Below are 115,343 nucleotides of genomic sequence, written 5' to 3' on the forward strand. Positions count from 1 at the left end.
GGCGGTACCGCGTTGAACATCGTCCCGGCCGATTGCCGCTTCGATTTCGAAGTGCGCGCCTTGCCGGATTTCGCCCCACAAGTCGTCGTCGAGCAATTGCGCGAGTACGCCGAGCAGGCGTTGCTGCCGGCGATGCGGGCCGTGCAAGGCGACACCGCGATCCGGTTTGAACCACTGTCTGCCTACCCGGGCCTGGCAACCCGACCTGACAGCGCCGCCGCGCGTCTGGTGGCCGAGCTGTGCGGCAGTGATGCCTTCAGCACCGTGGCATTCGGCACCGAAGGCGGCCTGTTTGATCAGGCCGGAATCCCGGCGGTGGTCTGCGGCCCCGGCAGCATGGATCAGGGGCACAAAGCCGATGAATACGTGAGCGTTGAACAGATGGCGGCCTGCGACCGATTGATGGATCGCCTGGCGAGCCATCTCAGCGAACCCAACGACTTCTGAGACAAGGAATTTGCGGTGAACGATTTCAATGTTTGGAAAACCCGGGCCGCGCAACTGCGCCTGAAGGATAACGCCCTGATTGACGGCCTGCCTCGTGAGGCCGGCACTCTGGGCCGGATGATCATGGCCCCGGCGCTGGTAGCCAGCCATGCCGACATCAACGAACTGGTCGACAAGACCCGTATTGCTGTAGATCGCACCGCCCGCGCTTACGGTCGCCTCTGAGTCCCGTCGCCGGCTCGTGCGGGCGAGCCGGCCTTTCGAGGAACCGCTTCATGTCCAGATCCTTGCGTTGCAATATCGCGTGCGCCCTGGTGCTGCTGAGTAGCAGCGTCCTGGCCGCGCCACAGAGCCTCACCGTGATTTCCTTTGGTGGCGCCACCAAGCAGGCCCAGGACAAGGCCTACTTCCAACCCTTCAACGCCAGCGGTGCAGGAAGCATTGTCGCCGGCGAATACAATGGCGAGTTATCGAAGATCAAGGCCATGGTCGCGGCCGGCCACACCAGTTGGGATGTGGTCGAAGTCGAAAGCCCCGAGCTGTTGCGCGGTTGTGAGGAGGGCCTGTTCGAAAGGCTCGATCTGAGCGCCTTGGGTGATCCGGCGAATTTTGTGCCGGGAACACTCACCGAATGTGGCGTGGCCACGTATGTCTGGTCGATGGTCCTGGCCTATGACCAGAGCAAGTTGGCCAAGGCCCCCAAGTCCTGGGCGGATTTCTGGAACGTCACCGAATACCCGGGCAAGCGCGGGTTGCGCAAGGGAGCCAAGTACACCCTGGAAATTGCCTTGCTGGCCGATGGGGTCGAGGCGCAGGAGTTGTACAAGGTGCTCAACACCCCCGAAGGCGTGTCGCGGGCGTTCGCCAAGCTGGATCAGATCAAGCCGAACATCCAGTGGTGGGAGGCCGGTGCGCAACCGGCACAGTGGCTAGTGGCGGGGGACGTGGCGATGAGCGCTGCCTACAACGGTCGTATCGCTTCGGCGCAAAAGGAAGACATGAAGCTGAGTATCGTCTGGCCGCAAAGCCTGTATGACCCGGAGTACTGGGCGGTGGTCAAGGGTACGCCGAACAAGGTCCTGGCCGAGCAATTCATTGCCTTTGCCAGCCAGCCGCAGGCGCAGAAGGTGTTCTCGGAAAACATCCCTTATGGGCCGGTGCATCGCAAGGCGCTGGCGTTGTTGCCTGGAACAGTCCAGGAGCAGTTGCCTACCGCCGAGGCCAACCTGGCCGAAGCCCGGGCCGTGGATGCCGAGTTCTGGGTTGACCATGGTGAGGAACTGGAGCAGCGCTTCAACGCCTGGGCCGCTCGCTAGTCACAACGTTCTGCACGCCTTCAATGGCTGGCTCAGGCCAGCCATTGTTTGAACTGCTCTTTGCAGTAATCCACGAATAACTGCGCAGGTTTGGTCAAGTGCGCGCGCTTGAGCCATCCTGCCACCAGGGCCGAACCGGTGACGTCCTCGGCGATGTTGACGCACACCACTTGCTGCCCATCGTAGGTGCAGGTGGAATGTGGCCGGGTTACCAGCAGCGCAAAGCCGAACGATTGCCCGACCATGCCGCGCACCATTTCGATCGAGGGTGAGCTGAAAACAATGTTCGGTGTCAGGCCCAACTCTTCGAATATGCTCACAAAATAGGTCCGGCTGGGTTGCACGTCCAACAGAATCATCGGCTCCAGCGCCAGATCGCGCAGCGACACCTGAGCCTGGCTGGCAAAGCGGTGCTCCGCCGGCAGCAGCGCGTAAGGTCGTTGCGGCGCCATCAGCGCCTCGGTCTCGATGGTGCCGTCGAGGTCGTGCTCATAAAAAATCGCCAGATCAAAACGGCCCCCCGTCAAACCTTGCACCAGTTCCTGTTGCTCGCCGTCCTGTAGACGGATCTCCACGCCGGGGTAACGCTGGCGAAAACCGGCGATCAATCGTGGCAAGTACAGGGGCGCGACAGTCTCGAAACAGCCAATGTCGATCTGACCGCTGACCACGTCGTTGTCGGCCAGCGCGTTCTGCTCGAACTCTCGCGCCATGCGCAGCAGTTCCTGGGCTTTGCGATAGAAGCGAGCGCCGCTGGGGGTTAGCGACACACCCTGGGCGTGGTGACGGATGAGCAACTGCACGCCGAAACTGTCTTCCAGCCCTTTGACGGCGGTCGCAATCGAGGGCTGGGCGATGTACAGCTTGCGGGAGGCTTCGGCGACGCTGCCACATTCGACGGTGGTGACGAAGTACTTCAGCTGACGCAAGGAATAGGACGCCACGGCACACCTCGATCCGGATGATTTTTGCCTACCTTACCTTGTGCACAGAGGGCAGTGGGCGGGCATTGCGACGGATTTTACTGGGCAGTGACGATATTCAGACTGGCTTGGGGACGAGCGCCTGAAAAAAAACGCCTGCCCAAGCATCATCGGCAGGCGTCTGGGAAAGACCGGCGCAGAAAGGAGGGACTGGCCGGGGTCGGAAACGGACTCAGGCCACCGGGATCAACGGGTCGGCGGCGGCCAGTGCGGTCGCGCGATCAGCCGCGGGCGGATAGATCCACACGGTGTTGATCTGGGTCTTGAGCTCCTTGGCTTCCTGCCCGACCAACTTGAGCTGGCGATCCCAACCCTCGGTATACACCGCGCCCCAGGCACCCAGGTCCAGACAGGTCACGTACTTGGGTTGGCTGTAGGCCATCGGCGCGACGCCCAACAAGTCGGCCGCGACGTTGTTGCCGGCATAGCGGCCCAGGGCGATGGCGTGCTGGCAGGACATGGCCGCGTAGTTACCCAGGGTGTCGGTGGCGGCATAGGCCACGTCGCCGGTGGCAAATATGTCGTTCTGGCCCAGGACTTTCAGGTTGGCATCGACGTGCAGGCGACCCTGGCGATCGCGAGTGCCGGGTATCTGTTGGGTCAACGGACTGGCGCGGAACCCCACGGTCCAGATCACAGTATGGGACTCGATACGCTGGCCGCTCGACAGGGTGACGCCACCGGCATCCACCGATTCGACCGAGTCGTTGACGATCCAGTCGATACCCAGATGCTCGGACGCTTGGACAATGGACGGACGAATGCCGTCGCCCAACGCTGCGCCGATCTGCGACCCGCGATCCACCACGATGACCCGGATGTTAGCGTCTTCACCCAGGACCGCGCGCAGGCGTGCCGGCATTTCGGTGGCGGTTTCGATCCCGGTAAAGCCTCCGCCGGCCACCACCACGGTGTTGCGGGCCGGGCTGTCCGGAAGATTTTTCAGGGACTTGATATGGGCTTCGAGGCGGGTTGCCTGTTCGATTTCATCAACGTCGAAGGCATGCTCGATCATGCCTTCAAGGTCTGGGCGGACCAGTTGGCTGCCCGCCGCGAGCACCAGGCGGTCGTAGACCAGGCTGCCCTCGGTGCCGAACACATCCACGTAGCCAACCTGTTTGTTGTCGACATCGATACGGCTCGCCGAACCTTGTACGAATTTCACGCCCACCGCGTCGAACAGGCCACCCAGCGGGGCGGCCATGGTGTGGACGTCCGGCTCATAGAAACGAGGACGGATGCGCAGCTCAGCCTGGGGGGCCAGGACGCTGATCTGCACGTCATTACGATCGTGTTGGTCCAGCAGCCGGGCGGCGCTCAATGCACTCCAGACCCCGCCGAAACCTGCGCCAACAACCAGAATATGTTGTTTCATGATGAGCTCCCGAAGACAAAATCGATACGTTGAATTGTTTAACTGTTTCAGCGTGACCGTGTCGCGAACTACTCCAAAAGCGCCTGGCTGCAATGAGTTGCCATCGAGCACATTCAATTTCAGTTCGCTGTAGGGAAGCTTATTGGCAGGGCCTGTGTTTAACACTTCTACATAAGGTCATCCGGCCTATGCCTGGGTAGGGGGGATCTATACAAAGGTATGAGGTCGCGACGATGGCGCGGCATCAGGAAGGCCGGCCAACTATCGATTCGATGCAGGCGATCAATTGAGCGCAGTCGAAGGGCTTCGGGAAAAACGCCACCGGCTCGGGCGCCCCGGCGCTGACACGGGGTGGCACGCCAGGGTATCCGCTAATGAAAATGATCGGGATATGAATGCCCAGGGTCGACAGTCGATCGTACATCTGAATACCGGTCATGCCAGGCATTTGAATATCCGATATCAGGCACGCTGTGTTTTCAAGTTCACAAGAAGATAAAAAGTCCAAGGCGCCCGCGTATGTTGTAACCCGATATCCGTGGGAACGTAACAAGCCATCCAGTGCAATTCGAACTGACTCGTCATCATCAACAATTGAAATAGTTGCGGTATTGGACATGTCGATACCTGGGGTGATATCAGGTAGCCATAAAGGCGCCTGTATCACTGCAAGATACGCCGTCCAATAGTCCCGCCAAGTATACGTGTGTATGAACTTTCTACTGCTCGCCGCGCCATTCCAGCACCTGGGCCATGCGGACCAGATCGGCAAACGAGCCTGCGCACATTTTGCGCATGGCTTGGCCGCGGTGAATCTTGACCGTGATTTCGCTCAAGCCCAGTTCCCCGGCGATCTGCTTGTTCATCAGGCCTGACGCCGCCAGCGCCATGACCTGTTGCTCGCGCGGGGTCAATGTGGTGTAACGGTCAAGCACTTGCTGATGGCTGCGTTCGGCGTCGCGCCGCCGGCAGTCCTGTTGATGGGCGGCGGTCACGGCGTCGATCAGGTCTTGTTCGCGAAACGGCTTGGCGAGGAAATCCACGGCACCGGCCTTCATCGCCCGCACGGTCATGGCGATGTCACCGTGGCCGGTCATGAACACGATGGGCAGATGGACGTTGGCCGCGACCAGCGCCCGTTGGCACTCCAGGCCGCTGGTGCCTTGCAGCCGTACATCCAGAACCAGGCAACTGGGCAGGTCGGGCCTGGAATGGTTCATGAACTGTGCGACCGAATCGAACAGATGCACCTGCAGGCCGATGGAGCGCAGGAGGCTGCCGAGGGCTTGGCGCAGCGGTGCGTCGTCGTCAACGATATAAACGATGGGCTCGTTGCCGAGGACCGGTTTCGAGGGCTGCATGGCGTTCATTGCTCGCTCCCCGACACAGCGGTGCAAGTGAGCCGCGGCAGCGCGAACCTGAATGAGGTGCCTTGGCCGGCCTCGCTGGTCGCCCAGATCCTGCCGTCATGGAAGTCGATGATGGACCGGCAGATGGAAAGGCCCATGCCCAGACCGTTTTCCTTGGTGGTAAAAAACGCATTGAACAAGGACGGCAGGACCTCGGGGGCAATGCCGGTTCCGTGGTCAGTCACCTCCAGCAGCACTTCGTCATCCTCCATCCAGGTGCGTATGTGCAGGGTTCGTTCGTGTACCTTGACTGCGTCCATGGCGTGACAGGCATTGATGATCAGGTTGATGATCACTTGCTGCAGTTGCACCCGGTCTGCGCTGACCTGGCTGTCGGTCGCTGCCAGCTCCACCTTCGCCCGGACTTTATGATGAGCCAGTTGCTGCTGGACCAGGTTCAGGGTCTCGCGGACGATGTCGTCCAGCGGCTCGGGCTGGCGCACCGGGTCGCATTTGCGCGACAGCGCTCTGATACCGCTGATGACCTCGCTGGCGCGACAGCCGTTGGCGACGATTCGGTCGAGGCAATCCAGGGCTTCCCCGAGATCGGGCTCCGGACGTTTGAGCCAGCGGCGGCAGGCCTCGCCACTGCTGGTGATGGCCGTCAGTGGCTGATTGACCTCGTGGGCGATGGACGCGGCCATTTCCCCCAGGGAGGTCAAGCGCGTGACGTGGGCCAATTGGCTCTGGGCGCGGAACAATGCGTCTTCGGCCTGCTTGCTGGCAGTGACGTCCATGAGCGCGCCCAAGTACTGGAAACGGCCATGCTGGACGAGCAGGGGGCTGGCGATCATGTGGATGTGCTTGATGCGCCCATCAGGCATCAGCAGGCGCAGCTTGACCTCGATCTGCGGTTCACCAGCGGCGGCCTGTTGGAAAACCCCGCGTGCCAACTCCAGGTCTTCAGGGTGAGTGCGCGCCAGCATCATCGACACCGTCGGTGTCTTGTTGGGCGAGTACTCGAAAATCCGTGCCGACTCCTGCGACCAGGTCAACGCTTGGCGATCGCCGCGAAAGCCCACGCTGCCGGTCTGGCTCAGGCGCTGGGCGCCGATCAGGTAAGCCTCGTTGTGCCGCAGGCTGTCGGAAGCCTGCTTGCTGCGCAGCGCCAGGAACGCAATGGCGGACAATGCGGTCAGGCAGCGAAAGAAACCGGTGGTCGATTCCCAGCGGTGATAGCCGCCGTTGTACAAGAACATCGCGGTGAGCAAGCCCATGCACATCAGCGCGACGGTGATCACCAGATTGATGGAGAACAGGTTGGCCGCCATCAATAACAAGGTGATGTACAGCAGGGTCGGCGCCAGGTCGGAATGGGTCTCGGAGTTGATGATGACAATCCCGCAAGCCACCACCAGGCCTACCAACCAGCCGAGGGCGTTGACCAGCGGATGGGTACTGATTCCCATCGACAGTCGCGGCCCCTTCTGGCATGGGGCGTATCGCAGGCTGTCATAGACGTTCTTGAGCATCGCGGAGGGTAGGGGCACGCTGGCAGACCTTTTGTTTTTACGTGGTCTCGCTCTGGGATGTCGGGGGACAGAGCATCGGTTCGTATCTTAGAAGCGCCGCTTGGGCTGAGGTAGGACATAAAACCCTGAAATTCCGCCAGGTCGTGCCAACACTTTATTTGTGGCGAGGGGATTTATCCCCGCAGGGTGGCGCAGCGGCCCCCAAACCAGGCAACTCGGTGTGCCAGGAAGATTGAGTTCACTGCTTTAGGGCTGCTGCGCAGCCCCAACGGGGATAAATCCCCTCGCCACAAAGGCAGTGTTCGCCACAGGGCTTGGTATATACCGAAGTATCGATGAAGCCGCCCAAAGGGTGGGTGGAGTGTCCCCACGTACAACAGACACTGGCTTGCCTCGGGGATTACGCTTTCAACACCTCGTCGCCGTAGGCCTTGATGGAGGGCGCAGGCGATGATCTTGTCCACTCCTGACTCAATGGCCTGGCGCCTGGGGCGACGACGATGATGAACAGAAATGACCTGCGTCGTGCTGACATCAATTTGCTGGTGGTCTTCGAAACCATGATGCACGAGCGAAACGTGACCCGCGTCAGCGAAAAGCTGTTCCTCGGCCAGCCAACGATCAGCAGTGCCCTGGCACGCCTGCGGTTGATGTTCGATGATCCCTTGTTCATCCGTTCGGGGCGGTTGATGGAACCGACCTCCCGGGCGCGGGAAATCTTCTCCAATCTATCACCGGCGCTGGACGGCATCGCCGCAGCCTTGAGCCGCTGCCAGGCGTTCGAGCCAGCCACCAGCGAGGCGACCTTCCATATCGGCCTTTGCGATGACGTCGAGTACGCACTGCTGCCGGAGTTGTTGCGGCGCCTGCGGGTCGAGGCACCGGGCACCACCTTGGTGGTGCGCCGGGCCGATCAATGGCAGGTGTCCCAGCTGTTGGCCAGCGGCGAGATATCCCTGGGCATCAGCCCGACCCTGGAGCTGCCGGCCAATGCCCGGCGCAAGACGCTGCGGCCGATTCGACCGATGCTGCTGCGCGCCGATTCGCAGCCCGGCGAACTGACCCTGGATGAATTCTGCCGTCGGCCCCATGCCGTCGTGTCGTCCATGGGCAATGTCATCGATGATTCGGACCGTGCGTTATGCCTGATGGGCCGACAGCGCCGGGTGGTGTTGACCGTGCCGCAGTTCAGCGCCTTGCCCGTGCTGTTGGCCGGGAGCGACATGATTGCTATCGTGCCGGATTACGTTGCCCTGGCGATGGCCGTGCTGGCTGGCATGCGGGCTCAAGCGGCCCCGATCTGCTTGCCCCAGCACGAGCTTTCCATGGTCTGGCGCGGTGCTTCGCACAATGATCCGGGGGAGCGTTGGCTGCGCTCCCGCTGCAGCGCACTCCTGGCTGAGCAGGGCGACTCGCAGGCGCGATCCTGGAAAGTGGCCTGACAGGCCAGTAGCGCAAGTTTCGCGCTTAACGGGAAAACCGGCTGCGATACTCGCGGGGGGAAATCGACAGGTGACGCTGAAATGTGTGACGCATTCGTTCCTCGTCACCGAAACCGCAGGCGCGGGCGATCTGGTCGATGTTGCGCTGAGAGTCTTCCAGCATTCGCCGCGCCGCCTCAAGGCGGAACATCTCGATGGCTTTGGCCGGGGTGCGGCCGGTCTGGCGTTTGTAGACCCGGGCAAAATTGCGCGGGCTCATCCTGGCCTGGCGGGCCAGTCGCTCGACGGTGAGGTTGTTGTCGTCCAGGTGTGCGCAAATCCACACGTGCAGTTCATCGAAGCCGGCGCTCTCCTGCATCTGCGATTGCAACAGTTGGCTGAACTGCGCCTGCCCGCCGGGGCGCTTGAGAAACACCACCAGCTCACGGGCCACCTGCAGGGCCACGTCGCGACCGCAATCGGCTTCGACCAATGCCAGGGCCATGTCGATGCCCGCGCTGACACCGGCCGAGGTCCAGACGTTGTCCTGCTGGATGAAGATCGCATCAAGATCCACCTCAACCGACGGGAAACCACTCTTGAGCATCTCGCACATGGCCCAATGGGTGGCGGCCCGGCGTCCGTCCAGCAAGCCGGCCTGGGCCATGAGGAAAGTGCCGCTGCACACCGATGCGGTGCGCCTGGCCTGGACCGAGGCAATGCGCAGCCATTGCACCAGGTCGACACAGTCGATCATCGCCTGCCGAATGTCCGGTGCCCCGGGGACGATCAGCGTATCGATGAGCGTCCCGTCGAGCTCCCGCAGGGCACGGGTATCCACGACCAGGCCTTCGGCGCTTTGCATCAATCCGCCTGCCAGACTGGCGGTGTGCATGGCGTAGCCGGGCAGGCCGCGTTCGGTCATGGCCTTGGTGGCGGCCCAGAACACTGTTTGGGCGCCGGTCAGGTCCAGCAAGCCCATCTGCGGATAGGCCAGGAATACCAGGGTGCGCGGTTGGGAAATGGACTCGGCGGCGAGGCCGACATCCAGGGTCATCTCGTTCATGATCGTTTCGCGCTGGGTGTTTGTCAGGGCCGGTGAAAGAGTCTATCCGTTTTCGGCACAATTGAACGAATGGCCTACCCAGCGGAATGGAACTTGCCTGAGCTTTGATCCATAAGCCCTGGAATCATCAAAGGTCGGGTCAATGAACAATGACAACATGGCGCAGCCAGCGGTCTCGTCGGAGGGACTGCCGATGCTGCCGATCAATCGGTTCCGCACCACAGACATCGACGAGCACGCCCGGAACATGGGCGGTTGGCAGGTTTGCTACGACCAGTTGACCCCCGGGCGCTTCGACGGCGAGTTGATCGAGTTCCGCTCGGAGTGGATGCAACTGGTGCGCGACCGCTCTAATCAGGCCCTGACCAAGCAAGGCACGGCTTGGGAGGGCGCCATCACCTTCAGCGTGCCGCTGAGTGCGGACGGGCCGGTCTTTTGCTCCGGGCACCCGATTGTCGAGCCCAGCCTGTTGGTCGCCCGTGGGCATAACCTGCCCGAGCTGCGCACGCCCCAACATCTGGATCTGCTCGGTGTCGCCATCGACGAGCAGGCGTTGGAGCATGTGCTGGAACGTCAAGGCAGCCGCTTTCGAATTACCGATCTTCCCAAGTGTTACCGTCTCGGCAACTCGACGCTGCCCGCCGGGCTTGCGGCGTTATTCGATGAGCTTGAAGGGGGCGAGCAGGGGCGTGACTCGTTGCTGGGTTACGAGTCGATTCGTCGTGGCCTGCGTGACACGGTGATGCTGCACATACTGGAACTGGTGGCACCGGACGAGGCGCCGCCGCTCAGCCCCACGGCGCGCAAGCGCATGGTCGACCGCGCCCGGGAGTACGCCTTGGCCCATGTCGATGAGCCGCTGTCGATCCTCGACCTGTGCAACCACATCGGGGCCAGCCGACGCAAACTGCAGTATTGCTTCCAGGAAACCCTGGGTATCAATCCGGTGGCCTATTTACGCGCGTTGCGCCTCAATGCCGTGCGTCGTGAACTGCGCAACGGGGATCAGGCCCTGGGCGTCCAGGAGGTGGCGGCACGCTGGGGCTTCTGGCACTTGAGCCGCTTTTCCAGCGATTATCGGGTGCTGTTCGGCGAGACACCTTCCCAAACCCTGCGTCGCACGCATCTGTGCTGAAAACGGATAACGGCTGACCGGCCGGCTCCCTAGGATGACCCCAACACCACAGGGTTGGAGGGGCATTCGATGAATCAAAATAAAAAAGCAAACGCCTGGCGCTGTACTTGGTTGACCTTGGGGCTGATCGGTATGGGGGGCGCTGCCCATGGCACCGAAAACGGTGCGCCGACCACGGCGGTCGGAGTCTATGATTTCGGCGCGGGCATGATGCCGCCGGCCACGCCCTTTGGCACCGTCGGCCTGCGCACCGCGTTCTATTCGACCAACGTGCAGAAGGACCGCCACGGCAAGTCCGTGGACAACAATTTCTCCCTGGATGTGCTGTCCATCGGCGTCGCCTATATGCGCATGACCGATTACACCGTGTTGGGCGCCCAGTATGGCTTCGGCGCCGTCGTGCCGTTCTTCCAGATGGACGCTTCGGTGCAGGTGCAGACGCCAATCGGTCCGCTGGACCTTGAGGCCGATCCGTTTCGCATGGCCGACATCCAGTTGTTGCCGCTGATCCTGCAATGGACCCTCTCGCCCAACCTGTTCGTCAACACCCAGTTCCAGATCCAGGCACCGACCGGCGACTACGACAAGAACCGGCTGATTTCACCGGGGCTCAACCACTGGACCTTTTCGCCAATCCTCAACGCCACTTACATCTCCGACAGCGGCTTCGAAGTGTCTTCCAGTTTCGAAGTCGACATCAACACACGCAACCCGGCCACTGATTACAAGAGCGGCGTCGAGTACCGCCACGAATTCGCGGTGGGCCAACACGTCGGGCCCTGGACGGTGGGCGTGGGCGGGTATTACTACCGCCAGTTCAGCGATGACGATGCGCCAGGGCTGCAATCGGGCAATCGCGCCCGGGTGATGGCCGTCGGGCCGGCGGTGAGCTACTTCAAGCCCGGGATGCCGCCGGTATGGCTGCACGTCTACAAGGAGTTCGACGCGCGTAACCGTGCCGAGGGCTACACCACGGCACTGCGCATTTCTCACAGTTTCTAAAGGGGCTCCCATGAACCAATCAAGTTCCGTTTCAACGGCCGCAGCCCCGTCACGCCAGGCCACGGGTCGGCGTGAAGGGCTGGTGCTGATGCTCGGCAGCAGCCTGACCATCATGGGCTCGGTGATGGTCGCCCCCATCTTGCCCCGTTTGGGCGCCGAATTCGGTCCCATGGAGCCGCGGGCCAATCTGCTGGTGCCGCTGGCGATCACCGGGCCGGCCCTGACGATTGCCCTGTGCGCGCCGTTGGCCGGTTGGCTGGCGGACCGGGTCGGGCGCAAGGCGCTGCTGGTGATTGCCACGTTGCTCTACGCAGTGCTCGGCGCGCTGCCGGCGATGCTCGATAACCTGCCGGCGATTGTCGGCACCCGGCTGCTGTTCGGCTGCGCCGAGGCGGCGGTGATGACCTGTTGCGCGGCCCTCATCGCTGACTACTGGCACGGCGAAGAGCGCTTGCGCTACGTCAATCGGCAAGTGGTGACCATCGGCCTGGTGGGGGCGCTGTTTTTTGTGGTGGGCGGGGCGCTCGGGGAGCATTCGTGGCGCTCGCCGTTCCTTTTGTACCTGCTGCCATTGTTGCTGGTGCCCGCCATGATGAAGGTGCTGTGGGAGCCGTCGATGGCCAAGCGACCAAGGGCCGAGCAGCAAGCGGACGAATCGGGTCCGGCCAAGGTCGCGGTACGGTCGCTGGTGATCGGTTACCTGATGATTCTGGGCGGCATGGTGCTGACCTTCATCGTGCCGATCCAGGCGCCTACGCTGTTGGTCAGCCTGGGCATCACCTCCAGCACGCTGATCGGCATGGCGGCAGGCTTGAGCCTGCTGGCGACCCTGGGCGGTTCGTTGATGTGGCCCTTGCTGCGCCGTCGCTTCGGGATCGCCGGTTGCAACGCGCTGTTGCTGAGTCTGATAGGGCTTGGGCTCTGGCTGCTGATGCGCGCCCAGAGCTACAACGCCGTGCTGGTGGCGGTCTTCATTCAGGGCCTGGGTTCCGGATTGCTGGTGCCCAACGTGATGGCTCCCGTGATGAATGCCTTGACTGCCAGCACCCGCGGCCGTGGCCTGGGTGGGTTCACCTCGTTTCTGTATATCGGCCAGTTCGTCAGTCCGCTGGTGGTGGCCTCTGTGGGCGCCTTCGCCAGCGATCTGCGCCAGTCGATCCAATGGCTGGCAGTCGCCAGTTTTGCCGCCGCGCTGCTGTGGATCGCTGTCGGTCTGCGTACGCGAGGCCATGGTCAGGCGACCACTCTCGGCTCCCGTCAATCGTCATGAAACAAGGAATCTGAAGCATGGGCATGCAAGACATCCACCACTTGATGGACAACGAAGACGCCAGCGCACTGGCCGAGTGGGTCAGGCGCGGCGAGATCCGCCCCGGCGAACTGCTGGAGGCGGCCATCGAACGTCTTGAACGGGTCGAACCGCAGCTCAACGCGGTGGCCGAGCGGTTATACGATTCGGCGCGGGAAGCGGCCGACACGCCTGAGGTCGGGCAAGGTCTGTTGGCGGGCGTGCCGACGTTGATCAAGGACCTGTTTTCGCCCGTTGCGGGGGCGGCAATGACTAACGGTTCACGCTCATTGGGCGATTTTCGCGCGGATTTCGAATCCGAAGTCGTCACCCGCTTGCGCCGTGCGGGCTGTCAGGTAATGGGCACCAGCACTTCACCGGAGTTTGGCACGTCGTACTCCACCGAATCTTCACGGTTTGGCGCCACCCGAAACCCTTGGAGCACCCGGCATAGCGCCGGTGGTTCCAGCGGTGGCGCAGCAGCGCTGGTGGCGGCCCGGGTCGTGCCGTTCGCCCACGGCAACGATGGCGGCGGGTCGTTGCGGGTGCCGGCCTCTTGCTGTGGCGTCTTCGGGTTCAAGCCAAGCCGCGGCCTGCTGCCGTCCGGGCCGATGATCGGCGAGGGGTGGGCGGGGATGGGCACGCCCCATGCGATCACCTTGTCGGTGCGCGACAGCGCCGCGCTGTTGGACGCCACCGCCGGAATGGACCTGGGAGCGCCCTATGCCGCGCCGGTCCAGACGTTGCCCTATGTGACGGCGTTGCAGCGCGACCCGCAACCGTTGCGCATTGCCCTGGTGGAGCAACTCGGTCCCTGGCCGACATCGCCACAGAGCCTGCAGGCCGTAGGCGAGGCGGCGCGGTTGTGTGAGTCCCTCGGCCACCGTGTCGAACCGGTAAACCTGCCGGTGGTATTGCCGGAGTTTCTCGATCAGGTCTTCACCATCATCGGCGCAAGCACTCGCCATTACGTTGACCTGCTGGGCCAGATGCGCGGGTTCGCGGTACAGGCCGAGGAGCTGGAGGTGCGCACCCGGATCATCCTGCGGGACAAGGGCAACGTCAACGGCGCTCAGTACGCGGCTGCAGTGGAGTGGATTCATACCCTGGGTCGACAACTGGCGACGTTCATGCACGATTACGACCTGATCCTCACCCCGGTCCTGACCCGTGAACCGGTACAGATTGGCGAGCTGGACGTTGAGGACGTGTGCATGAGCCTCGATCAACTGCTGGAGCGCTACCACAGCTACTCGCCATTCACCGCGCTGTTCAATGCCAGCGGTCAGCCGGCGATGTCCGTGCCGTTGTCCTGGAGCAGCAACGGCCTGCCGATGGGCGCGCACTTCGCCGGTCGCTTTGGCGAAGAAAGCACCCTGCTGGCCCTCGCCGCGCAATTGGAACGCGCCCAGCCGTGGCGTGACCGGGTGCCTGAGGTGAACGCCTGTCGTCGTTGAAGGCGGCGATGTCTCAATAAAGTGAAGCGGGCCGGTTCCAAGCACGGCACATCCAGCGTCGATGGAATGCCGATCTCGATGCCTGATCAGGCCCGCTTCCCACCACTCAGCTGTGCCCCTCCCGAAAACGCTGATCAAAATCCTCCGCCAACTGCGCCAGGGTGATGCTGCCCAAACGCTTGAGCAGCAACGCCTGAGCCTCATCGAACGCATCCGTCAGCGCCGCATTCACCGCTTGTTCCACCAGGCACTGCGGGTGATCGGTGGACAGGCCGATGGCAAAAATCGACGTGCTACCCAAGGCCTGATGGATGTCGAGCAGGGTCATCTCTGCCAGGGATTTGCTCAACGTCCAGCCGCCGCGATGGCCTTTCTCTGACGTGACATAGCCCTGTTCCTTGAGCAGCGCCATGGTCCGGCGCACCACCACTGGGTTGGTGCCGAGCATCTGCGCGATGGTGTCGGAGGTGGCGGATTGCTGGTGACGGTCCATGTGGATGAGTACATGAAGCATGCGGGACAGGCGCGTGTCGTTTCTCATGGTAACGGCGTTGTTCTGTGGTTGAGACGGGGTGGAGTATCGCCTGTAATTGCAAAAGTTACGAGATCGTTGACAGGCGCTTTTCAAGGAACTTACGATGTGTCGAGACTTTGGCGATCCTTCGAAAACCACCCTTGGAGAGAGATCATGGGCTACGACGTCATCATTACAGGCGGCAGCTATGCGGGTATGTCGGCAGGACTTCAACTGGCACGGGCCCGGCGAAAGGTGCTGGTGATCGATGGGGGGCAACGCCGTAACCGGTTCGCCGCGACTTCCCACGGGTTTCTTGGCCAGGATGGCCGCGCACCCGCTGACATCGCCGAGGATGCCCGCGCCCAGCTCATGGCTTATCCGACGGTAGAGTGGGTGTCGGACACCGTGGTCCAGGCGCGCAAGGAGGAGGGCGGCTTCACCCTGGAAACCGCCCGAGGGCAACATTTCCAAGCCCAACGCCTGCTGCTGGCCACCGGAGTGGTCGATGATTTGCCGGCGGTGCAAGGCCTGGCTGAGCGCTGGGGCAAAAGCGTTTTCCACTGTCCTTACTGCCACGGCTATGAGTTGGACCAAGGGCCGATAGGCGTGCTGGCGACGTCGCCAATGTCGCTGCACCACGCCTTGATGCTTCCCGACTGGGGGCCGACGACGTTCTTCACCAATGGCGTATTCGAGCCCGACCCGGAGCAGCGGGCCAGCCTGGAACTACGTGGGGTGACGCTGGTAGCCGAACCGGTCGAACGCATTGAAGGCGAACGGGCGAATGTGGTCCTGGAAGGGGGGCGCGTGGTTGTCATTGATGGTCTGTTCGTCTTGCCCCGCACCCGCGTGGGCAGTTCGTTGGCTGCGTCTCTGGGGTGTGAGTTCGAGGACGGCCCGCTCGGTGCCTTCATCCACACTGACATGACCCGCGAAACCAGCGTGCCGGGATTGTTTGCCTGTGGTGATGCGGCCATGCCGTTCGGCTCGGTGGCACTGTCGGTGGGCGATGGTGTGCGGGCGGGGTCGGGCGTGCACCGATCGTTGATCTTCGGCACACACTGAAAACCCGCTTCCCGCGCTGCCCCCTAAACCTGTACCGCCCCGGTCGCCACGGCGAAGGCGAGCATCACCAGGCTGACGCCCCAGGCCCAGAAAAAGGTGTAGGCCATGTGTTTGCGCAACTCGACGCCGGACAACGCCAGGGCCAGGTACACGCTGGGCACCACCGGGCTGATGGAGAAACCGGTGTTTTCACCGATCAGCATGGCCCGGGCCACCGCTTCCAGGGGAACGCCCGCGGCGGCGGCCACATCCCTGATCACCGGCAACAGGGCAAAGTAGTAGGCGTCCGGCGAAAAGATCATCCCCAGGGGAACGCCAAAGAATCCGACGATCACATGCAGGTACTGAGCGGATCCGCCAGGCAGAAAGTCGATCAGCGCCAAGGCCATGCCGTCGGACATTTTTGCCCCGGACAGCACCCCCAGCAACACGGCGGCGGCCATCATCACCAGCACCATTTGCAGGGCATCGGATGCGTGGGCCTTGAGACGTTCGGCCTGGGCATCCAGGGAAGGGAAGTTCAGCGGCAGGGCAATGCCCAATCCCACCATGAAACAGGCATAGAGCGGAAAGATACCGGTGAACAGGCAAGCCAGGATCGCGCCGGTCAGGGCCACGTTCAGCCAGTACCGCAGGTTGCGGGGCGAGAGGCCGAACTCGCGACCTTCGGTGGACAGACTGTCCAGATCGACGCTGGCGGCCGCTCCCAGTGACATTGGCCGGCGACGCTGGGCTCGCGAGCCCAGCACGGTGGCCACCAGCAACATGCAGACCAGCCCCACCAACTGCACCGGCAGTAAACCTAGCCAAAGCTCCGTGGCGTCCAGCCCGGAAACTGCGGCAGCCCGAGCGGTGGTGCCACCCCAAGGCACCATGTTGATGACCCCGGCGGTGGTGCCCACCAGGCACAACAGCATGGCCGGGCTCATGTTCAGACGCTTGTACAACGGCAACAGCGCCGGAATGGTCAGCAAAAATGTCGCGGCGCCCACCCCGTCCAGATGCACCACTGACGTCACCAGCACCGTGACCAGCGCCACAGCCAGCGGCTTGCCACCGGTACTGCGGATCAGCAGGTTGACCAGCGGGTCGAACAGCCCGCGATCACGCATGATCCCGAAGAACAGAATGGCAAACAGAAACAGCGCGGCGGTGGGCGCCACGGTGATCAGCCCGGCCTTGATGAACTCGCCGATCTGTCCGGGGTTGAAACCGGCCAGCAGGCAAGCGGCGACGGGGAGGGTGGTGAAGGCGACGACGGGGCTGATCCTGCGCAGCAATATCAGCCCGATGATGACCAGCATCATCAAAAAACCCAACGTTGTAATCATGGTGCAGCCTCTCTTTTTATTGTTGTCGACGGTACGGGCGCGTGAGTCCTTCAGCCCTGTGGTTGGGGCAGGCGCAGGGACAGCAGCAGATAACTCAAACTCTTGCCGTGGCGGTCCAGGCCGCAACTGAGGTTTACGCCGCCTTCCAGGGCGTCTTCGAGGACGAAATTCAGCGCATGCAGGTTCGGCAGTTCATAGCGATGCACCTTGGCAGGCCGGCGCGTGGCGAATTGTTCGGCGACTCGTTCGCAGGTCAGTTCGCGCAGCAACCATGGGTAGTGCGCCGGATCGAGGGGGAATACCGCAATGCTGAGGATATTGCCTTTGTCTCCGGCACGAGCGTGGGCGAAGTCGGCGAGGGTGACCAGGTTCATCAGTACCACTCCAGGGTCGTGTGGATTTCGCTACGCGGCAGCAGGAAGCTGCGGGTGGTGACGGCTTCAGCGAGGTGCCGGCGCACGCCGCCACCGCCGGCCGGGCCGTTGGTGTAGAGCGATTCCACCTCGGCCAACAGCGTCTGAACCATTGCCTGGTCGGTATGGGTCAGGCCGACGCGCACACGCACATCATCAAGGGCCGGCGCCAGGGCCAGTCGTTGTTGCAGATAGCGGCCACCGTGGTCATTGAACAGACTGGCGACACCCGACAAATCGATCCAGGGCTGTACGCCTGGCGCTAATCGGTCAAAACGTTGCAGCAGAATTTCCCGGGCCAGGGCGGCACGGGCCACGGCACCGGGGCCGGCATAGGAAATTTCTGCTTCGCCGAACCAGAGCCCACGCACACCGGCCAGGCCCTTGAGCGTATCGGGGCGCGGATGGCCCAGCAGGCCGCTGATCTCAACGCGGTCTTCACCCAGGTCCCGGACGCGGGCCTTCCCCAGGTCCAGCACCACGTCCGGGGTCAGGTAGCGGCGCGGATCATGCACCTCGTAAAGCAATTGTTCCTTGACCGTTTGCTCGCTGACGCGGCCCCCGCAGCCCTGGGTTTTGCCGATGATCAAACGCCCATCCTCATGGATTTCGGCAATGGGGCAACCGAGGTTCGCCGGGGCCGGGATCTCTTTGATCCCAGGGTGGGCAAAGTACCCGCCGGTGACCTGGGTGCAGCACTCCAGCAAATGCCCAGTCGCGGTGGCGATGGCCATTTTCTGCCAATCGTCGGCGGCCCAGCCCAGCCCATGGCGAATCGCGCCCACCGCCAGCGAAGGGTCGGCCACTCGCCCGCACAGCACGATACCGGCACCTTCTTGCAGCGCCGTATGAATGCCGTCGGCACCGGTGTAGACGTTGACCGAAACCACGTCTGCCGGGGCCACGGGCAGCCATTGCTTGAAGCGCGGTGTGGATTCTTCCAGCAGGTCATCGCCCAGTACGCAGGCAATTTTCAAACTCGGATAGCGTCCTGCCAGTGTTGCTCGCAGGCGCTGCGCGGCGGCTCTGGGATTGGCTGCCCCCCCATTGGTAATGATGGGGATGCCGGCGTCGATACACACATCCAGCATCGGCTCGATGAAATCGAACAGGCGAGAGGCGTATCCGGCTTGAGGATCGAGGCCCCTGCGCAGTTGCGCTTCGGCCAGCGTCCGTTCGGCCAGCAACTCCAGCATGATGTAGCGCTGGCCGTTTCGTTGCGCCAGGTCCTGGGCCAGGCGCAAGGCGGCGTCCGGGCGATCATTGGCAAAACCGGCGCCGCATCCGACGAGAATTGTTTTTGTCATGTCCGTTTCCACTGATGGGATGGCCCATAGTGGCGGCCATGGATTGTTCTGTGAATTTTAAAGGTAGAATCAATTGATCCATTATCTTTATAAGTGCGGCCATGAACGTTTCTTTCCGACAGCTTCGTGCCTTTATCCTGATCGCTGAAACCTCAAGCTTCACGCGCACTGCTGAACAGCTTCACCTGTCCCAGCCAGCGCTGAGCTACAGCATCCGCAAACTGGAGGAGACCATGGGTCTGCAGTTGCTGGCGCGTAACACCCGCAGTGTCGAGCTGACGCTGGCCGGCGAACACTTTCTGCCCCAGGCCAGGCGCATGCTCAGGGACATGGACGATGCCGTACGGGACGCCCGCGACACCCTCAGCCTGAGTCGTGGCTCGCTCCGGCTTGCGGCACTGCCCACGGCCGCCGCTTCGTTCCTGCCTGTGGTCATCGCTTCGTTCCAGCGCAAACACCCGGGTGTAAGGGTGAGCGTACTGGATGGTCGGGCCGGGGAGATCATGGGGTGGGTGCAGCGCGGTGAGGTGGACGCGGGCATTACCTCGTTACCCGACGACCTGTCCGGGCTGAGCTTCGTGCGCCTGTTGGATGACAATCTGGTGTTGCTGACCCACAAGGATCATCAGCGCGACAGTCTGGACGACTGGAAACGCAGGCCCTACATTGCCCTGACTCCCGACACGAGCATCCGGCCCTTGGCCGACGCAGCGTTGCGCTACCTGAATGTCGAGCCTGAGCCTGCCTGGGAGGTGGCGCACATGAGTACCGCAACCGCGCTTGTACGCGAAGGGTTGGGGTTTTCCCTGCTGCCGGCCAGTTGCACGGCGGTGTTCAATATTGGCGAGCAATGCGCGGTGATTGCCATCGACCAGCCCGGAAAGCGTTCGATCGGCCTGTTGCAACGCAAGCCAGTGGCTCAGTCGCCGTCGTTGAGCCAGTTCATGCAGCATTTGCGGCAGACGCTGCGTCAGCAATGACAGTTCCGTGCTCATCGCGAGCAGGCTCGCTCCCACAGTGTGTAGAACCCTTGTGGGAGCGAGCCTGCTCGCGATAGCGGGATTGCCGCCAGTGCCAAGCGATCTGATCAAACGCTATTGGGTGCCAAACATCGCTGTCCAATAAATCCCCGCATCGCTCTTCGGGTCCACCGCATAGCCGGCGCCCAGTTCCTTGAACTGCGGGTTCATCAGATTGGCGCAATGACCGGGGCTTGCCAGCCAGCCGTCCACCACTTTGAGGGCCGTATCCTGTCCGGCGGCGATGTTCTCACCGATCAATTGGCCGAGGTAACCGGCCAACTCGGCGCGGTCGCCCGGCATGCGGCTGTCGCGATCCTTGTGGTCAAAGAAGTTGTTGTTGGCCATGGCCCGAGTGTGGTTCACGGCGGCCAGGGCCAACGTAGCGTTCCAGGCCAGCGGCGTCGTCGCCGTGAAGGCTTCGGTGCCGCAGCGGCGCGGTTGGGCACGCGCACTGTTGATCAGCTTCAGTAGCTTCTGACCTTCGGCTTGCCAGTCTCCCAGACGCGCCGACAATAGCGGGCGCGCCAACACGATGCGCCATTCGCGATCCAGGCGACTGACGCCGATGTCGACGAACTGTGGATCCAGCACCACCTGGCAGAAGCTTTCCTGCACGGCCTTCATCGCGGCTTGCGCGTCCCGTGGCCCGGACAGGCTGATGGCCTGTACGTTGACCATCGGGTAGGCCGTGCGGGCCAACGCCTGCTGCAGGTCACCAATGCCGTTGGCCGACAGGATCAGCCGCGAATCCATGGCCAGCGGCGGTAGCTCCAGAGAGGCCTGATCCGCACAACTTTGCGACTGACTGCGATAAAGGTTGATGGACTCGACCAGTTGCGTCTCTTCGGTGGCCAGGACACTGGTGGCGAAGGCCAGCCCCAGCGACAGCCCGATAAGACGCATGACGGATGAAATGGCACGCATGTAAATCTCCCTTGAGCGGACGGCGCCTATGATGCGCAATTTTTGCCCGGCTGGGGCAACGGTATTCACGCTCTCTTGAAATCCCTTGCAACGGCACCGTTGGGTACCGTTTGGGACAATCCTCAAGTAGTGGGATCAATTTTCAGGCAAATAAGTCCATCTCCGTCGATTCAAGGGCAAAACTTGCGAATTATCAGCTCATCCAGTTCCCGCCATCGACGTTATAAGTCTGTGCTACCACATATTCGCTCTCCGCCGAGGCCAGGAATATCGCCATCCCCACCAGATCCTGCGCGGTGCCCATCCGGCCATAGGGCACTTGCGCGCCGACCTGACGCTTTTTCTCTCCCAGGGGCAGGTTTTCATGATGGGCGAACAGCGCATCCACACCATCCCAGTGCTCACCCTCCACCACACCAGGGGCAATGGCGTTGACGTTGATTCGATGCTTGATCAAATCAAGGCCGGCCGACTGGGTCAGGCTGATCACCGCAGCCTTGGTGGCGCAATACACCGCCACCAGAGCTTCTCCACGTCGGCCGGCCTGGCTGGCCATGTTGATGATTTTGCCGCCATGCCCCTGGCGGATCATCTGCCGGGCGGCGGCCTGCAGCGTGAACAGTGTGCCGGCGACATTGATGCAAAACAGCCGTTCGTAGCTTTGGCGCGTAATCTCCACGATAGGCGCCAGGTCGAAAAGCGCTGCGTTATTGACGAGGATATCGAGCTTGCCCGTCCGGGCCACGACCGCCTCGATGGCCTGGTCAATCGAAGCTTGTTCAGTGACGTCCATTTTGACCGCGTAGGCGCTGTCGCCCAGTTCGGCGGCGGTGGCTTGGGCGCTTCCAAGATCGATATCGGCAATCGCCACAGTAGCCCCTTCGTTGATATAGGCCTGGGCGAACGTCCTGCCAATACCACGGGCAGCACCGGTGACCAGGGCGCTTTTTCCTTCCAGTCGTTTCATGGGTTGTCCTGTCTCGAATGACAAAATAAACAGCAGGGGAGCGCGGCTCACCATCAATGACGTGCCGATTACAGCAGCGCCATTGGCGCCGGACAAACGCAGGAGGGATCATCGGCTGGTACTTTTTTTAACGCCGTGACGTGTCCCTTGGCCGGGTTAAAAAAGTATCGGTGGACGATCAGGTCAGGGCTGGTGAACCGGTGCGCGCCGAGCGTAAGGTGCTGCCTACAGCGATAGAGACGCGCGACATGCCTGATCACCCAACGCCCCTGTTCGAGCAGCCACCCGCCGAACTTGAAGTCATCCTGCCTGAGCCCGAGCACAGTTTTCGCTGGTATGAGCACGACTATCCGTATCCGCTGGCGCGCTGGAACCACCATCCCGAATTCGAGATCCATCTCATTCGTCGGGGCAGCGGTAAATTGCTGGCGGGCGATTATATTGGTCCATTCGGCCCCGGCCACGTGGCGATGATCGGCCCGGGCTTGCCCCACGATTGGATGGGCGACCTGGCCCCGGGCGAGTACCTGGCTGGAAGGGACGTGGTGCTGCAATTCGATGGCGCAACGCTGTTGAGCCTGCGCCGGACGCTACCTGAACTCGGGGATTTACAGCCGCTGTTCAAAAGGGCACGACGAGGTCTGGTCTTCAGCGGCGACACCGCGGTGAACGCCGCAAGGCTGTTGGAGAGCATCGGCCCGGCCCAGGGACTCGGGCGGCTGGCATTGTTTCTCCAACTGCTCAACACACTCAATCTCGCCCCGCAGGAGCAGGCCCAGTGCCTGGCCAGCCCTTGTTATGCACCCAGTCTGGATGCCCGCAGTTCCGAACGCATCCACAAGGCCTTCGAGTACCTGCAGACTGAACTCACGGGTGACCTGCGCCTGTCGGTGATTGCTCGGCAACTGGGCATGAGCGAGCCCGGTTTTTCGCGTTTCTTCAAACGCATCACCGGACACGGTTTCATTGACCTGATGCGCAAGCTCCGAGTCCAGCGAGCCTGCCGGTTGCTGTTGCACAGTGAAATGCCGGTGACCGATATCTGTTTTGAGGTGGGTTACAACAACCTGTCCAACTTCAATCGGCACTTTCGCATTGAGATGCACCAGACGCCCAGCGAGTATCGATCAGCTAGACCCTGAACTGCTTCAGCAACCCGTTCAATTGCTCACTCAGCGACTTGAGACGGGTACTCGCCAGGCTCGATTGTTCAGCCGCCAGGGCGGTGCTGTGGGAGAGGCCGGCGGCCTGGGTCACGTTCTGATTGATGTCTTCCACCACATGGGCCTGTTGCAGCGTGGCGCTGGCGATGGAGGCGTTCAGGCTGTTGAGATTGCGCAGGGCCTGACCGATGGCGTTGAGGCTGGCGCCGGCCAGCCCGGCTTGTTCAATGGTCAATTGCGAAGCACGGCTGCTGTCGCTGATGACTTTCACCGCCGCTTCGGAGTGGTTCTGCAAGCGTTCGATCATCGCCTGGATCTCGGCGGTGGACTTCTGCGTGCGCTGGGCCAGCAGCCGCACTTCATCGGCCACCACGGCAAAGCCCCGACCTTGTTCACCGGCGCGGGCCGCTTCGATCGCGGCGTTGAGGGCCAGCAGGTTGGTCTGCTCGGCAATGGAGCGGATCACCTCCAGCACACTGCCGATCTGGGTGCTTTCGCTGGCCAGGGTACGAATCACCTCGACCGCCTGATCAATGGTCTGGGACAGTCGGTCAATCTGCTGCAAGCTGCCATCGATATTCACCTGGCCCTGCTGGGCCTGGGATTCGGCGTCGCGCATTTCGCTGGCGGCGTGTTCGGCATTCTTGGCGACGTCTTGCACGCCGTAGGTCACTTCGTTGATCGCAGTCGCCACCAGTTCCATCTGTTGCGATTGTTGCTGGCTGCGCTCCTGGGCTTGGGCGGCGTCGTTACCCAGGTCGTTGGACGATTGCCCCAGGGCCCTGGCCGAGTCCTGCAACTGGCTGACTACTTCGCGCAGTTTGGCGGTAAAGGCATTGAAATGCCGGGCCAGTTGCGTCACTTCATCCTGGCCGTGGGTGTCGAGGGTGCGGGTCAGGTCGCTTTCACCGCTGGCAATGTTGGCCATGGCATTGACCGTTTCCTGCAACGGCCGAACGATGCTGCGCACGATCAGGGTCAGGAGCAGGCCCATGAGCAGGGTGATCGCCAGGCCGATCAGCGAAGCCTTGATCACTTGAGAGCGGAATTCGGCCTCCACGTCATCGACATACACGCCTGAACCGATGATCCAGCCCCACGGCTCGAACAGTTTGACGTAAGAGGTTTTCGCCACCGGCGCCTCGGCGCCCGGTTTCGGCCAGAGGTAATCCACCATCCCGGCGCCCTTGGCCTTGGCAATGGCGACCATCTCGTTGAACAGCGCAAAACCATTCGGGTCGCGAATCGCCGAGAGGTTCTGGCCTTCGAGTTTCGGGTTGGTCGGGTGCATGACCATCACAGGCGTCAGGTCATTGATCCAGAAGTAGTCACTCTGGTCATAGCGCAAGCCGCGCACCGCGCTAAGGGCCTGCTTCTGCGCAACCTCGCGAGTCAGGGTGCCAGCCGTTTCCAGACCATGGTAGTAGCTCAGCACACCGCTGGCAGTCTGGACCACATGCTGGGTTTTCTGCACCTTGGCCTGATACAGGTCGGTGTGGATCTGCTTAAGCATGAACGCGCCTAACGTGAACAACATCACGATGGACACGACCAAGATGAGCCACAAGCGTCGGCTGATCGACACACTGCGCAAGCTATTCATACGCTGTCACTCCGGTTTCTTATTCTTGTCATCTGCGACCGCCTGAGTCTGGCGTCAGGCGGGTATGCCTTTGTGTCCTGAGTCATAACGCGGCAGCGTTATCAGGGCTTGTCTGATAGGATTTCGGCCCCGCGGCGCAAAACCTGAGCCTGTTCCGGTTTTTTCATTGGTTTTTTTGAGAAATCGCAGTCACCGTGCGCCTGCTGTTTACACCTGCATAACGCTTAAATTTTGATGAGACGTGCGCAAGCATAGTCTTTTGGGGGATGAATGGATTTGTGGACCGCCTTTCAGGCACTGATTCTTGGCGTGGTAGAAGGCTTGACGGAGTTCCTGCCGATCTCCAGTACGGGGCACCAGATCATTGTCGCGGACTTGCTCGAGTTCGGCGGCGAGCGCGCGATGGCGTTCAACATCATCATCCAGCTCGGGGCGATCCTCGCGGTGGTGTGGGAGTTTCGGCGCAAGATCTTCGACGTGGTACTGGGTTTGCGCACCCAGCCCAGCGCTCGTCGGTTTACGGCCAACCTGCTGATTGCCTTCATGCCCGCTGTGGTATTGGGCGTGTTGTTTGCAGACCTGATCCATGAATACCTGTTCAACCCGATCACGGTGGCCATGGCGTTGGTGCTGGGCGGTTTCGTGATGCTCTGGGCCGAGAAGCGCCAGCACACAGTGCACGCCGAAACGGTAGACGACATCACCTGGAAGGATGCACTGAAAGTCGGCTTCGCCCAGTGCCTTGCGATGATTCCCGGCACCTCCCGCTCAGGTTCGACCATCATCGGTGGCTTGCTGTTCGGGCTGTCGCGCAAGACCGCGACCGAGTTTTCATTCTTCCTGGCGATGCCAACCATGGTCGGCGCGGCGGTCTACTCCGGCTATAAATATCGCGAGCTGTTTGTGCCGGCGGATTTTCCGGTGTTCGCCATCGGCTTCGTCACGGCGTTCATTTTCGCCATGATCGCGGTCAGGGGCTTGTTGCTGTTCATCGCCAGCCACAGTTACGCCGTATTTGCCTGGTACCGGATCGCTTTCGGCCTGTTGATCCTGGCCACCTGGCAATTCGGTTGGGTGGACTGGACGGCGGCCCAGCCATGAGCCGTCCAGGCCGTGAGCCGGGCCCAGCCGTGCAGAGTTTGCGGCTCAAGCTCGTGGTATTTGCGCTGGTGTGCGCCTTGCCGCTGCTCGGGTCACTTTTGCTCGGGTTGCGCGCGGTGTCCTGGGTGCCGCTGACGGCCTACGGGCTCGTCAGCGTGGTGGCGTTTCTGTTGTACTGGAGCGACAAGCGCAAGGCCCGCGCTGACGCCTGGCGCACCCCGGAAAACGTATTGCACGCCGTGGAGCTGGCCGGGGGCTGGCCCGGGGCGTTGTTGGCTCAGCAAGTGTTTCGCCACAAGACTCGCAAGGTGTCGTTTCAGGTGGTGTTCTGGTTCATCGTGTTGCTGCACCAGGTGTTCTGGATCGACCAGTTATTCCTGGGCAGTCATCTGCTGATGCTTTTCTGAGCTTCACGACAGCAGCAAACCCACCTGGGTGCGCTTGGGCAGCTTGCTCACCACCAGTTGGTGGGAGCGCTGCAGCAGGCCACGCAGTTCATCGGCGCCCAGCGGGTAGGGCGTCTGCATGATGACCCACTGAGCCCGCGCCAGATAGGGCGCCGGGTGGATCCCCGGGCGGTCGCAATGCCCCAGGAACAGATCCTTGTCCACCTTGAACGCCAGTGATTCGCCCCGCAGGTTCTGCAGGGCGAACATCTTGTTGCCGGCAATGGAAAATACCCGCACGCCGCCCCATTTGTAGTCCTCCCTGGCGCCCGGCAAACCCAGGCAGAACTGCGCGACATCCTCTTCGCTCAAGCTCATATTTTTCTATCTCCACAGCCATCGAATGCTTCTACCAAGTGGTCGATCCACGCGCGTACCGCCGGCAGCATGCCGCGTCGATGCGGGTAGACTGCCTGCAGCCAGCCGTCCGGCAGCGACCACTCGGGCAACAATTCCACCAGTGTGCCGTCCTGCAGTTCCTCCTCGCAATACATGCTCGGCAACAAGGTGAAACCCAGGCCGGCGAGGGCGCAGGCGCGGCGCACAATGAAGTCGTCGATGCCTAGCCGGGCTTCCAGGGCCAGTTCGACGGGCTCTGCGTTGGCCTTGAGCAGACGCAGGTGGACCAGGCGATCGGCATCCAGCGCCCCGAGTATCGGCAGTTTCTTGAGATCCTCCGGGGTATTGATCTGCCGTCCTGCGACGAACGCCGGGCTGGCGACCATGATCAGCCGCGCCTGACGCAGCCGTCGCGTCATCAGCAGCGGGTCTTCGTCCCCCAGATCGCGCACGCGTAATGCCACGTCGATGCCTTCGCTCACCAGGTCTACCCGCCGATTGACCAGCATCATTTCCAGCTGCACTTGAGGGAATTTTTCCAGGAAGCTGGCGATCACCCCGCCCAGCATCTGATGAGCCAAACCCACCGGACTGGAAACCCGCAGGCGCCCGCGCGGCTCAGTGGACATGCTCGCCACGGCTTCATCGGCCATCTCGGCTTCCAGCAGCATGGCTTGGCAATGGCGCAGATAACGCTCGCCAACGGCCGTGAGCTTCAACTGGCGGGTGGTACGTTGCAGCAGTCGGGCGCCAAGGCGCTCTTCCAGTTCAGCGATACGTCGTGACAGCCGCGACTTGGGAATACCCAACAGGCGTCCGGCCGCGGCGAAACCACCGGCTTCAACCACTTTGGCGAAGTAGTACAGATCATTGAGGTCTTGCATATCGAGTTCTATTGTCCTGTCAGTGGAACGAACTATCGCATTAATACTGACTTATCGGCTATTGGCTTCATCGATAGGATTGTTCTCAATTGATCGCTTGGTCGCGATCCTCACTTGGAGAGCACTCATATGAAACTGTTGCACATTGACTCGAGCATCCTGGGCGACAATTCCGCGTCCCGCCAACTGAGCCGTGACGTGGTTGAGGCCTGGAAAGCTGCCGAAGCGGACGTCGTCGTGACCTACCGCGACCTGGCGGCCGATGCCATCAGCCACTTTTCCGCCCAGACCCTGATCGCCGCCGGCACCAGCGCTGAACTGCGCGACGCCGCCCAGAAGCACGAGACTGATCTCAGTGCCTCGACCATGGCCGAATTCCTGGCGGCGGACGCGGTGGTCATCGCAGCGCCGATGTATAACTTCACCATTCCGACTCAACTCAAGGCCTGGATCGACCGTATCGCCGTGGCCGGCCAAACCTTCCGCTACACCGAAGCCGGCCCCGAAGGCCTGTGTGGTGGCAAGAAACTGGTGATCGTCTCCACCTCTGGCGGCCTGCATGCCGGCCAGCCAAGCGGCGTAGCGCATGAGGAGTATCTGAAGGTCATGTTCGGTTTCCTCGGCATTACCGACATCGAGTTCGTTCGCGCCGAGGGCCTGGCTTACGGTGACGAAATGCGCAGCAAAGCCATGAACGAAGCCAAGCTGCAGATCAGCGAGCAATTCGCCGCAGCTTAAAGACCGCGCAAAAAACACCAGGCCTGGGCGAACCGGCCTGGTGGGTTTGCACAAGGTCGATCAATAAGCGGCTGTTTCGGTACGGCGCCGCAGCAGTAAAGTCAGCCCCAGTCCGATGATCGACAGCAGTGCCGCACTGAAAAAGATCGAGGAATACCCCAGATTCAACGCCACCGCGCCCATCAAGGGGCCGGCAATCGCCAGCGCCAGGTCGAAGAACACCGCATAGGCGCTCAGTCCTGCGCCACGGCTGGTATTCGGGACTTGCTTGATGGCCTCCACACCCAACGCCGGATACACCAGCGACAGCCCGAAACCGGCCAGCCCCGCGCCGATCAGCGCGAACGCGGTAGAAGGTGCCAGCCACAGCAACACCAGCCCCAGGGTTTCTATACACATGCAGGCAATGGCCGTCCTGAAGCCTCCGAAGCGGGCGATGCTGGAAATGAACAACAAGCGCGACAGGATGAAACAGACGCCAAACACCGTCAGGCACCAGGCTGCACCCGTCCAGCCGCGACTGACATAAAACAACGTGATGAAGGTGGTGAGCGTACCGTAGCCGATCGACGCCAGGCACAGGCTCGTCCCGTACGGTGCAATACGCCCGAACACCGCCCAAAAGGGCAGGCGCTCGCCACGAATGACCGGCACCGATGGCTTGTTGCGTATCAACAGCAGCGCCGCGCCGGCCAGCAGCGACAAGGCGATCCCCAGGCTGACAAAGCCCAGCTCACTGACCATTACCACTCCCAGCGGCGCGCCGATGGCAATGGCCCCATAAGACGCGATGCCGTTCCATGAGATCGAGCGGGCCGTGTGTTCGACCCCCACCTGGCCCATGCACCAACTGATGGTGCCCACGCCAATCAGGCCCTGAGCCACCCCGAGCAGCAAACGCCCGGCGATCAGGATCAACAGGCTCAGCAGTGGAAAGCTTTGCAGCAGCGTCGAAAGCAACGTCAGCAAACCACTGAGGACGATCCCGTACAGCCCATAAACGATCGCCCGCTTGGTGCCGATACTGTCCGACAGCCGCCCGGCCATGGGCCGACTGAGCAGCGTCGCCAGATACTGGGAGCCGATGGTCAGCCCGGCCACCACGGCACTGAAGCCCAACTGTTCGTGGACATAGCCCGGCAACACGGCAATCGGCAGGCCGATGCAGAGAAAGGCGATGAAGGTATAGAAGACGATGGAGATGATCTGCCAGGTGATCGACAGGGAACTGGGGGTGGATGGGTGTGTTGGCATGAGGCTCGTTCGCGGGCAGCGGTAAGAGGGGCTCATCATGGCGCGCGGCGGGAATAAAAGAAAGCAGGCTAACGGTTTGCCCGGGTGGTGATAGTGCCGACGCTATCGCGAGCAGGCTCGCTCCCACACTGGCCGCAGGGCTTGGAAGAACATCGGTTCCTTGTGGGAGCGAGCCTGCTCGCGATGACGGTAGGTCGGCCAATACCAAGTCGACTGAAACGGCCAAATCGCAAGCAAGCTGTGCTCCCACAAGCGGTTCTACCTTGAAAACAAAAAGCCCCGTCACAACGGACAGGGCTTTTCACTTGCAGCTTGAAGCTTACAACTCGACGCTGCTCTTAAATCAGCACACCCTGGCTGCGCAGGTAATCGTCATAGGTGCCGCTGAAGTCGATCACGCCATCGGCGCTCAACTCGATGATGCGGGTGGCCAGGGACGATACGAACTCACGGTCGTGGCTGACGAAGATCAGCGTGCCCGGGTAGTTTTCCAGCGCCAGGTTCAGCGCCTCGATGGATTCCATGTCCAAGTGGTTGGTCGGTTCGTCCATCACCAGCACGTTCGGCTTTTGCAGGATCAGCTTGCCGAACAGCATGCGACCCTGTTCACCACCGGAAATGACTTTGACCGACTTGAGGATCTCGTCGTTGGAAAACAGCATGCGGCCCAAGGTGCCACGAACCAGTTGTTCGCCGCCCTGGGTCCACTGGCCCATCCAGTCGAACAGGTTGACGTCGTCTTCGAAGTCGTGGGCGTGGTCCTGGGCGTAGTAACCCAGTTCCGCGGCGTCGGTCCATTTCACAGTACCGGCGTCCGGCTCCAGTTCATTGACCAGGGTGCGCAGCAACGTGGTCTTGCCGATGCCGTTCGGGCCAATGATCGCCACGCGCTCGCCGGCTTCGACGGTGAAGCTGAAGTCCTTGAACAACGGCTTGCCGTCAAACCCTTTGGCCATGCCTTCGACAATGACCGCCTGACGGTGCAGCTTCTTGGTCTGTTCGAAGCGAATGAACGGGCTGACACGGCTCGATGGCTTGACCTCGGCCAATTGGATCTTGTCGATCTGCTTGGCACGGGAGGTGGCTTGCTTGGCCTTCGAGGCGTTGGCCGAGAAGCGGCTGACGAACGATTGCAGTTCGGAAATTTGCGCTTTCTTCTTGGCGTTGTCCGACAGCAGTTGCTCGCGGGACTGGGTCGCCACGGTCATGTACTCGTCGTAGTTGCCCGGGAACAGGCGCAGCTCGCCGTAGTCCAGGTCCGCCATGTGGGTGCAGACACTGTTCAGGAAGTGACGGTCGTGGGAGATGATGATCATCAGGCTCGAACGCTGGGTCAGCACGTTTTCCAGCCAGCGGATGGTGTTGATATCCAGGTGGTTGGTCGGTTCGTCCAGCAGCAGCACTTCTGGGTCGGAGAACAACGCCTGGGCCAGCAGTACCCGCAGTTTCCAGCCGGGCGACACTTCGCTCATCGGGCCGAAATGCTGCTCGATGCCAATTCCCAGGCCCAGCAGCAGTTCACCGGCACGGGACTCGGCAGTGTAGCCGTCCATTTCGGCGAATTCGGTTTCCAGCTCGGCCACGGCCATGCCGTCTTCTTCGGTCATTTCCGGCAGCGAATAGATGCGGTCGCGCTCGGCCTTGACCTTCCACAACTCTTCGTGGCCCATGATCACGGTGTCGATCACGGTGAATTCTTCGTAGGCGAACTGGTCCTGGCGCAATTTACCCAGGCGCACGTTCGGCTCAAGCATGACCTGGCCGCCGGACGGTTCGAGGTCGCCGCCGAGGATCTTCATGAAGGTCGACTTGCCGCAACCGTTGGCGCCAATCAGACCGTAGCGGTTACCCGCGCCGAACTTGACAGAGACGTTTTCGAACAGTGGCTTGGCGCCGAACTGCATCGTGATGTTAGCTGTAGAGATCAAAGGTTTATCCTGCGGAACATTCAGAGTAGCTAAGGGTGCGGCAGTACCTGTTCAGTACCTGTTTGCGCAGGTCCCGACCGCGCGAAAGCTTCGCGGTCGCAAGCGCAAGGGTCCATCCGGCATAAGAGGACAGCAGCATACGGAGCGCTTGACCCAAATAGACGTACGCCGAAGCCGGAATCCGGTATCGGCCAAAAAGGGGGCGCGTAATGTTTGGCGGCAATTGTACTGATCTGGCCGCGTTAACGATAGGGTGTAACCCAGGCAAGACAGTTTTTCACAACGCAGGGATAACCTTTGGTTACGAGTTGTGGCTAAATTGCCGTCTCACTTACGCCATTCCCCACGCTGTTCGGCTGTGCGGGAAGTGGCAGCCTGTCCACTTTTGATGTGTGCGGATACTGTGAAACTCATCATTGCCGCGATCTATCTTCTCTCTATCGGTTATGTGCACCTGCGCGGGCGCGTTCGGCACAAGCTCGGACGCCAGTTGAGCGACCACTCGTCCTTCCTTGCGCCGATCAACTGCCTGCTTTACCTATGCTCGAAACTGCCCAACAAGCCTTTCCTGAACCCGGCGCAGTTTCCCGACCTGAGCCCGTTGCAGGCCCATTGGCAGGAGATCCGTGCCGAAGGCCTGAATTTGCTGCGAGCGGGGGAGATCAAGCGTTCCAACCAGTACGACGATGTGGGCTTCAATTCGTTCTTCAAGACCGGCTGGAAGCGTTTCTACCTGAAGTGGTACGCCGACAGTCATCCCTCGGCCATGAAGCTGTGTCCGCGCACCACTGAACTGGTGCAGAGCATCGGTTCAATCAAGGCGGCGATGTTCGCCGAACTGCCACCGGGCTCCAAGCTGGTTCGTCATCGCGACCCGTATGCCGGGTCCTACCGGTATCACCTGGGTCTGGAAACGCCCAACGATGCCGGCTGCTACATCAATGTCGATGGTGAGCATTACCATTGGCGTGATGGCGAGGCGGTGATATTCGACGAGACGTTCATTCATTACGCCCAGAACACCACGCCTCACAATCGCATCATTCTCTTTTGCGACGTGGAACGCCCCATGAGATTTCGCTGGGCCAGTGCCTTCAACCGCTGGTTCAGCCGCACCGTGATGGCGGCCGCCGGAGCGCCCAATGACGCCGGAGACAAAACCGGCGGCCTGAACCGGGCGTTTTCCAGGCTTTACAGGATTCGCCTGCAAGGCAAGGCGCTGAAGAAGCGCAACCGCAAGCTGTATTACTTGCAGAAGTGGGCGTTCTTCGGCGGTCTGCTGGCGGTCTTCATCTGGATATGAGCGGGTGACTCTCCGTACCTGCGTCATTCCCCAGGTTTTTGCGCATCCAGTTGCTCCCACATCCTGGCCGTGATTCGCTGGCGATGGTTGTACCCCTCCCAAGGATCGGCGCCCAGGTTTCTGGCCCGTTCCAGGGCCGTATAGATGTCCCACTGCTGGGCGTTACGCAGACCGTCAAGCTCGGCCCGGGCAATCGGCACGGATACCGGCAGACCTGGCCGAGCGCGCACGGAATAGGCGCTGACGGTGCTGGCGCCCCGGGCGTTACGCAGGTAGTCGACAAATATCTTCCCGACACGATTCTTCGGCCCCATGGTCGCGGTGATCCGCTGCGGCATCTGCCGGGTCATGAACAGGGAGATGGCCTTGGCGAAAGCCTTGGTAATGTCCCAGCCTTCACTGCGCGCCAGCGGCACGATGACATGCATGCCTTTGCCTCCGCTGGTTTTGAGGAAGGCCTGCAAACCCAGTTCGTCGAGCACCGAGAGGGTCAGGCGAGTCGCCTCGATCATCGCGCTCCAGGGCAGCGACGGGTCGGGGTCCAGATCAAGAACGAACAGGTCCGGCGTCTCGATCCGATCATGCGTGGCGGCCCATGTGTGCAACTCCACCGTGCCCATCTGGGCCGCGCTGACCAGCGACTGCCCACTGTCGATTTCCATCAGCGCGGCATGCCCGGGATCCAGTCGCGGATCCAGCTGTTTGATGTGGGGAATGTCCAGGCGATCGGCGTGTTTCTGAAAGAACTGCTCTTCGCCGATTCCCTCTGGCGCCCTGAGCAGGGCAACCGGGCGCTGCTTCAGGTGCGGCAGAATCCAGGGAGCGATGTCTTCGTAGTACTGCGCCAGTTCGACTTTCTGCACGCCGCTGACACTGTCGATGACGCGTTCAGGGTGGGAAATCTCCACCCCTGAGACCTGTACGCTACGGGCTTTGCCGCGAGGCGTGGTTTTGGCGGGCAGGGGTTTTATCGGAACTGGCTGCTGACGCACAACCTTGCTTGCCGGTATGTCGTTCTGTAGATCCAGGAACACCGCCTGGCGCACCAGGCCGTCGCGGGTCCAATCAGCGAACTCGACTTCACAGACCTCGGTTGGCTCTACCCAATGCACGCCGCGGCTTTGCGCGCTGCTGACCGGTGCGACCAGTGGCGAATCGTCCCGCTCCAGGCTACAGAGTTGCTCGTGCAGTTGTTTGAGCCGGGCTTGTGCGAACCCTGTGCCGACACGGCCGGCATACATCAATCCCTTGGGCCCGTTGACCGCCAGCAACAGTGCACCGAAACCATTGCGCCGACCTTTGGGGCGGGTGAAGCCGACGATCACGAACGGCTGGCGCAGACGGCACTTGAGTTTGATCCAGTCGGCGCTGCGGCGCGATACATAGGGGCTGCCCAGGCGTTTGCCGATCACGCCATCGAGTGCGAGGGCGTTGGCACTTTCAAAAATGTCGTGCTGGTTGGCGGAAAACGACTCAGAGAAGCGCAGGCGCTTGCTGGCATTGTTCTTCAGCGCCTTCTTGAGGGCTGCCCGGCGTTTTTCAACCGGCGCCTGGCGCAGATCGACGCCATTTAAAAAAGGCGCATCAAACAGGACGTATACCAGGTCTACCGTGCGGCCAATCTCGAACGACTGTCGCAGGGCCACAAAGTCAGAGTGGCCGTCGTTATCGAGCGAAACGAGGCCGCCGTCGAGCCAGCTGTCACCCAGATTCAGCTCAGACAACGCATCGGCGTGCAATTGCAGTCGGTCGGTCCAGTCCTGTTGATTGCGGCTGAGCAATCGCACTTGACCCGCTTCAATGCGGGCCATCAGTCGATAGCCATCGAACTGGACTTCATAACGCCATTCACCGGCCGGGGGCTGCTCAACGGGGGTGGCGCGTTGCGGCAACAAGCGCTCGGGAAGGGCACTGCTACCGGTCTGGCTCTGCCGGGTGCGCTTGCGGCTGTGCTTCTGCTCCGGCTCGGCACCGGACAAACGGGCGTATTCACTCTCGGCCTTGGCCATGACGGATTCCCTTGTATTGCTGGCGCCCGGGGATTAGCCCCGGGAGGCCTTGGTGGCTTTTTTCGCGGGAGCGGACTTGCTGGTCTTTGCGGGCTTTGCAGCGGTTTTTCCGGCAGGCTTTTCTGGCGCCTTGCCCTTGCCGCCCAGGCTGCGTTTGAGCAGTTCGGTAAGGTCGATGACATCGGCGCTCTTGCGTTGCTCTTCACCCGGATCGGTTTCCACCGCCTCCAGACGGCCTTCTTTGGCCTTTTTCTCCACCAGTTCCATGATCTTGTCTTCGAAGCTGTCCCGGTACTCTTGCGGTTCCCAATCGGCGCTCATGTCCTGCACCAGCCGCTTGGCCATTTCCAGCTCCCCCTTGACCAGGGTTGGCTTGATGACTTCATCGCCCAGTTCCAGGATGTCGAGTTCGCGCACTTCGGCGGGCCAGCGCAGCATCACCAGCACCAGCGCAGACTCCAGCGGCATCAGCGCTGCCAGATGCTGGCGGGTATGCAGCACGACATGGGCCAGCGCCACCTTGTTGGTCTTGATCAGGGTTTCACGCAGCAGGGCGTAGACCTTGCCGCCGCGTTTGTCTGGCGCCAGGAAGTAGGGCGTGTCGATGTTTTGCAGGGGAATTTTGTCGCTGTCGACGAAAGAAAAAATATCGATGGTCTGGGTGGACTTGGGGTGGGCGGAGCGAATCTCCTCTTCGCTCAGCAGGACGTATTGACCCTTCTGGTATTGCACACCCTTGACGATATTTTCCTTGGTCACTTCCTTGCCGGTGACCTTGTTCACTCGCTTATAGCCAACCGGGTCCATGCTGCGCTTGTCCAGCCAGTCGAAATCCACTCCCTGGGAGGACGTGGCCGACACCAGCGCCACAGGAATGTGGACCAGTCCGAAGCTGATTGCGCCTTTCCAGATTGCCCGTGCCATGGAGGGGTTTCCTTGCCGATGAATGAGTCATTCAGGTGACCTTGCGGCGTTCGCAAAAGTTTCCATGGAGCGCCGGTTGACCCGCCCCGCATTGCCTTCGAGACGCTTGGTTACATCTTCGGACGGACATTTCTCTTAACAACGGCGAACCGGCGGCGTAGCGTGCTTTCGATATGCCTGAATCCAAGAGGTGCTCCGATGAACAGGCTGCTACTCACTCTCATGACGCTGTTGCTGACCACCGCCGCCCACTCGGCAACGCCCGACCGCGGGGCCATGGTCCTGGCCCAGAACCTGCCAGGTAACAACAATCCCTATAACAGCCCGATCCGCCGGGCCAATCCCAACAGCATGCAGGGCACCCGGCCCAACGTGCCGATGATCCATAACAACCCGACCGTTCCCGTTCCCCGGCCACCCACGCTGGAAAATGGCGGTATCGGCAACGGGTATCCCCGTTCCGGTCAGCCTGCCGGCTCGCCACGGCCTACCATCAAGCCCAATCCACCGCCGAGGGACACCTCAAACGACATTCGCTGAGTACCGAGCCCTGGCAGTCTTTATTCACGCCACAGAAGGAAGTGTGCATGTTGCGTAAAACACTCCTGGCCGCATTCTGCGCCAGCGCTGTACTGACTCTCGCCACGCCGGCGTCTGCTGCGCAAACCCGGCAGCTCAAGAGCGAGGAGGGCACGGTGGAGGTGACCACCGTGGTCAAGGGGCTCGAACATCCCTGGTCCGTGGCTTTCCTGCCTGATCAACAGGGCATGTTGGTGACAGAGCGAGCGGGCAACCTGCGTCGGGTCAGCCCGGATGGCCAGCTCTCGGCACCATTGAACGGCGTACCTGAGGTCTGGGCCAGAGGCCAGGGCGGTTTGCTGGACGTCGTGCTGTCGCCGGACTTCAAGCAGGACCGCACGGTCTACCTGTCTTACGCCGAGGCCGGCGATGACGGCAAGGCAGGCACCGCCGTGGGCCGTGGGCAATTGTCCGAAGACCTGCAGAGCCTGAAGAATTTCAATGTGATTTTCCGCCAGCAGCCCAAGCTTTCCACCGGGAACCACTTTGGGTCGCGCCTGGTGTTCGACCGGGACGGCTATCTGTTCATCACCCTGGGGGAAAACAACGAGCGGCCCACGGCCCAGGACCTGGACAAGCTCCAGGGCAAGATCGTGCGCATCTACCCCGACGGCAAGGTGCCGGACGATAACCCGTTTGTCGGTCAGGCAAACGTACGCCCCGAGATCTGGTCCTACGGCGTTCGCAACCCCCAAGGGGCGGCGCTCAATCCCTGGAACGGTACGTTGTGGGAGAACGAGCACGGTCCCAGGGGCGGCGATGAGCTGAATATCATCGAACGCAGCAAAAATTACGGCTGGCCGCTGGCGACTCACGGCATCAACTACTCTGGGGCGCCGATCCCGGAAGCCGGCGGCAAGACCGCCGAAGGCACGCTTGGCCCTTTTCATGTATGGGAAGTGTCACCCGGGCTGAGCGGCATGGCGTTCTATGACAGTGACCGCTTCAAGGCCTGGCAACACAGCGTGTTCATCGGTGCGCTGGTGTCCCGGAATCTGATCCGCCTGGAACTGGAGGGTGACAAGGTCGTGCACGAAGAACGCCTGCTGGGTGAGCTTGGCGAGCGCATCCGCGACGTGCGCCAGGGGCCGGATGGTTTCCTGTACGTACTGACAGATGATGACGATGGGGCGCTCTATAAAGTCGGGCTCAAGTGATTCGCAACAGTGCCCATTGACTTGCCAGCCAGCGGCAGGCTAATTTCCAGGCATGACCAGCACCGTATTGCGTAGCCAGCCAAGCATTATTACCGCCATTCCTTATTTGGCGGGCTAGCTGACGACTGCACCCAACCCGCCTCCGAGGCGGGTTTTTTCTTTCTGTCTCCGGAGTTTTGTCCAAACCAGGAGACCGCCATGCCTACCACCCGCCCCGAGCAAGCCCTGCTAGAACATTACGTCAAGAAGATCCTGGCCGCGCCGGTGTACGAACTGGCCGTACGCACGCCGTTGCAAGCGGCCACCGGACTGTCCGAAGCCTTGGGCAACCGGATCCTTCTCAAGCGTGAAGACCTGCAGCCGACTTTTTCTTTCAAGATCCGTGGCGCCTACAACAAACTGGTGCAACTGACCGCCGAGCAACGGGCTCGCGGTGTCATCACCGCTTCAGCGGGCAATCATGCCCAGGGCGTGGCGCTGGCCGCGCGGGAGCTGGGCATATCGGCCAGCATCGTCATGCCACTCACCACACCGCAGCTCAAGGTGCTGGGCGTGCGCAACCGGGGCGCCGAAGCAGTGCTGCACGGGGAGAGCTTTCCCTTTGCCTTGGAATACGCACTGGAGCTGGCCCGACAGACCGGACGAGAGTTCGTTTCGCCCTTCGATGATCCGGACGTGATCGCCGGGCAGGGCACCGTCGCCATGGAAATCCTGCGTCAACACCCAGGCAGCCTGGACGCGATTTTTGTCCCGGTCGGTGGCGGGGGGCTGATTGCCGGGGTCGCGGCCTACGTCAAGTACCTGCGCCCGGAGGTTCGCATTGTCGGGGTGGAGTCACAACATTCCGCCTGTCTCCAGGCGGCGCTGGCAGTCGGTGAACGGGTCAGTCTGGCGAGCGTGGGAACCTTTGCCGATGGCGTGGCTGTCGCACAAATAGGGGCCTACGGCTTCGACATCTGCCGTTTCTGCGTTGATGACGTGATCACCGTCACTGACGACCAATTGTGCGCAGCCATCCGAGACATCTATGACGATACCCGGTCGATAACCGAGCCCTCGGGCGCCTTGGCGGTCGCCGGCATCAAGCAGTACGTCGCCCAGACCGGCGCGCGAGGCCAAACACTGGTGGCAATCGATTCCGGCGCGAATATCAACTTCGATAGCCTGCGCCATGTGGCAGAGCGGGCTGGCGCCGAAGTCATTTGACGTTTTTTACGCGACGTCACACTTTTTTCGAAGCAGCCGACGGGTGCCCACTCACCCCTGCGCAATAGGGTCTAATCTAGCTTGCGACAGGATCACTGGCGATTGCAGTTTGCATGAGGAAAATCCCGCTTCCTTGCAATTTGCACGCGCGCTCTCACAGTCCTGGACGCTAAGTAGTTGATTTGGATCAATCGGGATTTTCTTTAAAGCAGGCATATTTTTTGCGGGATGATTAGGGAGTCGCTGCACGGGCTCATTAATTAGAAAACGCCAAGAACGAACGAACGGCACGGCATTCGTAGTCCCAGTCCGCAGGGAAGAACGGACGAAAATACCGCCGTCGTGAACATAAATTGGCCGCCTCAACAGGAGAGAGTCGCCATGTTTTTATCTGCCCTCGAAATGCGAAACATCATTGAAAGCAGCTTGCTGCCCAAGCGCTCGCAATGCACGTTGTCACCTGATTTGTCGATGACAATCAAGATCTATGACGATCATGAAACCGATCGTGTGGCATTGATCAAAACCGATATCGATGCCAATAAACTCAATGGCTGCCGGGCAATCAACGACCTGATCGCCGAGTTGCGCTCCGAACTCGACCAAAATCACCACACCGGTAATCACTTCCATCAGCAACACCGCATGACCGGGCGCTGATCACGGCCTTGTCTTCCCAGGAATCACCTCCGGGTTCGGTCATTGTCCGAACCCGGTGCCGTGCTTTTTCCCAAACAGCTCAATCCAATTGTTGCCGGTAAGGCAGATCCGGTCCGGTCCGGCCGCATGTCAGCGCAGCTGCGCGCATGGCAAAAGCGAGCATCTCGCTCACCTGCTCACGGGTCAGGGTATGCAGGCCTTCCACCGAATCCAGTTGGTGCTCGGTCAGCCAGGTAATCAACGCAGCCTGGAAAGTGTCTCCTGCGCCCACGGTATCGGCGATCTGCACCGAACATGCCGGCATTGACCAGGAACCGTGCTGGCGGCTGAATACCGTCGCGCCTTGACTGCCACGGGTAAGGAACACCAATTGGCAACGGTGCTCCATCCAACGCTCGATGATGGTCTGTGGCGGTTGGTCGGGATAAAGAAGACTCAGGTCTTCGTCGCTGACTTTGATCAAATCGGCATATTCGACCAGAATTGCGATTCGCGAGCGCCACAGTTCGATGTCCGGTTGCGGGTTGAGTCGCACGTTCGGATCCAGGCTGACCAGGCGTTTACCGCTCTCGCGTCGCACCAAGGCCAGTAGGGTGTCGGCAATCGGCTGCACCACAAGAGAGAAGGAGCCGACATGCAGCCCCCGTACGTGCTCACCGAGCACCGGTAGGTGGTCCAGGCCTAGTTGCCGGTCCGCGCATCCTTCACCGCGAAAGCTATAGTGGGGCGAACCGTTGGCACCGACCGCCACCATTGCCAGGGTCGTAGGCGCGTCGAAGTCCAGTGCGTACTCGGTGCTGACACCTTCGGCAGCCAGGACCTGATGCAAGCGTCGGCCCAGGTAGTCCGTGGACAGCCCGCCAAACAGTGCCGATTCCACGCCCAGGCGTCGCAACCCGACTGCCACGTTGAACGGCGAGCCGCCGGCGATGGCTTTGAAGTTGACGTGTGACGCCGGACCGCCCATTTCGTTTTCGCTGAAAAAATCAAACAATGCTTCACCACATACCAGATACATAGTTCTTTTATCTCAAAGGGTTGCGATACATTCTTGATAGTTGGCATAAGCTTTTTGCGATGCTGCGACCTGCTCGGTAATGGGCCGGGTTTCACTGGCCGGGTCGAGCTTGACACAGCGCTCGCACAGATCGGCCAGGCTTTGCTGTGAGCCTGAATGGCACCACGCCGCCTGAATCGCCGCACCCAGGGCCGCCGCCTCGCTCTGTTCAGTGCAAATGACCGTGGTATCCATGATATCGGCGACGATCTGCCGCCAAACCGGGCTTTTCGAGCCCCCACCGATCAAGCGGATGCTCTGGGCCTCGAGCCCGTTGGCGCGCAGCAGGTCCAGGCCATAGCGCAAACCGAAGGTGGTGCCTTCGACCACCGCCCGGCACAGATTGGCCCGGGTCAGGTTGGTGGTGGTCAGACCGAAAAGGCTGCCGGTGGCATGGGGCAGGGCGGGAACCCGCTCGCCGTTGAGAAACGGCAGCATGCACACGCCTTTGGCGCCTATCGGGGCCCTTGCCACCAAGGCGTTGAAGGCGTCGATGTCCAGCTCCAGCAGCTCGCGCATGGCCCCGGTGGCGTTGGTCAGGTTCATGGTGCAGATCAGCGGCAGCCAGCCGCCGCTGGATGAGCAGAAGGTTGCCACCGACGGCTGCGGACTGACCACAGGTTCGGCGGCATAGGCATAGACCGTACCGGAGGAACCGAGGCTCATGGTGATCACGCCGGGCTGGATGTTGCCGGTGCCGATAGCGCCCATCATGTTGTCGCCACCCCCGCTGGCCACCAGCGCGTCAGGGTTGATGCCCAGGTGCGCGGCAACGGCCGGCAGGATCCGCCCGACCGGCTGATGGGCCTCGATCAGCTCCGGTAAAGCCGATTGCAGCCGGCCGCTGGGATCGATGTGCTCCAGCAACCGCGCGTCCCATTGACGGGTGCGTACGTTGAAATAGCCGGTGCCCGAGGCGTCACCGTATTCGCTGCAATGGCGGCCGGTGAGCCAGTGATTGAGAAAGTCGTGGGGCAGCAGGATGCTGGCGATGCGTTCGAAAACCTGGGGATGCTGCTCCCGCGTCCAGAGCAGTTTGGAAACCGTGTAGCCCGGCGCGATCACCACGCCGAGGCGTGTGAGACTGCCGTCTTCACCCCCCAGGTAGGCCAAAAGCCGATCGTTTTCCGGCGTCGTCTCGGTGTCGCACCACAGCTTGGCCGGGCGCAAGACCTGGCCCTGGTCGTCAAGCAGCACCAAGCCGTGTTGCTGGCCGGACACGCCGATGCCGAGGATCGCCTGGCCATCGACCCCGGCGGCGGCCAGGGCTTGGTGAGTCGCCTGGGTGAATGCATCGAGCCATTGCTGGGTGTCTTGTTCACGGCGACCGTTGGCCCCGCTGATCATGCTGTGGGCAGCGGCACCCTGGCCGAGCACCTGGCCGCTGAGCGTATCCAGGATCAGTGCCTTGGTGCCTTGGGTGCCGCAGTCGATGCCCAGGAACAGTTGTTGGTTTGCCATAAAAACCCTCGGATCAAAGAACAAAACACAGAACTTGTGGCCAGGGAATACCTGTGGCGAGGGGATTTATCCCCGCTGGGCTGCGAAGCGGGCCCAATGTATCTGCGGCTTCGGTGTAGGCAGCACGTCTGGGGGCCGCTTCGCGACCCAACGGGGCGGTGCGACGTTTCGCTAAATCCCCTCGCCACAGAAGCGGATTGCGTGCGCAGTTTAGTCCGCGTCAGCCAACACTCGCTCAAGCGTCCGCGTGACCCCGTGTTCGCGCAAGCTGTTGCAGCACCACTCGAAGGCTGCCACGAACTCGGGCGAGTGGGGAATGGCCGTACCGAAAATCTCTTCGACCTCCAGCAGGCGCTGGGTCACCAACGCATCGTCGGCCACCAGCGCCTGGCAGAACGCCGCCCGCGGGTCCGGGATCGAATACGTCACGCCGTTCTCATCCACGCCCTTCAGGTACACGGCCCAGGCCGCCACCACCAGCGCCGCGCGACGGGTTTGGCCGCCGTCGGCAATCAAGCGGTTGATCGTCGGCACGGTGAATTTGGGAAACTTCGACGAGCCGTCCGAACACACCCGCTCCAACTGGTCGGCAATTGCCTGGTTGGAAAAACGCTCCACCAGCGTGTTCTTGTAGTCGGTCAGGTCGATCCCTGGCACGGGTGCCAGTTGCGGGGTCACGTCCAGGTCCATGTAGGCACGCATGTAACGCACGAACAGCGGGTCGTTCATGGTTTCGTGGACGAAGCGATAACCCTTGAGAAAACCCAGGTAGGTCAGCGCCAGGTGACTGCCGTTGAGCAACTTGATTTTCATTTCTTCATAGGGCGAGACGTCATCGGTGAACTGCACGCCGACCTTTTCCCAGGCCGGGCGACCGTTGACGAATTTGTCTTCCAGGACCCACTGCACGAAAGGCTCGCAGACCACCGGCCAGGCATCGTCGACCCCATGCTCGTCATGCAGTTGCAGCCGGTGGGCGACGCTGGTCATGGGCGTGATGCGGTCAACCATGGCGTTGGGGAAGCTCACGTGGCGATCGATCCATTGGCCCAGCTCGGCGTCGCGCAACGCGGCGAATGCCAGCAGCGCCTTGCGGGTCACGGCACCGTTGTGCGGCAGGTTATCGCAGGACATCAGGGTGAACGCCGGGGTGCCGGCGTCCCGGCGCCTGGCCAAGGCTGCGCAAAGGAAACCGAAGACGGTTTTCGGCTCGTCAGGATGGGCCAGATCGTGCTGGATCTGCGGCAGGTGGGCCATGAACTCGCCGTTACTGTCGTCGATGCAATAGCCGCCCTCGGTAATGGTCAGCGAGACGATGCGGATTTGCGGGTCGGCCAGTTTGTCGATCAGGGCCTGGGCGCCGTCTTCGGCCAGCAGCATGTCATTGATGGCTCCGATCACCCGGATTTCGGTGTCGTCGGTGTCCCCCAGCTCGTACAGGGTAAACAGGTAGTCCTGGCTGGCCAGGTCATCCCGGGCGCGGCGATCTTCGGCCCGCAAGCCCACGCCGCAGATGGCCCAGTCCAGGTCGGTGCCGGTGTTCATCAGCGCATCAGTGTAGTAAGCCTGGTGCGCGCGGTGGAAGCCGCCGACGCCGATGTGGGCGATGCCCTGGCTGATATCGCTCAAGGAATAAGCGGGCAGGGCGACCTCAGGGCTGAGGTTGTGCAGGTTCTGTCGATTGAGTTTCATCACAAGTCTCGGTAATCAGGCGGCGATGCGCAGCGCACGGGTGACCGCCACGCCCTCGGCATCGAATAAGTGGCAGTGTTCAGCATCCAGGTGCAGGTTCAGTTGCTCACCGAAACGGCTCGCCAGGTCGCCGCGCACGCGCATGGTCAAGGCTTCACCGGAGGCGGTGACGACGTGACAGAAGGTGTCGCTGCCCAGACGTTCGCTGACATCGGCGGTGACTTGCAGCGTGCAATCGCCCGGTTGTGCCAGGTTCAAATGCTCCGGGCGAATCCCCAGGGTCACCGCGCCGCCGACGCTCAGGCTGGCCCCACTCAGGGGCAGGCTGATCCGGGTGCCGGCGTCCAGCAGGACCTCACAACCCTGGTTCTCCAGCCGTGTGACTTTGCCTTTGAGAAAGCCCATTTTTGGCGTACCGAGGAACCCGGCGACAAACAGGTTGGCCGGCTGGTGATACAGCTCCAGCGGCGAGCCGATCTGTTCGACGCGCCCGCTGTTGAGCACCACCACCTTGTCGGCCAGGGTCATGGCTTCGACCTGATCGTGGGTGACGTAGATCATCGTTGCCTGCAGCTCCTTGTGCAGGCGCGCCAGCTCCAGGCGCATCTGCACGCGCAGGGCGGCGTCGAGGTTGGACAGCGGCTCGTCGAACAGGAAAATCTTCGGGTTGCGCACGATGGCCCGGCCAATCGCCACACGCTGGCGCTGGCCGCCGGACAACTGCTTGGGCTTGCGTTCAAGCATCGGCCCCAATTCGAGGATGCGCGCCGCTTCGTTGACCTTTTTCTCGACCTCGGCCTTGGGCACGCCGGCCAGGTCCAGGGCGAAGGACATGTTCTTGCGCACACTCATGTGCGGGTACAGCGCGTAGGTCTGGAACACCATCGCCAGGTCGCGCTTGGCCGGACTGACTTCGGTGATGTCCCGGCCGTCCAGTTCGATGGTGCCGTCGCTGACTTCTTCCAGGCCGGCGATCAACCGCAGCAGCGTGGACTTGCCACAACCCGACGGGCCGACAAAGACCACGAACTCACGGTCGTTCACTTCAAGGTCGATGCCCTTGATGATGGAGAAACCTTCGAAGCCTTTTTGCAGATTCTTGATTTTCAGGTTGGCCATGATGATGGGCCTCCACTTCTGATAATGGTGTAAGGCGCGTTATTTCACGGCGCCGAAGGACAAACCGCGTACCAGCTGTTTTTGGCTGATCCAGCCAAAAATCAGGATCGGTGCGCAGGCCAGGGTCGATACGGCCGACAACTTGGCCCAGAACAAGCCTTCGGGGCTGGAGTAGGACGCGATCAGGGCCGTCAGCGGCGCGGCTTTGGACGAGGTGAGGTTCAGCGACCAGAACGCCTCGTTCCAGCACAGGATCAGCGACAGCAGTACGGTGGAGGCCAGGCCACCCTTGGCGATGGGCAACAGGACGCGAACCATTTCCTGCCACAGCGTGGCGCCATCCAGACGCGCGGCTTCAAGGATGTCGCGGGGAATGTCCTTGAAGTAGGTGTAAATCATCCAGACCACGATCGGCAGGTTGATCAGCGTGTAGATGATGATCAACGCAGTCCGCGTGTCCAGCAGGCCAAAGCTCTTGGCCAGCAGGTAGATCGGCATCAGCACGCCCACCGGTGGCAACATTTTGGTGGAGAGCATCCACAGCAACGTGCCCTTGGTGCGCTGGGTTTCATAGAACGCCATGGAGTAGGCCGCCGGCACCGCAATCAGCAGGCAAAGGGCGGTGGCGCTGAAGGAAATCACCACCGAGTTCCAGGCGAAGCTGAAGTAGTTGCTGCGCTCGTTGATGTGCAGGTAGTTCTCCAGCGTCGGCGTGAAGATGAACTGCGGCGGCGTGGCGAACGCGTCGATTTCGGTCTTGAAGCTGGTCAGCACCATCCAGAAGATCGGGAAGAAGATCAGGATCGCGATGGCCCAGGCCAGCGTACCCAGCAGCAGGCTTTGCAGGCGACGGGATTGTTGAAGTGTCATGGCTGCGGCCTCAGTTCTTGTCGGTGAGGTTTTTGCCGATCATCCGGACCAGGATGATGGCGGCGATATTGGCAATCACCACGGCAATCAAGCCGCCGGCCGAAGCCATGCCGACGTCGAACTGCACCAGCGCCTGGTTGTAGATCAGGTAGGCGAGGTTGGTCGAGGCATAGCCGGGGCCGCCGTTGGTGGTGGTGAAAATCTCGGCGAACACCGACAGCAGGAAAATGGTTTCAATCATCAGCACCACCGCAATCGGGCGCGCCAGATGGGGCAGGGTCAGATGCCAGAAAATCGCGATGGGCCCCGCGCCATCCAGGCGGGCGGCTTCTTTCTGTTCCTGATCGAGGGACTGCATGGCCGTCATCAGGATCAGGATCGCGAAGGGCAACCATTGCCAGGACACAATGATGATGATCGACAGCAGCGGGTAATGGGCCAGCCAGTCCACCGGCTGCGCGCCGAACAGTTTCCACACCGAGGCGAGAATTCCCGAGACCGGGTGGAAAATCAGGTTCTTCCAGATCAGCGCGCCCACCGTGGGCATGATGAAGAACGGTGAAATCAGCAATACCCGCACGATGCCCCGGCCGAAAAACTCGCTGGCCTCCAGCAGCGCACTGATCAACACCCCGAACACGATGCTGATCAGCAACACGCTGCCCACCAGCAGCAGAGTGTTGGTCGCCCCGGGGACGAAGCCCGAATCGGTCAGGAAGTAAGTGAAATTCTCCAGCCCGACAAATTCGTTCTCGCCGGGGTAAAGCAGGTTGTAGCGGATCAGCGAGAAGTAGACGGTCATGCCCAGTGGCACGATCATCCACAGCAGCAGCAACCCCACCGAGGGGCTGACCAGAAACCAGCCTGGATTGGCCAAGCGGCTTTTGCGAACCGGTGGGGCAATCTCGCTGTGTGCTTTGGCGGTTGTCGTTGAACTATTCATGGCATTGAACCGATTTGTGCGGGCCTACAAAAATCCATTGTGGGAGCGAGCCTGCTCGCGATAGCGCAGGGTCAGGCAACATAGATGTTGAATGTGCCGGCCTTATCGCGAGCAGGCTCGCTCCCACATTGACGTCGGGGTTACTTGGGATAACCTGCGCGTTTCATCTCGCGTTCCGTGGTGGACTGCGCTGCGGTCAACGCCTGGTCCACGGTCTGCTGGCCGGTCAACGCGCCCGAAAAGAACTTGCCGACCTGGGTGCCGATGGCCTGGAACTCAGGAATGGTCACCAACTGGATACCGATATAGGGCACAGGCTTGAGAGTGGGGGCTTTCGGGTCAGCGACTTTCAACGACTCCAGGGTCACCTTGGCAAACGGCGCGGCCTTCATGTAGTCGTCGCTATAGGTCGAGGTACGTGTGCCTGGCGGTACGTTGGCAACGCCATCGGTCTTGGCGACCAATTGGCTGTATTCCTTGGACGTCGCCCACATGGTAAAGACCTTGGCCGCTTCCTTGGCTTTGGAACTGGCGGGGATGGCCAGCGACCAGGAGTACATCCACGAGGTGCCTTTGTCAGTCGTTTCATGGGGGGCGAAGGTGAATCCGACGTGATCGGCCACCTTGCTTTGGGTCTTATCGGTGACGAACGAACCGGCGACGCTGGCATCGACCCAGATTGCACATTTGCCGCTGTTGAACAGCGCCAGGTTCTCGTTGAAACCGTTGCTGGAAGCGCCCGGCGGGCCGGATTTCTTCATGTTGTCGACGTAGAAGTTCAGGGCATTCTTCCACTCGGGGCCATTGAACTGCGGCTGCCACTTCTCATCGAACCAGCGCGCGCCAAAACCGTTGGCCAGGGTCGTGATCAGCGCCATGTTTTCGCCCCAACCAGCCTTGCCTCGCAGACACAGGCCATATTGCTCCTTGGTCTTGTCAGTGAGTTTTTCCGCGAACTCACCGATCTGGGTCCAGGTCGGGTGTTCGGGCATGGTCAGCCCGGCGTCCTTGAACAGGTCGGTGCGGTAGTAGGTGATCGAGCTTTCGGCATAGAACGGCAGGGCGTAGAGCGTGCCCTTGACCGATAGGCCTTCACGCACGGACGGAAAAATATCATCCAGGGCATAACTGGCCGGCAAATCCTTCATCGGCTCCAGCCAACCCTTGGCCCCCCAGAGTGCGGCTTCGTACATGCCGATGGTCAGCACGTCGAACTGCCCGCCCTGGGTGGCGATGTCGGTGGTCAAGCGCTGGCGCAGGACGTTTTCTTCGAGCACCACCCAATTGAGCTTGATGTCCGGGTGCTCAGCCTCGAAGGTCTTCGAGAGCTTTTGCATGCGGATCATGTCGCTGTTGTTGACGGTGGCAATGGTGAGGGTCTGTGCGCCGAAACTGACGCTGCTGAGGGTCATGCAGGTGGAGACAAGCAGAGCTTTTACCGAAGGTTTCATCGCGCACTCCTTTTCCGCGCCCAAGGGCTGCGGAAGGACAGTTATTGTTTTTGTGTCTTCCGGATGAAGGGAAGAATGTGCGCTGATTACAGCCCTCAATCGCCGGCGAGACAAATCATCCGTCGCACTTGCGCTGATACTTTTTTGCACTGGATGGGATTTGGTCTGAGAAGGGGTTAGCTGTGGCGAGGGGATTTATCCCCGCTGTGTGGGAGCAAGGCTTGCCCGCGATGAGGATGACGCGGTCTTCCGGAGAACCGAGGCGCCTGCATCGCGAGCAAGCTTTGCTCCCACATAAATTCCCGCCACAGGGATAACCTGGGATTGTCAGCCCTGGTTCTGTTCGGTCAACCGCTGCACCGCCAGCCGCCGGTAATGGGAAGGGGTCATGCCCTTGAGCTGCTGAAAGCGCCGGTTGAAGTTGGATATGTTGTTGAAGCCCGATTCAAAACACACGTCCGTCACCGGTTTGTCGCCGTCGGCCAACAACTCGCAGGACTTGCTGATACGCAGGCGATTGACGAACTCGATGAAACAGCGGCCGGTGGCTTGTTTGAAGACGCGGCTGAAGTACGTCGGTTTCATGCCCAGATGGTCGGCCACTTCTTCCAGGGACAGTTCCCGTGCGTAATGGGCAAAGATGTAATCCACCGCGCGGTTGGTACGGTCAACGCTGTGCTCATCCGCCGGTTGCGCCGCAGTGGCCCCGGAAAGCAACTGATAGTCATCGGTTGCGGCCAGCAGCTCCATCAGGATGAAAAAATGCCCCAGGCGGCTCATGCCTTGGGAATCGGCGATGCGCTGCATCAGGATCATGGCCTGGCGGATAGTGCGCTTGCAGCGAAATTCGATGCCGTACTGGGCGCGCTCCAGCAATGGCGCGACGGTCTTGAGCTCGGCAAACACCTGATGGCCGCTCTCGAACAGCTCGTCGGTAAAATTCACCAGCATGTCACGCTTGGGCACCACTTCGTCCTCGGCGACCTGGCTGATCCAGTTGTGGGGCAGGTTGGGGCCGGTGAGAAACAGCGATTGCGGGTAAAAGTTGCCGATATAGTCACCGATGAATACCTTGCCGGAGCTGGCGACGATCAGGTGCAACTCGTATTCCTTATGGAAATGCCAGCGCACCAGCGGGCACGGGAAACCGTGCTGGCGATAGATGATGGACAGCCCGTTATGGTCGTCCATCAGCTCATAGGAAGGGTCGGTGACTCTTGCAGTTCGGGTCATGGCCTGGCGCTTTTATTGTTATTGCCGCTGGATAATGCCCCCTTCGCCGCACGGGTGCTACCCCGTAACGCTTCCGGCCTGACTGTTGCGGTTCTTCTCCTCAATCCACTGGGACATGTATTGAGTGCTCTTGTGCTGGTGATGACGCAACATGCTGCCGGTGAAGTTATCCCGGCGCCGTTGCTCAAGGTCGGCGCGACAGGCTTCGAGGCAATCGATCAGCGCCTGGGCGTGGACCTGTCGGCGGTAACGGTCCGCCAGCAGCGCCAGGCCGTTATCCCGGGCGCGGGTCCAAAGGCTCTGCTCGCGGTACAACTGCACAGCGGCGTGGGCGATATCTTCGGCGCTTTGGGCAATCGCTCCGGGCCAGGGCATTTCACCGTGCATGGCTTCTGCGCCGATGGGTGTGGTGACATTGGGTGTGCCGCACAGCATGGCATCGATCAGCTTGCCCTTGATGCCGGCACCGAAACGCAACGGCGCCAGACAGACACGTGCCGCCGACATGACCTGCAGCGCATCCTCGGCCCAATTCATGATGTGAAACCCTTGGGCCGCGTTGTGCAGCGCCGCAGCCTTGGGCGGGGTGTAGGCGCCATACAGGTGCAGTTGCGCATCAGGCAGCTGTTGGCGGATCAATGGCCAAATGGCGTTTTTCATCCAGAGCACGGCGTCCCAGTTCGGCGCGTGGCGGAAATTGCCGATGCTGAGGAAATGCGCCCGGTCTGCGAACGGCACGCGTGCTTCGCTCGGCAGGTCCAGCATCAGTGGGCACCAATGCAAGAGGTTGCGGGGCAGTTTGAAGTGCTCTACCAGCAACTCGATCTCGACTTCGGACACCATCAGGCTCAGGTCGCACCGGTACAGGGCGGCGATTTCCCGCTTGGCCAGGTCGGTGCCGGCCATCAACTCGAACGCTTGAGGCAGGTCCTGCGCAAACAGATCGCTGAAATCCTGGGAAACGTCATCCTTCTTCAACCGATCCTTGAGCCGCTGATGCCGGGCGTGGCGCAGGCTTTGCAAATCGGACGTCTCCAGCACCCGAAGGGCGCCGGGGCAGTGTTTCTCGACCCGCCAGCCGAACTGTTCTTCCATCATGAACTGGTCGAACAACACGATATCCGGGGCCAGTTCAGCGATGAATGTATCGAAACTGCTGCTGTTGAGCTCGATCGGCACTTCGCCGATCCCCAGCGCGATCAGGTCGGCACGGTTCTCGCCAGGGCCCGCGGGACTGCTGAAGGTGATGTCCCACCCTTGCCCAAGGAAGGCTTCGAGGATCTGCATGACGTGCCCGCTGGCAGCCGATGAACGCGGCTCGGGCCAGACATAGCCGATAACCAGGACCTTGGTGGCGGTGGGTTGACGCATGAGCGGGTGCTTCCTTGGAACGAATCGACGTGGGCGCTATCAGCGCGGGGCGCCGATAGTGACCAACAATTGCGTCAGGCTCAAGAAAGAATGCCGTTGACCTTGTCGCGCAACTGATCGATGGAAAAAGGCTTGCCAATCACCGCCATGCCTTCCGGCACATCGATGCTTTCGGCGTAACCGCTGGCAAACAGAATGGGTAGCTGAGGCCGAGCCGATCGGGCCTGCTTGGCCAGCTCGCGACCGTCCATCACCGGCAGGCCGACATCGGTCATCATCAGGGCGATGGGCTGCGCATCGTTACGCAGATACGCCAAGGCCTGTTCGCAGCCGTCCGCTTCCAGTACCTGGTATTCCAGCTCTTCCAGCACGTCGACAATCAACATACGTACGATGTCGTCGTCTTCGACTACCAGAATGGTTGGCTGGGTATCAGGAGCGGGGTTGTGCATGGTAGACATTCTCAGGGGATTGGGTTGGGGAGGTGTGCCAAAAAACGGCCTTATGCATGAGTAAGTAGCGAGGGGGCACAAGTTCCCTGGGTTGTACAAGAAAGGATCTATAGTACAAGAGCTGACAAGGATCGTCGCTTCCTCAGGCTTTTCGTGGAGTTTGCGCCTTTGCCCCGTCAGAATGTGGATCCAACCGGTATTTTTCGGCAAACTCCACGGTTTTCAACTGTCCACCAAGGCTTATTCCATGACTCCTTCGTCTTCGGTTGACGAGCAAAGTTTTCGCAAGCTCCTGAGCCGCAATATCAGCCTGCCACTGGGCATGGGCGCCCTCAGCGCGGTGTTTTTCATTGTGCTGATCACCTATCTCCTGTCGGTGATCCAATGGGTCGGGCATACCGATCGGGTGATCAATAATGCCAATGAAGCGCTCAAGCTGAGCGTGGATCTGGAAACCGGCATGCGCGGCTACCTCCTGACGGGCGACGAGCATTTCCTCGACCCTTATGAAGTGGCCAAGCCGCGTATCGCCGTCGCCCTGGAGACATTGTTGGAATTGACAGCCGACAACCCGATCCAGACCGACCGCCTGCATAAAGTGCAAGCGCTCCAGGTGGAGTGGGCCAACTACGCGCAAAGCATGATCGACCTGCAACGCAGCAGTGGCGATTACCGGGGAGCGGTGAAGGCCGGGCGTGGCAAGCGCTTGACCGATGAAATACGCAAGACCTACGAGGATATCGTCGAATCCGAGCAGCAGCTGCGCGCAGAACGCAACGACCAGGTGCGCACCACCACCCTCTGGAGCATCGCTCTGTACCTGTTGTTCGTGGCCGCCGTCAGCGGCTTGCTGGCCTATGTCGGGCGCCGGGATCTGTTGGGGCTGTCCAACAATTACAGCGCCAGCCTGAAGGTCCAGCAGCAGAGTGCTTTGCATCTGGAAAAACAGGCCTGGCTGCGCAATGGCCAGACGCTACTGGCCGAGCAGGTTCTGGGGCAACTGACGTTGAACCTGCTGGGACGCAACATCCTGCAGTTCTGTGCCCAATACATGGGCGCTGTCGTGGCCGCACTGTATGCGCGGGAAGAAAGCGGCCTGCTCAGGCGTGTCGCCACCTACGGCATGTCCCGAGAGGACGAAGAGCAACAGCAACAGGTGATCGTTGTCGGCGAAGGCATCGCTGGCCAGGCGGTCCAACAGGCGCGACTCATCCGCCTGGATGACGTGCCCGACGACTACCTGAAAGTCAGTTCGGGGTTGGGCCAGGGGTTGCCCAACAGCGTACTGGTCATGCCCACCAGTGACGATGACCGGATCAACGGCGTTGTCGAACTGGGCTTCCTGCGACCTGTGACCGATCGCGATATCGAACTGCTGGAACTGGTGGCCGGCAATATTGGCACCTCCATCGAAGCGGCCCGTTACCGGCAGCGTTTGCAGGAAGTCCTCGCCGAAACCCAACAGTTGAACGAAGAACTGCAAGTTCAGCAGGAAGAACTCCGGACCGCCAACGAAGAGCTGGAAGAGCAGTCACGCATCCTCAAGGAGTCCCAGGCGCATCTGGAAGCCCAACAACAGGAACTGGAGCAGACCAACGAGCAACTGGCTGAACAACGCGATGCCATGGACCAGAAGAACAGCGAGCTGAACCTGGCGCAGATCCAGTTGCAGGAACGCGCCGAAGAGTTGCAGCGTTCGAGCAAATACAAGTCCGAGTTCCTGGCGAACATGTCCCATGAACTGCGTACACCGCTCAACAGCTCACTGATCCTGTCCAAACTGCTGGCGGAGAATCCGCAGCAGAACCTCAACGAGGAACAGGTGAAATTTGCCGAGTCGATCTATTCCGCCGGTAACGATCTGCTGAACCTGATCAATGACATTCTCGACATTTCCAAGGTCGAGGCCGGGAAACTGGAAGTGCGTCCGGAGAACACCGGCGTGACGCGCCTGGTGGAAGGCTTGCGTGACATGTTCATGCCCCTGGCGACGGAAAAAGGCCTGAGCTTCGAGGTGCAACTGCTGCCCGACGCCCCGGCCATGCTGTATACCGACCGCCAGCGTCTGGAGCAGGTACTTAAGAACCTGCTGTCCAACGCCATCAAGTTCACCGAGAAAGGCACGGTATGCCTGAAGGTGGACGGTCAGGCCGGGGCGGGCATCGCGTTCATGGTGCGGGACTCAGGAATCGGCATCGCCGCCGATCAGCAACAAAGCATCTTTGAAGCCTTCCGCCAGGCCGATGGCACTACGAATCGCCGGTACGGCGGGACCGGTTTGGGCCTGTCGATTTCCCGTGACCTGGCCACCTTGCTCGGCGGCTCGATTTCTGTCTCCAGCGAACCGGGGCAGGGCAGTGTGTTTACGCTGGTATTGCCAGAACGCTATGTCGAGTCGGGTGAGCCGCTGGTAGAACCGGGGATGTTCACTGCGACCACCACAATGGCGCCACCCGCGCCCCCTGAACCCGTCAGCGCACCGCTGATCGCCCAGGTCGATGTGCCCGTCGCCCCCTTCGCCGATGACCGCGACAAGGCACCGTTCAACACCCGCTGCATTCTGGTGATCGAAGACGAGCCCAGCTTTGCCCGGATCCTGTTCGACCTGGCCCACGAACTCGGTTACCAATGCCTGGTGGCCCAAGGTGCCGATGAAGGCTTCGACCTGGCTTCGCAATTGAGCCCCGATGCAATCCTGCTGGACATGCGCCTGCCGGATCACTCCGGGCTGACGGTATTGCAGCGGCTCAAGGAGCAACCTGGAACCCGGCACATCCCGGTACATGTGATTTCCGTCGAGGATCGCGTAGAAGCCGCGATGCACATGGGCGCCGTCGGCTATGCGGTCAAACCGACTTCTCGCGAAGAACTCAAGGAGGTATTCGCCCGCCTGGAAGCCAAGCTGACCCAGAAGGTCAAGCGGGTGCTGCTGGTGGAGGACGATGATTTGCAACGCGACAGCATCACCCGGCTGATCGGTGACGATGACATCGAGATCACCGCTGTCGGCCTGGCGCAGCAAGCCCTGGACCTGCTGCGAAGCAACGTCTACGACTGCATGATCATCGACCTGAAGCTGCCTGACATGCTGGGCAATGACCTGCTCAAGCGTATGTCCACCGAAGATATCTGCTCATTCCCGCCCGTGATCGTCTACACCGGACGCAACCTGACCCGCGATGAAGAAGCCGAACTGCGCAAGTATTCACGCTCGATCATCATCAAGGGCGCCCGTTCGCCGGAGCGGTTGCTGGACGAAGTGACACTTTTTCTGCACAAAGTCGAATCCCGGTTGTCCCATGAACGGCAGCGGATGCTCAGGACCGCCCGCAGCCGCGACAAGGTTTTCGAGGGCCGTAAAGTGCTGCTGGTGGACGATGATGTGCGCAACATTTTCGCCCTGACCAGTGCCCTGGAGGCCAAGGGGGCGATCGTCGTCATCGGCCGTAACGGCTATGAAGCGATCGAGCGTCTGAACGAAGTCGACGACATCGACCTGGTGCTGATGGATGTGATGATGCCGGAGATGGACGGTTTCGAGGCCACCGCGCTGATCCGCAAGGACCCGCGCTGGCGCAAGCTGCCCATCATTGCCGTGACGGCCAAGGCCATGAAGGATGATCAGGAGCGCTGCCTGGCGGCCGGTTCCAACGATTACCTGGCCAAGCCGATCGATCTGGATCGTCTGTTCTCGCTGATTCGCGTGTGGTTGCCGAATATGGAAAGAATTTAGTGGAACGTAACACTGACATTGAAATCCGTTTGTTGATCGACGCGATCTACCTCAAGTACAGCTACGATTTTCGGGACTATTCCGGCGCCTCCATCAAGCGCCGGGTCCAGCACGCGCTGAGCCAGTTCGAGTGCAAGACCATCTCGGCACTGCAGGAGCGCGTGTTGCACGACCCGGGCATGTTCATGCAACTGCTGCAACTGTTGACGATCCCTGTCAGTGAGATGTTTCGCGACCCGTCGCATTTCCTGGCGATCCGCGAAGAAGTGGTGCCGCTGCTCAAGACCTATCCTTCGATCAAGATCTGGATCGCCGGTTGCAGCACCGGGGAGGAGGTCTATTCCATGGCGATCCTGCTGCGCGAGGAAGGGCTGCTGGACCGCACGCTGATTTATGCCACCGACATCAATCCGCGGTCCCTGGAAAAAGCCAAGCAGGGCATTTTTTCGCTCGAGAACGTACGGGCCTACACCCAGAATTATCAGCGCGCGGGAGGGCGGCGATCATTTGCCGATTACTACACCGCCGCCTACGATTACGCGATGTTCGACAAAACCCTGCGCGAGAACGTGACCTTTGCCGATCACAGCCTGGCGACTGATAGCGTATTCTCAGAAACTCAGTTAATTTCATGTCGTAACGTCTTGATATATTTTAACAAAAAGCTGCAAGATCGCGCGTTCGGATTGTTCCATGAGTCCCTCTGTCACCGTGGTTTCCTGGTACTGGGCAGTAAAGAGACACTGGATTTTTCGTCTTTCGGCAAGCAATTCGAGCCGTTGGTCAAACAGGAACGGATCTATCGCAAGTTATGAATCAGACGATGCACAGATCCAGATCGCCCATTCAAGCCATTGTCGTCGGTGCATCCGCCGGCGGCGTCGAAGCGCTGCTCAAAGTCTTCGGGCAACTGCCAAAGGGCTTCGGCGTACCCATTCTGGTCGTGTTGCATCTGCCCGATGAGCGTGACAGCCAGATGGCCCAGGTCTTCGGCCATCGTCTGGCGATACCGGTGCAGGAAGCTCAGGACAAGCAGAACATTCAACCGGGCACTTTGTATGTAGCCACACCCGGCTATCACCTGTCGGTCGAGGCCGACCGCAGTCTTTCGTTGAGCCTGGAGGAACCGGTGCACCATTCGCGGCCGTCGATAGATGTGCTGTTCGAATCCGCCGCCGACGCCTTCGGTCCGAACCTGCTGGCGGTAGTGCTGACCGGCGCCAACAACGACGGTGCCCAGGGCCTGGCCAAGGTCCGGGAGCTGGGTGGAATCACGGTGGTCCAGGACCCCGGCGAAGCCCAGGTTTCGACCATGCCCGAAGCAGCACTTGCCCTGCAAGAGCCCGACCATATCCTCACTTTGCAAGGCATCGGCCAATTGTTGGCCGCTCTGGAATGAACCACATGCCAAGAGATATTCAAGCCAAACTGCTGATCGTCGACGATCTGCCAGAAAATCTGTTGGCCCTGGAAGCGCTGATCAAACTCGACGGCCGCCAGGTTTTCAAAGCGCTGTCGGCCGATGAGGCGCTGTCCTTGCTGCTGCAACACGACTTTGCCCTGGCCATCATCGATGTACAGATGCCGGGAATGAACGGCTTTGAACTGGCCGAGCTGATGCGCGGCACGGAGAAGACCCGTAGCATTCCTATCATCTTTGTCAGCGCCGCCGGCCGTGAGCGCAACTATGCCTTCACCGGCTATGAAAGTGGCGCGGTGGACTTCCTGCACAAGCCGCTGGACAACCACGCCGTCAAAAGCAAGGTCAATGTGTTCGTCGAGCTGTATCGCCAGAGAAAGGCGATGAAGGAGCAGGTCATTGCATTGCAGGAGAGCCGCCGCGAGCAGGAGGCCTTGTTGCAGCAGTTGCAGGCTACTCGCAGCGAGCTGGAACAGGCGGTTCGCATGCGTGATGACTTCATGTCGATCGTTGCCCACGAAGTCCGTACGCCTCTCAACGGCCTGATTCTCGAGACGCAACTGCGCAAGATGCACCTGGCCCGGGACAACGCCGCAGCCTTCAGCCTGGATAAGGTGCAGGCGATGGTCGAGCGCGACGAGCGCCAGATCAAGAGCCTGATCCGGCTGATCGAGGACATGCTCGACGTGTCGCGGATTCGTACTGGCAAATTGTCCATTCGGCCAAGCCGCTTCAACCTGACGACACTGGTTGAAAACCTGCTGCGCAACTTCCAGCCGCAGATCGCGGCGGCCGAATGCACATTGACGTGCTCGACCGAGCCGTCGGTGGAGGGACAATGGGATGAGTTTCGTATCGAACAAGTGGTGTCGAACCTGCTGACCAACGCCTTGCGCTACGGCGGGAAAAGCCCGATCGAGGTGCGCGTCTACAAAACGCCTGACCATGCTTGCGTCGAAGTCCAGGATCACGGTATCGGCATCAGCGAGGAAAACCAGCAGCGCATCTTCCAGCAGTTCGAGCGGGTGTCGTCCAAAGCAGTCGCATCCGGCCTGGGCCTGGGGTTATTCATCTCCGAGCAGATTGTGACCGCCCATGGCGGTACTATTACGGTCAATAGCCGCCTCAATGAAGGGGCGTTGTTTCGCGTCTGCCTGCCTTTGCAGAAAACGGTCCTGGCCAAAACCGTCGAACAGACGCAACCTCTGAGTGACCCTACGGTCGTATCAGCAGCTATTGATCGAACAAAGGCTTCTCATGAGTGAAGATGCGCAAGACGTTGTACTGATCGTCGAGGATGACCCGTCGATCCTGATGGTATTGTCGGCCTACCTGTCGGGCGAGGGGTATCGAGTGCTGCAGGCCGAAAACGGTGAGCAGGCGTTCGAGATCCTCGCCAGCAAGCCCCACCTGGACATGATGATCACCGACTTCCGCCTGCCCGGGGGTATCACCGGCGTGCAGATCGCTGAACCGGCGGTCCGGTTGCGACCCGACCTGAAAGTCATCTTTATCAGCGGTTATGCCCAGGAAGTGCGCGACACCGACAGCCCCATCACCCGCAAGGCGCCGATCCTGGGCAAACCGTTCGACCTGGATGTGCTGCAGGACATGATGCGGACGATGTTGTCCTAGGCCTGTAAAAGCAGGGTGCAGGGCGGGATTTTGTGGGAGCAGGGTTTGCTGCCACAAAATCCTTGATCACGGGCGCACGGTCGGCTGATATCCGGGCATTGCCTCAAACCTTGATCATCTCCCGCACCTTGGCCGTCAACAGGTCAAAGGTGAACGGTTTGGTGATCATCTGCATGCCTGGGTCCAGGAAGCCGCCGCGCACCGCCGCATGCTCAGCATACCCGGTGATGAACAGCACCCGCAGGTCCGGGCGAATCTGCCGGCCGATTTCCGCCAGTTGCCTGCCGTTCATGCCTGGCAAGCCCACGTCACTGATCAGCAGATCGATGCGCTGGCTTGACTGAAGGATCGGCACCGCGCCGTCAGCATCGGCTGCTTCGACGAAGGCATAACCCAGCTCGCTCAGTACGGCGCTGACCAGCACCCGCACCGCCGGGTCGTCCTCGACGATCAGCACGGTCTCACCGTCTTGTGCGTACGGGGCGTGTTGTGTATCGACCCGTGGTTCGTGAACCTCTTCACCGACGAAACGCGGCAGATAGAGGCTCACGGTTGTGCCTTTGCCGACTTCACTGTCAATCGTCACGTGACCACGCGACTGCTTACTGAACCCATAGATCATCGACAAGCCCAGCCCGGTGCCCTGGCCGATCGGCTTGGTGGTGAAAAACGGGTCGAACGCACGATTGATGACCGCTTCGGGCATTCCGCAACCGGAATCCTGCACACTCAGCACGACGTAATCGCCCGGCTCCAGGTTGGTATAAGCCTGGGTGAAGTCGGCATCCAGGTGTTGATTGAGCGTCTTGACCACCAGTTGCCCACCGTCGGGCATTGCGTCCCGAGCATTGAGTACCAGGTTGAGTAGGGCGCTTTCCAGTTGGTTTGGGTCGGCTTCGGCGATCCAGAGCTGGTCGTCCAGTTCCATGTCCAGCCGGATACTCTCGTTGAGGCTGCGCTGCAGCAGCTCGCCCATGGACAGCACTAGGGTATTCATCTGCACCGCTTTTGAGTCCAGCGATTGGCGGCGGGAGAAGGCCAGCAAACGATGCGTCAGGCCGGCTGCGCGATTGGCCGATGTCACCCCCAGGTCGATCAGGCTGTCCAGATCCTCGGTGCGGCCTCGGGCCAGGCGCCGGCGCAACAGTTCGAGGCTGCCGATGATCCCGGTGAGCATGTTGTTGAAGTCATGGGCGATCCCCCCCGTGAGTTGCCCGACCGCTTCCATTTTTTGCGACTGGCGCAAGGCCTCTTCGTTGTGGCGCAGTTGGGCCGTGCGTTCTTCCACTTGTTGCTCAAGGGTCTCCAGGGTGGTTTGCAGGCGCAGCTCGCTGTTGCTCAGGTCGATCAGCCGGTCTCGGGCTTCATATTGCCTGCGCCGGCCCCGCAGGGCGGTGGTGACCACGCTGACCAGGGTTATTGGGTGAAAAGGGCGCTCGAGGAACGTTACGTTGCCCAACTGAGTGCCGATACGCGCCGCCGGGTTCTGTTCCGGCCCGCCGTGGTGGGTCAACAATACGATTGGCAAGTCTGACCAGGCCGGTTGCTCTTCGATATGCAACAACAGCGTTTCCAGCTCCGGCCCGACCAGGGCTTCGGAGGAAATCACCAACAGGCCGGCGCCGTGCTCCAGCTCTTCGCACAAGTGGCCCAGATGCTGGCAGATAAGGCCGCCGAAGCCGGCTTCGCGCAGGATCATCAGGGCGATCTGGCTGTCGCGCCCCAGCGGTGCGAGGATCAACGCCCGCTCCGACAGGGGCTCGACCAGCGTCACTGTTGATCATCCTTGAGCAACGGATTATCCGCTCCCATATAGTTCGGCACCCCACGCAATACCCCCTGGAATGCTTCCAGCGGCTCGCCGATGGTCATGCCCTCGCTGCTGATGCGGTATTCGCGAATAGTGGATTCATGGCTACCGGTGCGTTTCTTGATGATGGAGATCGCTCGACGAACTTTGCCCAGCGCTTCGAAATAACGCAACAGAATCACCGTGTCGGCCAGGTAGGTAATGTCCACCGGGGCCTGCATATCGCCCACCAGACCGTGTTGCGCAACGGTCATGAAGGTCGCAGCGCCCCTGCGGTTCAGGTAGAGCAGCAGTTCATGTACGTGCAGCACCAAGGCGTTTTCTTCCGGCATGGCGGCCTGGTAGCCATTGATACTGTCGATCACGACCGTCTTGATGTTACCTTCATCGACGCAACGGCGTACCCGATGGGAGAACTCACCGGGAGACAGCTCAGCGGCGTCCACCTGTTCGATCACCAGGTTGCCGGTTCGTCTCAGCGCTTCCAGGTCGATACCGACGTTCCTCATGCGCTCGAACAGCAAGCCCAACTCTTCATCGAAGATGAACAGTGCGGCTTTTTCGCCACGCTGCACGGCAGCCGCAGCGAAAATCATCGAAATCAGCGACTTGCCGGTGCCGGCCGGGCCCAGGATCAAAGTGCTGGAGCCTGTCTCGATGCCGCCGCCCAGCAAGGCGTCCACGCCATCGAGTCCGCTGGACAGTTGTTGGCGCAGGTATTGCCCGCGGTGTTCGGCGGCTACCAAGCGTGGGAAGACATGAATGCCGTCGCCCATGATGGTGAAGTCGTGAAAGCCGCCACGGTATTTCTGCCCGCGATACTTGACCACCCGAATGCGTCGCCGCTCGGCGCCGTAATTGGGTGTCAGTTCTTCCAGGCGAATCACCCCATGGGCGACGCTGTGCACGGTCTTGTCCAGGGACTCGGTGGTCAGGTCATCGAGCAGCAGTACCGTGGCGTCGTAGCGCACAAAGTAATGCTTGATCGCCAGAATCTGCCGGCGATAGCGCAGTGAGCTTTGCGCCAGCAGGCGAATCTCCGAGAGGCTGTCGAGCACCACCCGGGTCGGCTTGACCCGCTCGACCACCTCGAAAATCTGCCGGGTCGCTTCCCCCAGCTCCAGGTCCGAGGAGTACAGCAGGCTTTGCTGATGCTCGGCGTTGAGCAGGCTCTCAGGAGGGGTAAGCTCGAAGATATGCACGTTTTCGTCGATCATCCAACCGTGGGACGCCGCGCCCTGGCGCAACTCACGCTCGGTTTCCGACAGGGTGATGTACAAGGAACGCTCGCCGGCCTGGGCACCGGCCAAGAGGAATTGCAACGCGACCGTGGTCTTGCCGGTCCCGGGTTCCCCTTCCAGCAGGAACACATGGCCGCGGGACAAGCCACCGGAAAGGATGTCATCCAGCCCTTCGATACCGGTGGCGGCTTTAGCGCTGATCAACTCGTTAGATGTAGACAAAAAAAGCCCTCTCATGACTAGGGAAGTGGGCAGCAGGCTGGAGTACGCCTGAAAATGAACTGCCTGAACACTTGACCTTTTGCCGTGATCACGGTTCCGCTTTCGTTGATAAAACGAGGTGTACTGCTCAATTTTCTGGCAGCGGGGAAACGCCTACAGGCCTTGCTGCAGCGCCGGATCATCGGGGTTGAGTTGCTCCAGTTGCGCCAACAGGATCTGCACATTCTGCAACTGCCCGGACTCCTTCCAGTAGTTGATCAGCAGCACCCGCGCCCTGCGATCAGCCGGGTAGCGCTGGACGATTTCCTGTAACTGTTTCTGCGCCGCTTCCAGTTCCTGTTCGGCATACAAGGTGGTTGCCAGGTCATAACGGTAATGTCGGTTTTCGGGCTCAAGCTCCACGGCTTTTGCCAAACCAAGCAGCGCGTACTCCGCCTGGCCATGGTGCAGCAGCCACAGACCCAATGCATGTTGCAGATAAGCCGACTCCGGCTGGTTTTTCAACTGTTGGGCAAGCAACTGACGTGCAGCGTCGGCCTGGCCCTGTTTGTCCAGCACGTCGATCTGCATGACCAGCGCTGGCAGGTTGTCCGGTTGCAGGCGCAGGACTTGTTCCAGCGCCAACTGAGCCTTTTTCAGTTCAGCGTTATGCAGATGCAGCCGGGCCAGCTGATAGTGGGACTCGGCGGTTGGTGGACCGTCTTCAAGCATCTGCTCCCACATACCGATGACAAGCTGCATAGGCCCGAAGTACAAACCAAGCTCATCCGGCGATAGGCCCAGCAACGCGTTCACTGCGGCGAAGCGGACGCTTGGGTCTTGATCTTCGAGCAACGGCCCCAGCAACAGGCTGCGTTGGCCGGTTGGCACCAGCCCGCTGATGCTGCCGATGGCCGCTCGACGCACATCCGGCGACTCGCTGTGCAGGTCCGCGTCCGCCAGTTTCAGGGCTTGGGGGCTTGGGTAGTTCGGTAGCTCGGCGTGCAGCCATACCCGGCGCTTGGGCGACAGGTCCGGGCGACCCAATTGCTGATAGAGCATCCGCGCCGCCCCTGGCTGCCCATTGCGTGCGTGCTCAAGGGCTTCACTGTAGCCACGCTTGATTGCCTCGGGAATTTGCGGCGTGGTGCTGCGTAGCCACATTGCGACTAGACCGATTACCAACAGGACAGACAGGCTGAGCAACAGATAGCGGCGAGGCGAGGGCATGCAGGTAGTCCATAACCAGGAAGCGTGAAATGCCGCAAGCTTCGGTCAGGTGCGGGCTTGAGTCAAACCTTGAAAGAATCTGCAGATAACCCGGTGGGAGCGAGCCTGCTCGCGATAGCGGTATATCAGTTGGCATTTGAGTTGACTGACCCAGCGCCATCGCGAGCAGGCTCGCTCCCACCGGGCGTTTGCAGCAGGCAAAAAAAGCCCCGCGTCCAACATGGGAGGCGGGGCGAAAATTTGGTTGGTTGCGGCCAACCAAAGGAGCTCGGTTGAATGAGGTCGGTCAGTTGCTGGCTACGGCTTCCGGTTGCCAGCCGCCGCCCAGGGCCTTGTAGATCGCGACAATGCCGCGATACAGGTCCACTTCGGCCTGGGCCTGAGTGTCCTCGGCGGCCAGGCGCTCACGTTGGGCATCCAACAGGACGAGGAAATCCTCGGTGCCTTCGCGATAGCGGACTTCAGCCAGATCAGCGGCGGCTCGACTCGATTCGCTCTGCCGGATCAGCGAAATCAGGCGTTGCTGGCGCTTGCCGTAGTCGCTGAAGGCATTTTCCGATTCCTCCAGGGCCAGCAGCACTTGCTGTTCGTAGGTCGCCAAGGCGCCGTCCGCCTCAGCGTCGGCACCGCGCAGACGCGCCCGCACACTGCCCAAATCGAAGGCAGCCCAGGTGATGCTTGGCCCCAGCGCCCAGGCATTGGCCGCCGATGAGCCGATCTGCGAACCGCGTCCGGCGGTAAAGCCCAGGAAACCGCTGAGGCTGACCCGTGGGAACAGATCGGCCTTGGCCACGCCAATGCGCGCAGTGGCGGCAGCGAGTTGGCGCTCGGCGCTGAGAATGTCCGGGCGACGTTGCAACAGTTCACCCGGATCGCCAATCGGCAGGGCCTTGGCGATGGCCGGCAGCTGTTTGGGACTCAGGTCCACACTCAGTTTGTCCGGGCGCTCACCCAGCAAGGTAGCGATGCGGTTGCGCTGGCGTACCTGTTCGGCCTGCAACTGCGGCACGCTGGCTTCGACCGAGGCCAGGCGCGCATCGGCACGGACCACGTCGAGCTGATCGCCGACGCCGGCATCACGCAGGCTTTCGGTGATCTTGCGCGACGCCTGCTGGTTCTCGAGGTTTGCCAGGGCGATTTTTTCCCGCAGTTGGGCGCCGCGCAGTTGACCGTAGGCGTCCACCAGTTCGGCGATCATTGTCACCTGCAACTGATAGAGATCGGCTTCGACCGCCTGCTGATCGGCATCGGTGGCTTCCAGGTTGCGCTGGATGCGCCCGAACAGATCCAGCTCCCAGGCCATGTCCAGGCCCAGGTCATAGCGTTCGGTGCTGACCCGGTCGGTGGTCTGCCCCGGAATCTGGCCTTTGCCCAGGTTGCTGCTGGCGCGGCTGGTGATGGTCGGCATGACGTCATTGCTGGCGTCGTCGCGTATCGCTCGGGCCGCTCGCAAACGGGCGAACGCCACGCGTAACTCGCGGTTGCCCTCCAGGGAACGGGTGACCAGCGCGTTGAGCGTCGGGTCTTCGAACTGCTGCCACCAGATCCCTTCGAAACGGGCACGGTCGAAATTCTTCTGGCCGGCGGCACCGTCGGTGGCGGTGGTGATGTTCGCCGCCTCCGTTTGCGGTGCCTTGTAGTCCGGGCCTACGGCGCAAGCACTCAAGGCCAGTACCAGCAGGCTCGGCACAAACACTTTCAAACTCATTGTTGCGCCTCCAGTTTCAACGCCCGGGCCGCTTTGCGGGCCTCGCTGCGCTCGACGAAGTTGCGGATCAGTACATAGAACACTGGCGTGAGCAGCAGACCGAAGAAGGTCACCCCGAGCATGCCCGAGAACACCGCGACACCCATGGCATGGCGCATTTCAGCACCTGCACCGCTGGAGAAGACCAACGGCACCACGCCCATGATGAACGCGAAGGAGGTCATCAGGATCGGCCGCAGACGCAGGCGGCAGGCCTCCAGCACCGCAGCCAGGGGGTTCATGCCCTCGAGCTGTTTATCCTTGGCGAACTCAACGATCAGAATGGCGTTCTTACAGGCAAGCCCCACCAGTACGATCAATCCGATCTGGGTAAAGATGTTGTTGTCGCCGCCGGAAAGAATTACCCCGGTAATGGCCGACAGCAGGGTCATCGGTACGATCAGGATCACCGCCAGCGGCAAGCTCCAGCTTTCGTACTGTGCCGCCAGCACCAGGAACGCCAGCAGGACACAGAGCGGGAACACGAACAGCGCGGTATTGCCCGAGAGAATCTGCTGGTACGTCAGGTCGGTCCACTCGTAAGTCATGCCGTTGGGCAATTCGTCCTTGAGCAGTTTCTCGATGGCTTTTTCAGCCTGGCCGGAACTGTAGCCCGGGGCAGCGGCACCGTTGATTTCCGCAGTGATGAAGCCGTTGTAGTGCATTACGCGGTCAGGTCCCGAGGTGTCGCTGACCTTGATGAAGGTCGCCAGCGGGATCATCTCGCCACGGTTGTTGCGCACCTTGAGCTGGCCAATCTGGTCCGACTCCAGGCGGAACTGTTGCTCGGCCTGAACGTTGACCTGATAGGTGCGGCCAAAGCGGTTGAAGTCGTTGGCATACAGCGAGCCCAGGTAGATCTGCAGGGTGTCGAAGATGTCACTGACGGCCACGCCGTGGGTCTTGGCTTTTTCACGATCGATGGCGGCATCGACCTGCGGCACGTTCACCGTGTAGCTGGTGAACAGCCCGGCCAGTTCCGGCACGTTGTGGCTCTTGGTGATGATGTTCATGGTTTCTTTGTACAGCTCGTCGTAGCCCAGGTTGCCCCGGTCTTCGATTTGCAGACGGAAACCACCGATCGTGCCCAGGCCCTGTACCGGCGGCGGCGGGAAGATCGCCATGTAGGCTTCCTGGATTTCCGAGTACTGGCCGTTCAAGGCCCCGGCAATGGCCCCGGCAGACATGCTGGGGTCCTTGCGCTCGTCGAAGGGCTTGAGGGTGACGAACACGATGCCGGCGTTCGGACTATTGGTGAAGCCGTTGATCGACAGGCCAGGGAAGGCCACGGCGCTTTCGACGCCCGGCTGCTTGAGGGCCATGTCCGACATACGCTTGATCACGTCTTCGGTGCGGTCCAGGCTCGCGGCATCCGGCAGTTGGGCAAAGGCCACCAGGTATTGCTTGTCCTGGCCGGGTACGAAACCGGTCGGGGTGTTGGAGAACCCGAAGAACGTCAGCACCATCAGGCCTGCGTACACCAGCAGGGCGATGCCGCTGCTGCGGATCACGCGGCCAACTGTGCCCACGTAGCTGTGACTGGCACGGTCGAAGAAGCGGTTGAACGGACGGAACAGCCAGCCACCGAATATCTTGTCCAGGAACCTGGAAAAACGGTCCTTGGGCGCGTCATGACTCTTGAGCAGCACTGCGGCCAGGGCTGGCGACAGGGTCAGGGAGTTGAATGCCGAGATCACCGTGGAAATGGCAATGGTCAAAGCAAACTGCTTATAGAACTGCCCGGTCAAGCCACTGATGAACGCCGCCGGTACGAATACCGCGCACAACACCAGGGCGGTAGCGATGATCGGGCCGGTCACTTCGCCCATGGCGCGTTTGGTGGCTTCCACCGGAGTCAGTCCCAAGCCGATGTTGCGTTCGACGTTCTCCACCACCACGATGGCGTCGTCCACCACGATACCGATCGCCAGTACCAGCCCGAACAGCGAGAGCGCGTTCAGCGAGAAGCCGAACAGATGCATCACGGCAAACGTACCGATAAGCGACACCGGCACGGCCACCAGCGGAATGATCGAGGCGCGCCAGGTCTGCAGGAACAGGATCACCACCAGTACCACGAGGATCAGCGCTTCGAAGAGGGTGTGAACCACCGCCTCGATGGAGCCGCGCACGAAGATCGTCGGGTCATAGACGATGCTGTAATCCATTCCCGCCGGGAAGTTCTGCTTGAGTTCGTCCATCTTGGCGCGAACATCGTTGGAAATCTGGATGGCGTTGGAGCCGGGGCGCTGGAAGATCGGGATCGCCACCGCCGGCTGGTTGTCGAGCAATGAGCGCAGGGCGTATTGACTGGAGCCCAACTCCACTCGTGCGATGTCTTTGAGGCGGGTAATTTCACCGTCCTCGCCGGAACGGATAATGATGTTTTCGAACTCTTCCTCATTCACCAGGCGCCCCTGGGTGTTGATCGAGAGCTGGAATGCCTGGGCATTGGGTGCCGGAGGCGCGCCCAGGGCACCGGCGGCGACCTGACGGTTCTGTTCGCGGATGGCGGTGACCACGTCGGTGGCGGTCAGGTTACGCGAAGCAGTCTTGTTCGGGTCAAGCCAGACCCGCAGGGAATAGTCCCCCATGCCGAATAGCTGCACATCACCCACACCGCCCAGGCGCGCCAGCTCATCCTTGATGTTGAGCAGGGCATAGTTGGACAGGTAAAGCATGTCGTAGCGCTGGTCCGGCGAGGTCAAGTGCACAACCATGGTCAGGTCGGGCGATGCCTTGTCCACCGTGATGCCGATCCGGGTGACTTCTTCCGGCAACTTGGGTTCAGTCCGCGTGACGCGGTTCTGCACCTGCACCTGGGCGTTGTCCAGGTCGGTGCCCAGCGCGAAGGTGATGGTGAGGGTGATCTTGCCATCTGCGGTGGATTGCGAGGACATGTACAGCATGTTCTCGACGCCGGTGATGGCTTGCTCCAGGGGAGCGGCTACGGTTTCGCCGATGACCTTGGGGTTGGCGCCCGGGAAGTTGGCGCGCACGACCACGGTCGGCGGCACGACTTCCGGGTATTCGCTGATCGGCAACTGGAACAGTGAGATGGCGCCGGCGATCAGGATCAGCAGCGAAAGCACCGCTGCGAAGATCGGCCGCGAAATGAAGAACTGGGAAAATTTCATCTTGAGTTCAGTCCCTTAACCGCGTGGGGTCGCTGCGGCCAGTTTGCCTGCCGATCCGGAAGCAGCCTTGGCAGGCGCGACTTGGGGCAGGTTGCTGGCTTCGAGCGCTTTTCGTTGTTGTGCCAGGGCGGCAATGGTTTCTTCGCTGGCCATCGGCACGGTTTCAGGCGTGACTGGTGTACCGGGGCGAGCGCGTTGCAGGCCCTTGACGATGATGGTGTCGTCCTTGCTCAAGCCGTTGCGCACGATGCGCAGGCCTTCGATCTTCGGTCCCAGCTCGACAGCGCGGTAGGCCGGCTTATTGTCGGCGTCCATCACCAGCACGAATTTCTTGCCAAGGTCGGTGCCGACGGCTTCGTCGTTGATCAGCACGGCCGAGTAAGTGCCGCTGCCCACCAGTTTCAGCCGGGCATACAGCCCAGGGGTGTAGGCGCCATCCTTGTTGTCGAACACCGCGCGACCACGAATGGTACCGGTCTGTGGATTGACCTGGTTGTCGATGAAATTCATATGGCCCAGGTGCGGATTACCTTCCTCGTTGGACAGGCCCATGTAGACCGGAGTGGCCTGACCACGCTGGCCTTCGCGGGCGAGGCGGGTGTACTTGAGGAAGACGCGCTCGTCGGCATCGAAGTAGGCGTAGACCTTGTCGGTGGACACCACGCTGGTGAGCGGCGTGACATCGGCGGTCACCAGGTTGCCGGCGGTGATGTCCGCCCGGCTGACGCGACCGCTGATAGGCGAAGTGACCCGGGTGAAGCTCAGGTTCAGTTTGGCCAGGTCCAGTTGTGCCTGGATCGCCGCAGCGGCAGCGCGGGCTTCCTGGGCAGCACTGGTACGCGAATCTGCCAGCTCGGCGGAAATGGCATTGCTCAAGCGCAGGCGCTCGCCACGCTTGGCTTCGTTCTCGCTACGGGTAGCCGTCGCTCGGGCCTGGGACAACTGGGCTTCGAGGCGACGCACTTCAGCCTGGAAGGGACGCGGATCGATCTGGAACAACAGGTCGCCTTTCTTGACCAGAGCGCCTTCGGTGAACGCTACGTTATCGATCTGTCCTGAAACGCGGGGTCGGATCTCAACGGTTTCAGGTGCCTCGAGGCGCCCGGTGAATTCGTCCCACTCGTTGACCGGCTGCTCCAGCACCTTGGCCACACTGACTTTGGCCGCCGGCATGGAAGCCGCCGTATCTGGGGTCTTGCCGCATGCACTCATCACCAGCACCGCCATCAGTGCCAGGGGAAAGCGCAATTTTGAAAGTGAATATTCCATGGATAGCATCCGCCAAGAGTATTGAGATGGGCGGATGATGCGTGGGGAGGCGGTGAGGCACGAATCGAATGAAGCAAAGGTAACTATCATTCGGAATGATATAAGACATCGCCCAGCGCTCTAGCTGAGGGCTTTCGTTAGGCGGCTATCAATTGCGTTGATGTCCCTTCAGGTTGCCAGATGCACCGAATTACCTGCGTGAAGAACGCTACTGCGGCAGATAGCGGTCATGGATGCGCTGGATTTCGCCGCTGGCGCGAAGGCTTTCAACGGCCGCCCGCAGCTTCTTGACCATTTTCGGGGAGCACCGTTTGGAGCAGGCCAGATAGAGATCGGCACTGCTATTGACCGGGCTCATGAGCAGTTCGCGCTTGGACACCTTGGGCCAGATATACCGACTCTCAGGGACGCCGTTGAACCAAGCGTCGATACGTCCCATCAAGAGCATCTGGGCGGGGTTGTCGCCAATGACCAGCGGGTAGATCTGCTCATCGCTGAACCCTTCGGTGCGCAGGATCTCCTGCTGCGCACTTCCCAGGCCGACGCCGATCTTGCGGTAGGTTTGCCGGGCTTCGGCGAAACTGCTCACTTGCCGGTCGAGGGTGAAGAAGGCGCGTTCCATGGGCATGACCGACGCGATCCAGGTAAAGCGATCCTCGCGTTCCGGCGTGCGCGACAGGGGCGCGATCAGGTGATTGCGCTGTTCGCTGACGTGTTTCTGTGAGCGGGCCCAAGGAAGGATATGGAACTGCACGGTATACCCGGCCTTGGTCATGGCCGCTACGGCAACATCGCCGACAATTCCGTGCCCCTTGGGGTCATCGACAAACGTCAACGGCGGCGCGTCCAGAATGTGCAGTTCAATCGTCAAAGGTGCGGCGTAGGCGCTACAGACAATCAGCGTCGGCAGCACCAGGCATAGGCGCGAGAGTGCTTTGGTACGGCCTTCCAATACGCGTTTGATCCGGCTCATGATCGATACTTCAGGCATTGAAAGTGATGCGCCATTCCAAACCCACGGCGCCAGAAACATCATCCTGCGATGTTCACCACGGCTTTTTTATTATTGCCTATCAACGCTGTCGGCCTGACTGCGTGTATCTGAAGGTATAGATCATTCGGTCGACAAAAGCTTTTTTACTCAGAACCGGTACTGGCTTGTTCGGCAATCAGTTGAGCCAAAGTCCGCACCGGTTCGGTGAGGCTTTGTCCCGACCGATGCACCAGTCCGATATCCCGATGGAAGGTGTGCTGACCAAGGTCCAGGGCTCTGACACCCGCCGGCCAGTCATGGGCCGATGTTTGCGGGACCAATGCCACTCCCACACCGTTTTCAACCAGCTTGATGATGGCCTCCAGCTCATCCAGTTCACACACCTCGCGCACGGTGAAATGCATTTGCCGCAGGAAACGATCCACCTGCCGGCCACCGAATGAAGCACGGTCATATCGAATGAATGGAAGGCTGGAAAGGAGTGTCGCCCAATCTTCCCCCGGCACTTCGCGGGCAACGATCAATCGATACGGCTCAAGTGTCAGGGTCGTCCAGCGCAGGTCGCTCTGAAGCGAGAAGGGCGGACGGATGATGGCCGCCATGTCGATTTCGCCAGCGTCCACCAGATTGACCAGCTCCATCGACAGCCCCGGCAGCACCCGAGTACGGCACTGAGGGCATTGCTGATGGAACCTGGCCAAAGCGTCCGGCAAATAGGAACGCTGAACGGACGCAATGGCGCCGATGTTCACCAGGACATTGGTCGCAAGTTCGGCGGTGCCACAGCCCAGATTGTCGTAGAGGCGCAGCAACTCTTGTGCCTGCAAGAGCACTTGGTGCCCCTTGCGGTTGAGGTGCGCCGAGCGTCCTTTCCTGTCGAATATTTCGAAGCCAAGCTGCGCCTCCAGACGCTGGATTTGCGCGCTCACGGCGGCCTGTGTGAGGCCGATCCTGTTCCCGGCCGCAGCGAAAGTGCCTTCCCGTGCGACGGCGAGGAGCGTCTTGAGTTCTTTAATCATTCACAAATATTAATTGTGTTTCTAAGCAATATATATTGATTTTTCCGCCTGTAGCGCCGCTCTACGATGGCCTCACCCAAAAAGCACAAAAAAGGAGTCCTGATGAACCTCTCTCCCTTCCACTTGGCAATCCCGGTTTACGACCTCGCTGGCGCACGCACCTTTTATGGTGAAGTGTTTGGACTGCAAGAGGGGCGCTCCAGCGCCCACTGGGTCGATTTCAACTTTTACGGCCACCAGTTGGTGATCCATGAGCAGCCAAAAACCGCGGCCCAGGAAAGCGTTCACAGCAACCCGGTGGACGGCCATGACGTACCTGTTCCTCATTTCGGCATCATTTTGGGCTGGGAGGAATGGGAAGCACTGGCCGAACGCTTGAAATCCTTCGGTACCCAGTTTGTGATTGAACCCTACATTCGCTTCAAGGGGCAGGTGGGTGAGCAGGCGACGATGTTCCTGTTCGACCCTTGCGGTAACGCGCTTGAATTCAAGGCGTTCAAGGATATGAGCCAGTTGTTCGCAAAGTAGTCCAGCCAGAGGTGGGCAGGCGCAGAGGTGGGGCGACAAAGATGTAAGAACAGGCGATGGCGATCCTTTGAGGGTACCCTTCAGAACCGCACACACATGCCGATACAGCGCGCGTAGATCCTGATTGCGCAAGCGCTTCAGAGGGGGTCGCCCCCAATACTCAAGGCGTATGTGCGCCTGTACCCACTAGGTTTTCGCAGGTCTGCCCATCAGCGGGCCTCAGGTAAGAATCATGTCAGCCCACCCCAGGACCGAGCTGGAAGGTGCCCTTGCCCTATGCAAAGGCAGTTTTCTTTGCGTCGGTTTTTTCAGTTTTTTCGTCAATTTGCTGATGCTGGTTCCATCGTTCTACATGTTGCAGGTGTATGACCGTGCAGTAGGAAGCGCCAGCCAGTCGACTTTATTGATGCTCACGCTGATCATGTTGCTGTTGATGATCACGATGGGCGGCCTGGAGTGGGTTCGTTCGCGGATTATGGTACGAATCAGTACTCGCCTGGACACGCTGCTGGGCCAGCGTCTGTTCGACGCCAGTTTCAAGCGGGCACTCAACACCAACGGCATGAATGCCACCGCCCAGCCGTTGAGCGACCTGAACGCCTTGCGCCAGTTTCTGACCGGTAACGGCTTGTTTGCCTTTTTCGATGCTCCGTGGATTCCGATCTACCTGGCGGTGATGTTCATTTTTCATCCATGGTACGGGTGGATGGGGGTCGTGAGTGCGGTGATGCTAGGGGCGTTGGCGTTCATCAACGAGAAGCTCACTCATGCACCGTTGCAGGCGGCCAACCGCGAGCAGATCGCGGCTACCACCTTCACTAACAAGAGCCTGCGCAATGCCGAAGTGGTCGAATCCATGGGCATGCTTGCAAGTCTGCGTCAGCACTGGAACGGGCAAATCCATAAGGTCCTGACCTTGCAAAGCCTGGCCAGCGACCGCGCCGCGACCATGATGGCGATGTCCAGGACGTTCCGCCAGATTGTTCAGTCGCTGATGTTGGGCCTGGGCGCCTACTTGACGATCAATCATGAGATTTCGCCCGGGCTGATGATTGCCGGCTCCATTTTACTGGGGCGCGCCCTGGCGCCTATCGATCAGTTGATCGGCGTCTGGAAAGGCTTTCTTGGCGCACGCTCGCAATATGCCCGATTACACGAGTTGCTGGTCAAGATCGCCGCCGAGCCTGAGCGCATGTCGTTGCCCGCACCTGAAGGGGCGATTCGCGTCGAGGGGCTTTCAGTGGGATCCCCGGACAATCGCAAGCCGATTATTCGCGGCGTGGACTTCCAGGTGGCCGCTGGTGAGGTGGTGGGGATCATTGGTCCCAGCGGCGCAGGAAAGTCGACCCTGGCCAGGGCGTTGCTGGGGATCTGGCCAAACCTGGCCGGAACCGTGCGCCTGGACGGTGCAGACATCAGCCAATGGCGCCGGGACGAACTGGGCCAGTACATCGGCTATTTGCCCCAGGACATAGAACTGTTCGAGGGCAGCATCAGCCAGAATATCTCACGCTTCGGCCCGGTGAATGCGCCTGCAGTGGTCGCCGCCGCGCGCATGGCCGGTGTACATGACCTGGTGCTGCAACTGCCCGATGGCTACGACACCTTGATTGGCGCCAATGGCGGTGGACTCTCTGGCGGCCAGCGGCAACGCATCGGGCTGGCCCGCGCCTTGTACGGCGAGCCGCGTCTGGTGGTACTTGACGAGCCGAACTCCAATCTGGATGACGCTGGAGAAAAAATGCTCGCCGAAGCGCTGCAGAAACTGCGGCAGAATCGGGCCACGGTGTTTGTCATTACCCATCGTTCCGGGGTGTTGGCGCAGGTGGACAAACTGCTGGTTCTCAATCACGGCGAGCTGAGCCTGTTCGGGCCGCGCGACAAGGTCCTGGCACGGCTACAGGGCGCGACGCCGACGGCCCACCAGGCTGCCGCGGTTGAATCGTAGGGACGGATGAACAACGTTATGCAAGACACTAAGCACTCATCCGTCGATATGTCCGGGCTGCCAATCGATGACAAACCAGTACGGCGCATCGGCTACTTGATGCTGCTGGTCACCTTTGGCCTGTTTGGCGGCTGGGCTACCCTGGCTCCGCTCGACAGTGCTGCGCTCGCGCCGGGTGTGGTAACCGTCAAGAGCTATCGCAAGACCGTACAACATCTTGAGGGCGGCATTGTGCGCGAACTGCGCGTGCATGACGGTGACCTGGTGAAAGCCGGCGATGTGTTGTTGGTACTCGACAACACCCAGGCGCGTTCGGAAATGGAAGCCATGCGTAGCCAGTTGATCGCCGCGCTCGAACTCCAGGCCCGATTGGTGGCTGAACGTGATGCGCTGCCCGAGCCACCGCTCGTGCCTACGCTGGATCCCAATGATCCCCGAGTGCGCGAGGCTCGCGACAGTGAAGGGCGGATCTTCCAGACCCGACGGACCTCGTTGCTGGGCGAAATCGGCTTGCTGGAGAAGTCCATCGGACAAATCGAAGAACAGATCCGCGGATTCAAGGCCGTCATCGCCAGCAAACAGATGCTCGCCGTTTCCTATGAAGAAGAGATTGTCGACTTGCGTGCATTGCTCGCCGAAGGCTACGTGGACAAGCAGCGTCTGCGCGAGCAAGAGCGAAGTCTTTCTCGGCTGCAGGCCGAAATTGCTGAAAGCCGCTCCGAAAGCGCGCGAGCGCGGGTTCATATCGACGAGGCGCGGTTGAAGATACTGCAACTGAAAAAGACTTTTGCCACCGAGGTCGCAGGTCTGCTGGGCGATGCGCAGACCAAGGTCTATGAATTGCGCGAGCGGCTGGCCACCCTGCAGGACCGCGACCAACGCACCGATATCCTCGCGCCCGAGTCGGGAATGGTCATGGGTATGACCGTACACACGCTGGGCGCAGTGGTCAGTCCAGGCACTGCGCTGTTGGACATCGTCCCGGCCAACGAAGAACTGATTGTTGAAGCACAGCTGTCACCGATGGACATCGACCGTGTCGCACTGGGCAAACTGGCGGACATTCGCTTCAGTGCGTTCAAGAGCAGCACCACGCCAGTCATCGAAGGGCAACTGGTGCAGATATCAGCTGATCGCCTGATCAACAAGGACACCGGTGCCGCTTATTACCTGGCACGCGTGGCCCTGACCGACAAGGGGCGTCAGGCCCTGGGCGATCTCACTCTGGTACCGGGAATGCCGGTCGAAGTGCTGATTAATACGGGCGCGCGGACGCTGTTGCAGTATTTGATGCAGCCGGCCAGCAATGCGTTTGCCCGTTCGTTGATCGAGGATTGACATGAAGCTTCTGATCGCGATGAGTCTGGCCCTCGTGCCACTTGGCGCTCTCGCTGACGACAGCTCGGCGCTCCCTTACACAGATCTGTTGCAACTGCATCAGGAAGCCCAAGTGGCTGACCCGCGTATTTTACGGGCACAAGCGATGGTCCGTAGTGGTGAGGGCAGCGAGCGGGCGGCCTTTGGTCAACTGCTGCCACAGCTCAATGCCAGCGGCAGTGTTAACCGCAGTCGGCGCGACGACGATTTGAATCGTATCCAATACAACGGCAAACGCCTGGCGATGATGCTCAATCAGGTTATTTACGATCCGCAGGTCTGGCGCAGCTACCAAAAGTACATAGAGCTGGCCCGCCAGAGCGAGTACGAGTCCGATGACACTCAAGTGCAGGCCAGCATTGATTTGTCCGAGCGCTACTTCGCGGTTCTCGCGGCGGAGGACGAATTGGCCCTGGTACGCAGCGAGCTGGACGCGACCGAGCGCAACCTCAAACGGACCCACGCGCTGTATGCACGCAAAATGGCGATGGTGACTGATGTACTTGACCTTGAGGCGCGTGTGGATGCGCTCAGGGCGGATGAGATCGAAGCCAGCAATGAGGTCGAGGTGAGTCGTCAAGCCATGTCCGAACTGGTGGGGCGTGATATCCGTGAGCCGCTCAAACGCATGGCTGGCAATCCAGCCTTCAGTTTACCTGCGCAAGCGCAGGACCATTGGGTGCAGACAGCACTGGACAGTAACCCGGCACTGCTTGCCCGCGAGCACAGTATCCGCGCCGCCGAGGCCGCTATCGGTGAAGCCAGGGCGGGACATCTGCCACGGTTGGGGCTGAACTTGACCGCGCAACGCAGTGATATCGGCTATGAAGGCGCGTTGGCGCCTCGTTCGGACAATCTCGTCGCCTCTCTGGACTTGCAGGTGCCGCTCTATAGCGGCGGCTCCACCCGTGCCCGAGTATCAAGCTCCGAAAACGATAAGGAAGTCGCCGAGCAAGAGCTGGAAGCCTTGCGGCGTCAGGTCATCACGCAAACCCGAACGGCCTATCTTGGCGTGACAACCGGGCTCAGCCGAATCAAGGCAACACAACGCGCCTTGGAATCCGCCGAAAAATCACGGATAGGCACCGAGAAGGCCTTCGGATACGGCGTCAAGAATGCCGTCGATGTGCTGGACAGTATCAAGGAAGAGTTTCGCGCACGGCGCGACTTCAATCAGTCCCAATACAAGTTCGTGACCAGTTTGCTGGTGCTGCATCGCTGGAGCGGCAGATTGGGGGAGGAGGATATCCGCAGGGTCAACGAATGGCTCGTTGCACCGTCATCTCACTGAAGACAAAAATAGTGGCAAGATGATGTTAAATCCACTCATTCTAATGCAAAATATCCCTCTGTAATGGCCGCACCAGGAAAGGCCACAGACTGCCCAAGGAAGCTTCACATGCCCCATCCCGTTGGTTACTCGTTTGTTTCGTCCGCAAAGCTGACCGGCAATGCGCAGGTCAATAGCTTGCTTTATGGCACCTATTGGATGGGCAACTCGTGGAGCACCGGCACGTTTACCACGCCCCTGACGTATAGCTTCGTCACGGCGGACTCACGTTTCGCCATCAATTACAGCAGTGATAGTGAATATGAGTCCATCTATCTCCTGACGTCAGCGCAGCAAAACGCCATCGTCAGCGCGCTCGGCACCTGGAGTTCGGTCGCCAACCTCAAATTCACACGGGTCAGCGAGTCCTCCACCAACGTCGGTGATCTGCGCTTCGGCGGCTATCTGGATATGGACGAAGACACCGCTGCCTGGGGCTATTTTCCCGCTCACACACCCAGTGCCGGTGATGTCTGGATCGGGCCAGTGACGAACGACCCGACTCCGGTCAAAGGTACGTACGACTATCTGACTTTTATGCATGAGATCGGCCATGCTCTGGGCCTCAAGCACCCGTTCTCGCAAAGCCTGTCAAACCCCACGGTACTGGCGCCTCAGTTCGATGATGTCCGCTATACCATCATGAGTTACGACAGTGCTTATTCCTATGAGCCAACCACGCCCATGCTGCTGGACATTGCCGCCATCCAGAGTCTCTATGGGGCCAACACTCAGTGGCAGACCGGCAACAACACATACAGTTGGGCGGCAGACCAATCGGTTTTCGAAACGATTTGGGACGCAGGCGGCAATGACACTATCGATGCCACCAATCAGCTCGCAGCGGTGCGCATCAATCTGAATGAAGGCCAGTTCAGCAAAATAGGGCAAGCGTTCATCGACCTAGACACCCAGGCGGCGTTCAACGACGGGCTGGCGATCGCCTATGGCGCAAAAATTGAAAACGCAGTCGGCTCGGCCAATGACGACACGCTCATTGGTAACGCACTAAACAACCTGCTGAATGGCCGTGCCGGCAAGGACTTGATGATCGGCGGGGCGGGTAACGATACTTACGTCGTCGACAACAGCGGTGACGTGGTTCAGGAAAGCAGTGCCCTCAATAGCGGAATCGACAGCGTTGTTTCATCAATCAACTACATTCTTGGCAGCAACCTTGAGAACCTGACACTGAGCGGCACCGGCAACCTCGACGGTACCGGCAACGCGCTGAACAACCGCATCACCGGTAACGCTGGCGCCAACACCCTTTCAGGAGGGGCGGGCAGCGACACCCTGGATGGTGGCAGTGGTATCGACACGCTGATCGGTGGCACTGGCAACGACACCTACGTGGTCGATAACATCAGTGACCTGATCAGCGAAACCAGCACCCTGGTCAGCGAAGTGGATACGGTGCGTTCCTCGGTGAACTGGACCCTGGGCAGCAATCTGGAAAACCTCACGCTGATCGGGTCAGCCTCACTCAATGGCACCGGCAACACGCTGGGCAACGTACTGGTCGGTAACGCCGGCAGCAACCTGCTGAACGGCGGCGGGGGGATCGACACGCTGATCGGTGGTACCGGCAATGACACCTACGTGGTCGACAACCTCAGGGACATTGTTCGTGAGACCAGCACCCTGGCCAGTGAAATCGATACGGTGCGCTCCTCGGTGAGCTGGACCCTGGGCGCTAATCTGGAAAACCTTGCCCTGACCGGCGCTGCTCACCTCAGCGGCACCGGTAATGCCCTGCGTAACGTCCTGACGGGTAATGCGGGCAATAACGTGCTCAACGCAGGAGCAGGCAACGACACACTGGACGGTGGCAGTGGTATCGACACGCTGATCGGCGGCACCGGCAATGACACCTACGTGGTCGACAACCTCAGGGACATCGTTCGTGAGACCAGCACCCTGGCCCGTGAAATCGATACGGTGCGCTCCTCGGTGAGCTGGTCTCTGGGGGCCAATCTGGAAAACCTCGCCCTGATAGGCACTGCCCACCTCAGTGGCTCCGGCAACGCCCTGAACAACGTGCTGATGGGCAACGTCGGCAACAATCTGCTGAACGGTGGCACTGGTATCGACACGCTGATCGGCGGCACCGGCAACGACACCTACGTGGTCGACAACCTCAGGGATGTCGTCCGCGAAACCAGCACGCTAGCCAGTGAAATCGATACCGTGCGCTCCTCGGTGAGCTGGACCCTGGGCGCCAATCTGGAAAACCTCGCCCTGATAGGCACTGCTCACCTCAGTGGCACCGGCAATGCCCTGCGCAATGTGCTGATCGGCAATGCAGGCAACAATGTGCTGAACGGTGGCGCAGGAAACGACACACTGGACGGTGGCAGGGGCATCGACACGCTGATCGGTGGCACCGGCAACGACACCTACGTGGTCGACAACCTCAGGGATGTCGTCCGCGAAACCAGCACCCTGGCCAGCGAAATCGATACCGTACGCTCCTCGGTGAGCTGGTCCCTGGGTGCCAACCTGGAAAACCTCACCCTGATCGGCAGTACCCACCTCAATGGCACCGGCAACACATTGGGTAACGTGCTGATTGGCAACGTCGGCAACAATGTGCTGAACGGTGGAGCAGGTAACGACACCCTGGACGGTGGCAGTGGTATCGACACGCTGATCGGTGGCACGGGCAAGGACACTTACGTGGTCGACAACCTCAGGGACATCGTCCGCGAAACCAGCACAACGGTTAGCGAGATTGATACCGTGCGCTCCTCGGTGAGCTGGTCCCTGGGTGCCAACCTGGAAAACCTCACCCTGATCGGCAGCACCCACCTCAATGGCAACGGCAACACATTGGGTAACGTGCTGATTGGCAACGTTGGCAACAATGTGCTGAACGGCGGAGCAGGTAACGACACCCTGGACGGTGGCAGCGGTATCGACACGCTGATCGGCGGCACCGGCAATGACACTTATGTGGTCGACAACCTCAGGGACATCGTCATCGAAACCAGCACCACGGTTAGCGAGATCGATACCGTGCGCTCCTCGGTGAGTTGGAGCCTGGGTGCTAACCTGGAAAACCTCACCCTGGTCGGCAGCACCCACCTCAATGGTACCGGCAACGCCCTGGGCAACGTGCTGAACGGCAACACCGGCAACAACGTGCTGAACGGTGGAGCTGGCAACGATAAACTCAACGGCGGCGCAGGCGATGACACGCTGATCGGCGGCATTGGCAGTGACACGCTCACTGGCGGCACTGGAGCCGATCGATTTGTTTTCAGTGCGTTGGATGAACTGGGTAAGGGAAGCGCTCGCGACGTCATTACCGACTTCAGCAGCATTCTGGGCGATAAGATTGACCTATCGAAACTGGCTGCCGATTTCCTGACCATGCCAATCAACGGGTTCAGCTTCATCGACTCGAACGACTTCACGAGCGCGGGGCAATTGCGCTTCGTCGATCAGGTGCTTTACGGCAACATCAACGACAATCTGGATGCGGATTTCGAAATCCAGCTACTGGGCGTCAATACCTTCAGTGCCAACGATCTGATTGCTTGATAAAGCAGTGTCCGGACGCTTTGAGACAGCTCAGAGCGTGCCCAATACAGACTCGGCTTACAGCGACGCCCTGACTACCAATGGGCAATCTACCGGCTGGGCGCCCGACACCTCGAGGTTCTCGATCAGGTGCCGGGCAGCCCTGCGACCGATCTCGTAGTACGGCAGTTGGACCGTGGTCAGTGGCGGAATGAACAGCTCGGCGATGCCGATCATGTTGTCATAGCCGAGCACCGCAACATCGCTGGGAATCTTCAGGCCACGGCCCAACAACAACTGATAGGCACAGAAGGCGATACGGTCGTTGCCGCAGATCAGAATGTCGAACTGCGGTCGCCCCTCGATGATGTGCCGGTCGAGAATGGCTGCGGTTTCACCGTAGGCATCGTGATCGGAAAGGTCGTATTGCAGAAGTGCTTCCGGCGCCAGCCCAAAGGCCTGGCAGGCACGTTGCAACCCTTCTTGTCGCAGGCTCCAGGCAAGGCTCTGTTTTGGCAGATTGATACACAGAGGGCGCCGATAGCCTTGGCTCAAGGCGTGATGCACCGCTCGATGCTGCCCCGTTTCATCGTCGGGCACATAGCTGACCAGGCGAGTGTCATCGGCCAGGCAATTGGCGAGTACCAGGGGTTTGCTTTTCAGGCGCTCGGGGATGCTCACCTGGCGCAATCCCATGGCACTGAAGATCAACCCGTCGGGACGGTGCGACATCATCAGGTCGATGTTCTGCTCGGTGGGCGGGTTGCTCAACAGGTTGAGGATAAACACATTCCAACCGGCTTGCTGCGCGGTCTGCTCGATGGACAGCAGCAGCTCGACTGCGAAAGGTGTGGTCGCGGTATCCAGTGCGAACACACCGATGGTTCGCGCCTGGAGATTGTCCCCGCGCATCCTGCGCGCCGAAAGGCTCGGTACGAATTGCAGTTCGTCAATGGCGCGACGCACCCGCTGAAGGGTTTCGGGGCTCAGTTTTTCCGGATTGTTGAGCGCTCGAGAAACCGTCATCAGGGACACGCCGGCCAGCTGTGCAACGTCTTTCACTGAAGTCATGCGAGGTGCGGCCAGTCAGGTTGACGCCGAATCATGACACAGGCTCCGGGCTTGTCGCGACTCGAATGACATTGCTCATAGCCATGCGGAAGCCAGCGGCCATGCATTACCAATGGAGACGCGTCCGCCAGCCCCGCTTGCCAATAGTTTTACCCCCAGGCTGTCGGGCCGCGGATAGACGCGGCTGCTGAGGCTGAAGCGGCCGTCTTGCTCAAACACCTCGATGGACGAACGATCCAGAAACACCCGCAGGTGCAAGGACTTCTGGGCGTGGTCTATCGCCACGCTGCGCTGACCGCTCACCTGCGCGCCCGAACGACTGCGATCCAGTACCAGGCGCTGCAGCGAAGCGTCGTAATAGAGCAGGGTTTGTTCGTCGCCCTCAGCACTGCAACGCAAGGCGATACCCAGGTGACCTTCGGCACAGCCGAGCAAATCCAGATGCACATGGAGCTCGAGCCTGTCGCCATTGACCTGTGGCACCCATTCGTAGCCCGGTCCAACCCACGCAGAGGTGTGCGGCAGCGGTGCCTTGCGTAAAGCGGTCAGTTCCCGGGCCGGAAACACCCTGAGGCGGTCGGCATGCAACTGCAGTTCCCGGGGTAGGCCGAGCATGCCGCACCAGTGATGGGCCTGGCTCGGCATCGGACTTTCCCACATGTCGAGCCACGCCCACACCAGGCGCCGACCGTCAGCAGCCACCAGCGTTTGCGCAGCATAGAAGTCATGGCCGTTATCCAGCTCGATAAACGGGTCGCCGCTGAAGTGCCATTGGCTGTCGAGTTGCCCCACGCGATAACCGGTCTGGTACTTGTTGAGCCGCTCGTAACCCTCGGGGCGCATGCCCTGGGGGGAGTACAGCAGCACGTCGCGCCCATCGAGGCGAAACAGGTCCGGGCACTCCCACATATAGCCATCGCCCTCGTTGCCGCGGGCTACATAGTCAAGGAACTCCCAGGCGCGCAGATCGGTGGAGCGGTACAAGGGGAGTAAAGGCGTATCGCCCAGGCGTGCGCCGGCAATCAGGTACCAATAGTCGTTGTCCTTCCAGACCTTGGGATCACGAAAATGCATGATCGTGTCTTGCGGTGCGGTCTCGATGACGACACCCTGCTTGACGAACCGGATGCCGTCGACGCTGGTGGCAAGACACTGAACCTGGCGGATCTGGCGTTCGTCACCCACTTCCCCCAGCCAGGTGTGCCCGGTGTAGATCAACGCCAACGTGTCGCCACACACCACCGCACTGCCGGAAAAACACCCGTCGCGGTCAAAGTCATCGCCTGGCGCCAGTGCGATGGGCAGGTGCTGCCAATGGACCAGGTCAGCGCTCTTGGCATGCCCCCAATACATCGGGCCCCATTTCGCGTCGAAGGGGTGATGTTGATAGAACACGTGGTACTCGCCGCGAAAGTACACCACTCCGTTAGGGTCGTTCATCCAGCCTGCGGGCGGGGCAAGATGATAGTCGGGGCGATAGTCATCGGTGACGCGAGACAGACCAGCGCTCAGCGCCTGTTGCGCAAGCTCAAGGGTCGCGGATATTGGAGCGTTCATGGGATTCACACACACGGTCATAGGGCGCCTGCTCGTACCGAGCGCTGGGCAATGTCATCCAACGGGGTTTCGAGGGATTGTGGGTGGCGCCTCAAGGCCGTGCCGTCGGCATCGAACAGGTGCAGATTGTCGATCTCTACCTGCAGTTCGACCCGATCACCCACTCGCCACCCGGCGTGGACCTCACAGCGACAGATCATCGGCTCATCCTGACCGGTATCGAGGTGCACATAGGTTTCACTGCCCAGGTATTCGACCCCGATCACGGCGATGCCGGCTGTGCCCTGTGCCGCCTTGAGTGCTACATGTTCCGGGCGAATCCCCAGGCTCAGTTGGCTGTTCGCCGCCAGGCTTGAGCTGTCAAAGGGCAGGGTGGTCCTGCCCAATACCAGGCTTTCCACCAGGCTGCTTGCGCCTGGCGTATGCAGGAACGCTGCAAGAAAGTTCATCCTTGGCGAGCCGAGGAAACCGGCGACAAAACGAGTCGCCGGGCGTTCGTAGAGTTCCCGCGGCGAGCCAACCTGCTCGATACGTCCGCCATTGAGCACGACAATCTTGTCGGCCAGGGTCATCGCCTCAACCTGATCGTGGGTCACGTAGATCATGGTCGTGCCCAGTCGGGCATGTAGCCTGGCGATTTCGTTGCGCATTTGCACCCGCAAAGAGGCGTCCAGATTGGACAGCGGCTCATCGAACAACAAGATGTCCGGTTCCCGTGCCATAGCCCTGCCCATGGCCACCCGCTGACGTTGGCCACCCGATAATTCCTTGGGTTTGCGTTGCAGCAGTTTGTCCAACTGCAGTATTTGCGCGGTTTTCAGCACGCGCTCGCGCAGGCTGGTCTTTTCGGTCTTGGCCAACTTGAGACCAAAACTGATGTTGTCGTAGACGCTCATGTGCGGGTAGAGCGCATAGGACTGAAACACCATGCCGACGCCACGCTCGCGCGGCTCCAGGTCATTGACCCGGCGCCCGTCGATCAACAGGTCGCCGGCGCAGATGGAATCCAGCCCGGCGATCAGTCGCAGCAGGGTGGATTTTCCGCAGCCCGAGGGGCCGACGAACACCACGAATTCACCGGCGGCGATTTCCAGGCTGACGTCGCGAAGAATGCGCATGCCGCCCAATTGTTTGTTCACGTTGTCTAGCTTCAACTTGATCACGATGCTGTTCCTTGTCTTTGTTGGGCATCAACCCTTTAACGCACCGGTAGTGAGACCGGAAACGATTCGGCGCTGGAAGATCAGCACCAGAATCACCAGTGGGACGGTGACCAGCACCGAAGCGGCCATCAACAGCCCCCAAGGCAACTCATGGGAGCTGCCGCCGGAAATCAGGGCGATGGCTACCGGCACCGTGCGCTGCGTGTCGGTGAGGGTGAAGGTCAGGGCAAACAGGAACTCGTTCCACGCAGCAATGAAAGCCAGCAGGCCGGTGGTGACCAGCGCAGGCCAGAGCAGCGGCAATAACACGCGGGTCAGGGTGACCCAGGGCGAAGCACCGTCCATGATCGCCGCCTCCTCCAGCTCATGGGGCAGTTGGCCCATGAACGTGGTCAGCACCCAGACGGTGAAGGGCAGGGTGAAGATCGTGTAGCTCAGGATCAGCGCCCAGGGCGTGTTGTACAGGCCCAGGGCACGGATCACCTCGAACAGCCCTGACAGCACCGCGACCTGGGGAAACATCGACACGCCCAGAACCATTATCAACACCGCGCCGCGTCCACGAAACTTCACCCGGCCCAAGGCATAGGCGGCGGTCAGGCTGAGGAACAGCGCCAGCGCGACCACACTCAGGGCAACCACCAGCGAGTTACCGATTGCCCGCAGGAACGAGGCCTGGTGGAGCACGGCGGCATAGTTGGAGAAGTCGGGGTTGTCGACCCAGTAGCTCACCTGGAACAAGGCACTGGACGGCTTCAGCGACGTCACGATGGCGTAGTAGAAAGGGAACACCGCATACAGCAGCAAAATCGCGATCAGGCACCAGAATCCGACGCGCAACAGCGCTTTTTTCAGTAGGCGCGGGCTCATGAGCGAACCTCCATTTGACGGCGTCCGAGGTACAGATAAATCATGGCGATGACTGCGACGACCAGAAACAGCAAGGTCGAGGCTGCGCTGCCGTAGCCGACGTCCTGAAACTCCATCAGATGCTGGCGGGCGTACACCGACATGCTCATGGTGCTCGACGAGTTGGAGGTCAGCACATAGATGACGTCAAACACCCGCAACGAATCGAGGATGCGGAAAATCGCCGCCACCAGCAGCGCAGGCATCAGCAGCGGCAGGGTGACTCGCCAGAACACCTTCAGCGGGTGAATGCCATCGACGCGGGCGGCTTCGTAGCAATCGCCCGGCAACATCTGCAAGGCCGCCAGCATCAGCAGCGTGACGAACGGGACGGTCTTCCAGACGTCGACGATGATCACGGCCCACATCGACAAGTCGGCGTCTGCCGTCCAGGCCAGCGGCGCGTCAATCAGGCCGGCGCCCAGCATCAGATGATTGATGATGCCGAACTGGTCGTTGAGCATCCAAGACCAGATTTTCGCCGAGACAATGGTGGGGATCGCCCAGGGAATCAGAATCAATGCCCGCACCAAGGCGCGCCCGGTGAACTTGACGTTCAGCAGCAGCGCCACCAACAGCCCCAGCACCATTTCCAACCCCACTGAGACCACAGTGAAATGCAGGGTGTTGCGCACCGCGTTCCACCATTGTGGATCGACCAGGATGCCCGACCAACCGGTGCTGCTGTGCAGCAGATAATTGCTCAGGCCGATAAAACTTGCGTCACCGGTGTCCGCCAGGCTGGCGTCGGTCAGGCTGAACCAGAATGTACGCAGCAGCGGCCAGGCCGCCACCAGGGCCAGGCACAGCAGCATCGGAGTCAGGAACAGCCAGGCGGCGCGAACCCGGCGGCGTTGTACCGGCGTTTCCAGAGCGGGCATCAGCTCGTCACCGGACGCCAGGGTAGTGGAGACAGACATGGTGAATTTCCTTCCTTGTGGCTTACCAGTTCCGGCGCTTGATGCGTGTCAGTTCGCTTTCCAGCTCCGCCAGCGCCTGATCGACCGGCACCTCGCCGGCCAGCACGCCATGCACTTGATCGAAGAAGGCATTGGAGACACGTGGATAGCGATCGGCGGTAATCGAGGCGGGGCGCATGACCCCATCCTTGAGAATGCTGCGCAGTTGACTGTAATAAGGCATCGCCGCGAGCAGCTCGGGGTCTTGATAAAGTGACTCGATCACCGGGTTATAGGCGCCGACCAGGGCACGATGTTTCTGCTGCTGAGCACTGCTCAGGTAGCTCACCAGCTGCGCGGCAAGCTTTGGATTGGCGCTGTAACGCGACACCGCCAGGCCCCAGCCACCCAGGGTGGAGGCGTGGGTGCCGGTCTCGCCACCGCGGGGCAGGGGCGCCACGCCGACCTTGTCTTTTACGACACTGTCCGGGCTTTGTACCAGGGCCCAGACATACGGCCAGTTACGCATGAACAGCGCATTGCCCGACTGGAATACACCTCGTCCTTCTTCCTCGGTGTAGTTGAGTACGCCACGTGGGGAGATGTCTCCTACCCAGCTCTTGGCCAGCGTCAACGCGGTTCTTGCGGCCGGGCTATTGACCACGATATCGCCCTGTGGATTGACCAGCCCACCTTGCGGCTGGCTGCTGATCCACTCCAGTGCATTACACGTCAGGCCTTCATAGGCGCGGCCCTGAAAGACGTACCCCCAGGCATTGGCGTTCCCGGCGCTGCGCTCAGCCTGTTGGACTTCCCGGGCGGTTGCAGTCATTTGCTCCCAGGTCTGCGGCACCTGTTTGTGGTACTTCTCGAGCAAGTCCTTGCGGTAATACAGCAACCCCGAATCGGTGAACCAGGGCATCGTCACCAGCCGGCCGTTCACCGTGGCGTTATCCACCTGGGCCTGGAAGTAGCCCTCGGTCGCGTTGGCAGGGAGCACCTCGCGCAGGTCCATCAGATGGTTGGCCAGCATCCCCGGCCACACCATATCGATTTGAATGATGTCGATGTCGCTGGATCGGGCACTCAGGATTTGTTGGTAGAACGACAACCTTTCGGTGGCCGAGTTAGGCGTGGAAACCACTTCGACGCTGTTGCCGGTCTGCTTCGACCACGCTTCGACAGCCTCCTTGCACAGCTGCAATTCAGCACCTACGGCACCGCAGGAGATCGTCAGATTGGCGGCAGTCGAGAGGGATGGAAGCCCGACACAAAGGCCGAGCAGCGCAGCAGGAAGGAGCGATTTGAGCTGTTTCATAAAGCCCTCTTTATTTTTGTTTTTAGAAAAGTTAACGTTAACATCGCCAAATGTAGCAGCGTATTAGCGATGAGGCACCCTTTTTTTCACGGTTTTTGACAATTCAAAAGCCGAAGAAAAAAGACCATTGCGGGAACAAAAAAATAAAAACAAAACAGGGAAATCCACATGCAGAAAGCATCAAGCTGGCTTCTCGCAGGCGTGCTCGGCACCGCGGCGGCCACCTCTCACGCTGCGACGCTGGAAGAACGCATGGCTGCGTTCGAGGCCCGTGCCAGCGCCGCGGAAAAACGCGCCGCGGCTGCCGAACAGCAAACCCAGGCCCTGGCCAGGGAACTGCAACAACTCAAACTCGCCGCTCCCGCGCTCCAACCGGTGGCATCCACTGCAAACGTTGCCACGCCGACGCTGGACACGCGGCTGGCAAAACTCGAAGCCCGGCAACAAAGCCTGGAAAAACAAGACAGTGGCGCATCCCTCACGGACGGATTCAGCTTCAAGGGCTACGCCCGCTCGGGGTTGCTGGTCAATGACGGCCTGGGTGGCGGTCGTGGCGGCCCTTATACCACCCCGGCCGGTTCCGTCAGCGGTGCCGTGGGGCGACTCGGTAACGAGGATGACACCTATATGCGGATCGACCTGTCGAAAGAGCAATACGCGCAGAACGGCACCCGCTCAAAATTCACCGTGTCCATCGCCGATGGCGTAGAAAGCTCCAATGACTGGACGGCCGACGAAAGCAACCTGAACGTGCGGCAGGTGTTTACCGAACTGGATCACATCGCGGCGTTCAAGGGGAACTCGGTGTTTGAGAATTCCACCCTCTGGGCAGGCAAGCGGTTTGACCGGGACAATTTCGATATCCACTGGTTGGACTCGGACGTCGTCTACCTGGCTGGCACCGGCGGTGGCATCTACGACGTGCAGATGAACAAGAACTGGCGCTCGAATTACTCGTTGATCGGGCGAAATTACGGGGAGTTCAGTGACGGCGGCGTCAATGCCGATGTTGAAAGCTACATCCTGACCTCCAACCAGTTCTTCGACAATGGGCAGTGGCAGTGGATGTTCAACGCCATTGGCGCTAAAGAAAACGACATCGGCACTCGCAACAATGAGGCGGGCCTGACACCTGCGGACTCCGGCCTGCACAGCATGGTGGCCAATCACCAGAAGAACTTTTTCGGCAGGGAAGGCTTCTTCAAAACGGCGTTGCTCTATGGGCAAGGCCTGGGGGCAGAGGTCAAGAACATCGGCTCGGACGGCGAACTGATCGACGACGCCCGTGCTTTGCGTCTGGCGCTCTATGGTGAGACGCCCATCGCCCCCGGCTGGCGCATCGGTCCCAGTTTACTGGCCGAACAGAGCAAGGACCGGTACGTCAAGGGCGACGACTACCGCTGGATGACACTGAACGTGCGCCTGGCCAATGAAATCAACAGCAATTTCGAGATGGCCTACGAGATGAGCTGGCAAACCATGGACCTCGATCCCAAGGGCTACATGGAACGCAATGCAGTCGACGGCAACTTCTGGAAGTTCACGGTCGCCCCGACCTTCAAACCTGATTTTGGAGACCTTCTCACACGCCCCGAATTGCGCGTGTTCGCCAGCGTCATGAACTGGTCCTCGGATCTGGACAGATACAGCGCCTCCGATTCCTTCGGCAAGTCTGACTTCAACGCAGGCGGCGTGTGGCAATACGGCATACAGATGGAAACCTGGTTCTAGTTGGACGGGGGCGTCTTCTGAAGCTGGATTCGAGATGCCCCCGGTATTGCCGCTTTGATCACGTGCGCCTTGCTTCTGTTTCCCAGGCATGAGAAGGGCAGGTCGAGCGGGCACAGGTCAGGATTGGTTGGTCTATGGCGAGTGCCTGTGAGGGACTGGGTGGTGACAGCAGCCCGGAGTTTCTACAAGCTATCCGGATCGCCAAAAAACATCTGAATCCGCGAACGCAACCAGCGCTCACCCGGGTCGTTGTCCTGGGAGCCGCGCCAGGCCATGTGCAGTTCGAAGCTGCGCACCGGAATCGGTGGGTCTTCGGCGCGAACGCCGCCAGCGGCGGTCAGTGCGTCGGCGGTGTAGTCGGGCACGATGGCGATAATGTCAGTGCCCGCCAGCAACGTGCTCAGGCCATTGAACTGCGGTACGGCCAATACCACGTGACGCTTGCGGTCCAGTTTCTCCAGCTCTTCATCGATGAAACCGCTCAGGTCCCCGGCGAAGGACACCAACGCATGGGGCCGGGCACAGAATTCGTCCAGGGTCAGCCGACCCGGCGCAGTGTCGGCCCGCAGCACTTTGGGCATGCTGCGCCGCAAAACTTTACGCTTGGCGTTGGCCGGCAGATCCTCGGTGTAGCTGACGCCGATGGAGATTTCACCGGACGCCAGCAAGCCCGGCATCAGAATGTAGTTGACCCGGCGTACCACCAGGACAATGCCCGGGGCTTCGGCCCGCAGACGCTTGAGCAGCATCGGCAACAGCGCGAACTCGGCGTCGTCCGACAGGCCGATGCGGAACACCGAGGTGCTGGTGGCCGGGTCGAACTCCGCCGCGCGGCTGACCGCCGTGGAGATCGAATCCAAGGCTGGGGAGAGCAGGGCGAAGATTTCGACCGCCCGGGCCGACGGTTCCATGCTGCGACCGGTGCGCACGAACAGCGGGTCATCGAACAGGTTGCGCAGCCGTGACAGCGCGGCACTGATGGCTGGCTGGCCGAGGAACAGCTTCTCGGCGGCTCGGGTCACACTGCGTTCATGCATCAATGTTTCGAACACGATCAACAGGTTCAGGTCGACACGACGCAGGTCATTACGATTCATCTGGGGTCCTGGCAGATTCAGCAAGCTTGACGTGAGCGGCCATATGAGAACAATGACCGGCATGAATCTTACGGGGAAAGACTGGTACTCTGCACCGGCTAATTGCTTTTTCTTAGGGATAGGCCCTACAAGACTGGGTTCATTTTCTTGCTGCGGAATCAATGACAGGCATGTCGACTATTAATAGCCACTGATGGTCTTGGGTACAAAGCCCGGATAGAGTTCATGGCATTAGAGGTTACTTTGACGAGGTTTGCGATGTCCCGCACGATCCGTTTTCACAAGTTTGGTGGTGCCGAGGTGCTCAAATGCGAAGAGCATGCGGCGGCTCTTCCTGCGCCAGGAGAAGTGCAGGTCCGTGTCGAAGCGATCGGCATCAGCTGGTATGACACCCTCTGGCGCCAGAATCTGGCGTCGTCCCAGGCGCGCCTGCCGTCGGGCCTTGGTCATGAAATGGCTGGGGTGGTGACGGCTGTCGGAGACGGTGTCGACGACCTGGCTGTAGGCGACAAAGTTGCCAGTTTCCCTGCCGAGAGCCCTAACGATTACCCGGTGTACGGTGAGATCATCGTGTTGCCGCGTACCGCGCTGACCCGTTATCCCGACGTGCTCACCCCGATCGAAGCCGCTGTGCACTACACGCCACTGCTGATCGCCTATTTCGCCTACGTGGACCTGGCACGGGTCAAGCCGGGGCAGTTTGCCCTGGTCACTGATGCCAGTCATTGCGCCGGACCATCCTTCGTGCAACTGGGCAAGGCCTTGGGTGTACGGGTGATCGCGGCCACCAAGACCGCTGATGAGCGTGAGTACCTGCTGTCGCTCGGCGCCGAGAAAGTCATCGTCACCGAAGAGCAGGACTTGCTGATGCAAATCAACAAGCTCACTGATAACCGTGGCGTCGATGTGGTGTTCGATGGCCTCGGCGGGCCGCAAATGTCGCTGCTCGGTGATGTGCTGGCGCCGCGGGGCAGCCTGGTGCTGTATGGCTTGCAAGGCGGCAACCAGACGCCGTTCCCGGCCTGTGCGGCGTTCCAGAAGAACATTCAGTTCTTTGTGCACTGCATCGGCAATTTTACCGGCAAGCCGGAACTGGGCATCATCCAGGATCAGGTGGCATTGCAGCGGGCGCTGCGCGATATCAATCAACTGACCGCCGATCGCGTGCTGTTGCCGCTCAAGACCCGGGTGTTTCCATTCTCCGAGTTTGTCGAAGCCCACCGTTACATGGGCGAATGCCCCTGCCGTGAACGCGTTGCCCTTCAGGTAGTCGACCCCGCCTGATTCCTCCTCCGCGCAAGAGTCAGCATGGCGACTCTTGCGCTGCCTTCGGCCTGAACCTGCTTTCCTTCCTTCTTCTGCCATTGCCGCTCCGTTCGGCAATGACGCCCTGGTGCGCGGCAACCACGCCTTCGCCTGGGCGGTCCAGTTCACTCAACACCCAAAAAGCGTTTAATCCCCAGAGAACTGAACTGGTTTTTGCCCTCAATCTGTATCTTCTAATCGTTATTTAAGTCCTGATAATTGAACGCTGATTTCCATCTCAAGGAAGAAGTCGTGGCGCAGTACAAGTTTCTAGAGAATCGTCATCCTTCGGGCAAAGGTGCATCAAGCGTTAATTATTTTAACGCCATCAATCGACTGTGGGAAAAACTGACTGGGGCAGGGGGACAATTGAAGTTAGGCATGTTCTTTGTTTTTCGTACTCGTTGTCTGAAGGATGCTGTCGGAATCTTCCTAGGACGCAGGGCGGAATCGCTGAAACCCAATGCCTCAGGGGCTTGCAGGCACGTACCGAGGCGAAGCGGGCGAACTCCACAGCTTATGTATCAAATAATTACGACAAGCAAAGCTTGAGCGTATTACCAATACTCTTTGCAGTACTAGAACAACCTTCCAGATCAACCCGTCGCCCGGTCACGCTATGCCGGTGCGACGCCGATATTTGAATTTCCAGGTATATGGCTATGAGTTCAATTCATGAGCAGGCAATGAATCACGTGTATCAACAGATATTGCAGCGACTGTCAGGTTTTTATTCCCGCGCGGAACGGACGGCGTTGCAGCTTTTGATCCAGCGTTTAATTGTCGCCGCTGGCGGCATCGACCGGATCGGCGACTATCGTGTGTTGACGGTCCAGAACGGCAGCCGGGACAGTTTTTATGTCCTGACCGCCTTGCGGGCCGCACAGTTGAGCATCGCCGGCAGGCATCCGGTGACCTTCGACTTGCGTGTCGCCACGCCACGCCTGAGCGAAACCACCCAGGCGACCCTGGAAAACATCCACCGCTGTTACAGCGCGCTGTTCGTCTACGACGACCCCCGGGTGGAACTGCTGATGGCGGATAACCGCGAGGTAGTGCCGTTCAATCACAAGCAGCCATTGTCGGCGGCCGGGCATGAGGCCAATCGCATGGACACGCTGGTTCTGGGCCACCTTCGCTCGATCGACAGCCCCTTGGAAGTAGGCGATCACGGCTACCTGGCGATGGCGGAGTTCTATCGGCATATGGCTCGCTGGGAGCGCGGCGTGGACTCGTTAGTCAGCAGTGATACGCCTCGCGAGCAAAAACAGTTCATGTCGGGCCTTCGACGTGCCGCCCGCAAGGTCGGCCTGGCGACTGACCCGTCCAGCGGTTTCGACAGTCTCTTCGCGCAACTCGATACCTTGGGCGCTAATCCCTACCTGGGCTTCTATGGTCAGGACCACGAGGGCGCGTGGAAACCCGAGGGGCATTTCGAGGCGTGTCGGCGCGTGAGCCACATCGGTATCGACGACCTGATCGTCGACAGTTCGCAAGAAACCAACTGGCCGCTGTTCAGTGAATTCCTTCGGGTGCGGACCGATGAACTCGTCGCATCGGCGCCGGAAAACGAATACCTGAGCCCACTGCTGTCAGCTCACCTGCATGGCCTGCAGGCCTGTTATCTGCAGGGGCGCAGCTATGAGGCAGGTTATGGCGACTATGTACAACGAGCGATCATGATCATGCATCGCAAGCAGTTGCCCGAGCACGTCTGCGAGCAGGCACGCATGCTGTTCGGCCCACCCACGGCCATCCCCGAGCGGCGCGCCCAGGCCGCCAGCGACGCGCACAAGACCCTGGGGCTCAACGAAACGCAACTGGTGTGCATGTTGTTCGCGCCCTTCGTGGAGCAAGGCGCTGGCCTGGAGCACTTCCTGCGCTGCTGTCATCCGGGCATGCTGGTGGCGATGCCCGATCTGCACAAGGCCATGCAGGGCGCGGCCATTGCCGATCAGGTGGCGCAATGGATGGTCGACGTCAGTGGCCTGTCCATCGATATGCTCGGCAAGCTGTATCGGGCGAGTATCACGCCGCCGGAGCAGGAGCAGGCATCGGGGATGGATGCGCAGCAACCTGTCGATGACATTGACATTGAAGAAGCCGGGCAGGGCGACGATGCCATGCGCGAACGTGCGGCACGGCATTGAGGGGCAGGATTTGACGGATTCATTCGCCACGTCGCCTGGCCCAACCCCATGAAAGGTTGCCGGGAAACAGACTTCGCGTATCAGGCGGTTTATCGTTACCTCACCACCCTGATCAACGAACTGGGCGCCGACGCCCGAGTGCGTTTGCCGTCGTTACGGCAACTGGCCGAGCGCCTGAACGTGTCGATCTCTACCATCCAGTACGCTTATTCGTTGCTGGAGAAGGAAGGGCGGGTCTATTCGGTCGCCAAATCCGGTTATTACGCGTTGCCAGTACCCTGCGTTGCGACGCTGGGCGGCGGTGATGATTTGCTCGAGACCCTGTATGTCAATGCACGACGACCGGGAATGCTGGTACTCAGCGCTGACGAGCCTGCGTCGATGCAACCGCTGGACAGCCCGCTGTTGTTACTGGAGCGTGAGCTGCTGCGTCAGTATCCGCGCTCTTCACAAATGCCCTCGCAGCCTTGGGGCGAGCTGGAACTGCGCACCGCGCTGGCGGCTCGCTACACGTCTTCGCCGGCCCGGTGCTGGAACGCCGACGATGTTTATATCGGCGCTGATCTGCGCGGTGTATTGGAGATTCTGATCGCCGTGCTGGCGCTCAAGGGCGCCACGGTGCTGATCGAATCACCCTGCGACTGGACCGTCCTGCGCTTGCTGCAGGCGGCCGATATCGACGTAATCGAACTGCCACTGCTGGCGGATGGGGAGATCAATGTCGAGCAACTGGAACAATTACTGACGAGTAAAGCGGTCCGCCTGGTCATCCTGTCCTCGGTCCTGAACATGCCCAGGGGCACGCTCGCTCCTGAAAACAACCGTCGCGCCGTCGCGCGCTTACTGGATCTGCACGGCACATGGGTGCTGGAGAACGACAGCTATACAGACCTGGCGTTCGAAGCCGGGGTGACGCCTTTTCGAGACTTACTCGACCCCGACCGGCTGATCGTCTATTCCACTTTCGAAAAAACCATCGGCCCCGAGGCCCCCTACGGCTATGTGTTGTCGCGACAGCTGACGCTGGAGTTGCAGCGACATTTCCTGCTACGCGCGTTTCGTCTGTCACCGATTCGCCAGAAGGCCATCGCCCGTTTGTACAGCAACGGACGGATCGATCAGCACTTGCTGGTGCTGCGACGATTGTTGCGTGAAGGTGCGCTCTCGACAACGCAAATGCTGCGCGAGCGGCTGGGGGACAGCCTGCAATGGCTGGAGCCCCAAGGGGGCGCAACGATCTGGACCCGATCTTCGCGGCGCGTCGATCTGCGACGGGTGTTCCAGCGGCTGCTTGCGCAACGAATCGTCATTGCGCCGGGGGAACTGTTCAGTTTGCAAGGGCTGTACGCACAACATCTGCGCCTGACCCACGCCTTGAGCGGTTCACACGATCTGGATACTGCACTCTGTGCGCTGGCCGATGCCTTGAGACTTGAGCAATCGTAATGGAGGGCGATGGATCGAACCCATCGCGCCACGGTCGAACTGTCAGTAAACTGCATCCATTTTATCGAGCCACTCCATTCAGAGGTTTTGCATGACAGTCAGTCCATTTGCGGGCAAGCCGGCACCGGCAGAGTTGTTGATCGATATCCCGCGACTGGTGACGGCCTATTACACCGGCCGACCCGACGCCTCGGTTTCGACCCAACGGGTGGCTTTCGGCACCTCCGGTCACCGTGGCAGTTCCTTCGACCTGGGGTTCAACGAATGGCATGTGCTGGCTATCAGCCAAGCGATCTGCTTGTACCGTGAAGCCCAGGGCATCAACGGCCCCTTGTTCCTGGGGATCGATACCCATGCGCTGTCTACCCCGGCAGGCGCCAGCGCGCTGGAGGTATTCGCTGCCAACGGGGTCACCGTGATGATTGCCGAGGCCGATGAATACACGCCCACGCCGGCGATCTCCCACGCCATTCTTTGCTACAACCGTGGCCGCACCACCGGCCTGGCAGACGGCATCGTCATCACCCCGTCCCACAATCCGCCGCAGAGTGGTGGCTACAAGTACAACCCCACCAACGGCGGCCCGGCCGATACCCATATCACCAAATGGATCGAAGCCAAGGCCAACGAGCTGCTGGCAAGCCAGTTGGCCGGCGTTAAGCGCATCAGCTATGAGCAGGCCCTGAAGGCCGACACCACTCACCGTCACGACTACGTCAACACCTACGTGGCGGACCTGATCAATGTCATCGACTTCGATGCCATTCGCGCTGCCGGCTTGCGCCTGGGCGTGGACCCGCTGGGCGGAGCGGGGGTGCGCTACTGGCCCGCCATTGCCGAGCATTACCGCCTGGACCTGGACGTGGTCAACACCCAGGTGGATTCCACCTTCCGCTTCATGACCGTCGACTGGGACGGACAGATCCGCATGGACCCATCCTCCAGCCATGCCATGCAGGGGTTGATTGGCCTCAAAGAGCGTTTCGATGTGGCCTTCGCCTGCGACCCGGACCATGATCGCCACGGCATCGTGACGCCATCCGGCGGCTTGCTGGCGCCGAACAACTATCTGGCGGTGTCCATCGACTACTTGTTCCAGAACCGGCCGCAGTGGCGTGCCGATGCCGCCGTGGGCAAGACGGTGGTCAGCAGTGGTCTGATCGATCGCGTGGCCCAGCGTCTGGGTCGGCGTCTGTATGAAGTGCCGGTAGGCTTCAAGTGGTTTGCCGACGGCTTGTTCGACGGTTCCTTGGGCTTTGGTGGCGAAGAAAGCGCCGGCGCCTCGTTCCTGCGCAAGGACGGCGGAGTGTGGAGTACCGACAAGGACGGTCTGATCCCAGCGTTGCTGGCGGCCGAAATGACCGCGCGCACCGGTCGCGACCCGAGCCAGGCCTACCGTGCCCTGACGGATGAACTGGGTGAGCCGTTCTCCGTGCGCGTCGATGCCAAGGCCAGCCCGCAACAAAAGGCGCTGCTGAGCAAGCTGGCACCGGAGCAAGTTGCATCCACTGAGTTGGCCGGGGAGACCATCCAGAGCATCCTCAGCCATGCACCGGGCAATGACCAGGCCATTGGCGGCCTGAAGGTCATGACTGAAAACGGCTGGTTCGCCGCGCGGCCATCAGGCACTGAAGACATCTACAAGATCTACGCTGAAAGCTTCATCGGTGATGAGCACCTCAAGCAATTGGTGGTCGAGGCGCAGGCATTGGTCGATGGAGCCATTTCCAGTCAGTGATTCAAAACCCATCGCGAGCAGGCTCGCCCCACATTGGCGCTACGGTGCACGCCGGCCTCTGTGGGAGCGAGCCTGCTTAAGGTGGGTCGGGCGACACTGATGGCCATGTGCGACAGCACTTTCACTTCATCGCCTAAATCCATGACTTAAAAGCTTTTGGGTGGAATCCGCTGGCAAATACAGACACCATAGCCGCCATGGTTCTGAACACCGGAGTCCCCCAGCGTGTCGCAACACACTCCCGATCTTCCCCCCGAACTTCTGCCCCTGGCCCAGATGCCTCTGCTCAAGCGCCTGGCCGCGCGTTTTCTGGGTCATGGCCTGACGCGACTTCGAGCCCAGCATCGGGCTTCCTGGCTACACGGCCAGGCCGATGGCTTTCGCAGCGGGCATAGCGCCGGTTTTGACTACGGCTATAAGGAAGGCAAGGCCGATGGACTGGAAGAGGGCCGGCAGGTCCTGCTGATCCGAGATTTCCGAAGCACTGAGCACCCGGCACCGAAAGTCGATGAGCTGTTGTTCGATGACTGGCGCCTGCCGTTGACCGCCGAACTCAAGAAGCGCATCAAGGCCGATGTTGCCCGATTGCTTCCCGCTCACGCCCAGCCGAGCGCCGCGCAGTGGAAAATGATCCTGAGCGATACGCCGTCTACCTCGGTCGTCGCGGGCGCAGGCGCCGGGAAATCCACGACCCTGGTGCTACGCCTTGTGCTGCTGTCCCACTACCTGGGTTTTGAGTTGGATTCGATGACCGTGGTGACCTTCACGCGGGAATCGCGCAAGGACTTCATTCACAAGCTCATTGAAGTTTTTGCCCTGTGGGGGCGGACAATCAGCCTCAAGGAAGCTCGCGATCTGGTGCGGACCTTCCATTCACGCATCTTGCCCATGGTGCGCAGTCTGCCCGGGTTTGAGCGGCTCCAGGCGTTTGAAACCCTGAGCCATCGTAACGAAACGGCTGATGATGACGCCCAGGGCAATCCCTTTGAGCTGCGCATCAACGATGCTCAGCGCCAACAGCTCAATGCCTGCTATCACGATCTTTATCAACGCGATGAGCGTTTTCGCGAACTGATCAAACCGATGTCCCGGCACGCCTTGCAGCTCAGGGAGCTGGAACGCGACCATCCCGATGTGCAGAAACGGGTGGCCGTGACCGAACTGGCCGCCCAGCGCGATGAAGAGTTGTGCGATGCGATCGAAGACCTGTGGTTTCGCGCCGGTGCCTGGCCGATCAAGGGCATCGAGCCAAAGCGTCAGGCCTTCCAGATCAACGGTGCGACGTTTCATTGCCACGGCTACGTTCCAACTCTGGACGCCTGGGTGATGCTGGGTTTCGACCCGCGGGAAGATGCCCGACTCAGCCGGCCCGGCGCCAAGCTGAGTATCCGCGCAGAGTGGGCAGTAAAGCGCACCCTATTTCAAGCTTTTTGCTCTAAGCCATTGATATGGCTAGATAGTTATGAGGCGTCAAAGCGTGTACTGAGCGTGTTGGCCGGGGATGCCAGCGCAGGCCCGGGGTTCGACTACAAGGTAAAAGGCGAACTGGGTTCGGCACCGTTGCTGGATTGTTTCGTCGCGGCGGCCGGCTTTATCGAGAACCTGGGTCTGGACGTCCCGGACGCCGTGGGCCGGATGTGTTTTGCCCAGGATGACCCGGATCGTTATTTCTTTGAGGCCCTGAGTCGCTACTGGCGAGCATTTGAAGACCACCTGCTGGACCAGTCGCCGCCCGTCATGACCTATAACCGAATGTTCGCGTTGTTCAGTGAGCACTCCCCAGAGAACTTCAAGCTGCTGAGCGATGCGACATTGCGTCCTCTGTCACACCTGATGATCGACGAGTTTCAGGATGTCTCGCCGCAGATTGTTTCCTGGCTTCGCGCCAGCCTGCGGGAAGTGCGCAGCCGCGGCCCTGCCATGCATGTCGGCCGGGGCGCCCAGCGTTCCTCCTTGCTGTGCGTGGGTGATGACTGGCAATCGATCTACGGCTGGCGCGGCAGTTCACCCAGTTATTTCATGGCGTTCAACAAACAGTTTCCTTCACCGGCAAACACCCGGGTCATGCTCACCGATAACTACCGCAGCCACCAGCACATCATTGACGCCGCCGAACACGTGGTGCGTGCGGCTGCGGCGATTCCCGGCAAAAAGGCCAAGGCCAGCGGCACGCCTCGAACCTTGAGCCCGGTCAATGTGTTGGACAGAGACGACGAAGGCTTGGCCAAGCGCCTGGACGAGCACTACCGCAAGGGCGATTCAATCTTGATTCTCTATCGAAAAAGTAGCGATAAGCTATTGATTGAAAAACATATTCAACCAACAGTTAATGTAGATTCTAGCTTGCCATACCCGGCGAGACGCCTCCGACAGATGACCTACCATAGCGCCAAGGGGCTTCAGGCCGACGCGGTGTTTTTGCTCGGTGACTGCCAGCACTCCACCAGTTCCCCCTACAAGAATCAGGTCTACCGAATGGCCGGGCTTGGCCAGGAGGGCGATGCCGAGCCGTACGACACGGCACAGAAAGACGAGATTCTGCGCCTGGCCTATGTCGGCATTACCCGGGCGGTGCAGCATTGCTATTGGTATGTCGATGGGCAGGACACCCAGGTCAACAAGGCGCCCAAGGCGTCGGATCGGATAGGGACCGACAAACCGTTCTTTGTCGATCATCGCCGCGCCCGCAGTTGAGAACTTCGGGGCACGAACAAAACTGTCAGGCAAAAAGAAGCCCACTGCTGTGGGCTTCATTTTTCAGGAGGCAAATCGTCGCAAGCCAACTGGTGGCACGAAAGCTTCCAGCTCGGCTTCCACCGCTTCGATTATTCGCTCCACGTCAGGGGCGTTCATCACTGTCGCGCAGGGGATGCCCGCAATCGCGATCATAGTCTCGCCGCTGGCACGGTCAAACAGCCGGGCGACCATACTGCCCGGTGCGTCCATGCTGGCCTCGAATCCCATGGGATGAAAATGCCAGCGCATCAACTGGCAGGCGTTGGGAAACGTAACCTTGCTGAAAGATCCTCTATTCATCTGTTGCCCACCTTCTTCATCAAGCGCTTCCGTTTGCTCATAGTCAGGAAGGAAGAGCCATCATGGCTCTACCAGTGAGAACTAAAAATAGCACCTGAAAATGAATGTCATGTGGCTTTTTTCAGGTCGTTTGGCGATTGGTTCACTTTTTTTGATCTGCATCACGACTTATGCCGTTTTGATCCTGGCCTCACTTTCTTTGGGCAAAGATGTCATCACGCCCATCCAGAGGCTCTGGTTCACGGCATTTCAAGACAACGACCCAAGCCAGCAACATCAAAGACGTGGCAACGATGAAGGTGAGATGCAAGCCATTTACCACCGCTTCGGGAGCTGCCTGGGCGATACCATTCGTCGGTACAGAGAGCGCAAACACCGCACCGAGCGCCGATGCTCCGGTAAAGAAACCCAGATTACGCGACAGATTGAGCAGCCCTGAGATGACGCCGCGCTTGCCCGCGGGCACGTCCGCCATCACCGTTGTGTTGTTGGCCGTCTGGAACAGCGCATAGCCAAGGGTCGTTACCGCGATAGCGGCGACATAGCCGCCCACACCGAGGGTCGGTGACATCAGCGACAGCATCAGGCAGCCGAGAATCATGATCAGCAGCCCGACGAGTCGCACGGGGCGCACGCCAAAGCGGTCCACCAGGCGCCCGGCAGGCACCCCCGTCAGCGCAGCGACCGACGGTCCTGCCGCCAACACCAACCCCACCCGCGCGGCAGGCAGCCCAAGGGCGACGGATAGATAAAAAGGCCCCACCAGCAGCGTCGCCATCATGACCGTTGCCACCAGAGCACTGGTCACCAGCCCGGCAACCAGCGACCGGTCCCCAAACACCCCCAAGGGAATCAACGGCGACGCGACCCACCGTTGGGCCATGACAAACAGACCGCCGCCCAGGATCGCCATCAGCAACAGCGCAATGTTCGGCCAGCCGAAGTCGCCTCGGCCCAACGTCGTGGCCAATGCATAGGCAGCAAGCGTCGCCGCCAATAACAGCGTACCCAGGGTGTCGAAACGGGGGCGCGCGACCGATCCCTCCGGTTGCCGAGCCGGCAGTGAACGCCAGGCCAGTCCGAACGCCAGCAGTCCAAGCGGAACGTTAATCAAAAATAGCGCCTGCCAACCGAAACCGCTGATAAGTGCACCACCCAGAGAGGGGCCAAGGGCGGTGCCCACCGCAGATAGGGTGCCCAACAGCCCCATCGCGCTACCGGTCTTTTCCTTGCTGACGGTTTCACCCACCAGGGCCAAAGTCAGCGTCATCATGATCGCCGCTCCAAGGCCCTGTAACGCCCGACCAGCGACCAACAGCCAAAGCGAGGGCGCCATGCCGCAAAGCGCCGACGCTATGGTGAACAGCACGATCCCGGCCAATAGCAACCTGCCACGCCCGAGCAAATCGCCCAATTTTCCGAGACTGACAATCAGCGTGGTAATCGCCAGTAAATAGGCGAGAACCACCCACTGAACCTGCTGGAAGGAGGCCTCGAACGCATGGGCCAGCGTCGGCAAACCGACCGTCACCACGCTGGCGCCCAAGGAGGCCAGCAAGGTCGACAGTGACAGGCTGGCCAAGGCCCAGCGCGGTGAAAAGACCCGTTGGGTGCCCGTCGCGCTCGACAGGCTGGATTGGGTATTGGCTGGTTTCATCATGTCCCCTGACTCTGACGCTCTGAAAATGGAGCTGTCAGAACGGTACGCCCGGGCATAACATGGCGGAAGACGCATGGATTGCACTTTGTAACTGCATGCAGCGCCACCTATTCCAACCCAGGACTGCGCCATGTCCACACCCGACCTCAATCTGCTGATTACCCTCGACGTCTTGCTGGCAGAAGGCAGCGTGGCCCGAGCCGCTCGGCGACTGCGACTCAGCCCCTCGGCCATGAGCCGGGCGCTGGCGCGGTTGCGCGAAACCACGGGTGATCCGCTGCTGGTGCGGGCTGGGCGTGGCCTGGTGCCCACACCCCGCGCCTTGGCGTTACGCGAGCAGGTCAGCCAACTGGTGCAGGATGCCCAAGCGGCGCTGCGGCCGTCCCAGGTGCCGGATCTGCGCCGGCTGAGCCGCACCTTCACGCTGCGCACACGGGAAGGGTTTGTTGAAAACTTCGCCATCGATTTGATTGCCCGTATCAGCGAACAGGCGCCCGGTGTACGCCTGCATTTCCTGGACAAGGCCGACAAGGACAGTACGGCGTTGCGAGAGGGCACCGTGGACCTGGAAACGGCCGTCGTGGACAAGGACACCAGCCCGGAGCTACGAACCCAGGCGTTATTCACTGATCGCCTCATTGGCGTGGTGCGCGCGGATCACCCGCTGAGCCAGGCCGAGGTGTGTGCCGCCGGTTATGCAGCGGGCGAGCACATCGGCGTTTCCTTGCGGGGCCTGGACCACAGCGCCCTCGATCAAGCCTTGCGGTCCTTGAACCTGACACGGCAGATCGCGATCACCGTCCCCGGCTTCTCCACTGCGCTGGGCCTTGCCCGGTCCAGTGACCTGATCGCCAGCGTGCCTGAGCGCTATACCACCCGCCTGCGTGCCGGCATGCACAGCTTTGCGCTGCCGTTTGCGGTGCCGACATTCACGATTTCCATGCTTTGGCACCCCCGAATGGATGCTGATCCTGTGCACCGCTGGTTTCGTGGTTGTCTGCGGGAAGTGTGTTCAGGCAAAACCATAGATATCTAGCCGCCATTAATTAGTAGCGTTTCGCTGGCACTTAGTTGCTAGAAGTGCGACGTGATTGGCAAATAGGTGGTTAACCTCATTTAATATTTAAATAGAGTTTTGTCCTACAATCTTTAATGTCGCCGGCGAAATACCTGTACTAACGGGGCGCCGTGTATCTTTTGCCGTTGTTGGAAGGGGTGAGTGTGAAAATGGGGCAAAAAAATTCGCTGGACGTTTGATTTCCAATTGTGTCAGTTTTCTTGCGTCCTCAATTGGGCGAGTGATAGGACGCTCTCGCCAGAGATTGTTCTATCTGACAAAAACTGTTCCATTGCAAACAAGGAAGTGTGTTTATGTCGAAAGTCAAAACCAGCGCTATTGATTCTGCCGAACAAATGCTCTGGGCGCCGCAGTCACTGGCGGCGGCCAGCAGTGCATTCAATCAGATCAATAGTTTCAGCCACCAATACGATCGGGGTGGCAACCTGACCGTCAACGGCAAACCGTCGTACTCGGTGGACGAAGCTGCCACCCAGTTGCTGCGCGACGGTGCGGCTTACCAGGACCGGGACGCCAGCGGCAAGATTGAGTTGACCTACACGTTCCTGACCTCTGCCTCCTCGAGCACCATGAACAAGCACGGCATCAGCGGTTTCAGCCAGTTCAGCGCGCAACAGAAAGGCCAAGCGGTCCTGGCCATGCAGTCCTGGGCGGACGTGGCCAATGTCACGTTCACTGAAAGGGCCAGCGGTGGCGACGGCCACATGACCTTCGGCAACTACAGCAGCGGCCAGGACGGCGCCGCGGCATTTGCCTATCTGCCGGGCACGGGCGCCGGTTATGACGGAACCTCCTGGTACCTGATCAACAGCCGCTACACCCAGAACAAGAATCCGGAACTGAACAATTATGGCCGCCAGACCCTGACCCATGAAATCGGTCACAGCCTGGGCCTGGCGCATCCTGGCGACTATAACGCCGGTGAAGGCAGCCCGACCTACGATGACGCCACCTACGGTCAGGACACCCGTGGCTACAGCCTCATGAGTTACTGGAGTGAAACCAACACCAGCCAGGACTTCAGCAAGGGCGGCGTCGAAGCCTATGCCTCGGGTCCGCTGATGGATGACATTGCGGCCATTCAGAAGCTCTACGGTGCCAACACCAGCACCCGGACCGGCGACTCGACCTACGGCTTCAACTCCAACACCGGTCGCGACTTCTACAGCGCATCCTCGTCTTCGGACAAAGTGGTGTTCTCGGTATGGGACGCCGGCGGCCGCGATACCCTGGATTTTTCAGGCTTCACGCAGAACCAGAAGATCAACCTCAATGGCGCCTCGTTTTCCGACGTTGGCGGCATGGTGGGTAACGTTTCCATCGCTCAGGGGGTGACCATCGAGAATGCCATTGGCGGCTCGGGCAGTGACTTGCTCATCGGCAACTCCGTGGCCAACGAACTCAAGGGCGGCGCCGGCAACGACATCCTCTGGGGCGCGGGCGGTGCCGACAAACTGTGGGGCGGTTCGGGCTCGGACACCTTCGTGTTCGCCGCCAGTTCTGACTCACGGCCAGGTGCGGTCGATCAGATCCTCGATTTTGTCAGCGGCCTGGACAAGATCGACCTGACCGGCATCACCCAGGGCGCGGGCCTGCACTTCGTGAATGCGTTCACCGGTGCGGCGGGTGATGCGGTGCTGTCGACATCGGGTGGCAACAGCCTGCTGTCGGTGGACTTCTCCGGGCACGGCGTGGCTGACTTCCTGGTCAGTACCGTCGGCCAGGCGGCTGTCTCGGATATCGTGGCCTGATGTCCCCGATCCCGTGGGAGCGGCCAGCGCTCTTGCGGGATCCTTCAGGATTGAACAGATGTGCAGAAATCCCCAGCCCCAAGGCGTCCAGGCAAGTGCCTGGTTACTCGCTACGCTGATGATGTTTACCGGAGAAGCCGCCATGGCGCGCAGCCTGTTGTTAGCAGAACCTTCCCAGTTGGCCGGTCAGTGGCAGGCTGTTCTGTCGGGGCCGCAGGAGCCTGCGCAAACCCCGCCGTCCAGCATCTGCCTTGTCGAGCTCAGGGCAGATCAAACCTTGGTCGGGCAAACCGCCTGCCTGGGACAGTGGCTGGGCGATGAGCCGGTCCATTGGTTCACCGAACCAGACGGTCTGTCACTGATTGGCAAACAGAACAGCCGGATTCACTTGCAACTGCGTCAAGAACAACACTATCAAGTCACCTTGAAATCAGGTCAGGTAGTGACACTCGAACGGAGTCCGCCCCAAACCACTCCTTAACACGTTGGTACAGTTTGCGAATGCCCCAGGCGCGCCTGTTTAAACAGGCGTGCAGCGCACCGCGGCCCGATGTAAATCATTTAAAGATTGGCAAGTTGAATAACCTGGCAAAGCCAACAGCAAGGATATCTTCATGAACATGACAAGGCGCGCTGCGACGGTGCCGCTGTTTAGAGCGCTGGGCGACTATAAAAATATTCTGATCAGCGTCGGTTGTTTTACCGCACTGATTAATGTCCTGATGTTGGCGCCTTCGATTTATATGCTCCAAGTGTATGACCGGGGCCTGTCATCACAAAACGAAACCACGCTGTGGATGTTGTCGTTGATGGTGGTGGGCTTCTTCATATTTATCGGGCTGCTGGAAATGGTGCGCAGCTTCATTGTCATCCGCATCGGCAGCCAACTGGAAAGGCGCTTGAACCTTCAGGTGTACAAGGCCGCGTTCGAGCGCAACCTGCGCCAGGGCGAGGGCAACGCCGGGCAGTCGCTGGGTGACCTTACCCACATCCGCCAGTTCGTCACCGGACCTGCGCTGTTCGCATTCTTCGACGCCCCGTGGTTTCCCGTGTATTTGCTGGTGATCTACCTGTTCAACGTGTGGCTCGGCGTGTTCGCCAGCGTTGGCACCTTGCTGCTCATTGGCTTGGCCTGTCTGAACGAAGCCATGACCAAAAAGCCGTTGGGGCAGGCCAGTGTCTACTCGCAACAGTCCAGCCAACTGGCGACCAGCCACTTGCACAACGCCGAGACCATCCAGGCCATGGGCATGCTCGGCGCGTTGCGCGGGCGCTGGTTTGCCGTGCATTCGCGCTTTCTCGGCCTGCAAAACCAGGCCAGTGATACCGGCGCGGTGCTCAGTTCCCTGAGCAAAACCCTGCGCCTGTGTCTGCAATCGCTGGTGCTGGGGTTGGGCGCGTTGCTGGTGATCAAGGGCGACATGACCGCCGGAATGATGATTGCCGGCTCGATCCTGATGGGTCGGGTGTTGAGCCCCATCGACCAGTTGATCGCCGTGTGGAAGCAGTGGAGCGGGGCCAAACTGGCTTATCGCCGTCTCGATGCGCTGTTGCAGGCTTACCCAGCCCAGGACGAAGCGATGACATTGCCGTCGCCCAAGGGCCAGGTGAGCTTCGAACAGGTCAGCGCCGGCCCGCCGGGGCAGCGCAACGCGACGCTGCATCAGCTCGGTTTCAGCCTGAGCGCCGGGGAAGTGCTCGGGGTGCTGGGGGCGTCGGGGTCCGGCAAATCCACCCTGGCCCGTGTGCTGGTGGGGGTGTGGCCTACACTCGGAGGCACAGTGCGGCTCGACGGGGCCGACATCCATCGCTGGAATCGCGACCAGCTCGGTCCGCACATCGGTTATCTGCCCCAGGACATTGAGTTGTTCAGCGGCAGCATTGCCGAGAACATTGCCCGTTTCCGCCTGGCCGATCCGCAAAAGGTCGTCGCCGCCGCGCAACAGGCCGGCGTGCATGAACTGATCCTGCGCATGCCGCAAGGCTACGACACCGTGCTGGGAGAGGATGGCAGCGGTTTGTCCGGCGGCCAGAAACAGCGCGTCGCCCTGGCCCGGGCCATGTACGACCAACCGAGCCTGGTGGTGCTCGATGAACCCAATTCCAATCTCGACACGGTCGGTGAAGCGGCACTGGCCGGCGCCATCGCACAGATGAAAGCCCAGGGCACCACGGTCGTGCTGGTGACCCATCGCTCCTCGGCGCTGGCTCAGGCCGACAAGCTGCTGGTGCTCAATGAAGGCCACCTACAAGCGTTCGGTCCAAGTCAGGAGGTGCTGCGGGCATTGTCCGGCCAGCCGCCATCGCAACGCGACAAACCCCAGGCAGCCCCCAACGGACTGAGCATGAGTCGCCAGTATTCGGCTGCCAGCAAACCCAGCGGCGCATGAGCAAGGATCGCGACATGAATCTGCAACACTCTCAAGACCTCGAACATCCCGAGCGCGATGCCCGTTTCTTCACCCGCCTGGGGTGGACACTGGCGCTCATTGGCGCTGGCAGTTTTTTCACCTGGGCCAGCCTGGCGCCGCTGGACCAAGGTATTGCGGTGCAAGGCACCGTGGTGGTGTCCGGCAAGCGCAAGGCCGTGCAATCGATGAGCAGCGGGGTGATCAGCCGGATCCTGGTGCGTGAAGGCGAGGCAGTGAAACAGGGCCAGCCGCTGTTCCGCCTGGACCAGACTCAGACAGCCGCCGATGTGCAAGCACTGCAGGCCCAGTACCGCATGGCCTGGGCTAGCCTGGCACGTTGGCAAAGCGAGCGGGACAACCTCCCACAGGTCAGCTTTCCGGCCGAACTGAGCCACGACCCCGACCCGCGCCTGGCGCTGGTGCTCGAAGGCCAGCGGCAGTTGTTCAGCAGCCGCCGCGAAGCGGTGGCCCGGGAGCGGGCCGCGTTGCGCGCCAATATCGAAGGTGCCACGGCGCAACTGGCGGGCATGCGCCGGGCTCGCAATGACCTCAATGCCCAGGCCCAGTCCCTGCGCCAGCAGCTCAGCAACCTGCAGCCGTTGGCAGACAACGGCTACATCCCGCGCAATCGTCTGCTCGATTATCAACGGCAACTGTCGCAAGTGCAGCAGGAACTGGCGCAGAACACTGGCGAAAGCGGCCGGGTGGAGCAGGGCATCGTCGAGTCCCGCCTCACGCTTGAGCAACACAACGAGGAATACCAGAAGGAGGTGCGCAGTCAGTTGGCCGAAGCGCAGCTCAAGAGCGAAACCCTGCAACAGCAACTCAAGTCTGCCGCGTTCGAGCTGCAACACAGCGAGATCCTCGCCACCGCCGACGGCATTGCCGTGAACCTGGGCGTACACACCGAAGGCGCCGTGGTCCGTCAAGGCGATACCTTGCTGGAAATCGTGCCCCAAGGCACGCGACTGGAAGTGGAAGGGCGCCTGCCGGTCAACCTGATCGACAAGGTGGGCACCCATTTGCCAGTGGACATCCTCTTCACCGCCTTCAACCAGAACCGCACGCCGAGGGTGCCGGGGGAGGTCAGCCTGATTTCCGCCGACCAGATGATCGATGACAAGACCGCCGAACCGTATTACGTCCTGCGCAGCAGCGTCAGCGAAGTGGCGATGGAAAAACTCAACGGACTGGTGATCAAGCCCGGAATGCCGGCGCAAATGTTCGTGCGCACCGGCGAGCGCTCGCTCATGAACTACCTGTTCAAACCGCTGCTCGACCGAGCCGGCTCCGCGTTGACCGAAGAATGAGGATGTTCGGGGGTATGAAGGGACGTTACTGGGTCGCCGCGCTGGCGGCGGTTATCTGCAACAGTGCCTGGGCCATGGGCCCATTCGAGTTCTATGAACAAGCCCTGCGCAATGACCCGGCCTACCTGGGCGCGATCAAGGAGCGCGATGCCGGCCTGGAGAACCGTGCCATTGGCCGCGCCGGGCTGCTGCCGCACCTGGGCTACAGCTACAACAAGGGCCGCAACCAGTCCAAGGTCACCTACCTCAACGACCGCGGCGCCAGCCAGCATGACGACCGCAACTACAGCAGCTATGGCTCCAGCCTGACCCTGCAACAACCGCTGTTGGACTACGAGGCCTACGCCGCCTATCGCAAAGGCGTGGCCCAGGCGCTGTTTGCCGACGAAAACTTTCGTGGCAAGAGCCAGGAATTGCTGGTGCGGGTGTTGAGCGCCTACACCCAGGCGTTGTTCGCCCAGGATCAGATCGACATTGCCCAGGCCAGGAAAAAGGCTTTCGAACAGCAGTTTCATCAGAACGAGCATCTGTTTGCCCAAGGCGAAGGTACGCGCACCGACATCCTTGAAGCCGAGTCGCGCTATGAGTTGGCGATTGCCGAAGAGATCGAGGCCCGCAACGAGCAGGACGCATCCTTGCGCGAACTTGGCTCGTTGATTGGCGTCCCGACCCTGAACATCGGCGACCTGGCGCCCCTGAGCGAAACGTTCCAGACCTTCACCCTGCAACCGGCCAGTTTCCAGACATGGCACGAATTGGCCGTGAGCAACAACCCGACCCTGGCATCCCAGCGCCAGGCCGTGGACGTGGCGCGCTACGAAGTCGAACGCAACCGTGCCGGACACCTGCCCAAGGTCAGCGCCTACGCGACGATGCGCCAGAACGAGTCGGAAAGCGGCAACACCTACAACCAGCGCTACGACACCAACACCATTGGACTTGAGATCAGCGTGCCGCTGTACGCCGGTGGCGGGGTCTCGGCGTCGACCCGTCAGGCCAGTCGCAACATGGAGCGGGCCGAATATGAACTGGACGCCAAAACCCGGGAAACCCTGATCGAGCTGCGCCGACAGTTCAGCGCCTGCCTGTCGGGGGTGAACAAATTGCGGGCATACCGCAAAGCACTCAGCGCCGCCGAGGCGTTGGTGGTATCGACCCGGCAAAGCATCCTCGGCGGCGAACGGGTCAACCTCGATGCCCTGAACGCCGAAGAACAGCTCTACACCACCCGACGCGACCTGGCCCAGGCCCGTTATGACTACCTCATGGCCTGGACAAAGTTGCACTACTACGCCGGCACCTTGGGCGCGCAAGACCTGGCCCAGGTGGATGAGGCATTTGTGGCCCCGGCGCTGACGCAATGACGGGCAGTGCCCAAGAACTTCGCCTGTATCGACAACCTTTCCAACAACAAAAAAAGAGGTCATCACGATGGGTATCTACGACTATAAAAACCTCGGCACCACCGAGTCCAAGGCGCTGGTCAGCGATGCAATGGCGATCATGCTGTATTCCTACCACAATCTGGACCACGGCTTTGCCGCCGGCTACCAGCAGAACGGCTTCGGCGCGGGACTGCCCGCCACGCTGGTGACGGCGCTGCTGGGCAGCACCGATTCGCAAGGGGTGATCCCCGGCGTGCCGTGGAATCCCGACTCGGAGCAGCTCGCCCTGGAGGCGGTGCAGAAGGCCGGCTGGACCCCGATCAGTGCATCGCAACTGGGCTACACCGGCAAGGTGGATGAGCGTGGAACGTTTTTTGGTGAGAAGGCCGGCTACACCACCGCGCAGGTGGAAATTCTCGGCAAGTACGACGCCGATGGGCAGCTGACGCAAATCGGGGTGTCGTTTCGTGGCACCAGCGGCCCACGGGAGACGCTGATCAGCGACTCCATTGGTGACGTCATCAGCGATCTGATGGCGGCTTTCGGCCCCCAGGACTACGCGAAAAACTACGTCGGCCAGGCTTTTGGCAACTTGCTCGGGGACGTCGCGGCGTTCGCCCAGGCCCACGGCCTGACGGGCCAGGACGTGCTGGTCAGTGGCCACAGCCTCGGTGGGCTGGCGGTCAACAGCCTGGCGGACTTGAGCACCAGCCAATGGTCGGGGTTCTACAGCAGCGCCAATTACATCGCCTATGCCTCGCCAACCCAAAGCAGCACCGACAAAGTGCTGAACATCGGTTATGAAAACGACCCGGTGTTCCGGGCGCTGGACGGCTCCACGTTCACCCCTGCGTCGGTGGGCGTGCATGATGCTCCGCAGGAGTCAGCCACCAACAACATCGTCAGCTTCAACGACCACTATGCCTCGGCGGCCTGGAACGTGTTGCCGTTTTCCATCCTCAACATTCCCACCTGGATATCCCACCTGCCCACCGGTTACGGCGATGGCATGGGCCGGATCCTCGATTCGGCGTTCTACGACCTCACCGAGAAAGACTCCACCATCATCGTCGCCAACCTGTCGGATCCCGCACGCAGCAATACGTGGGTCCAGGACCTCAATCGCAACGCTGAAACCCACACCGGCAGCACGTTCATCATCGGCAGCGAGCGTGATGACCTGATCCAGGGCGGGCAGGGCAATGACTATCTGGAGGGGCGCGCCGGCAACGACACCTTTCGCGACGAGGGTGGGTACAACGTGATATTGGGCGGGCAGGGCAGCAACACCCTGCAGCTGCAGTCCTCGGTGAAAGATGCAAGCTTCGTCCAGGACGGCGCCGGGACCTTGTACGTGCGCGATGCCCAGGGTGCAATCAGCATGACCCGAGACATCGACACGCTCGTCAGCAAAGAGCCCGGTTTGTTCTGGGGCCTGCTCAAAGACGAGGTGAGCCACAGTGTCACGGCCAACGGCTTGGTGGCGGGGGACAAGCTGACGGCGTATGCATCGTCGACCGCAGGCACCTCGGCAGACGACACCTTGACCGCGCGATCATCGGGGGACTGGCTGTTCGGCCATGACGGCAACGACGTGCTGTTGGGCGGTGCGGGTAACGACACCTTTGTCGGCGGTTCGGGCAATGACTGGCTGCAATCGGGCGGCGGCTCTGACACGTTCGTTTTCAATGGCGCGTTCGGCCATGACCAGATCAGCGGTTATGATGCCGGCGACACACTGGTGTTCCTTGGCGTGCAGGGCGCCGGGGAAGGTTTCGACTACCGCCAGCACCTGTCTCAGGTCGGCAGTGACACGCTGCTTGAGGTCGGTGACAGTTCCGTGACCCTGGTGGGGGTCAATCCGGGCCAGGTAGGAGGCGAATTTGTGTTCGCCTGATCCAAGGTTGTTTTGAGTACGTGGTGCCGAGGGGATGCGTGTGTCCCCTCGGCACAAGAGGGAGTGAAGCAGTGAGCAGTAAACAAGCCTCAATCATCGGCCTGATGTGGGGACTGGCCTCGGCTGGCGCCTTGGCCGAATTGCCGGATCAATCGATTCTGACCCGCTACGGCGTCACCTCGGAGCAATTGCCCGCCGCCCAGGCAGGCGCCCCTGTCGAGGCGACGTCGCCCCGACCGCGCTTCGACGTGCAGGCAGAAAAGCCCTGGGTATCGGTGAGTCTCGGGGAAGTGAACAAACCGGCCACGACCGGAAACATCAGCATCGATCACGCTATTGAACAGGAATACAACCGCTGCCTGCGATTGAGGGATCAGATGATGCGGCGAAAAGGTGGGCTGATCAGTTGCCAAGAGGGTAGTCCGACACCCGGGATGGACATCGGATTGAGCCGATGACATGAGATCAGGCCCTCTCCGAGGGAGAGGGCCTCAATAAACTCAGTCTTCCTTGCGTACTGTCGCCACTTCATCGGCGCGAACCCGCACTTTCTTGCCGGAAATGTCTTCGAATTCATAGAAGCCGTCGGCGGTACGGGTGTTAGGGGCATCCTTGGTCAAATACTGGGTACCGTTCTGCAAGGTCACCACCGTGGGTGACGAGCAGCCGGCCAGAGCCAGGAACGCAGCGGCGACCAGGGGCAGACCCAGAATCCTGATGTTCATATCCGTAACCTCTCAATCAAAAAGACGCGGTTCAGTTGATTAGACCGCGCCATCACTGTAGTTAACCGCCATTGGTCTCGCTTGCCGTAGGAAAGTTCATCGCCGACTGCAGGATTTCCCTCCTGAATGCGGGCGACCGCTCATCTTTTGCAGTTGCCTGGGCCCGCCGCAGCTGATATCTGTACGCATAACCAGTATTCCAGCAGGCATGGCACCTCTTTCCGTGACAAATAACCCCCTCGACGACCCTTTCTACTACCTGAACAACTTTCAGCAGGTGCTCGCCTGGTTGGCAACGCGCTATGCCGATGTGCTCAGCCCTGAGGAGCAACGCTTCATCGACGAGTTCGCCAGCTTGCCCCGTGCATCCCAGGGATTGCTGGTGCGCATGGTGATGCGCAAGGGGCTGCATTTTCGCCAAAGCAAGCTGCATTACCCTGAGATCGGTGATATTGGCAGCGCCATCGAGCCGTTGCTGGCGCGGGGCTGGGTCGAGGATCAAGCGCCTCTTGGCCTTGGCGAGCTGTTCGAGGTGCTGCTCAAACAGGAAATCATCCTGTGCCTGGGTCACCTGATCGAACACCCCAAGGCGACAAAGGGCCAGTGGCTGGAGTCCTTGCAGGATCATTTCAATCAACCACAGCCTTTTCGCAGCTGGTGCCCGCGGCTGGAAGACCGACTCTTCAGCCTGACGATCATGAACCTCTGCGACCGGCTGCGGTTGCTGTTTTTCGGCAATCTCTATCAGGACTGGTCAGAGTTCGTGCTGGCGGACCTGGGCATCTTCACCTATGAAACCGTCGAGTTCAGTGCCCAATCCCGTGGCCTGCGCAGCCGCCAGGATGTGGATGCCTGCCTCTTCCTGCACGAATGTCAGCAGCGTTTCGAAGCCGGCGAGCCTCTTGAAGAGATCGTTGCCCAAGTCCATGCCCTGAGCCTGGACAATCCGTGGCTGGAGCGACGCCGAGGCAAGTTGCTGTTCCAGATCGGCCAGCACGCTGAGCGTATCGGCGATTTCACCCTGGCCTTGCGCATTTATCAGGATTGCAACTACCCCGGCGCACGGCTGCGGATGATTCGGGTGCTGGAGCGCATCGGCGAGTACGCCCAGGCCCTTGAATGGGGTGAAGCGGCCGCACAATCGCCGCAAAGCGCCGCCGAAACCCAGGCACTGCTCAGGATCCTGCCCCGGCTGCGCCGCAAGCTGGGCGGGCCGCCGGTGCCGCGGCCCCTGGCGCGCAAGGTCGAGCGGCTGGACCTGCACCTGCCTCGTGTCGATCCGGCCTTGTCGGTGGAGTATCACGTGCAGGCCCATCTGCACGATGAAACCGCGCCGGTGCACTACGTGGAGAACAGCCTGATCAATTCGCTATTTGGCCTGCTGTGCTGGCCGGTGATTTTTGCGCCGTTGCCGGGGGCGTTTTTCCACCCGTTCCAGCGCGGGCCGGTGGACCTGCTCAACGAAGACTTTCACCACCGACGTGCCGAGCTGTTCGCGGCCTGTTTCGCGCAGCTCGACGATGGCCGCTACCGGGACACCATCGTCCGTCGTTACACCGAAAAATGGGGCGTGCAGTCGCCTTTCGTGTTCTGGGGCGCGCTGTCCGAAGAGTTGCTCCATCAGGCCCTCGACTGCCTGCCTGCCGAACACCTCAAGCACTGGTTCAGCCGCCTGCTGCTGGATATCAAGGCCAACCGCGCCGGCATGCCGGACCTGATCCAGTTCTGGCCGCAGCACAAGACCTACCGCATGATCGAAGTCAAAGGCCCCGGCGACCGCCTGCAAGACAATCAACTGCGCTGGCTGGAGTTCTGTCACGAACACCAGATGCCCGTTGCCGTCTGCTATGTGCAGTGGGTGGAGCAGGGCGCATGACCCAGGAACCTGGCTACAGCATCGCCGTTCGGGCACTGTGCGAGTTCACCGCCAAGACCGGCGACCTGGACCTGCGCTTCACGCCGTCACCCACGGCCATGGAAGGGATCGTCGGCCATCGCACCGTGGCCTCGCGGCGTAGCGAGGGTTACCAGGCCGAAGTGAGCCTGGAGGGCCGCTACCAGACGCTGAAGATCAAAGGCCGGGCGGATGGCTACGACCCGGCCTGCAACCGCATCGAAGAAGTGAAGACCTACCGGGGCGACCTGGACAAGCAACCGGCCAATCATCGCCAGTTGCATTGGGCCCAGGCGAAAATCTACGGCTGGTTGATGTGCCAGAAGTTGCAACTGCCGCGGATCGACGTGGCGCTGGTCTACTTCGACATCGTCAGCGAAAAGGAAACCTGCCTCACGCAAAGCTTTGAAGCGGCGCAGCTTGAGGTTTTCTTTGAACAACAGTGCGCGCTGTTCCTCGCCTGGGCCGAACAGGAGATGGCTCACCGACAGGCGCGCAACCTCGGCGCTCAGACGCTGGCATTTCCTCACGCCGGCTTTAGGACAGGGCAACGCCACCTGGCTGAGTCGGTGTTCAAGGCCATCAGCACCGGCCGCTGCCTGATGGCCCAGGCGCCCACCGGCATTGGCAAAACCGTTGGCACCTTGTTTCCGATGCTCAAGGCACTGGCGCCACAGCGACTGGACAAGGTGTTCTTCCTCACGGCCAAGACCCCAGGGCGCAAACTGGCGCTGGATGCGGCCCGAGTGATTACCCAAAGCGCGCCCTCGATGCCGTTGCGGGTGCTGGAGATGATCGCTCGGGACAAAGCCTGCGAGCACCCGGACAAGGCCTGCCATGGCGAAGCCTGCCCGTTGGCCCGCGGGTTCTACGATCGGCTGCCGCACGCCCGTGCGGCGGCGAGCCAGATCACGCTGCTCGATCAGGCGGCGTTGCGCGATATTGCTCTGGCCCATGATATCTGCCCGTACTACCTGAGCCAGGAAATGGCCCGCTGGGCAGACGTGGTGGTCGCTGACTACAACTATTACTTTGACTTCAGCGCCTTGCTCTTTGGTCTGGCCCAGGCCAATGGCTGGACCGTCGCGACCCTGGTGGACGAAGCCCACAATCTGGTGGAGCGAGGGCGGCAGATGTACAGCGCGACCCTCGATCAGTCCGCTTTGGCGGCAGTGCGCAAAACCGCGCCCGAGACGTTGAAGAAGGCCTTGCAGCGGGTCAATCGCCAGTGGAACGCGTTGCATGAGCCCCAGGTTGCGGTCTATCAGGCGTATGAAAAACCACCGGAGAAACTGCTCCAGGCCCTGTCGCTGTGCACCACGGCTATCAGCGATTACCTCAATGACCATCCCCAGGGCCTGGACAGCGCTTTACAGGCGTTCTACTTCGATGCCTTGCAGTTTGCCCGGGTGGCGGAGTCCTTTGACGAGCACTTTTTGTTCGACATACACAAGCGTGAATACGGCCGCCAGCGAAGCGCATCGACCCTGTGCCTGCGCAATGTAGTGCCGGCCGCCTTCCTGCGACCCAGGCTGACGGCGGCCCGCAGCAGCGTGCTGTTTTCCGCCACCCTGAGTCCGCGGCATTATTATGCTGACCTGTTGGGCACCCCGACGGACACGGTCTGGATCGACGTGGAGTCGCCATTCCAGGCGCAACAGCTTGATGTACAGGTTGTCAGCCGGATCTCCACCCGCTTTGCCCACCGCCAGGCGTCCCTGGAACCTATCGTCGCGTTGATGGCCCGCCAGTTCAGCGAGCGCCCGGGCAATTACCTGGCCTTCTTCAGCAGTTTTGACTACTTGCAGCAAGTGGCCGGACTGTTTGCCGAGCGCCATCCGCAGATTGCCACCTGGTCGCAATCACGCGGCATGGGCGAAGCACCCCGGCAGGCGTTCCTTGAACGATTCATGGAACACAGCCAGGGGATTGGGTTTGCGGTGTTGGGCGGTGCATTCGGGGAGGGCATCGATTTACCGGGTTCGCGCCTGATCGGGGCGTTCATCGCGACCCTGGGGCTGGCGCAGTTCAACCCGGTCAACGAGCAGATGAAGCTGCGCATGGCGGCTATTTTCGGCGATGGCTACGACTACACTTACCTGTATCCCGGCCTGCAAAAAGTGGTGCAGGCTGCGGGGCGTGTCATTCGTACACAGCAGGATCGTGGGATGGTGATGTTGATCGACGATCGATTTGCTGAGGCGAGGGTGCAGCACTTGTTGCCGCGTTGGTGGTCAGTTAGTCAAGAGCAGCACAACTGCTGTGGGAGTGAGCTTGCTCCCACAAAGGATCTGTGGTGAATCTCATATCGCGACCAAGCTGCTGATTCCCACGGATTTAATCACTATTTCCGATGCCGCACTTGCTCCATACTTCGCAAAAAATCCTTCTGGATGCCTTGGCCAAAAAAATGCTCGAAGACGCCCCCAAGACCGCACTCATCAATCAGGAACAGCGTTTTCGCCTGCTCATCGACGCCGTGGTCGACTACGCCATCTACATGACCGACCCCTCCGGCATCATCACCAGTTGGAACTCCGGTGCCAGGCGTTTCAAAGGCTATGAAGAATCCGAGATCCTAGGCCAGCACTTCTCACGCTTCTACACTGACCAGGATCGCGCCGACGGTCTTCCGCAACGGGCGCTGGACACGGCCCTGCGCGAGGGGCGTTTCGAAGGCGAGGGCTGGCGGGTGCGCAAGGACGGAACGTTGTTCTGGTCCCATGTCGTCATTGATCCGATCATCGATAGCCAGAGCGGCGACTTGCTTGGCTTTGCCAAGATCACCCGGGACCTGACCGATCGCAA

92 protein-coding genes and 1 pseudogene (2 of these 93 cut by a window edge) are annotated in these 115,343 nt (G+C 60.6%); 46 read left to right on the top strand and 47 right to left on the bottom strand.

Going from position 1 to position 115,343, the window contains the following annotated elements:
• The 3 genes and pseudogenes from argE to CRX69_RS17385 form a co-directional block, all read left to right on the top strand.
• Nucleotides 1-447 carry the 3' end of an acetylornithine deacetylase gene (argE, locus tag CRX69_RS17375; RefSeq protein WP_107322441.1) on the top strand. It extends 723 nt beyond the left edge of the window, so 447 of the gene's 1,170 nt are visible here — the last part of the coding sequence; its start codon lies beyond the left edge, outside the window; its stop codon occupies nucleotides 445-447.
• A 102-nt stretch (nucleotides 448-549) separates the two neighbouring features.
• Nucleotides 550-672: pseudogene (locus CRX69_RS27905) on the top strand (hypothetical protein); the annotation flags it as partial.
• Nucleotides 673-722: 50 nt separating this feature from the next.
• Nucleotides 723-1,763, top strand: coding sequence for an ABC transporter substrate-binding protein (locus CRX69_RS17385; protein WP_107322442.1), 1,041 nt, complete (start codon nucleotides 723-725; stop codon nucleotides 1,761-1,763).
• A 32-nt stretch (nucleotides 1,764-1,795) separates the two neighbouring features.
• On the opposite strand, the gene CRX69_RS17390 is transcribed toward CRX69_RS17385, so the two are convergent.
• From CRX69_RS17390 to CRX69_RS17410, 5 genes are all read right to left on the bottom strand, one after another.
• On the bottom strand, nucleotides 1,796-2,707 hold the full coding sequence (locus CRX69_RS17390) for a LysR substrate-binding domain-containing protein (RefSeq protein ID WP_107322443.1): 912 nt from the start codon (nucleotides 2,705-2,707) through the stop codon (nucleotides 1,796-1,798).
• A 211-nt stretch (nucleotides 2,708-2,918) separates the two neighbouring features.
• Nucleotides 2,919-4,121: an NAD(P)/FAD-dependent oxidoreductase gene (locus CRX69_RS17395; protein ID WP_107322444.1), complete on the bottom strand. Its 1,203-nt coding sequence runs from the start codon at nucleotides 4,119-4,121 to the stop codon at nucleotides 2,919-2,921.
• Nucleotides 4,122-4,365: 244 nt separating this feature from the next.
• The gene (locus CRX69_RS17400) at nucleotides 4,366-4,740 is read right to left on the bottom strand and encodes a response regulator transcription factor (protein WP_047229142.1); all 375 of its coding nucleotides are present in this window, start codon (nucleotides 4,738-4,740) and stop codon (nucleotides 4,366-4,368) included.
• 100 nt (nucleotides 4,741-4,840) lie between these two features.
• Entirely contained in the window at nucleotides 4,841-5,491 is a 651-nt protein-coding gene (locus CRX69_RS17405; RefSeq protein ID WP_107322445.1) for a response regulator transcription factor, read from the bottom strand.
• The gene (locus tag CRX69_RS17410; RefSeq protein ID WP_107323271.1) at nucleotides 5,488-6,939 is read right to left on the bottom strand and encodes a sensor histidine kinase; all 1,452 of its coding nucleotides are present in this window, start codon (nucleotides 6,937-6,939) and stop codon (nucleotides 5,488-5,490) included. The genes CRX69_RS17405 and CRX69_RS17410 overlap by 4 nt, the downstream gene beginning before the upstream one ends.
• Nucleotides 6,940-7,502: 563 nt before the next feature.
• Here CRX69_RS17410 and CRX69_RS17415 point away from each other — a divergent pair.
• Complete coding sequence (locus CRX69_RS17415) at nucleotides 7,503-8,444, top strand: LysR substrate-binding domain-containing protein (protein ID WP_107322446.1); 942 nt, start codon at nucleotides 7,503-7,505, stop codon at nucleotides 8,442-8,444.
• A gap of 25 nt (nucleotides 8,445-8,469) precedes the next feature.
• On the opposite strand, the gene CRX69_RS17420 is transcribed toward CRX69_RS17415, so the two are convergent.
• Nucleotides 8,470-9,480: a GlxA family transcriptional regulator gene (locus CRX69_RS17420; RefSeq protein ID WP_107323272.1), complete on the bottom strand. Its 1,011-nt coding sequence runs from the start codon at nucleotides 9,478-9,480 to the stop codon at nucleotides 8,470-8,472.
• A 151-nt stretch (nucleotides 9,481-9,631) separates the two neighbouring features.
• On the opposite strand from CRX69_RS17420, the gene CRX69_RS17425 reads away from it, so the two are divergent.
• From CRX69_RS17425 to CRX69_RS17440, 4 genes are all read left to right on the top strand, one after another.
• Nucleotides 9,632-10,624: a helix-turn-helix domain-containing protein gene (locus tag CRX69_RS17425; RefSeq protein ID WP_107322447.1), complete on the top strand. Its 993-nt coding sequence runs from the start codon at nucleotides 9,632-9,634 to the stop codon at nucleotides 10,622-10,624.
• Between the two features lie 69 nt (nucleotides 10,625-10,693).
• Nucleotides 10,694-11,626 (top strand): SphA family protein, encoded by a 933-nt coding sequence (locus CRX69_RS17430; RefSeq protein WP_107322448.1) that lies wholly within the window; start codon nucleotides 10,694-10,696, stop codon nucleotides 11,624-11,626.
• 10 nt (nucleotides 11,627-11,636) lie between these two features.
• Nucleotides 11,637-12,896: an MFS transporter gene (locus CRX69_RS17435; RefSeq protein WP_107322449.1), complete on the top strand. Its 1,260-nt coding sequence runs from the start codon at nucleotides 11,637-11,639 to the stop codon at nucleotides 12,894-12,896.
• A 17-nt stretch (nucleotides 12,897-12,913) separates the two neighbouring features.
• Complete coding sequence (locus CRX69_RS17440) at nucleotides 12,914-14,371, top strand: amidase (protein WP_107322450.1); 1,458 nt, start codon at nucleotides 12,914-12,916, stop codon at nucleotides 14,369-14,371.
• A gap of 106 nt (nucleotides 14,372-14,477) precedes the next feature.
• On the opposite strand, the gene CRX69_RS17445 is transcribed toward CRX69_RS17440, so the two are convergent.
• Complete coding sequence (locus tag CRX69_RS17445) at nucleotides 14,478-14,912, bottom strand: Rrf2 family transcriptional regulator (protein WP_107322451.1); 435 nt, start codon at nucleotides 14,910-14,912, stop codon at nucleotides 14,478-14,480.
• A 147-nt stretch (nucleotides 14,913-15,059) separates the two neighbouring features.
• Here CRX69_RS17445 and CRX69_RS17450 point away from each other — a divergent pair, with 147 nt between their 5' ends.
• The gene (locus tag CRX69_RS17450; protein WP_107322452.1) at nucleotides 15,060-15,953 is read left to right on the top strand and encodes an NAD(P)/FAD-dependent oxidoreductase; all 894 of its coding nucleotides are present in this window, start codon (nucleotides 15,060-15,062) and stop codon (nucleotides 15,951-15,953) included.
• 23 nt (nucleotides 15,954-15,976) lie between these two features.
• On the opposite strand, the gene CRX69_RS17455 is transcribed toward CRX69_RS17450, so the two are convergent.
• Genes CRX69_RS17455 through CRX69_RS17465 form a run of 3 tightly spaced genes read right to left on the bottom strand, consistent with a single transcriptional unit; the run spans nucleotide 15,977 to nucleotide 19,004 of the window.
• Nucleotides 15,977-17,284, bottom strand: coding sequence for a CitMHS family transporter (locus tag CRX69_RS17455; RefSeq protein WP_047229134.1), 1,308 nt, complete (start codon nucleotides 17,282-17,284; stop codon nucleotides 15,977-15,979).
• Nucleotides 17,285-17,334: 50 nt separating this feature from the next.
• Nucleotides 17,335-17,658: an AtuA-related protein gene (locus CRX69_RS17460; RefSeq protein ID WP_171061361.1), complete on the bottom strand. Its 324-nt coding sequence runs from the start codon at nucleotides 17,656-17,658 to the stop codon at nucleotides 17,335-17,337.
• On the bottom strand, nucleotides 17,658-19,004 hold the full coding sequence (locus tag CRX69_RS17465) for an acyclic terpene utilization AtuA family protein (RefSeq protein WP_107322454.1): 1,347 nt from the start codon (nucleotides 19,002-19,004) through the stop codon (nucleotides 17,658-17,660). The genes CRX69_RS17460 and CRX69_RS17465 overlap by 1 nt, the downstream gene beginning before the upstream one ends.
• Nucleotides 19,005-19,105: 101 nt before the next feature.
• Between CRX69_RS17465 and CRX69_RS17470 the strand changes: the two genes are divergently transcribed.
• Nucleotides 19,106-19,984 carry a LysR family transcriptional regulator gene (locus CRX69_RS17470; RefSeq protein WP_047229131.1) on the top strand — a complete coding sequence of 293 codons (879 nt, stop codon included), beginning with the start codon at nucleotides 19,106-19,108 and terminating at the stop codon, nucleotides 19,982-19,984.
• 114 nt (nucleotides 19,985-20,098) lie between these two features.
• Here CRX69_RS17470 and CRX69_RS17475 read toward each other — a convergent pair whose 3' ends face one another.
• Nucleotides 20,099-20,950: a CAP domain-containing protein gene (locus CRX69_RS17475; RefSeq protein WP_047229130.1), complete on the bottom strand. Its 852-nt coding sequence runs from the start codon at nucleotides 20,948-20,950 to the stop codon at nucleotides 20,099-20,101.
• Nucleotides 20,951-21,143: 193 nt separating this feature from the next.
• On the bottom strand, nucleotides 21,144-21,917 hold the full coding sequence (locus CRX69_RS17480; RefSeq protein ID WP_047229129.1) for an L-iditol 2-dehydrogenase: 774 nt from the start codon (nucleotides 21,915-21,917) through the stop codon (nucleotides 21,144-21,146).
• 248 nt (nucleotides 21,918-22,165) lie between these two features.
• Here CRX69_RS17480 and CRX69_RS17485 point away from each other — a divergent pair, with 248 nt between their 5' ends.
• Nucleotides 22,166-23,059 carry an AraC family transcriptional regulator gene (locus CRX69_RS17485; protein WP_107322455.1) on the top strand — a complete coding sequence of 298 codons (894 nt, stop codon included), beginning with the start codon at nucleotides 22,166-22,168 and terminating at the stop codon, nucleotides 23,057-23,059.
• On the opposite strand, the gene CRX69_RS17490 is transcribed toward CRX69_RS17485, so the two are convergent.
• Nucleotides 23,049-24,683, bottom strand: coding sequence for a methyl-accepting chemotaxis protein (locus CRX69_RS17490; RefSeq protein WP_047229127.1), 1,635 nt, complete (start codon nucleotides 24,681-24,683; stop codon nucleotides 23,049-23,051). The genes CRX69_RS17485 and CRX69_RS17490 overlap by 11 nt on opposite strands.
• Before the next feature lie 270 nt (nucleotides 24,684-24,953).
• Here CRX69_RS17490 and CRX69_RS17495 point away from each other — a divergent pair, with 270 nt between their 5' ends.
• On the top strand, nucleotides 24,954-25,784 hold the full coding sequence (locus CRX69_RS17495) for an undecaprenyl-diphosphate phosphatase (protein WP_047229126.1): 831 nt from the start codon (nucleotides 24,954-24,956) through the stop codon (nucleotides 25,782-25,784).
• Entirely contained in the window at nucleotides 25,781-26,191 is a 411-nt protein-coding gene (locus CRX69_RS17500) for a DUF1294 domain-containing protein (protein ID WP_047229125.1), read from the top strand. Before CRX69_RS17495 ends, CRX69_RS17500 begins: the two co-directional genes overlap by 4 nt.
• A gap of 3 nt (nucleotides 26,192-26,194) precedes the next feature.
• Here CRX69_RS17500 and CRX69_RS17505 read toward each other — a convergent pair whose 3' ends face one another.
• Together CRX69_RS17505 and CRX69_RS17510 are read right to left on the bottom strand one after the other, a co-directional pair.
• The gene (locus tag CRX69_RS17505) at nucleotides 26,195-26,548 is read right to left on the bottom strand and encodes an MmcQ/YjbR family DNA-binding protein (RefSeq protein WP_047229124.1); all 354 of its coding nucleotides are present in this window, start codon (nucleotides 26,546-26,548) and stop codon (nucleotides 26,195-26,197) included.
• Nucleotides 26,545-27,453, bottom strand: coding sequence for a LysR substrate-binding domain-containing protein (locus tag CRX69_RS17510; RefSeq protein WP_047229123.1), 909 nt, complete (start codon nucleotides 27,451-27,453; stop codon nucleotides 26,545-26,547). Before CRX69_RS17510 ends, CRX69_RS17505 begins: the two co-directional genes overlap by 4 nt.
• A 129-nt stretch (nucleotides 27,454-27,582) precedes the next feature.
• Here CRX69_RS17510 and CRX69_RS17515 point away from each other — a divergent pair, with 129 nt between their 5' ends.
• Nucleotides 27,583-28,191: an FMN-dependent NADH-azoreductase gene (locus CRX69_RS17515; RefSeq protein WP_107322456.1), complete on the top strand. Its 609-nt coding sequence runs from the start codon at nucleotides 27,583-27,585 to the stop codon at nucleotides 28,189-28,191.
• A 60-nt stretch (nucleotides 28,192-28,251) separates the two neighbouring features.
• On the opposite strand, the gene CRX69_RS17520 is transcribed toward CRX69_RS17515, so the two are convergent.
• Entirely contained in the window at nucleotides 28,252-29,445 is a 1,194-nt protein-coding gene (locus tag CRX69_RS17520) for an MFS transporter (protein ID WP_047229121.1), read from the bottom strand.
• Nucleotides 29,446-29,783: 338 nt separating this feature from the next.
• Nucleotides 29,784-31,373: an ABC-F family ATPase gene (locus CRX69_RS17530; RefSeq protein WP_076384583.1), complete on the bottom strand. Its 1,590-nt coding sequence runs from the start codon at nucleotides 31,371-31,373 to the stop codon at nucleotides 29,784-29,786.
• Nucleotides 31,374-31,776: 403 nt separating this feature from the next.
• Between CRX69_RS17530 and lpxO the strand changes: the two genes are divergently transcribed.
• Nucleotides 31,777-32,676 (top strand): lipid A hydroxylase LpxO, encoded by a 900-nt coding sequence (gene lpxO, locus CRX69_RS17535; protein WP_076386642.1) that lies wholly within the window; start codon nucleotides 31,777-31,779, stop codon nucleotides 32,674-32,676.
• A gap of 23 nt (nucleotides 32,677-32,699) precedes the next feature.
• On the opposite strand, the gene ligD is transcribed toward lpxO, so the two are convergent.
• Both ligD and ku read right to left on the bottom strand, forming a co-directional pair.
• Nucleotides 32,700-34,685: a DNA ligase D gene (ligD, locus tag CRX69_RS17540; RefSeq protein ID WP_052915335.1), complete on the bottom strand. Its 1,986-nt coding sequence runs from the start codon at nucleotides 34,683-34,685 to the stop codon at nucleotides 32,700-32,702.
• 33 nt (nucleotides 34,686-34,718) lie between these two features.
• Nucleotides 34,719-35,609 carry a non-homologous end joining protein Ku gene (ku, locus tag CRX69_RS17545; protein WP_047229119.1) on the bottom strand — a complete coding sequence of 297 codons (891 nt, stop codon included), beginning with the start codon at nucleotides 35,607-35,609 and terminating at the stop codon, nucleotides 34,719-34,721.
• A gap of 198 nt (nucleotides 35,610-35,807) precedes the next feature.
• Here ku and CRX69_RS17550 point away from each other — a divergent pair, with 198 nt between their 5' ends.
• The 4 genes from CRX69_RS17550 to CRX69_RS17565 all read left to right on the top strand — a co-directional run bounded on the left by CRX69_RS17550 (nucleotide 35,808) and on the right by CRX69_RS17565 (nucleotide 39,211).
• Complete coding sequence (locus CRX69_RS17550) at nucleotides 35,808-36,149, top strand: hypothetical protein (protein ID WP_047229118.1); 342 nt, start codon at nucleotides 35,808-35,810, stop codon at nucleotides 36,147-36,149.
• Between the two features lie 47 nt (nucleotides 36,150-36,196).
• Nucleotides 36,197-37,345: a PQQ-dependent sugar dehydrogenase gene (locus CRX69_RS17555; RefSeq protein ID WP_107322458.1), complete on the top strand. Its 1,149-nt coding sequence runs from the start codon at nucleotides 36,197-36,199 to the stop codon at nucleotides 37,343-37,345.
• A 198-nt stretch (nucleotides 37,346-37,543) separates the two neighbouring features.
• On the top strand, nucleotides 37,544-38,551 hold the full coding sequence (gene ilvA, locus CRX69_RS17560) for a threonine ammonia-lyase, biosynthetic (RefSeq protein ID WP_080962918.1): 1,008 nt from the start codon (nucleotides 37,544-37,546) through the stop codon (nucleotides 38,549-38,551).
• A gap of 381 nt (nucleotides 38,552-38,932) precedes the next feature.
• Nucleotides 38,933-39,211, top strand: coding sequence for a DUF1652 domain-containing protein (locus CRX69_RS17565; RefSeq protein ID WP_047229116.1), 279 nt, complete (start codon nucleotides 38,933-38,935; stop codon nucleotides 39,209-39,211).
• Nucleotides 39,212-39,290: 79 nt separating this feature from the next.
• On the opposite strand, the gene CRX69_RS17570 is transcribed toward CRX69_RS17565, so the two are convergent.
• The 10 genes from CRX69_RS17570 to CRX69_RS17615 form a co-directional block, all read right to left on the bottom strand.
• Entirely contained in the window at nucleotides 39,291-40,229 is a 939-nt protein-coding gene (locus CRX69_RS17570) for a carbohydrate kinase family protein (protein WP_107322459.1), read from the bottom strand.
• 12 nt (nucleotides 40,230-40,241) lie between these two features.
• A complete protein-coding gene (gene xylB / locus CRX69_RS17575; protein WP_107322460.1) occupies nucleotides 40,242-41,729 on the bottom strand; it encodes a xylulokinase in 1,488 nt (495 codons plus the stop codon).
• A gap of 210 nt (nucleotides 41,730-41,939) precedes the next feature.
• Complete coding sequence (locus CRX69_RS17580; RefSeq protein WP_107322461.1) at nucleotides 41,940-43,421, bottom strand: mannitol dehydrogenase family protein; 1,482 nt, start codon at nucleotides 43,419-43,421, stop codon at nucleotides 41,940-41,942.
• A gap of 15 nt (nucleotides 43,422-43,436) precedes the next feature.
• Nucleotides 43,437-44,540 (bottom strand): ABC transporter ATP-binding protein, encoded by a 1,104-nt coding sequence (locus CRX69_RS17585; RefSeq protein ID WP_047229112.1) that lies wholly within the window; start codon nucleotides 44,538-44,540, stop codon nucleotides 43,437-43,439.
• A 39-nt stretch (nucleotides 44,541-44,579) separates the two neighbouring features.
• A complete protein-coding gene (locus CRX69_RS17590; RefSeq protein ID WP_047229111.1) occupies nucleotides 44,580-45,410 on the bottom strand; it encodes a carbohydrate ABC transporter permease in 831 nt (276 codons plus the stop codon).
• Between the two features lie 10 nt (nucleotides 45,411-45,420).
• Nucleotides 45,421-46,353, bottom strand: coding sequence for a carbohydrate ABC transporter permease (locus CRX69_RS17595; RefSeq protein ID WP_047229110.1), 933 nt, complete (start codon nucleotides 46,351-46,353; stop codon nucleotides 45,421-45,423).
• Between the two features lie 140 nt (nucleotides 46,354-46,493).
• Nucleotides 46,494-47,804: an ABC transporter substrate-binding protein gene (locus CRX69_RS17600; protein WP_047229109.1), complete on the bottom strand. Its 1,311-nt coding sequence runs from the start codon at nucleotides 47,802-47,804 to the stop codon at nucleotides 46,494-46,496.
• A 327-nt stretch (nucleotides 47,805-48,131) separates the two neighbouring features.
• A complete protein-coding gene (locus tag CRX69_RS17605; protein WP_047229108.1) occupies nucleotides 48,132-49,037 on the bottom strand; it encodes an AraC family transcriptional regulator in 906 nt (301 codons plus the stop codon).
• A gap of 57 nt (nucleotides 49,038-49,094) precedes the next feature.
• A complete protein-coding gene (locus CRX69_RS17610) occupies nucleotides 49,095-50,408 on the bottom strand; it encodes a glycosyltransferase (RefSeq protein ID WP_047229107.1) in 1,314 nt (437 codons plus the stop codon).
• Nucleotides 50,409-50,488: 80 nt separating this feature from the next.
• The gene (locus CRX69_RS17615) at nucleotides 50,489-50,860 is read right to left on the bottom strand and encodes a response regulator (protein ID WP_047229106.1); all 372 of its coding nucleotides are present in this window, start codon (nucleotides 50,858-50,860) and stop codon (nucleotides 50,489-50,491) included.
• A gap of 247 nt (nucleotides 50,861-51,107) precedes the next feature.
• On the opposite strand from CRX69_RS17615, the gene CRX69_RS17620 reads away from it, so the two are divergent.
• Genes CRX69_RS17620 through CRX69_RS17640 form a run of 5 tightly spaced genes read left to right on the top strand, consistent with a single transcriptional unit; the run spans nucleotide 51,108 to nucleotide 57,648 of the window.
• The gene (locus CRX69_RS17620; RefSeq protein WP_107323273.1) at nucleotides 51,108-54,593 is read left to right on the top strand and encodes a response regulator; all 3,486 of its coding nucleotides are present in this window, start codon (nucleotides 51,108-51,110) and stop codon (nucleotides 54,591-54,593) included.
• The gene (locus CRX69_RS17625) at nucleotides 54,593-55,408 is read left to right on the top strand and encodes a CheR family methyltransferase (protein ID WP_047229105.1); all 816 of its coding nucleotides are present in this window, start codon (nucleotides 54,593-54,595) and stop codon (nucleotides 55,406-55,408) included. Before CRX69_RS17620 ends, CRX69_RS17625 begins: the two co-directional genes overlap by 1 nt.
• Nucleotides 55,405-55,992: a chemotaxis protein CheB gene (locus CRX69_RS17630; RefSeq protein WP_047229104.1), complete on the top strand. Its 588-nt coding sequence runs from the start codon at nucleotides 55,405-55,407 to the stop codon at nucleotides 55,990-55,992. Before CRX69_RS17625 ends, CRX69_RS17630 begins: the two co-directional genes overlap by 4 nt.
• A gap of 5 nt (nucleotides 55,993-55,997) precedes the next feature.
• Nucleotides 55,998-57,278, top strand: coding sequence for a hybrid sensor histidine kinase/response regulator (locus tag CRX69_RS17635; RefSeq protein ID WP_047229103.1), 1,281 nt, complete (start codon nucleotides 55,998-56,000; stop codon nucleotides 57,276-57,278).
• Nucleotides 57,271-57,648, top strand: a complete 378-nt coding sequence (locus CRX69_RS17640) for a response regulator (RefSeq protein WP_047229102.1) — start codon at nucleotides 57,271-57,273, stop codon at nucleotides 57,646-57,648. Before CRX69_RS17635 ends, CRX69_RS17640 begins: the two co-directional genes overlap by 8 nt.
• Before the next feature lie 103 nt (nucleotides 57,649-57,751).
• On the opposite strand, the gene CRX69_RS17645 is transcribed toward CRX69_RS17640, so the two are convergent.
• The 8 genes from CRX69_RS17645 to CRX69_RS17680 all read right to left on the bottom strand — a co-directional run bounded on the left by CRX69_RS17645 (nucleotide 57,752) and on the right by CRX69_RS17680 (nucleotide 70,296).
• Nucleotides 57,752-59,422, bottom strand: a complete 1,671-nt coding sequence (locus CRX69_RS17645; RefSeq protein ID WP_047229101.1) for an ATP-binding protein — start codon at nucleotides 59,420-59,422, stop codon at nucleotides 57,752-57,754.
• Nucleotides 59,419-60,921: an ATPase domain-containing protein gene (locus tag CRX69_RS17650; protein WP_076384603.1), complete on the bottom strand. Its 1,503-nt coding sequence runs from the start codon at nucleotides 60,919-60,921 to the stop codon at nucleotides 59,419-59,421. The genes CRX69_RS17645 and CRX69_RS17650 overlap by 4 nt, the downstream gene beginning before the upstream one ends.
• A gap of 153 nt (nucleotides 60,922-61,074) precedes the next feature.
• A complete protein-coding gene (locus CRX69_RS17655) occupies nucleotides 61,075-62,130 on the bottom strand; it encodes a HEAT repeat domain-containing protein (protein WP_076384605.1) in 1,056 nt (351 codons plus the stop codon).
• A 286-nt stretch (nucleotides 62,131-62,416) separates the two neighbouring features.
• Nucleotides 62,417-63,838 carry an efflux transporter outer membrane subunit gene (locus tag CRX69_RS17660; RefSeq protein ID WP_047229098.1) on the bottom strand — a complete coding sequence of 474 codons (1,422 nt, stop codon included), beginning with the start codon at nucleotides 63,836-63,838 and terminating at the stop codon, nucleotides 62,417-62,419.
• Nucleotides 63,835-67,014 (bottom strand): efflux RND transporter permease subunit, encoded by a 3,180-nt coding sequence (locus CRX69_RS17665; protein WP_047229097.1) that lies wholly within the window; start codon nucleotides 67,012-67,014, stop codon nucleotides 63,835-63,837. The genes CRX69_RS17660 and CRX69_RS17665 overlap by 4 nt, the downstream gene beginning before the upstream one ends.
• A 15-nt stretch (nucleotides 67,015-67,029) precedes the next feature.
• Entirely contained in the window at nucleotides 67,030-68,283 is a 1,254-nt protein-coding gene (gene mexE, locus CRX69_RS17670) for a multidrug efflux RND transporter periplasmic adaptor subunit MexE (RefSeq protein ID WP_076384609.1), read from the bottom strand.
• Nucleotides 68,284-68,491: 208 nt separating this feature from the next.
• The gene (locus CRX69_RS17675) at nucleotides 68,492-69,256 is read right to left on the bottom strand and encodes a substrate-binding periplasmic protein (RefSeq protein ID WP_107323274.1); all 765 of its coding nucleotides are present in this window, start codon (nucleotides 69,254-69,256) and stop codon (nucleotides 68,492-68,494) included.
• Between the two features lie 164 nt (nucleotides 69,257-69,420).
• A complete protein-coding gene (locus tag CRX69_RS17680; protein ID WP_047229095.1) occupies nucleotides 69,421-70,296 on the bottom strand; it encodes a LysR family transcriptional regulator in 876 nt (291 codons plus the stop codon).
• A gap of 102 nt (nucleotides 70,297-70,398) precedes the next feature.
• On the opposite strand from CRX69_RS17680, the gene CRX69_RS17685 reads away from it, so the two are divergent.
• The 5 genes from CRX69_RS17685 (at nucleotide 70,399) to CRX69_RS17705 (ending at nucleotide 79,025) form a co-directional block, all read left to right on the top strand.
• Nucleotides 70,399-70,824 (top strand): VOC family protein, encoded by a 426-nt coding sequence (locus tag CRX69_RS17685; RefSeq protein ID WP_076384613.1) that lies wholly within the window; start codon nucleotides 70,399-70,401, stop codon nucleotides 70,822-70,824.
• A 232-nt stretch (nucleotides 70,825-71,056) separates the two neighbouring features.
• Nucleotides 71,057-72,772, top strand: coding sequence for a type I secretion system permease/ATPase (locus CRX69_RS17690; protein ID WP_047229093.1), 1,716 nt, complete (start codon nucleotides 71,057-71,059; stop codon nucleotides 72,770-72,772).
• 18 nt (nucleotides 72,773-72,790) lie between these two features.
• Nucleotides 72,791-74,110, top strand: a complete 1,320-nt coding sequence (locus CRX69_RS17695) for an HlyD family type I secretion periplasmic adaptor subunit (protein ID WP_076384617.1) — start codon at nucleotides 72,791-72,793, stop codon at nucleotides 74,108-74,110.
• A gap of 1 nt (nucleotide 74,111) precedes the next feature.
• A complete protein-coding gene (locus CRX69_RS17700) occupies nucleotides 74,112-75,440 on the top strand; it encodes a TolC family outer membrane protein (RefSeq protein ID WP_047229091.1) in 1,329 nt (442 codons plus the stop codon).
• Nucleotides 75,441-75,548: 108 nt separating this feature from the next.
• A complete protein-coding gene (locus tag CRX69_RS17705) occupies nucleotides 75,549-79,025 on the top strand; it encodes a M10 family metallopeptidase C-terminal domain-containing protein (protein WP_107322462.1) in 3,477 nt (1,158 codons plus the stop codon).
• Nucleotides 79,026-79,082: 57 nt separating this feature from the next.
• On the opposite strand, the gene CRX69_RS17710 is transcribed toward CRX69_RS17705, so the two are convergent.
• The 6 genes from CRX69_RS17710 to CRX69_RS17735 all read right to left on the bottom strand — a co-directional run bounded on the left by CRX69_RS17710 (nucleotide 79,083) and on the right by CRX69_RS17735 (nucleotide 85,921).
• Nucleotides 79,083-80,075, bottom strand: coding sequence for a LacI family DNA-binding transcriptional regulator (locus CRX69_RS17710; protein ID WP_047226423.1), 993 nt, complete (start codon nucleotides 80,073-80,075; stop codon nucleotides 79,083-79,085).
• A gap of 75 nt (nucleotides 80,076-80,150) precedes the next feature.
• The gene (locus tag CRX69_RS17715; protein WP_107322463.1) at nucleotides 80,151-81,653 is read right to left on the bottom strand and encodes a glycoside hydrolase family 32 protein; all 1,503 of its coding nucleotides are present in this window, start codon (nucleotides 81,651-81,653) and stop codon (nucleotides 80,151-80,153) included.
• A complete protein-coding gene (locus CRX69_RS17720) occupies nucleotides 81,650-82,795 on the bottom strand; it encodes an ABC transporter ATP-binding protein (RefSeq protein ID WP_107322464.1) in 1,146 nt (381 codons plus the stop codon). The genes CRX69_RS17715 and CRX69_RS17720 overlap by 4 nt, the downstream gene beginning before the upstream one ends.
• Nucleotides 82,796-82,822: 27 nt before the next feature.
• Complete coding sequence (locus CRX69_RS17725) at nucleotides 82,823-83,665, bottom strand: carbohydrate ABC transporter permease (protein WP_047226425.1); 843 nt, start codon at nucleotides 83,663-83,665, stop codon at nucleotides 82,823-82,825.
• The gene (locus CRX69_RS17730) at nucleotides 83,662-84,624 is read right to left on the bottom strand and encodes a carbohydrate ABC transporter permease (RefSeq protein WP_107322465.1); all 963 of its coding nucleotides are present in this window, start codon (nucleotides 84,622-84,624) and stop codon (nucleotides 83,662-83,664) included. The genes CRX69_RS17725 and CRX69_RS17730 overlap by 4 nt, the downstream gene beginning before the upstream one ends.
• Nucleotides 84,625-84,646: 22 nt before the next feature.
• Nucleotides 84,647-85,921 carry an ABC transporter substrate-binding protein gene (locus CRX69_RS17735; RefSeq protein WP_107322466.1) on the bottom strand — a complete coding sequence of 425 codons (1,275 nt, stop codon included), beginning with the start codon at nucleotides 85,919-85,921 and terminating at the stop codon, nucleotides 84,647-84,649.
• Between the two features lie 168 nt (nucleotides 85,922-86,089).
• Between CRX69_RS17735 and CRX69_RS17740 the strand changes: the two genes are divergently transcribed.
• Nucleotides 86,090-87,652 carry a carbohydrate porin gene (locus tag CRX69_RS17740; RefSeq protein ID WP_107322467.1) on the top strand — a complete coding sequence of 521 codons (1,563 nt, stop codon included), beginning with the start codon at nucleotides 86,090-86,092 and terminating at the stop codon, nucleotides 87,650-87,652.
• Nucleotides 87,653-87,834: 182 nt separating this feature from the next.
• On the opposite strand, the gene CRX69_RS17745 is transcribed toward CRX69_RS17740, so the two are convergent.
• Nucleotides 87,835-88,749, bottom strand: coding sequence for a LysR family transcriptional regulator (locus CRX69_RS17745; RefSeq protein ID WP_076384631.1), 915 nt, complete (start codon nucleotides 88,747-88,749; stop codon nucleotides 87,835-87,837).
• A 258-nt stretch (nucleotides 88,750-89,007) separates the two neighbouring features.
• On the opposite strand from CRX69_RS17745, the gene CRX69_RS17750 reads away from it, so the two are divergent.
• The 5 genes from CRX69_RS17750 to CRX69_RS17770 all read left to right on the top strand — a co-directional run bounded on the left by CRX69_RS17750 (nucleotide 89,008) and on the right by CRX69_RS17770 (nucleotide 98,082).
• On the top strand, nucleotides 89,008-90,033 hold the full coding sequence (locus CRX69_RS17750) for a zinc-dependent alcohol dehydrogenase family protein (RefSeq protein WP_047226435.1): 1,026 nt from the start codon (nucleotides 89,008-89,010) through the stop codon (nucleotides 90,031-90,033).
• 683 nt (nucleotides 90,034-90,716) lie between these two features.
• Nucleotides 90,717-92,204, top strand: a complete 1,488-nt coding sequence (locus CRX69_RS17755; protein ID WP_107322468.1) for a hypothetical protein — start codon at nucleotides 90,717-90,719, stop codon at nucleotides 92,202-92,204.
• A 48-nt stretch (nucleotides 92,205-92,252) separates the two neighbouring features.
• Nucleotides 92,253-93,650 carry an aminotransferase-like domain-containing protein gene (locus CRX69_RS17760; RefSeq protein ID WP_047226437.1) on the top strand — a complete coding sequence of 466 codons (1,398 nt, stop codon included), beginning with the start codon at nucleotides 92,253-92,255 and terminating at the stop codon, nucleotides 93,648-93,650.
• A 91-nt stretch (nucleotides 93,651-93,741) separates the two neighbouring features.
• On the top strand, nucleotides 93,742-95,388 hold the full coding sequence (pgm, locus tag CRX69_RS17765; protein ID WP_107322469.1) for a phosphoglucomutase (alpha-D-glucose-1,6-bisphosphate-dependent): 1,647 nt from the start codon (nucleotides 93,742-93,744) through the stop codon (nucleotides 95,386-95,388).
• A 225-nt stretch (nucleotides 95,389-95,613) separates the two neighbouring features.
• Nucleotides 95,614-98,082, top strand: coding sequence for a UvrD-helicase domain-containing protein (locus CRX69_RS17770; protein WP_107322470.1), 2,469 nt, complete (start codon nucleotides 95,614-95,616; stop codon nucleotides 98,080-98,082).
• Between the two features lie 63 nt (nucleotides 98,083-98,145).
• On the opposite strand, the gene CRX69_RS17775 is transcribed toward CRX69_RS17770, so the two are convergent.
• Both CRX69_RS17775 and CRX69_RS17780 read right to left on the bottom strand, forming a co-directional pair.
• Nucleotides 98,146-98,424: a DUF1652 domain-containing protein gene (locus tag CRX69_RS17775; protein ID WP_047226440.1), complete on the bottom strand. Its 279-nt coding sequence runs from the start codon at nucleotides 98,422-98,424 to the stop codon at nucleotides 98,146-98,148.
• A 190-nt stretch (nucleotides 98,425-98,614) separates the two neighbouring features.
• Complete coding sequence (locus CRX69_RS17780; protein WP_107323275.1) at nucleotides 98,615-100,081, bottom strand: MFS transporter; 1,467 nt, start codon at nucleotides 100,079-100,081, stop codon at nucleotides 98,615-98,617.
• Nucleotides 100,082-100,214: 133 nt separating this feature from the next.
• On the opposite strand from CRX69_RS17780, the gene CRX69_RS17785 reads away from it, so the two are divergent.
• The 8 genes from CRX69_RS17785 to CRX69_RS17820 all read left to right on the top strand — a co-directional run bounded on the left by CRX69_RS17785 (nucleotide 100,215) and on the right by CRX69_RS17820 (nucleotide 110,374).
• On the top strand, nucleotides 100,215-101,120 hold the full coding sequence (locus tag CRX69_RS17785) for a LysR family transcriptional regulator (protein WP_107322471.1): 906 nt from the start codon (nucleotides 100,215-100,217) through the stop codon (nucleotides 101,118-101,120).
• Between the two features lie 335 nt (nucleotides 101,121-101,455).
• Nucleotides 101,456-102,913: a serralysin family metalloprotease gene (locus CRX69_RS17790; RefSeq protein ID WP_076384645.1), complete on the top strand. Its 1,458-nt coding sequence runs from the start codon at nucleotides 101,456-101,458 to the stop codon at nucleotides 102,911-102,913.
• 58 nt (nucleotides 102,914-102,971) lie between these two features.
• Nucleotides 102,972-103,394, top strand: a complete 423-nt coding sequence (locus CRX69_RS17795; protein WP_107322472.1) for an AprI/Inh family metalloprotease inhibitor — start codon at nucleotides 102,972-102,974, stop codon at nucleotides 103,392-103,394.
• Between the two features lie 133 nt (nucleotides 103,395-103,527).
• On the top strand, nucleotides 103,528-105,303 hold the full coding sequence (locus CRX69_RS17800; RefSeq protein WP_107322473.1) for a type I secretion system permease/ATPase: 1,776 nt from the start codon (nucleotides 103,528-103,530) through the stop codon (nucleotides 105,301-105,303).
• Nucleotides 105,300-106,634, top strand: a complete 1,335-nt coding sequence (locus CRX69_RS17805) for an HlyD family type I secretion periplasmic adaptor subunit (protein WP_047226445.1) — start codon at nucleotides 105,300-105,302, stop codon at nucleotides 106,632-106,634. Before CRX69_RS17800 ends, CRX69_RS17805 begins: the two co-directional genes overlap by 4 nt.
• A gap of 14 nt (nucleotides 106,635-106,648) precedes the next feature.
• Nucleotides 106,649-107,998 (top strand): TolC family outer membrane protein, encoded by a 1,350-nt coding sequence (locus CRX69_RS17810; RefSeq protein WP_047226629.1) that lies wholly within the window; start codon nucleotides 106,649-106,651, stop codon nucleotides 107,996-107,998.
• Nucleotides 107,999-108,065: 67 nt separating this feature from the next.
• Nucleotides 108,066-109,916 (top strand): polyurethane esterase, encoded by a 1,851-nt coding sequence (locus CRX69_RS17815; protein WP_107322474.1) that lies wholly within the window; start codon nucleotides 108,066-108,068, stop codon nucleotides 109,914-109,916.
• Between the two features lie 71 nt (nucleotides 109,917-109,987).
• A complete protein-coding gene (locus CRX69_RS17820) occupies nucleotides 109,988-110,374 on the top strand; it encodes a hypothetical protein (RefSeq protein ID WP_316913193.1) in 387 nt (128 codons plus the stop codon).
• 42 nt (nucleotides 110,375-110,416) lie between these two features.
• Here the strand turns inward: CRX69_RS17820 and CRX69_RS17825 are convergent, their stop codons facing one another.
• Nucleotides 110,417-110,641 carry a YgdI/YgdR family lipoprotein gene (locus tag CRX69_RS17825; RefSeq protein ID WP_047226447.1) on the bottom strand — a complete coding sequence of 75 codons (225 nt, stop codon included), beginning with the start codon at nucleotides 110,639-110,641 and terminating at the stop codon, nucleotides 110,417-110,419.
• 208 nt (nucleotides 110,642-110,849) lie between these two features.
• On the opposite strand from CRX69_RS17825, the gene CRX69_RS17830 reads away from it, so the two are divergent.
• The 3 genes from CRX69_RS17830 to CRX69_RS17840 all read left to right on the top strand — a co-directional run.
• A complete protein-coding gene (locus CRX69_RS17830; RefSeq protein WP_080962868.1) occupies nucleotides 110,850-112,517 on the top strand; it encodes a VRR-NUC domain-containing protein in 1,668 nt (555 codons plus the stop codon).
• Nucleotides 112,514-114,835, top strand: a complete 2,322-nt coding sequence (locus CRX69_RS17835; protein WP_107322475.1) for an ATP-dependent DNA helicase — start codon at nucleotides 112,514-112,516, stop codon at nucleotides 114,833-114,835. Before CRX69_RS17830 ends, CRX69_RS17835 begins: the two co-directional genes overlap by 4 nt.
• Before the next feature lie 110 nt (nucleotides 114,836-114,945).
• A protein-coding gene (locus tag CRX69_RS17840) for a hybrid sensor histidine kinase/response regulator (RefSeq protein ID WP_047226631.1) crosses the window boundary here: on the top strand, nucleotides 114,946-115,343 show its 5' end (the start). The gene runs 1,534 nt beyond the window's last position; only the first 398 of its 1,932 coding nucleotides appear in the window; it begins with the start codon at nucleotides 114,946-114,948; its stop codon lies off the right edge, out of view.

The organism is Pseudomonas rhizophila (genome assembly GCF_003033885.1).
Taxonomy (GTDB): Bacteria; Pseudomonadota; Gammaproteobacteria; order Pseudomonadales; family Pseudomonadaceae; genus Aquipseudomonas; species Aquipseudomonas rhizophila.

Coding starts and splice junctions, on each gene's coding strand:
- xylB (WP_107322460.1), bottom strand. CDS start 41,729: ATGGCAAACCAACAACTGTTCCTGGGCATCGACTGCGGCACCCAAGGC.
- CRX69_RS17790 (WP_076384645.1), top strand. CDS start 101,456: ATGTCGAAAGTCAAAACCAGCGCTATTGATTCTGCCGAACAAATGCTC.
- CRX69_RS17385 (WP_107322442.1), top strand. CDS start 723: ATGTCCAGATCCTTGCGTTGCAATATCGCGTGCGCCCTGGTGCTGCTG.
- CRX69_RS17585 (WP_047229112.1), bottom strand. CDS start 44,540: ATGGCCAACCTGAAAATCAAGAATCTGCAAAAAGGCTTCGAAGGTTTC.
- CRX69_RS17555 (WP_107322458.1), top strand. CDS start 36,197: ATGTTGCGTAAAACACTCCTGGCCGCATTCTGCGCCAGCGCTGTACTG.
- CRX69_RS17500 (WP_047229125.1), top strand. CDS start 25,781: ATGAGCCGTCCAGGCCGTGAGCCGGGCCCAGCCGTGCAGAGTTTGCGG.
- CRX69_RS17480 (WP_047229129.1), bottom strand. CDS start 21,917: ATGAAACGACTGGAAGGAAAAAGCGCCCTGGTCACCGGTGCTGCCCGT.
- CRX69_RS17495 (WP_047229126.1), top strand. CDS start 24,954: ATGGATTTGTGGACCGCCTTTCAGGCACTGATTCTTGGCGTGGTAGAA.
- CRX69_RS17775 (WP_047226440.1), bottom strand. CDS start 98,424: ATGAATAGAGGATCTTTCAGCAAGGTTACGTTTCCCAACGCCTGCCAG.
- CRX69_RS17835 (WP_107322475.1), top strand. CDS start 112,514: ATGACCCAGGAACCTGGCTACAGCATCGCCGTTCGGGCACTGTGCGAG.
- CRX69_RS17600 (WP_047229109.1), bottom strand. CDS start 47,804: ATGAAACCTTCGGTAAAAGCTCTGCTTGTCTCCACCTGCATGACCCTC.
- CRX69_RS17410 (WP_107323271.1), bottom strand. CDS start 6,939: ATGGGAATCAGTACCCATCCGCTGGTCAACGCCCTCGGCTGGTTGGTA.
- CRX69_RS17620 (WP_107323273.1), top strand. CDS start 51,108: ATGACTCCTTCGTCTTCGGTTGACGAGCAAAGTTTTCGCAAGCTCCTG.
- CRX69_RS17455 (WP_047229134.1), bottom strand. CDS start 17,284: ATGATTACAACGTTGGGTTTTTTGATGATGCTGGTCATCATCGGGCTG.
- CRX69_RS17640 (WP_047229102.1), top strand. CDS start 57,271: ATGAGTGAAGATGCGCAAGACGTTGTACTGATCGTCGAGGATGACCCG.
- CRX69_RS17755 (WP_107322468.1), top strand. CDS start 90,717: ATGAGTTCAATTCATGAGCAGGCAATGAATCACGTGTATCAACAGATA.
- CRX69_RS17705 (WP_107322462.1), top strand. CDS start 75,549: ATGCCCCATCCCGTTGGTTACTCGTTTGTTTCGTCCGCAAAGCTGACC.
- CRX69_RS17800 (WP_107322473.1), top strand. CDS start 103,528: ATGAACATGACAAGGCGCGCTGCGACGGTGCCGCTGTTTAGAGCGCTG.
- CRX69_RS17690 (WP_047229093.1), top strand. CDS start 71,057: ATGTCAGCCCACCCCAGGACCGAGCTGGAAGGTGCCCTTGCCCTATGC.
- CRX69_RS17490 (WP_047229127.1), bottom strand. CDS start 24,683: ATGAATAGCTTGCGCAGTGTGTCGATCAGCCGACGCTTGTGGCTCATC.
- CRX69_RS17715 (WP_107322463.1), bottom strand. CDS start 81,653: ATGACCGTGTGTGTGAATCCCATGAACGCTCCAATATCCGCGACCCTT.
- CRX69_RS17780 (WP_107323275.1), bottom strand. CDS start 100,081: ATGAAACCAGCCAATACCCAATCCAGCCTGTCGAGCGCGACGGGCACC.
- CRX69_RS17830 (WP_080962868.1), top strand. CDS start 110,850: ATGGCACCTCTTTCCGTGACAAATAACCCCCTCGACGACCCTTTCTAC.
- CRX69_RS17465 (WP_107322454.1), bottom strand. CDS start 19,004: ATGACAAAAACAATTCTCGTCGGATGCGGCGCCGGTTTTGCCAATGAT.
- pgm (WP_107322469.1), top strand. CDS start 93,742: ATGACAGTCAGTCCATTTGCGGGCAAGCCGGCACCGGCAGAGTTGTTG.
- CRX69_RS17470 (WP_047229131.1), top strand. CDS start 19,106: ATGAACGTTTCTTTCCGACAGCTTCGTGCCTTTATCCTGATCGCTGAA.
- CRX69_RS17735 (WP_107322466.1), bottom strand. CDS start 85,921: ATGAAACAGCTCAAATCGCTCCTTCCTGCTGCGCTGCTCGGCCTTTGT.
- ligD (WP_052915335.1), bottom strand. CDS start 34,685: ATGGCCAAGGCCGAGAGTGAATACGCCCGTTTGTCCGGTGCCGAGCCG.
- CRX69_RS17825 (WP_047226447.1), bottom strand. CDS start 110,641: ATGAACATCAGGATTCTGGGTCTGCCCCTGGTCGCCGCTGCGTTCCTG.
- CRX69_RS17785 (WP_107322471.1), top strand. CDS start 100,215: ATGTCCACACCCGACCTCAATCTGCTGATTACCCTCGACGTCTTGCTG.
- CRX69_RS17505 (WP_047229124.1), bottom strand. CDS start 26,548: ATGAGCTTGAGCGAAGAGGATGTCGCGCAGTTCTGCCTGGGTTTGCCG.
- CRX69_RS17485 (WP_107322455.1), top strand. CDS start 22,166: ATGCCTGATCACCCAACGCCCCTGTTCGAGCAGCCACCCGCCGAACTT.
- CRX69_RS17580 (WP_107322461.1), bottom strand. CDS start 43,421: ATGAAACTCAATCGACAGAACCTGCACAACCTCAGCCCTGAGGTCGCC.
- CRX69_RS17795 (WP_107322472.1), top strand. CDS start 102,972: ATGTGCAGAAATCCCCAGCCCCAAGGCGTCCAGGCAAGTGCCTGGTTA.
- CRX69_RS17815 (WP_107322474.1), top strand. CDS start 108,066: ATGGGTATCTACGACTATAAAAACCTCGGCACCACCGAGTCCAAGGCG.
- CRX69_RS17435 (WP_107322449.1), top strand. CDS start 11,637: ATGAACCAATCAAGTTCCGTTTCAACGGCCGCAGCCCCGTCACGCCAG.
- CRX69_RS17425 (WP_107322447.1), top strand. CDS start 9,632: ATGAACAATGACAACATGGCGCAGCCAGCGGTCTCGTCGGAGGGACTG.
- CRX69_RS17515 (WP_107322456.1), top strand. CDS start 27,583: ATGAAACTGTTGCACATTGACTCGAGCATCCTGGGCGACAATTCCGCG.
- CRX69_RS17415 (WP_107322446.1), top strand. CDS start 7,503: ATGATGAACAGAAATGACCTGCGTCGTGCTGACATCAATTTGCTGGTG.
- CRX69_RS17660 (WP_047229098.1), bottom strand. CDS start 63,838: ATGAGTTTGAAAGTGTTTGTGCCGAGCCTGCTGGTACTGGCCTTGAGT.
- CRX69_RS17635 (WP_047229103.1), top strand. CDS start 55,998: ATGCCAAGAGATATTCAAGCCAAACTGCTGATCGTCGACGATCTGCCA.
- CRX69_RS17630 (WP_047229104.1), top strand. CDS start 55,405: ATGAATCAGACGATGCACAGATCCAGATCGCCCATTCAAGCCATTGTC.
- CRX69_RS17565 (WP_047229116.1), top strand. CDS start 38,933: ATGTTTTTATCTGCCCTCGAAATGCGAAACATCATTGAAAGCAGCTTG.
- CRX69_RS17740 (WP_107322467.1), top strand. CDS start 86,090: ATGCAGAAAGCATCAAGCTGGCTTCTCGCAGGCGTGCTCGGCACCGCG.
- CRX69_RS17710 (WP_047226423.1), bottom strand. CDS start 80,075: ATGACTTCAGTGAAAGACGTTGCACAGCTGGCCGGCGTGTCCCTGATG.
- CRX69_RS17615 (WP_047229106.1), bottom strand. CDS start 50,860: ATGCACAACCCCGCTCCTGATACCCAGCCAACCATTCTGGTAGTCGAA.
- CRX69_RS17665 (WP_047229097.1), bottom strand. CDS start 67,014: ATGAAATTTTCCCAGTTCTTCATTTCGCGGCCGATCTTCGCAGCGGTG.
- CRX69_RS17685 (WP_076384613.1), top strand. CDS start 70,399: ATGAACCTCTCTCCCTTCCACTTGGCAATCCCGGTTTACGACCTCGCT.
- CRX69_RS17675 (WP_107323274.1), bottom strand. CDS start 69,256: ATGAGCCGGATCAAACGCGTATTGGAAGGCCGTACCAAAGCACTCTCG.
- CRX69_RS17430 (WP_107322448.1), top strand. CDS start 10,694: ATGAATCAAAATAAAAAAGCAAACGCCTGGCGCTGTACTTGGTTGACC.
- CRX69_RS17695 (WP_076384617.1), top strand. CDS start 72,791: ATGCAAGACACTAAGCACTCATCCGTCGATATGTCCGGGCTGCCAATC.
- CRX69_RS17590 (WP_047229111.1), bottom strand. CDS start 45,410: ATGACACTTCAACAATCCCGTCGCCTGCAAAGCCTGCTGCTGGGTACG.
- CRX69_RS17550 (WP_047229118.1), top strand. CDS start 35,808: ATGAACAGGCTGCTACTCACTCTCATGACGCTGTTGCTGACCACCGCC.
- CRX69_RS17445 (WP_107322451.1), bottom strand. CDS start 14,912: ATGAGAAACGACACGCGCCTGTCCCGCATGCTTCATGTACTCATCCAC.
- CRX69_RS17450 (WP_107322452.1), top strand. CDS start 15,060: ATGGGCTACGACGTCATCATTACAGGCGGCAGCTATGCGGGTATGTCG.
- CRX69_RS17405 (WP_107322445.1), bottom strand. CDS start 5,491: ATGAACGCCATGCAGCCCTCGAAACCGGTCCTCGGCAACGAGCCCATC.
- ilvA (WP_080962918.1), top strand. CDS start 37,544: ATGCCTACCACCCGCCCCGAGCAAGCCCTGCTAGAACATTACGTCAAG.
- CRX69_RS17570 (WP_107322459.1), bottom strand. CDS start 40,229: ATGTATCTGGTATGTGGTGAAGCATTGTTTGATTTTTTCAGCGAAAAC.
- CRX69_RS17680 (WP_047229095.1), bottom strand. CDS start 70,296: ATGATTAAAGAACTCAAGACGCTCCTCGCCGTCGCACGGGAAGGCACT.
- mexE (WP_076384609.1), bottom strand. CDS start 68,283: ATGGAATATTCACTTTCAAAATTGCGCTTTCCCCTGGCACTGATGGCG.
- ku (WP_047229119.1), bottom strand. CDS start 35,609: ATGGCACGGGCAATCTGGAAAGGCGCAATCAGCTTCGGACTGGTCCAC.
- CRX69_RS17725 (WP_047226425.1), bottom strand. CDS start 83,665: ATGAGCCCGCGCCTACTGAAAAAAGCGCTGTTGCGCGTCGGATTCTGG.
- CRX69_RS17520 (WP_047229121.1), bottom strand. CDS start 29,445: ATGCCAACACACCCATCCACCCCCAGTTCCCTGTCGATCACCTGGCAG.
- CRX69_RS17440 (WP_107322450.1), top strand. CDS start 12,914: ATGGGCATGCAAGACATCCACCACTTGATGGACAACGAAGACGCCAGC.
- CRX69_RS17750 (WP_047226435.1), top strand. CDS start 89,008: ATGTCCCGCACGATCCGTTTTCACAAGTTTGGTGGTGCCGAGGTGCTC.
- CRX69_RS17805 (WP_047226445.1), top strand. CDS start 105,300: ATGAGCAAGGATCGCGACATGAATCTGCAACACTCTCAAGACCTCGAA.
- CRX69_RS17760 (WP_047226437.1), top strand. CDS start 92,253: ATGAAAGGTTGCCGGGAAACAGACTTCGCGTATCAGGCGGTTTATCGT.
- CRX69_RS17610 (WP_047229107.1), bottom strand. CDS start 50,408: ATGCGTCAACCCACCGCCACCAAGGTCCTGGTTATCGGCTATGTCTGG.
- CRX69_RS17510 (WP_047229123.1), bottom strand. CDS start 27,453: ATGCAAGACCTCAATGATCTGTACTACTTCGCCAAAGTGGTTGAAGCC.
- CRX69_RS17400 (WP_047229142.1), bottom strand. CDS start 4,740: ATGTCCAATACCGCAACTATTTCAATTGTTGATGATGACGAGTCAGTT.
- CRX69_RS17475 (WP_047229130.1), bottom strand. CDS start 20,950: ATGCGTGCCATTTCATCCGTCATGCGTCTTATCGGGCTGTCGCTGGGG.
- CRX69_RS17810 (WP_047226629.1), top strand. CDS start 106,649: ATGAAGGGACGTTACTGGGTCGCCGCGCTGGCGGCGGTTATCTGCAAC.
- CRX69_RS17655 (WP_076384605.1), bottom strand. CDS start 62,130: ATGCCCTCGCCTCGCCGCTATCTGTTGCTCAGCCTGTCTGTCCTGTTG.
- CRX69_RS17460 (WP_171061361.1), bottom strand. CDS start 17,658: ATGAACCTGGTCACCCTCGCCGACTTCGCCCACGCTCGTGCCGGAGAC.
- CRX69_RS17595 (WP_047229110.1), bottom strand. CDS start 46,353: ATGAATAGTTCAACGACAACCGCCAAAGCACACAGCGAGATTGCCCCA.
- CRX69_RS17605 (WP_047229108.1), bottom strand. CDS start 49,037: ATGACCCGAACTGCAAGAGTCACCGACCCTTCCTATGAGCTGATGGAC.
- CRX69_RS17395 (WP_107322444.1), bottom strand. CDS start 4,121: ATGAAACAACATATTCTGGTTGTTGGCGCAGGTTTCGGCGGGGTCTGG.
- CRX69_RS17745 (WP_076384631.1), bottom strand. CDS start 88,749: ATGAATCGTAATGACCTGCGTCGTGTCGACCTGAACCTGTTGATCGTG.
- CRX69_RS17420 (WP_107323272.1), bottom strand. CDS start 9,480: ATGACCCTGGATGTCGGCCTCGCCGCCGAGTCCATTTCCCAACCGCGC.
- CRX69_RS17730 (WP_107322465.1), bottom strand. CDS start 84,624: ATGTCTGTCTCCACTACCCTGGCGTCCGGTGACGAGCTGATGCCCGCT.
- CRX69_RS17700 (WP_047229091.1), top strand. CDS start 74,112: ATGAAGCTTCTGATCGCGATGAGTCTGGCCCTCGTGCCACTTGGCGCT.